94 protein-coding genes and 1 tRNA gene (2 of these 95 only partly in view) are annotated in these 115,343 nt (G+C 33.7%); 36 read left to right on the top strand and 59 right to left on the bottom strand.

The window, feature by feature from the left end; all coding sequences use genetic code 11:
- The 16 genes from C1H87_RS07120 to C1H87_RS07055 all read right to left on the bottom strand — a co-directional run.
- On the bottom strand, window positions 1-572 hold the beginning of the coding sequence (locus tag C1H87_RS07120) for a PKD domain-containing protein (protein WP_158655147.1). The gene continues 910 nt to the left of window position 1, outside the view; only the first 572 of its 1,482 coding nucleotides appear in the window; the start codon lies at window positions 570-572; the stop codon falls past the left edge of the window.
- A 70-nt stretch (window positions 573-642) separates the two neighbouring features.
- Window positions 643-1,530 (bottom strand): DUF6503 family protein, encoded by an 888-nt coding sequence (locus tag C1H87_RS07115; protein WP_158655146.1) that lies wholly within the window; start codon window positions 1,528-1,530, stop codon window positions 643-645.
- A 49-nt stretch (window positions 1,531-1,579) separates the two neighbouring features.
- Entirely contained in the window at window positions 1,580-2,161 is a 582-nt protein-coding gene (locus C1H87_RS07110) for a TetR/AcrR family transcriptional regulator (RefSeq protein ID WP_102755145.1), read from the bottom strand.
- A gap of 509 nt (window positions 2,162-2,670) precedes the next feature.
- Complete coding sequence (locus C1H87_RS07105; protein ID WP_102755144.1) at window positions 2,671-4,092, bottom strand: TolC family protein; 1,422 nt, start codon at window positions 4,090-4,092, stop codon at window positions 2,671-2,673.
- A gap of 24 nt (window positions 4,093-4,116) precedes the next feature.
- Complete coding sequence (locus C1H87_RS07100) at window positions 4,117-4,779, bottom strand: ABC transporter ATP-binding protein (protein ID WP_102755143.1); 663 nt, start codon at window positions 4,777-4,779, stop codon at window positions 4,117-4,119.
- A 430-nt stretch (window positions 4,780-5,209) separates the two neighbouring features.
- Window positions 5,210-7,624, bottom strand: coding sequence for an ABC transporter permease (locus C1H87_RS07095; protein ID WP_102755142.1), 2,415 nt, complete (start codon window positions 7,622-7,624; stop codon window positions 5,210-5,212).
- Between the two features lie 38 nt (window positions 7,625-7,662).
- Complete coding sequence (locus tag C1H87_RS07090; protein ID WP_102755141.1) at window positions 7,663-10,053, bottom strand: ABC transporter permease; 2,391 nt, start codon at window positions 10,051-10,053, stop codon at window positions 7,663-7,665.
- A gap of 21 nt (window positions 10,054-10,074) precedes the next feature.
- On the bottom strand, window positions 10,075-12,516 hold the full coding sequence (locus tag C1H87_RS07085) for an ABC transporter permease (protein ID WP_102755140.1): 2,442 nt from the start codon (window positions 12,514-12,516) through the stop codon (window positions 10,075-10,077).
- A 47-nt stretch (window positions 12,517-12,563) separates the two neighbouring features.
- Window positions 12,564-15,032 carry an ABC transporter permease gene (locus C1H87_RS07080; RefSeq protein WP_102755139.1) on the bottom strand — a complete coding sequence of 823 codons (2,469 nt, stop codon included), beginning with the start codon at window positions 15,030-15,032 and terminating at the stop codon, window positions 12,564-12,566.
- 1 nt (window position 15,033) lies between these two features.
- Entirely contained in the window at window positions 15,034-15,186 is a 153-nt protein-coding gene (locus C1H87_RS23290) for a hypothetical protein (protein ID WP_158655145.1), read from the bottom strand.
- 59 nt (window positions 15,187-15,245) lie between these two features.
- Window positions 15,246-15,509 (bottom strand): hypothetical protein, encoded by a 264-nt coding sequence (locus tag C1H87_RS23285; protein WP_158655144.1) that lies wholly within the window; start codon window positions 15,507-15,509, stop codon window positions 15,246-15,248.
- Between the two features lie 55 nt (window positions 15,510-15,564).
- Window positions 15,565-17,931: an ABC transporter permease gene (locus C1H87_RS07075; RefSeq protein ID WP_102755138.1), complete on the bottom strand. Its 2,367-nt coding sequence runs from the start codon at window positions 17,929-17,931 to the stop codon at window positions 15,565-15,567.
- Window positions 17,932-17,942: 11 nt separating this feature from the next.
- Window positions 17,943-20,372 (bottom strand): ABC transporter permease, encoded by a 2,430-nt coding sequence (locus C1H87_RS07070; protein WP_102758200.1) that lies wholly within the window; start codon window positions 20,370-20,372, stop codon window positions 17,943-17,945.
- 52 nt (window positions 20,373-20,424) lie between these two features.
- Window positions 20,425-22,803: an ABC transporter permease gene (locus tag C1H87_RS07065; protein ID WP_102755137.1), complete on the bottom strand. Its 2,379-nt coding sequence runs from the start codon at window positions 22,801-22,803 to the stop codon at window positions 20,425-20,427.
- Between the two features lie 8 nt (window positions 22,804-22,811).
- Window positions 22,812-23,489: an ABC transporter ATP-binding protein gene (locus C1H87_RS07060; protein ID WP_102755136.1), complete on the bottom strand. Its 678-nt coding sequence runs from the start codon at window positions 23,487-23,489 to the stop codon at window positions 22,812-22,814.
- Window positions 23,490-23,620: 131 nt separating this feature from the next.
- The gene (locus tag C1H87_RS07055) at window positions 23,621-24,871 is read right to left on the bottom strand and encodes an efflux RND transporter periplasmic adaptor subunit (protein WP_102755135.1); all 1,251 of its coding nucleotides are present in this window, start codon (window positions 24,869-24,871) and stop codon (window positions 23,621-23,623) included.
- A gap of 205 nt (window positions 24,872-25,076) precedes the next feature.
- Between C1H87_RS07055 and C1H87_RS07050 the strand changes: the two genes are divergently transcribed.
- The 9 genes from C1H87_RS07050 to C1H87_RS07010 all read left to right on the top strand — a co-directional run bounded on the left by C1H87_RS07050 (window position 25,077) and on the right by C1H87_RS07010 (window position 35,395).
- Window positions 25,077-26,423 (top strand): sigma-54-dependent transcriptional regulator, encoded by a 1,347-nt coding sequence (locus C1H87_RS07050; protein WP_102755134.1) that lies wholly within the window; start codon window positions 25,077-25,079, stop codon window positions 26,421-26,423.
- Window positions 26,413-27,780: a sensor histidine kinase gene (locus C1H87_RS07045; protein ID WP_102755133.1), complete on the top strand. Its 1,368-nt coding sequence runs from the start codon at window positions 26,413-26,415 to the stop codon at window positions 27,778-27,780. The genes C1H87_RS07050 and C1H87_RS07045 overlap by 11 nt, the downstream gene beginning before the upstream one ends.
- Before the next feature lie 222 nt (window positions 27,781-28,002).
- The gene (locus tag C1H87_RS07040; protein ID WP_102755132.1) at window positions 28,003-29,316 is read left to right on the top strand and encodes an MFS transporter; all 1,314 of its coding nucleotides are present in this window, start codon (window positions 28,003-28,005) and stop codon (window positions 29,314-29,316) included.
- Window positions 29,317-29,319: 3 nt separating this feature from the next.
- Complete coding sequence (locus C1H87_RS07035) at window positions 29,320-30,483, top strand: mandelate racemase/muconate lactonizing enzyme family protein (RefSeq protein ID WP_102755131.1); 1,164 nt, start codon at window positions 29,320-29,322, stop codon at window positions 30,481-30,483.
- A gap of 4 nt (window positions 30,484-30,487) precedes the next feature.
- Entirely contained in the window at window positions 30,488-31,495 is a 1,008-nt protein-coding gene (locus C1H87_RS07030) for a sugar kinase (RefSeq protein ID WP_102755130.1), read from the top strand.
- On the top strand, window positions 31,492-32,121 hold the full coding sequence (locus C1H87_RS07025; RefSeq protein ID WP_102755129.1) for a bifunctional 4-hydroxy-2-oxoglutarate aldolase/2-dehydro-3-deoxy-phosphogluconate aldolase: 630 nt from the start codon (window positions 31,492-31,494) through the stop codon (window positions 32,119-32,121). Before C1H87_RS07030 ends, C1H87_RS07025 begins: the two co-directional genes overlap by 4 nt.
- Entirely contained in the window at window positions 32,118-33,278 is a 1,161-nt protein-coding gene (gene dgoD / locus C1H87_RS07020; RefSeq protein ID WP_199769340.1) for a galactonate dehydratase, read from the top strand. The genes C1H87_RS07025 and dgoD overlap by 4 nt, the downstream gene beginning before the upstream one ends.
- An 18-nt stretch (window positions 33,279-33,296) precedes the next feature.
- Window positions 33,297-34,424, top strand: coding sequence for an SMP-30/gluconolactonase/LRE family protein (locus C1H87_RS07015; protein WP_233783382.1), 1,128 nt, complete (start codon window positions 33,297-33,299; stop codon window positions 34,422-34,424).
- A 119-nt stretch (window positions 34,425-34,543) separates the two neighbouring features.
- A complete protein-coding gene (locus tag C1H87_RS07010; RefSeq protein ID WP_102755128.1) occupies window positions 34,544-35,395 on the top strand; it encodes a zinc-dependent peptidase in 852 nt (283 codons plus the stop codon).
- Between the two features lie 9 nt (window positions 35,396-35,404).
- On the opposite strand, the gene C1H87_RS07005 is transcribed toward C1H87_RS07010, so the two are convergent.
- The 6 genes from C1H87_RS07005 to C1H87_RS06980 form a co-directional block, all read right to left on the bottom strand.
- On the bottom strand, window positions 35,405-36,742 hold the full coding sequence (locus C1H87_RS07005; RefSeq protein WP_158655143.1) for a DUF1302 family protein: 1,338 nt from the start codon (window positions 36,740-36,742) through the stop codon (window positions 35,405-35,407).
- A 30-nt stretch (window positions 36,743-36,772) separates the two neighbouring features.
- Window positions 36,773-37,576, bottom strand: coding sequence for an outer membrane lipoprotein-sorting protein (locus tag C1H87_RS07000; protein ID WP_102755126.1), 804 nt, complete (start codon window positions 37,574-37,576; stop codon window positions 36,773-36,775).
- 40 nt (window positions 37,577-37,616) lie between these two features.
- Window positions 37,617-39,944, bottom strand: a complete 2,328-nt coding sequence (locus tag C1H87_RS06995) for an efflux RND transporter permease subunit (RefSeq protein WP_102755125.1) — start codon at window positions 39,942-39,944, stop codon at window positions 37,617-37,619.
- 45 nt (window positions 39,945-39,989) lie between these two features.
- The gene (locus tag C1H87_RS06990) at window positions 39,990-40,295 is read right to left on the bottom strand and encodes a MarR family winged helix-turn-helix transcriptional regulator (RefSeq protein ID WP_102755124.1); all 306 of its coding nucleotides are present in this window, start codon (window positions 40,293-40,295) and stop codon (window positions 39,990-39,992) included.
- A 199-nt stretch (window positions 40,296-40,494) separates the two neighbouring features.
- Window positions 40,495-41,097, bottom strand: coding sequence for a pyridoxamine 5'-phosphate oxidase family protein (locus tag C1H87_RS06985; protein WP_102755123.1), 603 nt, complete (start codon window positions 41,095-41,097; stop codon window positions 40,495-40,497).
- 86 nt (window positions 41,098-41,183) lie between these two features.
- Complete coding sequence (locus C1H87_RS06980) at window positions 41,184-41,738, bottom strand: TetR/AcrR family transcriptional regulator (protein ID WP_102755122.1); 555 nt, start codon at window positions 41,736-41,738, stop codon at window positions 41,184-41,186.
- A 164-nt stretch (window positions 41,739-41,902) separates the two neighbouring features.
- On the opposite strand from C1H87_RS06980, the gene C1H87_RS06975 reads away from it, so the two are divergent.
- Window positions 41,903-42,319, top strand: a complete 417-nt coding sequence (locus C1H87_RS06975) for a CBS domain-containing protein (RefSeq protein WP_102755121.1) — start codon at window positions 41,903-41,905, stop codon at window positions 42,317-42,319.
- On the opposite strand, the gene rpe is transcribed toward C1H87_RS06975, so the two are convergent.
- The 9 genes from rpe to tamL form a co-directional block, all read right to left on the bottom strand.
- Entirely contained in the window at window positions 42,316-42,978 is a 663-nt protein-coding gene (gene rpe, locus C1H87_RS06970; protein ID WP_102755120.1) for a ribulose-phosphate 3-epimerase, read from the bottom strand. The two genes, C1H87_RS06975 and rpe, sit on opposite strands and share 4 nt — an antisense overlap.
- 37 nt (window positions 42,979-43,015) lie before the next feature.
- Window positions 43,016-43,435: a BLUF domain-containing protein gene (locus C1H87_RS06965; RefSeq protein WP_102755119.1), complete on the bottom strand. Its 420-nt coding sequence runs from the start codon at window positions 43,433-43,435 to the stop codon at window positions 43,016-43,018.
- 308 nt (window positions 43,436-43,743) lie between these two features.
- Window positions 43,744-44,607, bottom strand: a complete 864-nt coding sequence (locus tag C1H87_RS06960; protein WP_042497104.1) for a sigma-70 family RNA polymerase sigma factor — start codon at window positions 44,605-44,607, stop codon at window positions 43,744-43,746.
- Between the two features lie 194 nt (window positions 44,608-44,801).
- Window positions 44,802-46,991 (bottom strand): tetratricopeptide repeat-containing hybrid sensor histidine kinase/response regulator, encoded by a 2,190-nt coding sequence (locus tag C1H87_RS06955; RefSeq protein WP_102755118.1) that lies wholly within the window; start codon window positions 46,989-46,991, stop codon window positions 44,802-44,804.
- Window positions 46,992-47,311: 320 nt separating this feature from the next.
- Complete coding sequence (locus C1H87_RS06950; protein ID WP_102755117.1) at window positions 47,312-49,570, bottom strand: polyribonucleotide nucleotidyltransferase; 2,259 nt, start codon at window positions 49,568-49,570, stop codon at window positions 47,312-47,314.
- A gap of 224 nt (window positions 49,571-49,794) precedes the next feature.
- The gene (rpsO, locus tag C1H87_RS06945; protein WP_102755116.1) at window positions 49,795-50,064 is read right to left on the bottom strand and encodes a 30S ribosomal protein S15; all 270 of its coding nucleotides are present in this window, start codon (window positions 50,062-50,064) and stop codon (window positions 49,795-49,797) included.
- 195 nt (window positions 50,065-50,259) lie between these two features.
- Entirely contained in the window at window positions 50,260-51,117 is an 858-nt protein-coding gene (gene accD, locus C1H87_RS06940) for an acetyl-CoA carboxylase, carboxyltransferase subunit beta (protein WP_102755115.1), read from the bottom strand.
- A gap of 331 nt (window positions 51,118-51,448) precedes the next feature.
- Window positions 51,449-52,516 (bottom strand): class II fructose-bisphosphate aldolase, encoded by a 1,068-nt coding sequence (fbaA, locus tag C1H87_RS06935; protein WP_102758197.1) that lies wholly within the window; start codon window positions 52,514-52,516, stop codon window positions 51,449-51,451.
- Between the two features lie 254 nt (window positions 52,517-52,770).
- Window positions 52,771-55,299: a translocation and assembly module lipoprotein TamL gene (tamL, locus tag C1H87_RS06930; protein ID WP_102755114.1), complete on the bottom strand. Its 2,529-nt coding sequence runs from the start codon at window positions 55,297-55,299 to the stop codon at window positions 52,771-52,773.
- Between the two features lie 273 nt (window positions 55,300-55,572).
- Here tamL and C1H87_RS06925 point away from each other — a divergent pair, with 273 nt between their 5' ends.
- Window positions 55,573-56,298 (top strand): TrmH family RNA methyltransferase, encoded by a 726-nt coding sequence (locus C1H87_RS06925; RefSeq protein ID WP_102755113.1) that lies wholly within the window; start codon window positions 55,573-55,575, stop codon window positions 56,296-56,298.
- A gap of 274 nt (window positions 56,299-56,572) precedes the next feature.
- Here C1H87_RS06925 and porT read toward each other — a convergent pair whose 3' ends face one another.
- Window positions 56,573-57,298, bottom strand: a complete 726-nt coding sequence (gene porT, locus C1H87_RS06920) for a type IX secretion/gliding motility protein PorT/SprT (protein ID WP_102755112.1) — start codon at window positions 57,296-57,298, stop codon at window positions 56,573-56,575.
- A gap of 5 nt (window positions 57,299-57,303) precedes the next feature.
- Window positions 57,304-58,029 carry a bifunctional demethylmenaquinone methyltransferase/2-methoxy-6-polyprenyl-1,4-benzoquinol methylase UbiE gene (ubiE, locus tag C1H87_RS06915; RefSeq protein ID WP_102755111.1) on the bottom strand — a complete coding sequence of 242 codons (726 nt, stop codon included), beginning with the start codon at window positions 58,027-58,029 and terminating at the stop codon, window positions 57,304-57,306.
- Between the two features lie 225 nt (window positions 58,030-58,254).
- Here ubiE and trkA point away from each other — a divergent pair, with 225 nt between their 5' ends.
- Both trkA and C1H87_RS06905 read left to right on the top strand, forming a co-directional pair.
- Entirely contained in the window at window positions 58,255-59,604 is a 1,350-nt protein-coding gene (gene trkA, locus C1H87_RS06910) for a Trk system potassium transporter TrkA (RefSeq protein WP_102755110.1), read from the top strand.
- A 14-nt stretch (window positions 59,605-59,618) separates the two neighbouring features.
- Entirely contained in the window at window positions 59,619-61,112 is a 1,494-nt protein-coding gene (locus C1H87_RS06905) for a TrkH family potassium uptake protein (protein WP_102755109.1), read from the top strand.
- Between the two features lie 10 nt (window positions 61,113-61,122).
- Here C1H87_RS06905 and C1H87_RS06900 read toward each other — a convergent pair whose 3' ends face one another.
- Complete coding sequence (locus C1H87_RS06900; protein ID WP_102755108.1) at window positions 61,123-61,779, bottom strand: response regulator; 657 nt, start codon at window positions 61,777-61,779, stop codon at window positions 61,123-61,125.
- Between the two features lie 367 nt (window positions 61,780-62,146).
- On the opposite strand from C1H87_RS06900, the gene C1H87_RS06895 reads away from it, so the two are divergent.
- Together C1H87_RS06895 and C1H87_RS06890 are read left to right on the top strand one after the other, a co-directional pair.
- The gene (locus C1H87_RS06895) at window positions 62,147-62,401 is read left to right on the top strand and encodes a hypothetical protein (protein ID WP_102755107.1); all 255 of its coding nucleotides are present in this window, start codon (window positions 62,147-62,149) and stop codon (window positions 62,399-62,401) included.
- Between the two features lie 198 nt (window positions 62,402-62,599).
- Entirely contained in the window at window positions 62,600-62,869 is a 270-nt protein-coding gene (locus tag C1H87_RS06890; protein ID WP_102755106.1) for a hypothetical protein, read from the top strand.
- Between the two features lie 170 nt (window positions 62,870-63,039).
- Here C1H87_RS06890 and C1H87_RS06885 read toward each other — a convergent pair whose 3' ends face one another.
- Both C1H87_RS06885 and C1H87_RS06880 read right to left on the bottom strand, forming a co-directional pair.
- The gene (locus C1H87_RS06885; RefSeq protein ID WP_102755105.1) at window positions 63,040-64,224 is read right to left on the bottom strand and encodes a pyridoxal phosphate-dependent aminotransferase; all 1,185 of its coding nucleotides are present in this window, start codon (window positions 64,222-64,224) and stop codon (window positions 63,040-63,042) included.
- Window positions 64,225-64,257: 33 nt separating this feature from the next.
- The gene (locus C1H87_RS06880; RefSeq protein WP_102755104.1) at window positions 64,258-65,352 is read right to left on the bottom strand and encodes a fatty acid desaturase family protein; all 1,095 of its coding nucleotides are present in this window, start codon (window positions 65,350-65,352) and stop codon (window positions 64,258-64,260) included.
- A gap of 141 nt (window positions 65,353-65,493) precedes the next feature.
- On the opposite strand from C1H87_RS06880, the gene rsmG reads away from it, so the two are divergent.
- The gene (gene rsmG, locus C1H87_RS06875) at window positions 65,494-66,126 is read left to right on the top strand and encodes a 16S rRNA (guanine(527)-N(7))-methyltransferase RsmG (RefSeq protein WP_102755103.1); all 633 of its coding nucleotides are present in this window, start codon (window positions 65,494-65,496) and stop codon (window positions 66,124-66,126) included.
- Between the two features lie 3 nt (window positions 66,127-66,129).
- On the opposite strand, the gene C1H87_RS06870 is transcribed toward rsmG, so the two are convergent.
- Complete coding sequence (locus C1H87_RS06870) at window positions 66,130-67,086, bottom strand: tetratricopeptide repeat protein (protein WP_158655142.1); 957 nt, start codon at window positions 67,084-67,086, stop codon at window positions 66,130-66,132.
- 227 nt (window positions 67,087-67,313) lie between these two features.
- On the opposite strand from C1H87_RS06870, the gene C1H87_RS06865 reads away from it, so the two are divergent.
- Entirely contained in the window at window positions 67,314-72,227 is a 4,914-nt protein-coding gene (locus tag C1H87_RS06865) for a LamG-like jellyroll fold domain-containing protein (RefSeq protein ID WP_102755101.1), read from the top strand.
- Window positions 72,228-72,254: 27 nt separating this feature from the next.
- On the opposite strand, the gene C1H87_RS06860 is transcribed toward C1H87_RS06865, so the two are convergent.
- The 10 genes from C1H87_RS06860 to pruA form a co-directional block, all read right to left on the bottom strand.
- A complete protein-coding gene (locus C1H87_RS06860; protein ID WP_102755100.1) occupies window positions 72,255-73,502 on the bottom strand; it encodes an RNA polymerase sigma factor in 1,248 nt (415 codons plus the stop codon).
- Window positions 73,502-73,837 carry a YciI family protein gene (locus C1H87_RS06855; RefSeq protein WP_233783378.1) on the bottom strand — a complete coding sequence of 112 codons (336 nt, stop codon included), beginning with the start codon at window positions 73,835-73,837 and terminating at the stop codon, window positions 73,502-73,504. The genes C1H87_RS06860 and C1H87_RS06855 overlap by 1 nt, the downstream gene beginning before the upstream one ends.
- A gap of 167 nt (window positions 73,838-74,004) precedes the next feature.
- The gene (locus tag C1H87_RS06850) at window positions 74,005-74,703 is read right to left on the bottom strand and encodes an STING domain-containing protein (protein WP_102755098.1); all 699 of its coding nucleotides are present in this window, start codon (window positions 74,701-74,703) and stop codon (window positions 74,005-74,007) included.
- 1 nt (window position 74,704) lies between these two features.
- Window positions 74,705-75,400 carry a deaminase gene (locus C1H87_RS06845; RefSeq protein WP_102755097.1) on the bottom strand — a complete coding sequence of 232 codons (696 nt, stop codon included), beginning with the start codon at window positions 75,398-75,400 and terminating at the stop codon, window positions 74,705-74,707.
- A 330-nt stretch (window positions 75,401-75,730) separates the two neighbouring features.
- Entirely contained in the window at window positions 75,731-78,517 is a 2,787-nt protein-coding gene (locus C1H87_RS06840) for an NPCBM/NEW2 domain-containing protein (protein ID WP_102755096.1), read from the bottom strand.
- Window positions 78,518-78,519: 2 nt separating this feature from the next.
- On the bottom strand, window positions 78,520-78,858 hold the full coding sequence (locus C1H87_RS06835) for a hypothetical protein (protein ID WP_102755095.1): 339 nt from the start codon (window positions 78,856-78,858) through the stop codon (window positions 78,520-78,522).
- Between the two features lie 70 nt (window positions 78,859-78,928).
- The gene (locus C1H87_RS06830) at window positions 78,929-80,641 is read right to left on the bottom strand and encodes a family 43 glycosylhydrolase (protein WP_102755094.1); all 1,713 of its coding nucleotides are present in this window, start codon (window positions 80,639-80,641) and stop codon (window positions 78,929-78,931) included.
- 36 nt (window positions 80,642-80,677) lie between these two features.
- Window positions 80,678-82,180, bottom strand: coding sequence for an alpha-L-fucosidase (locus C1H87_RS06825; protein ID WP_102755093.1), 1,503 nt, complete (start codon window positions 82,178-82,180; stop codon window positions 80,678-80,680).
- Between the two features lie 371 nt (window positions 82,181-82,551).
- Window positions 82,552-86,589, bottom strand: coding sequence for a hybrid sensor histidine kinase/response regulator transcription factor (locus C1H87_RS06820; protein ID WP_102755092.1), 4,038 nt, complete (start codon window positions 86,587-86,589; stop codon window positions 82,552-82,554).
- Window positions 86,590-87,085: 496 nt separating this feature from the next.
- On the bottom strand, window positions 87,086-88,714 hold the full coding sequence (pruA, locus tag C1H87_RS06815) for an L-glutamate gamma-semialdehyde dehydrogenase (RefSeq protein WP_102755091.1): 1,629 nt from the start codon (window positions 88,712-88,714) through the stop codon (window positions 87,086-87,088).
- 151 nt (window positions 88,715-88,865) lie between these two features.
- Here pruA and C1H87_RS06810 point away from each other — a divergent pair, with 151 nt between their 5' ends.
- Together C1H87_RS06810 and C1H87_RS06805 are read left to right on the top strand one after the other, a co-directional pair.
- The gene (locus tag C1H87_RS06810; protein ID WP_102755090.1) at window positions 88,866-89,591 is read left to right on the top strand and encodes an NRDE family protein; all 726 of its coding nucleotides are present in this window, start codon (window positions 88,866-88,868) and stop codon (window positions 89,589-89,591) included.
- Window positions 89,584-90,582, top strand: a complete 999-nt coding sequence (locus tag C1H87_RS06805) for a DUF6695 family protein (RefSeq protein ID WP_102755089.1) — start codon at window positions 89,584-89,586, stop codon at window positions 90,580-90,582. The genes C1H87_RS06810 and C1H87_RS06805 overlap by 8 nt, the downstream gene beginning before the upstream one ends.
- A 128-nt stretch (window positions 90,583-90,710) precedes the next feature.
- Here C1H87_RS06805 and apaG read toward each other — a convergent pair whose 3' ends face one another.
- Window positions 90,711-91,097: a Co2+/Mg2+ efflux protein ApaG gene (gene apaG / locus C1H87_RS06800; protein WP_102755088.1), complete on the bottom strand. Its 387-nt coding sequence runs from the start codon at window positions 91,095-91,097 to the stop codon at window positions 90,711-90,713.
- Between the two features lie 108 nt (window positions 91,098-91,205).
- Window positions 91,206-92,459 (bottom strand): type IX secretion system plug protein, encoded by a 1,254-nt coding sequence (locus C1H87_RS06795; RefSeq protein ID WP_102755087.1) that lies wholly within the window; start codon window positions 92,457-92,459, stop codon window positions 91,206-91,208.
- A 155-nt stretch (window positions 92,460-92,614) separates the two neighbouring features.
- On the opposite strand from C1H87_RS06795, the gene C1H87_RS06790 reads away from it, so the two are divergent.
- The 6 genes from C1H87_RS06790 (at window position 92,615) to nqrF (ending at window position 98,722) form a co-directional block, all read left to right on the top strand.
- On the top strand, window positions 92,615-93,970 hold the full coding sequence (locus C1H87_RS06790; RefSeq protein ID WP_102755086.1) for a Na(+)-translocating NADH-quinone reductase subunit A: 1,356 nt from the start codon (window positions 92,615-92,617) through the stop codon (window positions 93,968-93,970).
- On the top strand, window positions 93,970-95,196 hold the full coding sequence (locus C1H87_RS06785) for an NADH:ubiquinone reductase (Na(+)-transporting) subunit B (RefSeq protein WP_102755085.1): 1,227 nt from the start codon (window positions 93,970-93,972) through the stop codon (window positions 95,194-95,196). The genes C1H87_RS06790 and C1H87_RS06785 overlap by 1 nt, the downstream gene beginning before the upstream one ends.
- 3 nt (window positions 95,197-95,199) lie before the next feature.
- Window positions 95,200-95,949 (top strand): Na(+)-translocating NADH-quinone reductase subunit C, encoded by a 750-nt coding sequence (locus tag C1H87_RS06780; protein WP_102755084.1) that lies wholly within the window; start codon window positions 95,200-95,202, stop codon window positions 95,947-95,949.
- Between the two features lie 3 nt (window positions 95,950-95,952).
- A complete protein-coding gene (locus tag C1H87_RS06775; protein ID WP_102755083.1) occupies window positions 95,953-96,597 on the top strand; it encodes an NADH:ubiquinone reductase (Na(+)-transporting) subunit D in 645 nt (214 codons plus the stop codon).
- 87 nt (window positions 96,598-96,684) lie between these two features.
- Window positions 96,685-97,413, top strand: coding sequence for an NADH:ubiquinone reductase (Na(+)-transporting) subunit E (nqrE, locus tag C1H87_RS06770; protein WP_102755082.1), 729 nt, complete (start codon window positions 96,685-96,687; stop codon window positions 97,411-97,413).
- A gap of 1 nt (window position 97,414) precedes the next feature.
- Window positions 97,415-98,722, top strand: coding sequence for an NADH:ubiquinone reductase (Na(+)-transporting) subunit F (nqrF, locus tag C1H87_RS06765; protein ID WP_102755081.1), 1,308 nt, complete (start codon window positions 97,415-97,417; stop codon window positions 98,720-98,722).
- A 77-nt stretch (window positions 98,723-98,799) separates the two neighbouring features.
- Here nqrF and C1H87_RS06760 read toward each other — a convergent pair whose 3' ends face one another.
- Window positions 98,800-99,261 carry a Na(+)-translocating NADH-quinone reductase subunit F gene (locus tag C1H87_RS06760; RefSeq protein ID WP_102755080.1) on the bottom strand — a complete coding sequence of 154 codons (462 nt, stop codon included), beginning with the start codon at window positions 99,259-99,261 and terminating at the stop codon, window positions 98,800-98,802.
- Between the two features lie 525 nt (window positions 99,262-99,786).
- On the opposite strand from C1H87_RS06760, the gene C1H87_RS06755 reads away from it, so the two are divergent.
- Window positions 99,787-100,656, top strand: a complete 870-nt coding sequence (locus tag C1H87_RS06755) for a DUF4846 domain-containing protein (RefSeq protein WP_102755079.1) — start codon at window positions 99,787-99,789, stop codon at window positions 100,654-100,656.
- Window positions 100,657-100,812: 156 nt separating this feature from the next.
- Here the strand turns inward: C1H87_RS06755 and C1H87_RS06750 are convergent, their stop codons facing one another.
- A complete protein-coding gene (locus tag C1H87_RS06750; RefSeq protein ID WP_102755078.1) occupies window positions 100,813-101,562 on the bottom strand; it encodes a hypothetical protein in 750 nt (249 codons plus the stop codon).
- 502 nt (window positions 101,563-102,064) lie between these two features.
- Between C1H87_RS06750 and C1H87_RS06740 the strand changes: the two genes are divergently transcribed.
- Both C1H87_RS06740 and C1H87_RS06735 read left to right on the top strand, forming a co-directional pair.
- A complete protein-coding gene (locus C1H87_RS06740) occupies window positions 102,065-102,442 on the top strand; it encodes a Na(+)-translocating NADH-quinone reductase subunit F (RefSeq protein ID WP_102755076.1) in 378 nt (125 codons plus the stop codon).
- Between the two features lie 7 nt (window positions 102,443-102,449).
- Window positions 102,450-103,475 (top strand): FAD:protein FMN transferase, encoded by a 1,026-nt coding sequence (locus tag C1H87_RS06735; protein ID WP_102755075.1) that lies wholly within the window; start codon window positions 102,450-102,452, stop codon window positions 103,473-103,475.
- Between the two features lie 18 nt (window positions 103,476-103,493).
- On the opposite strand, the gene C1H87_RS06730 is transcribed toward C1H87_RS06735, so the two are convergent.
- From C1H87_RS06730 to map, 4 genes are read right to left on the bottom strand one after another with little or no spacing between them, the layout of a single operon-like run.
- Complete coding sequence (locus tag C1H87_RS06730; protein ID WP_102755074.1) at window positions 103,494-103,862, bottom strand: DUF423 domain-containing protein; 369 nt, start codon at window positions 103,860-103,862, stop codon at window positions 103,494-103,496.
- A 21-nt stretch (window positions 103,863-103,883) separates the two neighbouring features.
- Complete coding sequence (locus tag C1H87_RS06725; RefSeq protein WP_102755073.1) at window positions 103,884-104,660, bottom strand: class I SAM-dependent methyltransferase; 777 nt, start codon at window positions 104,658-104,660, stop codon at window positions 103,884-103,886.
- A gap of 37 nt (window positions 104,661-104,697) precedes the next feature.
- On the bottom strand, window positions 104,698-105,078 hold the full coding sequence (locus C1H87_RS06720) for a GxxExxY protein (protein WP_102755072.1): 381 nt from the start codon (window positions 105,076-105,078) through the stop codon (window positions 104,698-104,700).
- A 54-nt stretch (window positions 105,079-105,132) separates the two neighbouring features.
- Complete coding sequence (gene map, locus C1H87_RS06715) at window positions 105,133-105,951, bottom strand: type I methionyl aminopeptidase (RefSeq protein ID WP_102755071.1); 819 nt, start codon at window positions 105,949-105,951, stop codon at window positions 105,133-105,135.
- Between the two features lie 122 nt (window positions 105,952-106,073).
- Between map and C1H87_RS06710 the strand changes: the two genes are divergently transcribed.
- The gene (locus tag C1H87_RS06710) at window positions 106,074-107,339 is read left to right on the top strand and encodes an acetyl-CoA hydrolase/transferase family protein (RefSeq protein ID WP_102755070.1); all 1,266 of its coding nucleotides are present in this window, start codon (window positions 106,074-106,076) and stop codon (window positions 107,337-107,339) included.
- A gap of 55 nt (window positions 107,340-107,394) precedes the next feature.
- Here the strand turns inward: C1H87_RS06710 and C1H87_RS06705 are convergent, their stop codons facing one another.
- Window positions 107,395-107,799 (bottom strand): BT0820 family HAD-type phosphatase, encoded by a 405-nt coding sequence (locus C1H87_RS06705; RefSeq protein ID WP_102755069.1) that lies wholly within the window; start codon window positions 107,797-107,799, stop codon window positions 107,395-107,397.
- Window positions 107,800-107,854: 55 nt separating this feature from the next.
- Window positions 107,855-109,372 (bottom strand): 2,3-bisphosphoglycerate-independent phosphoglycerate mutase, encoded by a 1,518-nt coding sequence (gene gpmI, locus C1H87_RS06700; RefSeq protein ID WP_102755068.1) that lies wholly within the window; start codon window positions 109,370-109,372, stop codon window positions 107,855-107,857.
- Between the two features lie 247 nt (window positions 109,373-109,619).
- On the opposite strand from gpmI, the gene C1H87_RS06695 reads away from it, so the two are divergent.
- The gene (locus tag C1H87_RS06695; protein ID WP_102755067.1) at window positions 109,620-110,021 is read left to right on the top strand and encodes an ankyrin repeat domain-containing protein; all 402 of its coding nucleotides are present in this window, start codon (window positions 109,620-109,622) and stop codon (window positions 110,019-110,021) included.
- 67 nt (window positions 110,022-110,088) lie between these two features.
- Here the strand turns inward: C1H87_RS06695 and C1H87_RS06690 are convergent, their stop codons facing one another.
- Window positions 110,089-110,856 (bottom strand): M48 family metalloprotease, encoded by a 768-nt coding sequence (locus C1H87_RS06690; RefSeq protein WP_102755066.1) that lies wholly within the window; start codon window positions 110,854-110,856, stop codon window positions 110,089-110,091.
- Between the two features lie 237 nt (window positions 110,857-111,093).
- Here C1H87_RS06690 and C1H87_RS06685 point away from each other — a divergent pair, with 237 nt between their 5' ends.
- Both C1H87_RS06685 and C1H87_RS06680 read left to right on the top strand, forming a co-directional pair.
- On the top strand, window positions 111,094-111,519 hold the full coding sequence (locus C1H87_RS06685; protein WP_102755065.1) for a GNAT family N-acetyltransferase: 426 nt from the start codon (window positions 111,094-111,096) through the stop codon (window positions 111,517-111,519).
- A 51-nt stretch (window positions 111,520-111,570) separates the two neighbouring features.
- Window positions 111,571-111,643 (top strand) — tRNA-Gly (locus tag C1H87_RS06680).
- A 30-nt stretch (window positions 111,644-111,673) separates the two neighbouring features.
- Here the strand turns inward: C1H87_RS06680 and pepE are convergent.
- On the bottom strand, window positions 111,674-112,381 hold the full coding sequence (gene pepE, locus C1H87_RS06675; protein WP_102758196.1) for a dipeptidase PepE: 708 nt from the start codon (window positions 112,379-112,381) through the stop codon (window positions 111,674-111,676).
- Between the two features lie 124 nt (window positions 112,382-112,505).
- On the opposite strand from pepE, the gene C1H87_RS06670 reads away from it, so the two are divergent.
- The 4 genes from C1H87_RS06670 to C1H87_RS06655 form a co-directional block, all read left to right on the top strand.
- Window positions 112,506-113,315, top strand: a complete 810-nt coding sequence (locus tag C1H87_RS06670; RefSeq protein ID WP_102758195.1) for a carboxypeptidase-like regulatory domain-containing protein — start codon at window positions 112,506-112,508, stop codon at window positions 113,313-113,315.
- A 100-nt stretch (window positions 113,316-113,415) separates the two neighbouring features.
- Window positions 113,416-114,228: a carboxypeptidase-like regulatory domain-containing protein gene (locus tag C1H87_RS06665; RefSeq protein ID WP_102755064.1), complete on the top strand. Its 813-nt coding sequence runs from the start codon at window positions 113,416-113,418 to the stop codon at window positions 114,226-114,228.
- On the top strand, window positions 114,215-115,015 hold the full coding sequence (locus tag C1H87_RS06660; RefSeq protein ID WP_102755063.1) for a peptidase associated/transthyretin-like domain-containing protein: 801 nt from the start codon (window positions 114,215-114,217) through the stop codon (window positions 115,013-115,015). The genes C1H87_RS06665 and C1H87_RS06660 overlap by 14 nt, the downstream gene beginning before the upstream one ends.
- A 157-nt stretch (window positions 115,016-115,172) precedes the next feature.
- A protein-coding gene (locus tag C1H87_RS06655) for a DUF6702 family protein (RefSeq protein ID WP_102755062.1) crosses the window boundary here: on the top strand, window positions 115,173-115,343 show its start. 333 nt of this gene lie beyond the right edge of the window; the window shows 171 of its 504 coding nt (coding positions 1-171); the start codon lies at window positions 115,173-115,175; its stop codon lies off the right edge, out of view.

Here is a 115,343-nt window from a genome sequence, read left to right as displayed (position 1 = left end):
TTGCCAGACTCCCATTGAGGCCACTTGGATTGGTTTGTTAATTCGAGAGCACCATTTGGAGCGCCAGAAACATTAGAGGTTTTACTTATTATTACCGTATTCTCAGCGGTGTAAACATTATCGGGATCGGTTACCGAAATTTCAATCGACGCATCACTAAAGTTTCCATCACTATCTTGAGCTCTCACTTTAACGAGGTATACACCGCTCGATTCAAATACATGAGAGGCAATGGGGCCGCCAATTTGCGAATTTTTAGATTTGTTACTAAACTTCCACACGCCGCTCGCGGGATCACCAAATGTAAAGTGATATCCTAATTCTCTAAAGGTATCCAACTCGTTATTCTCGTGAGAAGTTCCTAAGGTACTAAATTGAACTGCCAATGGAGCGGGACCACTAATTCTACTGGCTTTTAGCACCGTTTTAATTTTACTTTCCGGATTTTCTGTGTCAGGGTTTTCGGTATCGGGATCATTGCCATTATCAGGGTCTTGAGGTTTGTCATCCGAGCTACAAGCCGTTAATAATATCAAACATATCACGATAGGCCATTTTAATAATTTATTCATAGTATTATAATTTGGGGGGTTAATCATTAATAAAGGGTTAACGAAATTAATCTAGTGTTAGTATTATTTTTTAGTGTAGTTTTTTATCTCCAATTTTTGCTATGTCCGAACTTGGATATAACTCGCTAATATCAAAATCGTCGAATTTAAAATCCTCTACAATTAATTGATGAAGGTGGCTCTTATCTTTTCTGCTGGGTTGGTTTAAAAACACGATTTGTTTGTGCGGAATTAAGATACCATCGACGCTTTTGTAGTCGCTAAATTTTATAGATCCATAAAATGCTTTATATCCGGGTATTTTTAAATAATTATCTCTTAGAGAATATACGGCATATTCTAAAAGTTGGGTTTCGGCATTTATCCATAACAGGTACTGATCGTGTTGCATATGTGGTTTGGCATCTTTCCATGTAACAAAAATTAAATGGTATTGTTTGCTATTAAATGTTTTTTCACCTGCGTAAGAGATAATAGGAGCATTTTTTAGACGGTCCAGCATTTCGAAAAAATAATGATAGGCCGAAAGACCAAAAGCAATACGTTTATTGTATGTTGTAAACCCAATATCCGATTCTGGGGTTTTTTCATAATATTGCCAGCTTTGTAAACCTGCTAAAGTGTTTTCCTTTTTGCCGTTTAAAAATTCCACCTGACTATCAAAAGTATTTATAGCATATTTTAGCTTTAATTTAGACTTGGCTTCCGGCCAGGGTTTCCCCATTCTTCCCATAAGCCCCTTCCAAGTATCGTTTGCAGTAAAAGAGTAGACCTTATGGCTGTTCAGGTTTTCGAAACCATGTTTTTTCCAGGTCTCTTTAAGTAAATTTTCACCTTTAACCGTATTCAATTGAGAAATACCATCTCTTTTAATCATCTTCGTTCGCATGTCTGCCATACAGCTTTGAAGTAATAGAACACAAATAATTAAGATTGTTGTTAGTTTAATTGTTTTCATAATTTTAGTTTTTGAATGAACTGATCTATACAGTAATTAGATAAATTTTTTATGCTTTAATATATTCTAAAACATATGTCATGTTGTTTTTTAAAACAGATATATCATTTTGAAGCCTTGATAGGAGGAACCCTCCATATAATTGGGCATGAATAAATTTAGCCATGTCTAGAGTATCCAGATCTGTTCTAATTTCTTCTTTATGTTGGCCTTCTTCAAGGCAATTTTTAAATATTAGTAAAAGTTTTTCTAATTGCTTTTGAGAGGCATCCCTTAAATTTTCATTATTCCCGGCACATTCAACCGAAAACTTTTGTATTAAGCATTCAGATTTGAAATTGTTTTTTTCAGCCATGTCGGTTATTATAATGGCGAACAATTCAAAGCGTTTCAATGGGCTTTTTACATTTTGATCTTCCAGAATACTACTATAAAGTTTTGCAGAATTGTTGCCATAATATTCCAGAACATGTTCGGCAAACTGCTCTTTACTTTTAAAATTATAGTAAAATGAACTTCTTGGATAATTTGATTCCTGAAGTATTTCTTCGGTACCTGTATTATGGTAGCCTACTGTTTTAAATAGGTTTTGACCCACTTTTATAACGTCTTCTTTATTGTGTTTTTTCATTTAACTGTACTAATCAGTACAAACATATGTATAATTATATAGTATTCCAAATTTTTTAAAAATGAAAGTTGAATGTTTAATGCTTTAAGAAGCTTTGAATGTTTGTTTACAGGATAAACTATAGCATATAGGGCATCCGAAAATTAAAAAAACCATACTCACATCTGAACAATAAATGCACCTCGGTTTCAATATGGGTATATATCTTTGATTAATCGAAACATAGCACACTATTTAGCTGTTTTTTGAAGATTATATCTTTTATAAAATAATTATAAAACATATTTGATTTATTTTAGTAAGAGGGGGTCTAAAAAGTTCTTGAATTGTCATTTTGAGTACTTCGGCTATGCTCAGCATAAACTAAAGTCGAAAAATCTCAACACTTTAATAAACAGGTGTTTAATTTTTTTGAGATTCCCTGCCTGCCGGCAGGTTCACTACCTGCCCGTCCGGCAGGCGGGTGTTCTGAATGACACTTTTTAGACCCCCTCTTTTTTATTAAACGGTTATATACCTCTGTAATAATCTAAAATCTTGATTCGCAATAAGTATTCATATTTCGTTTGATTCAAATTTAGTTTGGCACTATCCAAATTATTTTTGCTAGTTAAATACTCCACGATATTAGATACGCCGTTATTAAACCGAACTTCGTTGATTCGAAATGATTCTTCAAAAGCAATTACCTGATCCAATAAAACCTGATAACGTTCGTAAGCAGCCTCCATATTATTATAAGCCTGTTCTATAGATTGTTTAAAAAGTAGTTTGGTGTTTTCCAATTCAACTTTAGTGTCTTCTAAGGCTATTTTTTGTAGTGATACCTGGTTTTTGGCTCGAAATCCATTAAACAAGGGTACACGAACAGAAACTCCGATAACAGAACTGAGGTTGTTATTGAATTGATCTTCATAACCAATTTTATGACTTTCAAATACGCTTTCATTTCGCATTACAGGATACTCTTGATTAGCAATATTTACAAAATCCCCAGTCTCATTAGTAACCGTCCCAGTTTCGGTAAATGTCTTGGCCAGACTGGAATAATTAGTGTTTAGTCTACTAAAAACTGATACCTCAGGGAAGTAATTAGACCTTGCAACCTTAATACCCGAATTTGCAGCATCTATTCTAAGTTGTTTAGATTTAAAAGTAGCTAAATTTTCTAAAGCATTATTATAGACTAAATCTGCCGAAAATGGATATTTTTCAGAACTTACTAATCCAAAAATACTTTCAAATGTTTTTTCAGAATGCGTATCTAAATTTAAAAGCCTAAGCAGTTCAGAAACCGCTAGATTAAAACTGTTTTCAGCATTTATAATTCCTACTTGATCATTGGTATATTGCCCTTGCATATCGGTATATTCAGCAGGATTACCAATTTCTTCATTATAACGAACTCGAAGTCTTTCTAACTGTTTTTTGGTGGTTTCCAACCTTGATTTTGAAATTTCCCATGCGTCCCTGCTATTTAATATTTGTATATAGCGCAGTGAGACCTCTAAAACTAAGTTTTGCTTAGTTTCTTCAATTTCCATTTCCGAGGCCTGTAAATTAAATCGGTTTTGTTTGATGGTGTTTAATATTCTAAAACCATTAAATATGGTTGCATTTAGATTTAATCCCGCATTAGAAAATGTAAGTTGCTGATTGATGATATCATTTGTGAAAGGATCAATACTACGCCCGTCATTAAGCCCTAAGTCGTAATTCGCATTCAAATTCGGAAGTATGTTGGCTCTGGATTGCTTATAATTTACAGTTGAAGATTCCGCATTTAACTTCGACCTTTTTAGATCCAAATTATTGTTAAGTGCAATTTCTATACAGTCGTTTAAAGTTAGTATTGTTTTAGCATCTTGAGAAAAACCAATGCCAGAAGTAAGCACTAAAAACCCAATTAAAGCTATTATTTTTTTACTCATAACTATTTGTTTTGATAGTAGGTTCTAAACAATTCTACCATCCAATAAATTGATAATTCTCGATCCGTAGGCAGCATTGGATTCAGAGTGTGTTACTTGAATAATGGTAACACCCTCATCATTTAATTCCTTGAAGAGTTCCATGATTTCTGTGCTTTGTTTAGAATTCAGGTTACCAGTTGGTTCATCAGCAAGAATAAGTTTGGGATTCGAAATCAGTGCACGTGCAATGCCCACTAGTTGTTGTTGTCCGCCACTAAGCTGTGAAGGAAAGAGGTCCTTTTTACCAACAATATTAAAGCGATCCAGAATCTCGGCAACGGCTGCTTTTCGTTCGGAAGAACTATACTTTTTGTATAACAAAGGTGTTTCTATATTCTCATATACTGTTAATTCATCTATTAAATGATAGGATTGAAATACAAAACCAATGTATTCTTTATATAAATTAGCACGGTGTTTTTCTTTTAGTTCATGCACAGGTTCTTCAAGAAACTCATACATACCTTCATTGAAGCCGTCTAACATTCCAATAACATTGAGTAGAGTTGTTTTTCCAGATCCTGATGGTCCCATGATAGATATAAATTCACCTTCTTCAATAGTAAGATCAATATCATTTAATAAGAAAATTCTATGTCCTCCTGAGTTTACCCATTTAAATAGGCCTTTAAGTTGTAATATCATTTTATATTTTTTCAGATTACTGTTTGTGTTTAATAAGTATGCAATACTATGCCATTGTTTAATTTGCTGTAAGTTAAGGTGTTATGTGGTTTTGTTTTTTTTAGGTGTACGGAAACGATACAATCCTGTTCGATAATATTACACTTAAAAATAGTTCTTATAAAATTTATATCTACTCATTCTTAAGGTGTTCTATTGGGTTTGTAGTTGAGGTTTTATATATTTTGACTCCAACAGTTAAGAAAGCGATAAAGAGTGCAGTCGCTCCTGCAAATACAAAATAAAAATAAAACTGGCCATGGCTATGGACAACCCAAAAATGTTGATTATCGTATGTTTTTTATGCCTTATAATAGATCTAAAAGCAATTTTTAAATGATTTTTGAACATAATTGATGATTTTTATAATTTATAAAGTACGCCTCAATTACTATTCTGTTTTTAAACTTTTCGCTGGATTTTGAGCAGCAGCTTTTAAGGTTCTAACTCCTACGGTTAGTAAAGCGATCAAAGTAGCCAATAGTCCAGATGCTATAAAGAACCATATACTTAAGTCGATTTTAAAAGGATAGTTTTGCAACCATTCCCTCATAAACCACCAAGCAAAAGGAGTAGCTATTAAAAATGAAATACCAACTAACTTTAAGAGATCTTTGGTCAATAAAAAAGTAATGTTAGCTATACTAGCACCTATTACTTTTCGTACCCCGACTTCTTTGGTGCGTTGGGCAACGATTAATAAAGAAATAGCAAAAAGACCAATGCAACTTAACACTATAGCTATGATAGACCCTGTGGTAATCATTTTGGTCATCTTTTCCTCTTTTCTAAAAGTCCTGTTGATATTTTCATCCAAAAAAGAACCTAAAAAGATAGCGTTAGGCTCTATCTTGGCCCAAGCCTTTTCTATAGCATCATAAGATTTTGACATGTTATAAGGGGTTACTTTAACATAAGCATAGTACAAATCCTCGTTGTTGTTTAAAAACATAGTTATGGGTTGGATAGACTTGTCTAATTTTTCAAAATGATAATCTTTTACAACTCCAATTACTGGGTATTTCACACTATCTTCGGCATTAACATAGGCGGTTAAAGGGTTCTCTTCTCCAAACTCTTTAGCCATTGTTTCGTTGATAACTACACTTAAACTATCATTGGCAAAACCTCTTTTAAAGTTTCTGCCTTTTATCACTTCCAGGTCTAAGGTTTCAACGTAGTCATAGTCTACTACTAAATAGTTTGTGTTTATCCCCCTGCCCTTATATTCAAAGCCATATATGCTAGAAGAAGCACTACCGTCTCTACCAAGGCCTAAATTATTGTCTGCTCCCGTTATTTTTAAAATATCAGGATTATCTGCTAGTTCATTTCGTAATAACTCAAGCGCATTGTAACTATCTTTTTTTCCATCTAGTGGAAAGGAAAGTACCTGTTCTTTATTAAAACCTAGATCTTTATTTCTCATAAAGTCTAATTGCCCCCTTAGTACTAATGTACCACTTATTAATAAAATTGCAATGCTAAATTGTGTTATAATGAGTACATTCCGAACCCTGTTTTTTCCGGAATTATCGAGTTTTCCTTTTAGGGATTGAATAGTCCCTAACCTACTAAGCAATACCGCAGGGTAACCACCTACCAATATTGTAATGAATAAAACAGCAGTAAAAAAGGAGAGGATAATTATAGGGGACATTACTAAATTAAAAGACACCGCCGTTCTAAAAATGGTTTTAAATTGATCAATTAATAAAACACTCAATACCAAGCCTAGCACAATAGAAATCGTAAAAATAAAAAGACTCTCACTCCAAAATTGAAGAAATAATTGTTTTCTTTTTGCTCCCAATGTTTTACGCATGCCTATCTCCTTAAGGCGTTGCCCGCTTTTTGCAATACTCATGTTAATAAAGTTCACACAGGCAATAAATAGAATCAAAAAAGCAATGCCTAAAACCAAGTATGGTGTACTTCTGCTTACTTTGGCATAGCCATCTCTAAATTTGGTAAATTTTACATCGATAAAAGGTAAAATATTGTATTTATAAAACCGTCCATCTGTATTAGTCTGAGCGCCATCTCGCTTAGCGTTTTCAATTTGTTCCAGAAGATTTCGATCTACAAGAGATCGGGTCGCTTTTTCAAACTGTTCGGGTAAAACGCCATTGGCCAGCTGCACATAAACATTATGGTAACTAGAGTCCCAGGCATCTTTGTTATATTGGTATTCTGCCTCATTTTCAAAAGGAATAGCCAATTCAAACTCTAAAGTACTTTGTGGTAGGTTATCTGCCACAATAGAATTTATGGTAAAAGGTTGATCCTTACCATTTATCATTATTTGAACGGTTTGCCCGATAGGATCTGAGCTACCAAATAGTTTTTTGGCACTACTTTCCGTGATTACAATAGATGAGCGTTTTTCTAAAGGATTATTCATTTCCCCTTTAAGTATTGGAAAGGTAAACATGCTGAAAAAATCAGGATCTACCCATACGGCATCCATATTGATTTCCTTTTCACCAAAAGATACAATGGCCTCATCTTCTAAAAACCTGGATGCTTTTTCAACACCTAATACTTCTGCTTTTAGGGCTTCTAACAAAGGAGCAGGATGGCTTGTACTCGCTTCCGGACCTTTTGGGGTTTGTTGAATGGAATATACTTTGTAAAGATTATCTAAGTTTGCATGGAATTTATCATACGATAAATCAAAAAAACCAGCCATTGCCAGGAGTATAGCCACACTAAAAGCTATTGAAAGACCTGTAATATTTAGTACGGTAAATGTTTTGTCTTTAATAAGGTTTCGCCAAGCGATTTTGAAATAGTTTTTTAACATAATTGATAATTTTTATGATTGGGGTTACTTCTAGGCTTCTATTCTGTTTTTAAACTTTTTATGGGATTAGAAATTGCTGCTTTTATAGCTTGAAAACTCACTGTTAATATTGTAATTATGAGCGCTCCCATACCAGCAATGGCAAACACCCACCAGGAAATATTTGTTTGGTATTCGTAATTGTTTAACCAGTTAGACATGGCATAATAAGCTATAGGTATAGCGATACCACAAGAAATCATAACCAGTTTTAAAAAATCTTTAGATAGAAGCTGCCATAAATTAAAAACAGAAGCACCAATTACTTTTCGAATACCAATTTCTTTGGTACGCTGTTCTGCCATAAACGAAGCCAATCCAAAAAGCCCTAAACAACTTATAAAGATGGCGAAAAAGGCAAATATGGCAGATAACTTTCTAATGCGCTCTACAGCAACAAATTTCTTGGCAAAGGCATCATCTACGAATTGATATTCAAAAGGTACATTAGGAGCATGTTTTTTTAGAACGGTTTCTATTAGTGCTATAGAGGCTCCGGCACTTTTTTCAGGATCTAATTTTAAGTTTATCCAGTTTGTATTCGTATATTTTATCATATAAACAGATGGCTTCACCGGCTCAAAAGGAGATTGGGAAAGAATGTCTTTTACAACACCAATAATTTTATGTTCCTTATTGCCCCATCTAACAATTTTCCCAATAGCATTTTCGATTCCCATGTATTTAATGGCAGTTTCATTAAATATAAAAGCTGTTGAATCTGTTGAAAACTCTCTGGAAAAGTCGCGTCCTTCAACAAGTTCCCAGTTAATGGTTTTACCGTAATCATGCCCAATACAAATAGTATTTATATTAGGAATAAAATCAGGTGATTTTCCCGCCCATTCAAAACCGCCGCTACTGCTCCATGATCCCGTTAATGGGCTTGAAGATTCAGACATCTCTATCACGGCATTACTGCTTATAAGTTCGTTTCGAAGTGCATTATATTTACCTTCATAGTCTTGGGTAACTTTTTCAATCATAACCAATCCGTTCTTTTCATATCCAAGAGGGCGGTTTTTTGAATGATCAATTTGTTTTTCAATAACTAGGGTTCCAACAATTAATATGATAGATACCGTAAATTGAACAACAACCAGAGTTTTTCTGGAAAATATAGCGGAATAACTTGTTTTAAAGGAGCCTTTTAAAACTTTTACAGGTTGAAATGATGATAAATAAAGGGCTGGATAGCTTCCGGCTAATAGACCTGTTATTATAATGAATCCAGCACTTACTAACCAAAAGAAAATGCTCGAATAAGGAAATACTATTTGTTTGTCTGCTAATTGATTAAAACTCGGTATGGTTAAGAAAACGAGCAATATAGCTAAACAAAAAGCCATAAAGACAACCAAAAACGACTCGCTTAAAAACTGACTGATAAGCTGTTTTTTATTAGAACCAATCGATTTTAGAATACCTACTTCTTTAGCACGTTTTTGAGATTGTGCGGTGCTTAAATTCATAAAATTAATGCATGCCAGTAATAGAACAAAGGCACCAATAATACCAAACAACCATACGTATTGAATAAATCCTCCAACGTTAATGCCGTCTTTCCAATCAGATCGTAAGTGCCAATCTTTCATTGGAAACAAAAAGAGTTCCGGTTGGCTTTTTTTACTATATTCAGATAGATTATCGTATACTACATTTTTAATTTTAGAGCTTACCGCGTTCATAGTGGTTCCCTCGGCAATTTGAACAAAAAGTTGATAGGAACTATTCTCCCATAAATTATTTTCCCGTGCGTGCCTTACCCATTCAAAGGAAGATGCATATAAATCCCAGGGAGCAATAAATTCAAGCTCATTAAAATTTGCATTAAAAGGAATGTCTTGGTAAACACCAGTAACCTGTACATTTAATTGATTGCTTATGGTCATTAATTCGCCAATAGGGTCGCGTTCCCCAAAAAATACTTTTGCAGTAGATTCTGAAATAACAATAGAATTAGGTGTTTTTAATCCATCCAAGCTACCACTTATCATATTTAACGAAAGCATTCTAAGAACATCCGGCTCCATAAATCCGCCCCATTTGGAAATATTTTTATCTCCAAAAGACAAAATATTATCGCCATGGAAGGAACTCATTACAATATATTCGAAATCATCAACATACGTATTTCTTAGTTCGTTGCCTATGGGGTATGGCATTGTATAACGCGTTCTTTTTTTTCCATTGGCTGTTTTATGCACTAAAACCTGGGCAATGCGGTCATGATTTTCATGATTTTGATTAAAAGTAATCTCATCATGTATCCATAAACTAATAAGAATAACAATGGCCATACCTAAGGCAAGCCCACCGATGTTGATAAGAGAAAAACCTTTATTTTTTATGAGGTTTCGCCATGCGATTTTAAAATAGTTTCTAATCATGATTATTCGTTTTTATTGGATTTATTCGGATCGTAAGCTTTCCGCCGGATTAATTAAAGCAGATTTAACAGCATGAAAGCTCACTGTTATTAAAGCAATAGTAACAGCTATAATACCTGCAACAAAAAATACCGACCAAGACATATCGATTCTGTATTGATAGTCTTGTAACCAGTTTTGCATGACATAATAAGAAACAGGAATGGCTACGATTAATGCTATTATAACTAAAACCAAAAAGTTTTTTGTGAGCAATTTAAAAATGGTTTGTACCGAAGCTCCGAGTACTTTTCGAATGCTCATTTCTTTATTACGTTGCTCGACCATGTATGCCGAAAGCGCCAATAATCCCAGACAGGCTACCAATATGGCCAGTATGGCAAAGGAGGTGAAAATGGCTTTTATTCTACTTACATTATTATACATTTTTGCAAAAGAAGCATCCATAAACTCGTAACGAAAGGCCATATTAGGAACAAATTCATTCCATTTAGCTTCTATAGATGCCAATGTAGTAGCTACGTCTGTTGTACGTAGTTTAACCGAAGTAATGGTAGGACTAATACCAGTAAAAAGACAAAGCGGTTGTACGGTTTCCTTCATCGTATTAAAATTAAAATCTTCAACTACGCCAATAATTTCATAAGAAACACTATCATCATATCTGGAAATGCGTTTCCCGATGGGGGCTTCTAAACGCAATTCTTCAGCCATGGCTTGATTTATTATGATCGCTTTTTCATCAGAACTTCGACCAGCTATAAAGTTGCGACCTGCTACTAAATTCATACCCAGGGTTTCCAGATAATCTTCATCGATAACCCAGGCTTGCCCACTAACCGTTTCATCAATACCTTCTTTATCCTCGTTTACAAAACCGGTTCCGTTTCGTTTGGTACCTTCAATAGGTAAATAATCGCTAATAGAGACATTGTTTACCCCTGGTAATTTTTTGAGTTCTTCTTTAAAGGTTTCAACACGGTTATTGAGTATATTGGTACTATAAATTTGAACCACCTGATCTTTTTCAAACCCCACTTTAGAGTTTAAAATAAAATTCATTTGTTGGTTTACTATTAATGTTCCAATAATTAAAATAATAGATATTGTAAATTGAAAAACAACCAGGCTACTTCTTAGTCCGCTCGATTTACTTCCAGAACTAAGTTTACCTTTAAGCACATTAATAGGATTAAAGTTTGAAAGGTAGAAGGAAGGGTAAAGTCCAGCTAATACACCAACTGCAAGGGCAAACAAAATAATAGAGGGCATAAAACCAAAGCTAGACCATGGTATTACCAAATCGATACCCGACATATTTCTAAAAAGCGGCATTAAAACAACAGATAAGGCGGTACCTATAATAAAGGCGATTAGCGAAATGAGTATGGATTCGGCTAAAAATTGGCCAATAAGTTGTGTACGTGTAGAACCTACTACTTTTCTTAACCCGACTTCTTTAGCTCTATTGGCCGATTTAGCAGTAGAAAGGTTTATAAAGTTAATACTTGCAATAACGAGGATAAACAATGCCACGATACCAAAAATCCAAATAATTTTTATGTCGTTTCTGGAGCTCGATTCAAAATTAATGTGGGCAGAGTGTAAATTAATATGGGTTAGGGGTTGTAAATACATACTGAGTTTATCTTCCAAAGTGTCACCCATAGAGAAACCAGCAGAAAGGAGCGCCGGTTTTATATATTTATGAATGAGCCTATTCGACATCTTTTTTTCGAAATTTGCTACATCTGTACCAGGTTTTAAGACGAGATAGGTAAAGTAATTAGTTTGAAACCATCTGTTTTGTTCGCCTTCTCCAAATTCTACACCCGATAACGTGATTAAAAAATCATATTTTAAATGTGAGTTACTGGCAAAAGGTTTCATAACTCCTGTAATCTTATATGGGTCCTTATTATTTCCATTTAAATACATGGCTCTCCCAACCGGATTGCTACCCTGAAAGTATTTATTGGCCATAGTTTCAGAAATAACAATGGTTTTTGGCTCTGAAAGTGCAGTTTTAGCATTTCCAAAAACCATTTGGATATCCATAATATCAATCATCGAAGGGTCGGCATAAGTAAATCCTTCTTCATAATGCTGTGTGTCTTCGCCGTCGAAGCGTATATCATTACTTCCAGCTCCGTAAAAAAGCCCATTAGCCATTAGTCTTCCAGAATTTTCAACTTCTTCAAAATCTGCTAATATGGTTCGGGCTGTATTGGCAGAACAATGAATTCCTGTTTCAGACCGTCCGTCTTCAATATACGTTCCGGTTATTCTGTATATGTTTTCGGAGTTTAATACATCTTTATCGTAACTGCTTTCATGGGAAATGTAAATCGAAATTAAGATACAAGCTGCAACACCAATACTTAATCCAAAAATATTGATGAATGTGAATCCCCTGTTTTTAACGAGGTTTCTCCAAGCGATTTTAAAATAGTTTCTAATCATGATTATTCGTTTTTTGTACTGAACTTGTTTCAGCGTATATTGATGATTTATTCGTCCTTAAGAGCCTTAACGGGGTTATTAGTAGCAGCTTTAAAACTATGCCAACTTACAGTAGCTAGGGCAATAGCAATAGAAATAGTACCTGCTAAACCAAAAATCCACCAGCTAATGGTTGTTCTATATGCAAAATCTTGCAACCACATGTTAATAGCGTACCAAGAAACAGGAACAGCTATGATATAAGCGATGAAAACCCATTTTAGAAAATCCATATTGAGCATCATGATTATCTGACTCACTTTAGCACCACTAACTTTTCTAATACCTATTTCTTTGATACGTTTTTTAGTGTTAAATAAAGCAACACCTAATAACCCTAGGCATGAAATGAATAAAGCAAGACATGCCGAATAGGTTAAAATTTGATTGAATTTTTGATCACGTTCATATTGGGAAGCAAAGGAGGCATCAGAAAAATTATAGATAAATTCTTCCTTCGGATATAAGGTATTCCAGATCTGGGTTATTTCGGATACTGTAGCCGAAATATCGTTAGAGCTTAGCTGAAAAGAATAAAACCCTACGCCATGATCCCAATTTAGATTTTGCACATAAATAGTTGGTTTTATAGCATTACGTAACGAAGCATGATGATAATCTTCTATAACACCTTTAATTTTATAAGTGTTATTTCCTATAAAAATTAATTTGTTAAGCGCTTCTTTTGGGTTTGAAATACCCATGGCTTGCAATGCAGTTTGATTGATTAACATCTCGTTTGATCTCCAATTGTTTTGAAAACTTAAACGCTCACCGGCAATTAAATTAATATCATAGGCTTTTAAATAGGCATCATCGATACTTATTTCGCTAAAGGATGCCGGAAAGGGCTCGGCAGCGTTTGCTGCTTTTACCTGATTGTTTATACGATGTGCCATTTTTCCAGGAATACTGGAACTTGTAGAAAAAGATTTAATACCTTTTAATGACTCTAATTCATTTCTAAAAGCACTTAACTTATTAGGAAGATCTGGACGACCATTCATGGTCATAGGTGTAAAGCTAAATAGAGTCTGAGTGCCGTTAAATCCTAGCTCTGAATGCGTCATAAACTGCATTTGCTTATAAATTCCTATAGTGCAAACAATTAATATAATGGTTATGGAAAATTGCATAGTAACCAGTAATTTTTGACTTTTCCATTTTTGACTTATTTTTTGTCCACCAATTTTTAATCCAGATGAAAACCCATTTTTAACAACGGAGAAAAAAGGCATGAAAGCAGCAATTAGTATTATAGCCAATACAATAACAGCTGAGTATAAGAATATTGACGGATTTATAATATTTATAGGCAACTGTTTGCTAACTAGAATATAGGCAAGAGGTATAGAAATAACTATAGCTAGAATATTAAGCAGAAAACTTTCTGCCAGCATGAGTTGAAATATTTGAGTATAAGTAGAGCCGTTAAATATACGTATGGCATAGTTTTTTATACTTTCCATACTTGTAATAGTATTTAAATTGATGAAATTTATTAGGCATACAAATAAGACTACAAGAATAATAATGGATAGAAAAAAGACTTGTTTCGTATCTCCATTGATACCTTGCTCATGATCTAGGTTAGATTTTAAATGAATATCCTTTATTGGTTGAAAGATAAAATTCATATCCCCATCCTTTAAATTTTGAGGTAGAGGCACTTTAGCTAACAAGCGGTCTACATCGGCTTCTATAGTCTTTATATTGGTGCCTTTTTTAAGTTTTATATAGCAGTATGAACGATATTCTGCGGGTGTTTGCCATCTGTTTGTTAAATACGGATTTTGTTCACGAAATGTGTAATTTGGGTTGTCTACTAAAACCTGACGTGTATTGTCAAAGTTGTGTAAATAATAGAAAAGCGATTTAAAGGTTGCTATCACATCTATTTTCATGTGACTGTTACTTGGTATGTCCTCAAAAACGGCATCCACGACAAATTTCCAACCTTCATTTACTGTTATTTCTTTATTTATAGGATCTTCGTCTCCAAATAGTTTTTTGGCAAATGATTCAGAGATAGCCACACCGTGTATGTTTTCTAACACAGCTGTGCTTTCAGATTTTATAATCTTTCTATTAAAAACATCGAAAAAAGTAGGGTCGCTGTACACAAAATCAACATCTTGTATTTTATGTTTCGGACCATTAAAAATGGTAACGACATCCTTACCAAAATTACAGTGGCTTATTACTTCAGGACGTTCTAAATCTAATAATTCTGAAGATCCTCCAAAGTTTCTGGCAGATTGTACTTGCTCTCCATTTTGATATTTTATGTTTAATGCGACGCGGTATATCGATTCTGAATCATCCCAAAATGCATCATAGCTGTTTTCGTATTGAATTTTTACTGTTAAAAATATAAAAACAGTAAATCCAACCACAAGCCCTAAAACTTTTGCTAAAGACAAAAATTTCTTGTTTGCTAAATTTCTAATACCGGTTTTTAAAAGATATGATTTCATACTACGCTGTTTTTACTATTTCGTCAATTAAAAGTTTTAAATATATTAGCTCATCACTATCCATAATTAAAGTTTGGTTTAGAATACTTAATCTTAATTTTAACTCTAGATTTTCCTTTTCCAGATCCTTTATTTTTTTAATACTAATACTCATGTCCATTTTTTAATTGATTAGTTTCTATTCAGTCCTTAAAACTTTTTATAGGATTAGATCTAGCCGCTTTTATGGCTTGGAAACTCACTGTGAGCAGGGTTTGTTTGAGCACCTATAATGCCGTTAAAGGTTTGATGCTGCATGACCTGAGCAATTCGATTATAATTTTCGTGAGTCTTATTAAACGAAAGTTGGTTGTAAATCCGAAACCCTATATGTATAGCTACCGTCATACTAACAACTAGCCCGCCAATATTAATTACAGAATATACCTTGTTATTTACTAGGTTTCTACAGGCTATTTTAAAATAGTTTCGTATCATGGTTGTTCGTTTTCTTGTACTGAATTTATTTCAGTATCTATTGATTGATGATGTTTTACTCCGTTCGTAAACTTTTAATAGGGTTCGTTAATGCAGCTCTAACCGTTTGATAGCTAATAGTAATTACAGTTATTATTAAGGTAAACATGATGGCCACTACAAAATACCACCATTTAATGTCGGTTCTATAAACATAACCCTGTAACCATTGTTCCATGATGTACCAGGCTATAGGAGTAGAAATGATACCGGCTATTAGAATGAGCTTTACAAAATCTATGGAAAATAAAGCCAAAATGTGCCTTACATTGCTACCTAATACTTTTCTTATTCCTATTTCCTTAATGCGCTGATTTATAAAAAAGAGAATCAAGCCATAAATACCTAAACACCCAATGAAAATAGCCAGCCCTGAAAATAATTTTGAAAGAAAAAGATAGCGTTGTTCAGACTCATATTGTTCTGCTACGCGTTCGTCTAAAAAGCGATAATCAAAAATGTAATCATTAAAAGTTTGGGACCATATTTCATCAATTTGTGTCAATGCAGTTTTTGCATTTGAATAATCTATTTTTACAGCGATCTCTCTATACCAATCCGCATTAGGAATAACTGCAATTGGATTTATTTCTTTTGTGAATTTTCTATCATGAAAATTTCGAAATACGCCTACGATAGTTGTTTTATGTCCTTGTAATTCTAATGATTTCCCTAAAACGTCTTCAACAGAAGTAGCGTCTAGTTTTTCTACAAATTTCTCGTTAACTATAACCTCGGTGGTTTGATCATTTTTTAAGAAACTACGGCCAGTAACCAGTGGAATATTAAATAGTTTTATAAAATCTATATCTCCTGCTTTTACTGAAACCTGAAATTCTTCAGATTCTGATTTGTTATTATATTGAAATGTGGATCCCCAAGCATTTTTTGCCCCGCCAGGACTACTAAAACAGTTAGAAATCTGTTGTACACCAGAAATATTACTTAGGCGTTCTTTTAAAGTATTTAGTGTGGTGTGTTTTGTATGAGGAGGAATATCCATCATGACAATAGACTCTTTCTCAAAGCCTAATTCACCATTAATGGCATAGGTAATTTGTTTCGATATTACCAGAGTTGCTACAATAAGTATGATAGATATTGAAAATTGGGTGACTACCAATATTTTTCTTGTAGAAGTACCGCCCGCATCATTATGATTCAACTTTCCTTTTAGCGCTAATACAGGGGTAATACGGGCAATTAACAACCCAGGGTAACTCCCTGCTAGAAATGATACTACACTTAGCAAAACAGTGAAAAAAGTAAAGAATTTAATATCAAAAAGACTTTTAAAAGTTAATTGTAAGTCAAATAAATTATTGAAATATGGTAATGCCAATGCGGTGACTAAAGTTCCCAAAAGTGCAGCAAGCAGGCTAATTAAAAAGGTTTCTACTAAAAACTGCCAGAATAATTGTTGTTTAAGCCCTCCTAAAACTTTACGTACGCCTATTTCTTTAGAACGATAAAAGGCTTGAGCTGTTGAGATATTGATGAAATTTATGGATGCTATACCAATTAAAAACAAACCAATGGCGCCAAAAATGATTAAGAAATTAGGGTTAAGTCCTCCGTAATCTTTATTAAAATGTATGTTAGACAAGGGTTGTAATTTGTAAACATGCCTGTTTGTGGCCTTTGGCCTGTATTTTTTAGGAAGCTCTAAAAGCGCGGTTTCAATGGCTCCTATATTTTGATTGGGTTTAAGGCGTGTAAAGCATTGTAAACTGCTCATAGTACCATTCCAACCTTCTGATGATGCAAACCTTGAAATATCTTTAAGATTCTGGAAGGCTATAAAGATTTCAGTATCTAAAAATGTGGCTTTAGGTAGATCTTTTAAAACTCCGGTAATTTTTACGGTTTTATTATTTTCAAGTACAAACGTTTCTCCTACAACATCTTTTTTACCAAATAAACTCAATGCCTTTTTTTCTGTTATAAGCGCTGTATTAGGATTAGAAATAGATACGTTACGATTTTCGTTTACTAATGGGAAATTGAAAATCTTAAAAAAATCTTCTTCTACAAAAGAGATATCTTGCTTGAACTTTACATCGCCAATATCTATTATTAATTCTTCTTGTTTTACAATTTTGGCTACTTTATCGGCAAAAGTAAATTCTTCTCTAAACACTTTTGCAAAACCTGGAGGTACTGTAGCGGTATGGTAAACCTGATTGATATGCTCTTCAGTGTTCAATCGGTAAATACTATCTGAATTAGAATGAAATGTGTCAAAAGATAAATGATGACTTATAAAAAGATAAATGAGCATACTACTAGCAAAACCAATGGTCAGCCCAAATATATTAATGGCTGTATGCACCTTTCGTTGCTGCAAATTCCGCCATGCGATTTTTAAATAGTTTCGTATCATATTCTTGTATTTTATTCTTGTTTAAGCGAATTCACTGGATTTACTAAAGCAGCATTAACTGTTTTTACGCTAATTGAAAAAATAACAAGCCCCATAACTAGTAATAAAGGGATCATAAATAACCATATATTTAGGGGTATTCTGGTTGCAAAGTTCTCAAGCCAATTATTGGCCAGTAGATAAGCTATGGGAGTACCAATAAGCATAGATAGCATAATTGTTTTTACGAAATTTTTTGATAGTAGTACCAAGATATTTGCTATGCTTGCTCCAACAACTTTACGAATTCCTATTTCTTTTTTACGTTTTAAAACAGTGAAAGATGCCAAGCCAAATAGGCCCAGACACGCAATTAATATGATAAAACCAGTAAGGATATTAAATACGGACTGAAAGCGGATGTCTGCTTTAAATTGCTTATCAAATTCGGTATCCATAAAAAAATACGAAAAAGGTGCTTCAGGAAAAACCGATTTATAAATTTCTTCTAATTGGGCTAACTGTTTTTCCGGTTTGTCATGATGAAACTTAACACTGGCTAAACCATGAAAAGAGTTCGAAAATCGATGGATAATGGGTACGAATGGCGTTTTTGCCGATTCTTGATGATAATCTTTAAGGACGCCTTTGATAGACCACTCGGCATCCCACATCTTTATTGTTTTACCAATGACTGATGCATTATCCCGAACATTCCACAACTTGAGAGCCTTTTCATTAACGATAACTTCTCTTTTTTCAGGAGTGCTTGCCTCGTCAAAATTTGTCCCAGCTAACAACTGCATGCCCATTACGGAGATAAAATTTTCATCAATGGTATTGATGTAAAAATTATGATTGTGCTTCTCGGAAGATTCAGAAAGATTAATACCATCGGTTGTACTCATTTGACTTGCTAATTCTCCCGGTACAGCCCCAGACAAAGTAACATTCATGATACTGGAATTCGCCAATAATTTCTGTTTAAAAACACTATATCGTTGTTCAGAATTATTTTGTATAGGAGCTCTAACTATTATCGTATTATCTGTCTCTACACCTAACTCCATAGTTCTTAAAAAACTCAATTGCGATTTAATAGTAAATACTAAAATTAACAGTACTATGGTAACTGTAAATTGAAATACAACCAAAGATTTACGTAACAAAACACCTTTAAACGAATGTGAGAATTTGCCTTTTAAAATAAGTGAAGGCTTAAAAGAAGAGAGCAGTAAAGCAGGATATGTGCCAGAAAACGTTACTCCAAAAATTAAAAATACGCCAAGAGTACCCCAGAAAAACATATCTGTAAAGACGTTAAAATTATCAGGAACTCCTGCTATCTCAATGAAGTGATCTTTAACAAAGGAAATAATAACTAAAGCACATAAACCAGCAAGTAGGTTCATTAATAAAGATTCTATTAAAAACTGAACTCTTAATTGACTTTTAGTGGAGCCTACAACTTTTCTAACACCTACTTCTTTAGCTCTGTCCAGTGCCTTGGATGTTGTTAAATTAATATAATTAACAAAAGCACTAATAATAACCAAAAAAGCGACACCTAATAAGAAGAACACGGTTGAAGCGCTACCGTTTGGTTCTGGCTCGAAAGGCTTATTGGAATATAGATGGATATCTTCTATTTTTTGACCAATTACACGGTCTGTTAGCATTTTCTTTTCGTTCCTAAGGCGTTTATTAAATCCTACCAATTTATCTGTAAAACTTTCATAAGACGCATTTTTACCAAGTAAAGCATAAGTATATGTGTTGTTTCCATTCCAATTATTCTCCGTTTCACCGTACAATGCTTGCATAATTGGGTCTGTTAGCAAAGTGGCATAAGATATCAACATATTAAACTTTAAATGCGTATTTGCTGGACTGTCTGGAATAACTCCCACTACATCCAATAAAATTTCCATTCCTGATGCAGGTAATGTGATGGTTTCTCCAATCACATTTTTACGATTAAAATATTTTAGTGCTGCTGTCTCTGTTAAAACAGCTTGATTGGGTTTGCTAAAAGCATCTTCTTTTTTACCGTACAAAAAAGGATATGTGAATACGTCGAAGAAAGCAGGATCTGCAGCATACGTTTTTTCAACAATGAACGGTTTATTATCAACTTCTATAGTTATAGTGGGCTCTCCAATTTGATAGGCTCTGGTAAAATTTTCGACCTCTGTTAATTCTGCTTTTAACCTGGCTCCTAAAGGAGGGTTTGTTTCACAGTCTTGCGAACTTATGGTTTCTCCATCCATAATATCGTAAGTAAGCCTTACAATTCTATTTGCCTTTTCATGCGTATTCTCATAGCTAAGCTCGAACCTAACGTATTGAATAATCAATAAAGCTATGGCAAAACCAGTTGCAAGCCCTAGTAAGTTGATAGCAGAAAAGCTTTTGTCCTTTATAAAGCTTCTCCATGCGATTTTTAAATAGTTTCGTATCATAACTGTTTGTTTTTTTATGCTAGACTTGCTTCGGCGTCTGTTGATTGATGTTTTATTCGGTTCGTAAACTTTTAATGGGGTTAACAATGGCAGCTTTAATAGTTTGAAAACTTACAGTAATTAAGGCTATAACAACTATTATCATACCAGATAGCGCAAACATCCACCAATGTATATCTATATGAAAAGCAAAATCCTGAAGCCACATATCCATTAAATACCATGCAATTGGAGAAGCGATAAGCAAAGCAATTAAAACAAGCTTAAAAAAGTCTTTGGAAAGCATATTTACTAACCCAAAAACACTTGCTCCAAGAACTTTTCGTATCCCAATTTCTTTAATACGTTGTTCTGCAATAAATGCTGATAATCCATATAAACCAATACAGGAAATAAAAATGGCTAGAATAGCAAATAGGTTAAAAACAGTGCCCATTCGTTGCTCGCCACGATATTGATTATCAAGATCCTTATCAACAAAATTATATACAAAAGGAAATGCAGGGTTTAGGTTGCCATAAATCTCTTTTAATGCTTTTATAGTAGCTTCTGTTTTTCCGGGCTGTGTGCGAACTACAAGTATTTCGCTTTCTTTAGTATAATGTAATACGAGAGGTTCAATAGCATATTGTAGTGATTTAAAATTAAAATCTTTTACAACGCCAATAATAGTTCCTTTTTTATTTTGAAACGTCATGGTATTTCCAATAACTGTTTCTAAATTCATACCCATGACTTCCATTGCTTTTTCATTGATAACATAATTGGACGCATCGGTTCCAAATGTTTCAGAAAAACCACGACCACGAAGTATCTCCGTTTGAAAAACATCGGTAAAATTCTCGTCTATGTACATGCTAGGAAACACAATTAGTGAATTAGGATCTTTCCCTTCCCATTTTACATTAGTAGCTCCCGAAATTAGATTAGTTGGTAGATCGGATACCATAGAGAAGTTACTGGTAAGAGGGTTTTGTTGCAATAATGTTTTTAAAGCACCTCGTTTATTATATATTTCACCTTTTGCAGGGACATACAAAAGATTTGATTTATCAAATCCTAGATTTTTGTCTTTTATAAAATTTAACTGTTTGTATACAACAACGGTTCCTACGAGAAGAAAAACAGAAACAACAAATTGAGTAATAACCAATCCGTTTCGAAATATCAAATTCTCATTATTAGATCCTAGTCTCCCTTTAATTGTTTTAATAGGTTTAAAGCTGGAGAGGAATAATGCTGGGTAGCTCCCTGAGATAAGACCAGTAATTGCTCCGATAAAAATTAAATACAACCACCATACTTTATTATCTAACAATTGAAATACAATCTGTTTTTCAGTCAAATTATTGAATAGAGGCATTACTAAGTATATAATACAAATAGCAATGAATAAGGAAATAAATGAGATGAGTATCGATTCACTTAAAAATTGAAATATCAATTGATTTCTTTTGGCTCCAATTACTTTTCGAAGCCCCACTTCTTTAGCTCTTCGAGATGATTGAGCCGTGGCAAGATTCATAAAATTAATACAAGCTACTAATAAAACGATAAGGGCAATTATAATAAAAATATTTACATATTGAATATTGCCATGACCCGAAAGATCTATTTGTAAATTAGAAGAATGCAAATGAATATCGGTGAGAGGCTGTAACTTAAATTTAGGTTGAAATTTGGGACTTCTGGAAGCGTAGACTTGATTTACTTTATCTTCAAGATCAACGAGTGCCTTAAAGGATAAATTATGACCTTTATTAAATTGGATGTAAGAATAAAAATTGAAATCACTCCATGTATTATTGATCAGGCCTCTGTCTGTTTTTGCTAAGTAGGCCATGGGTAAGATAATATCAAATTGTAAGTGAGAATTGGAGGGCGTGTCTGCTAGTATTCCGGTAATAGTGAAGACATCATTATTATCTTTCTTTATAAATTTCCCTAAAGCATCTTCGCTTCCAAAATATTTTATAGCAGTGGTCTCTGTTATGAGTATACCATTAGGGTTTTGTAATGCGGTTTTAACATCACCTTTAAGTAAAGAAAAATCAAACATCTCCAAAAAGTTGGCATCAACATAAAAAACACGTTGTTCCTCAAATTTAAGATCATTTGCTTCAAATAAAGACGTAATTGGTTTACTTATCCGCACGGTCGATTCTATTCCTGAGATTTCATCTTGAAGACCAGATGCCATTCCAGCTGGACTAACTGCTGCTTTAAAATCACCACTTCCTGCATCAACCGTAAGTCTACAAATTTGATTTGCGTTGGTGTGAAATTTATCATAACTCGTTTCGTCCTGAACCCATAAAAAAATAAGAATGCTACAACTCATACCAATGGATAGGCCTCCGATATTGATTAGAGAATACCCTTTGTTCTTAATAAGGTTCCGCCACGCTATTTTGAAATAGTTACGTATCATGGTTTTAATTATATCAAACTGTTTTCAGTCACTTTCTGACCATCCAACATACGTATAATACGATGCGAAAATTTAGCATCATGCTCACTATGTGTTACCATAATGATGGTGGTTCCTTGTTCGTTTAATTCAGTTAATAAATCCATAACTTCATTACCATTGCTACTATCCAGATTTCCTGTGGGCTCATCGGCTAGAATAAGTTTCGGATTGTTTACTACAGCTCTAGCTACGGCTACCCTTTGTTGCTGTCCACCAGAAAGCTGTTGCGGAAAGTGTTTACGTCTATGCATAATCTGCATTTTTTCTAAAACCTCGTGTACTTTCTTTTTTCTATCTGCTTTACTAACTCCGGTATATATTAAGGGTAACTCTACGTTTTCAAAAACAGTAAGTTGGTCAATCAAATTAAAACTTTGGAATACAAAACCAATATTATGCTTACGAATATTGGCACGTTTACGTTCATTGTAATGAATGATTTCCTCATCATTAAAAATAAAGCTCCCGCCATCAGAACTATCTAGCATGCCAATAATGTTAAGTAATGTTGATTTACCACATCCCGATGGTCCCATAATGGCTACGAATTCTCCCTTTTTTACTTCAAAAGACAATTTGTTTAAAGCTATGGTTTGTAATTCGTCTGTTTTATAATACTTTTCTAAATCTGTTATTTTGATCATAATTAGTTTTTTTGTGTCATTGCGAGGAGGGACGACGTGGCAATCTGTTTATTTTTAGTTCTGTTAGATTATCACATTTCGAAAGCACTCAGTGCATTCTGGTAACCTCCCCATAATGGCGAAATATTGTTTTATTTTAATATCAATTCTTGTTTATCTCCAAAGTTATCATAGCTGGAAGTTATTACTTTATCTCCAGGTTGTAACCCTTGTAACACTTCATAATATTCTGTATTCTTACTGCCTAGTTGGATATCTGCTTTATAAGCTGTTTTACTATCATCACTTAATTTGAAAATCCAATTACCACCAGTTTGTTGAAAAAAACCTCCCTTAGGAACAAGCAAAGCTTGTTTTTCGTCGCTTAAAGCTAATCGAATTTGTAATGATTGACCTCTACGAATGCCCTCAGGAATGGTTTCCTCGAAAATCATATCCACCTGGAAACGTCCATTGGTGACTTGGGTGTAAACTTTTTTAATTTTTAATTTATAGTCCTTGCCATTAAAAGGAAAAGAACCATATTGTCCAGTATAAATTCTGGAAATATAATGTTCGTCAATATCTGCACGTACTTTAAAACCACTTAAAACATCCAATTGCCCCAAACGTTCGCCTTTGTTTTTTGACTGTCCGATTTCGGCATCTAAAGAAGTTAATTGACCATCTACGGGTGCTCTTACCACTAAATCGCCTACTTTTTTCCGCATGAGTTTCAAGGCACTTTGGGTTCTGGAAAAAGAACTATTAGCTTGTGCACTTTCCTGTTTTACAGATATAGAATCTTGTTTCAATATTTGTACTGCCAACTGCATACGTTGTTTCTGATAATTATAATTGTTTTCAGACTCTTTAAATTCGTTACGACCTATTGCTTTTTGTTCATATAACTTTTTATTGAGTTTAAATACTCTGGTTGCTTCAATTAAGGCATTTTCAACATCGGTCATTTGGTTTAATTTGTTAATGGTATTCTGTCTTGCCGCGTTTTGAGAAATTTGCATTTGAGTAAGCAAATTATAAACCGATGTTTCCTGATTTACTAAACTCAACTCCAAATCTGTATTAGAAAGACGAAGTATGGGGTCATTTTGTTTCATTATGGCACCATCTTCAACAAATATTTCATCAACACGCCCACCTTCAAGAGCATCCAAATAAATGGTTGTAATAGGTAATACAATACCACTTACAGGAATATTCTCCTGAAAAACACCATCTTTAACTATACTCACCATAATGCGTTCGGTGTCTACATTTAATTTTGATTTTCCGCCAGAAGACGCTATTACATAAATTATAAATGATACTAATAAGATTGAGCCTGCAATCATTGCAATTTTCGACTTGGTAAATCTTTTCTTTTCTATTGGGATGTCCATAAATACTAATTATATTATTCTGTTATAAGTGATAACTGTGCCAAAACACTAAATGGTTTATTTTGAGCGGTTTATGTTTGTGTGGAGTAAGGGGTGTGTACGGTTTTGATACACTCATGTTCGGTATTAAAACACTATGGGACTTACCTTTATTTTATAGAGCACTAATTCTTTAAGAGGGCAATAAAATTGTAATATTGTATTTATGTTGTTAAAAAATGCTAATATATTGGTTGTCGATGATGATACAGATGTATTAACAGCCATGCGTCTTCTATTAAAATCGAAAGTTAAAGAAGTCGTTACAGAGAAGAATCCAAACAATATTATTTCTTTAATTAGAAAAAAGAAATTTGATATTGTTGTACTCGATATGAATTTTAATGGTTTGGTTAATACCGGTAATGAGGGTATTTACTGGCTTAATAAGATTAAAGAGATCGATAAAGATTTAAGCGTTATATTAATTACTGCTTATGGCGAATTGGATTTAGCTATAAAATCCTTGAAAGAGGGTGCCCAGGATTTTTTAATTAAGCCCTGGAAGAATGAAAAGTTAATTCAATCCATTACCGATATTCTTAAGAAAAAAGTATCCGGAAAAAATAAAAAAGAAGCTACAGTTATAGCAGGCGTAGAGATTATAGGGAATAGCCATGTTATGCAAGACGTTTTTTTAAAGGTTAAAAAAATTGCTCCTACAGATGCGAATATTTTAATTCTTGGAGAAAACGGTACAGGAAAAGATTTAATAGCTAAAGCGATACACGATAACTCTTTACGAAAAAACAAACCTTTTGTTAAAGTAGATGTTGGTGCTTTAACCTCTACATTGTTTGAAGGTGAATTATTTGGGCATAAGAAAGGTGCTTTTACAGATGCTAAAGAAGATAGAAAAGGACGATTTGAAGCAGCCGATGGCGGTACATTATTTTTAGATGAAATAGGAAATATAAGTTTACAACAACAAGCACGCCTTTTAACGGCGCTTCAAAACAGACATATAACACCTCTTGGTTCAAATAAACCAATTCCAATAAATATTAGACTCATTTGTGCTACAAATCTGGATATTTCGGTTTTAGCAAACGAAGCTAAATTCAGGAAAGACCTTATCTACCGAATTAATACAGTGGAAATTATGATGCCTCCACTAAGAAATCGTGAAAAAGACATTATACTGTTAGCCAATCATTTTATCGAATTGTATGCCGAAAAATATTTAAAATCAAGTTTTAATTTAGAAGACGGTTTTATAAAAAAACTAGAGAGTTATTATTTTCCGGGTAATGTGCGCGAGCTTCAATATGCTTTGGAAAGAGCAGTTATTATGGCAGATGGTAATACGCTAACAGAAGAAGATTTGGTTTTTTCGCCTATAGAAAAAAGAACAAGCCATATTAAAGAAAGTACGCTTAATTTGGAAGAAGTAGAGAAAACAACCATTCTAAAAGTTATAGAAAAGAATAATGGCAATATTACCAAATCGGCCAAAGAATTAGGGATTACGAGAACGGCACTCTATAGAAGATTAAATAAATATGGCTTATAGAAAGTACAAATGGGCATTGCTTGTTAGAGTTTTTATTTTGTTTTTATCGCTTGCAGGATTAGCATTTGCTATTGATAAACTAGATTATAAAGACAATACACCAATTGCTGTTATTAGTATAATTCCTATCATTATTGTTGTTGTTTATTTTTTCACAAACCTTTATAAGTTTAATAAAAGGCGTTTTGATGAAATGGATGATTTCTTCGAGTCTGTAAAATATAGAGATTTTTCCAGATGGTACTCAGAGCAATCGGGAGCAGAAGATATAAAAGAACTTCACAGAGGATTTAATGAGGTAAATAAAACCATCAAAGAAATTAATCAGGAAAAAGAAGCACAACACCTATACCTTCAAAAAATTCTGGAATTAATCGATACGGGTATTATTGCTTATAATATAGAGTCCGGAGATGTTTTATGGGTTAACGATTCTTTTAAAAAAACATTGAGTATTCCGTCTTTGAAAACGGTACATTTTGTTGAAAAAAGAACCCCAGAACTTTACGAAACTGTTTTTGAAAATAGCTATACAAAAGGGGATAGCATTACAGTTCACGTAGATAATGAAAACTTAAAAGTATTAATTTCAAGCTCTATCTTTTTAATAGAAGAAACCACTTTTAAATTGATCGTTTTACAAAATATCGACGATACTTTAAACAGAACTGAATCTGAAGCATGGCGGAAATTACTTAGTGTTATGACGCATGAAATTATGAACTCCATAGCACCTATTTCTTCATTGGCAGAAACATTACAGTTAAAAGTGCAACAATCTATTGAACATCCGGTTGATCACCAACTTGAAATAACCGATTTGGAAGATGGTATAGAAAGTATAAAAAAGCGAAGCGAAGGCTTATTAAAATTTGCCAAAACATACAGGAGTCTTAATAAAGTTACAAACCTAAACCTGAGTAGGGTTTTGGTATCAAGTTTATTTGGTAACATCAAGACTTTAATGGAGCCTTCTCTTAATAATAAAAATATTAAACTCCATTTTGACATTGATAATTCGGATACAGAAATAGAAATGGATTCTTATTTAATAGAACAGGTATTAATTAATTTAATACTTAATGCGGTAGAAGCCTGTAAAGAAAAAGAAAACCCAATAATTAATCTTTCAGCTTTTAAAAATATAGGAGGCCATGCCGTATTAAAAATAACCGATAATGGAAAAGGCATTCCCAATGAAATTAAAGAAGAGGTATTCATTCCATTTTTTAGCACAAAGAAAAACGGTAGTGGCGTAGGTCTTAGCCTCTGTAAAGAAATTATGCTACTTCATAAAGGGAAAATTCAAATTAAAAGTAAAGTAGAGTTGGGTACTAGTATTAGTTTGATTTTTTAGTACAGTTAGGTTATTGATATTCAGATATTTTATTGCGAAATTGCTATTATTTTAACATATATGATAACCATTTGTTATGTTATTTGTTGAATTAGTGTTACTCTTTTTGGTTTTGGACGTATCACGATATTGTTAAAGAACTATATTTGAGATAATAATAAAATATCACATAAAATTTAAGACAGATTCTTGATTTTAATGTGATATAAAACAACCAAAGAAATGTCTAAAACTCCTGAAACCAGAAAACGTTATAATATTCTAGCCATGATATTTGTTACAGTTGTAATAAACTATCTTGATAGAACCAATATTTCTGTAGCAGCCTTTGCACTAAGAAAAGATTTAGAAATAGACACCATTCAAATGGGGTACGTGTTTTCTGCTTTTGGTTGGTTTTATGCCGCTTTACAAATTCCTGGAGGCATTGTAGCCGATAAGATAAAATCCAGAATATTATATGCGTTTATATTAACGTTTTGGTCCATAGCAACATTATTACAGGGATTGGTAAATTCGTTTGCTTTATTATTAGGGCTAAGAGCCAGTATAGGCGTTTTTGAGGCACCATCATATCCTATAAATAACTTAGTAGTAAGTCGTTGGTTTCCCGAAAAAGAACGCGCATCGGCTATAGCAATTTATACATCTGGACAATTTTTAGGACTAGCATTTTTAATGCCTGTACTCACGTTAATTCAAGATGCCTTGGGGTGGCGTGGTCTGTTTGTTGTATCTGGAATTATAGGCATAATATGGGCCGTGATTTGGTATATGTTTTATAGAGATCCGAAAAATCATAAATCGGTAAGTAAATCGGAATTAGAATACATAGAAGAGGGTGGAGGGCTTATAGAAGCAAAACCTAAAGAAAAGACAAAAACAAAAGTCGAATTTTCTGCTTCAGGGCTTCAACAAGCTTTGAAATATTTTGGTCAGGCATTTATTTATAGAAAGCTTTGGGCAATTTATCTGGGGCAGTTTTGTTTAGGAGCAACCACCATGTTTTTCCTCACCTGGTTTCCAACATATTTAGTAGAATTTAGAGGACTGGATTTTATAAAATCGGGTTACTTGGCATCGTTACCATTCTTGGCAGCCTTTGTAGGGGTGTTGTTATCTGGCTTTACTTCAGACTTTTTAATCAAAAAAGGCGTGTCTAACGAAATAGCAAGAAAAGCACCTATAATTATAGGCATGTTATTGTCAACCAGCATTATCGGAGCTAATTATACCGACGATACATTTTTTATCATCCTCTTTTTAGCCATAGCATTCTTCGGAACAGGTCTGGCAAGTATCGCCTGGGTATTCGTTTCGTTAATAGCACCTAAGGAAAACTTAGGGCTCGTTGGAGGGGCTTTTAACTTTATAGGGGGATTATCGGGAATTGTTATACCTATAGTTATAGGATATTTGGTTAAGGATGGCGATTTTAGTCCAGCACTTATATTTATTGCGGCTATTGCCTTCTTAGGATTTTTCTCTTATACATTTTTAGTAGGCAAAGTAGAACGAATAGTTCCAAAAAAATAAAAAATGAAAATAACAGACATTAAAACATATCCAATTAACATTGGTGCTTCCGGAGTTCAATTGGTTGTAAAAGTAGAAACAGATTCAAGTCTTTATGGTTGGGGAGCTTCGGGGCTTTCCGGTAGGGAATTGGCTGTAGTGGGTTTAATAAAACACTTTAAAACCTTTTTAATAGGCAAAGACCCTAGGCAAATTGGAGCCATATGGCAAGAGTTGTACCGAGGACAATATTTTGAGGGCGGACGTGTTTTTGCTGCTGCAATTTCTGCCATCGATATAGCTTTATACGATATTAAAGGAAAAGCACTTGGTGTACCTGTTTATGAATTATTGGGAGGTAAACAAAGAGATTATGTGCCATGTTTTGCATCAGTACGTTTTGCCACTAAAGAAGAGTTGATCGATTATTCTAAAACCTGTGTGAAAGCAGGTTGGACTGTTTTAAGGTTAGCCCCTGCCGAATTTGAATCGCAAGAAGATATTAGCAGATTTGAACCAAGGGAATCTATTGCCAAGTTGTCTAAATGGGTTACCGAACTTCGAGAAGAAGTAGGGCCAGATATTACTATTGGCATCGATTATCACACCAGACTTACGGCCGCAGAAACGTATTCCTTCATGCAACGTATGCCGGTAGGCACGATAGACTTTATAGAAGAACCTATTCGAGATGAAAGTCCGGAAGCATACCAAAGCTTGCGTAATATGATAGATGTGCCTTTTGCTATAGGAGAAGAATTTTCCAGTAAATGGCAATTCATGCCATATTTAGAAAAAAATATAACCCAATACGCACGTATAGATGTGTGCAATGTAGGGGGGATTACAGAGTCGATGAAGGTAGCTGCCATGGCAGAAGCCCATTATATCGATTTAATGCCTCATAACCCGTTAGGGCCTATTTGCACAGCCGCAACCATACATGTAGCCGCGGCTTGCCCTAATTTTAGTTATTTGGAAGAAGTAAATACCCCTGCACAATATATGGGAACTAATGCTCCAGAATTTTATCCGGAACAGCCCAAATTGGAAGGTGCCAGATATCCGGTTACAGATACACCTGGATTGGGTGTTGAGTTCAATGAAGATTTGGCTATGGAAAGAGCGTTTACTCTGGTAGACATTCCACGTTTAAGAAGAGATGATGGATCATTAACAAATTGGTAAGACTATGAGTTTTATAACTTTTGGAGAAATCATGTTACGATTAACCCCTGGAGACCATGCTGGGAAAATAAATTCGGCGCAAACCTTTGGAGTGCACTATGCTGGTTCGGAATCTAATGTAGCTAGCTCGTTGGCAATTCTAAATAATCAGGTGCAGTTTGTTACTAAACTGCCTTTGAATCCCTTGGGTGATGGCGCGATAAGATCATTACAAAGTTTTGGCATATCCACGCAAAACATTATTAGGGGAGGTCATAGAATAGGAACTTATTTTATAGAAATAGGAGCTTCTATAAGACCATCCAGTGTTGTTTACGATCGTGCCAACTCCGCGATTAGCGAAATAACTAAAGGTGAGTTGGATTGGGAAACCATATTAAAAAATCAAAAATGGTTATTCATTTCGGGAATTACACCAGCTCTGTCTAAATCATGTGCAGAAGAGACGCTATTAGTAGCAAAAATGGCCAAACAAATGGGCGTTAAAGTAAGTTTTGATATGAATTTTAGAAGAACACTTTGGAAAGATAAAAAGGATGCCAGAAATATATTCGACGGTATATTAGAACATACCGATTTACTTTTCGGAAACACAGGTGTTCTTAAAGATGTATACGATATAGATGTTACAGGATCAAATCCTATCGAGAAGACTATTAATACCATAGAAAAAGCAAAAAAAACTTTTGGGTTAAATCAATTTGCATTTACAGTACGGGAACACCATTCTGCCAGTGAAAATAAGTTGTCTGGGGTAGCTTCAATGGATGGTGAAGTAGCTGTTTCCAATGGTTATGACGTTGAAATTAAAGATCGCTTTGGAACAGGCGATGCATTTGCAGCGGGGTTTTTACATGGTTTAGGTCACGAGTGGGATTTAGATAAAGCTTTAGGCTTCGCTACAGCAGCCTTTGCATTAAAACATACCATAAAAGGAGATCAACATACAAGTACAGAAGAAGAAATTCTTTCAATTTTAAAAGGTAACATATCAGGACACGTATTACGATGAGTAGAAGAGACATAGTAAAAAGTATTAAAGCAGAAAAACTAGTGGTGGTTATTCGATTGAAACAACAAAAACACGTGGCTGAGGTTGTAGAAGCATTAGTAGCAGGAGGAGTAAAAGCGTTGGAAATTACATCGAATACACCCGGGTATTTAGAAGAAATAAAGCGGACTCGTAATGAGTATCCTAATATTCTTGTTGGAGCAGGAACAGTTATAAATACCAATATTGCAGCAGATGCCATTAATGCCGGAGCCCAATTTTTAGTAACGCCAAATACCAACATTAATGTGGTTAAGCTAGCTCATAAAAAAGAAGTGCCAGTATTAATGGGAGCTCTTACACCAACAGAAATTTGTGATGCCGTAGAGGGTGAAGCAGATATTGTAAAGCTTTTTCCTAGTGCCGCAATGGGAGTCAATTATTTTAAAGCAGTAAAAGGGCCATTGGATAAAGTCGACTTTTTTGCAGTTGGAGGCATTGCTCCAGAGGACCTTCAAGATTGGAAAGATGCAGGAGTAACTGGTTTTGGACTGGGAGGTAATTTGGTAAAACCAGTACAGAATCAACAGGATTTTGAAGATATAGCCGAGTTAGCAGAACAAGTGTTAAAAAAGATTCATTCATGAAAAATGAGCTGATAATAGAAAAAATTGAACTTTTCAAGGTACCTCCTAGGTGGTTATTTATTAAAATTACAACAGCAGAAGGTATTATTGGATGGGGAGAGCCTGTAGTTGAAGGCAAAGCAGATACAGTACAAGCCTGTATAAAGGAGTTAGAAAAATACCTTATCGGAAAATCTGCTAAGCACATTGAAGACATTTGGCAGGTTCTATATAGAGGAGGTTTTTATAGAGGAGGTCCTATTTTAATGAGTGCAATTTCTGGTATAGATCAAGCCTTGTGGGATATTAAAGGTAAATCTTTAGGAGTACCTGTATACGAACTTTTAGGAGGGGCTGTACGCCATAAAATGAAAATGTATTGTTGGATTGGCGGTGATAATCCAGATGTTGTATTAGAACAGGCTCATGAAAAAGTGAATGCAGGTTATAAAGCAGTAAAAATGAACGCTACTGGAGGCATGGACTGGATAGCTTCTATAAAAGACGTAAAAAAAGTAGCAGATAATATTAAATTATTAAGAGAAGAATTTGGAACCAATTTAGATATTGGTTTAGATTTTCATGGCAGAATACACAAAGGCATGGTAAAGCGTCTTATAGACGAATTAGAACCCTACGAACCTTTATTTATTGAAGAACCTGTGCTAAGTGAAAATAATGAAGCATTAAAACATATTTATGGATATACCAGTATTCCCATAGCTACAGGAGAACGCATGTTTTCTAGATGGGATTTTAAACCGCTGTTAGAACAGGGAACGGTTGATATTATTCAGCCAGACTTAAGTCATGCAGGTGGTATTTCAGAAGTTAGACGTATAGCTACTATGGCAGAAGCTTATGATGTAACCTTAGCTCCTCATTGTCCTTTAGGGCCAATTTCTTTAGCCTCAGCATTACATCTGGATTTTGTTTCTGCAAATGCTATTATTCAGGAAAGTAGTTTGGGTATTCATTACAATAAAGGGTTTGATTTATTAGATTATGTTTTAAACCCAGAAGTTTTTGAAGTAAAAGATGGTTATATAGAGCTCTTTAAAAAACCAGGTTTGGGAGTAGAAATCAATGAAGAAAAATTAAAAGAAGGCGTAAAAATTGGTCACGACTGGTCAAACCCTATCTGGCGTGGAATTGATGGGAATTTTAACGAATGGTAGAATAAATTATAAAACACTATGAAACATATCTTAAGTATATTAATCGTTGCTGTATTCTTTTTAAATTCTTGTAAAGAAGAAAATAAAAATAAAGTTGTAAAAGAAGACAATGAGGTTGTAAAAGAAGGTAATAAGGAGGAAGTCGCAAATACTATTGAAGAACTGAAGATACAACAAGGCAATTGGAAACCAAGGACTAAAGAAGAGATGGAAGCCTTTTTTAAAATTGAAATCTTTGACGATGAGGGGCTTAATGCCATTGATCCTAATTCAAAAATAGAGGTTCTAGCTAGTGGTTTTTCTTGGACGGAAGGTCCTGTTTGGGTTAAAGATGGTAATTATCTATTGTTTTCTGATATTCCGAATAATAAAGTCTATAAGTTAGATGCTCAAAAAGATACCATAACCTATTTACATCCTTCAGGGTTGTCTGCTGATAGTTTTACAGGTTCAGAACCAGGATCTAATGGTTTATTGGTAAATGCGAAAGGCGAATTAGTACTCATGCAACATGGTAATAGGGCAGTGGCTAAAATGAAGCCATCAATGTCTAACCCCAAACCAGATTATGAATTTTTAATTAATAATTATAAAGGAAAGAAACTTAACAGTCCTAATGATGGTGCCTTTGATAAAGCCGGTAACCTTTATTTTACAGACCCACCATATGGATTACCTTTAATGTTGAAAGATCCTGGCAAAGAATTAGATTTCCAGGGTGTTTATTGTTTGCTTTCTACTGGTGAATTGTTGCTACTTGATGATGCTTTAAAGTTTCCAAATGGGCTTTGTCTATCACCCGATAATTCTAAACTGTATGTAGCAGTTTCTAACATAGAAAATGCTGCCTGGTATGAGTATGATATTGTTGAACCCGGTAAAGTAGCCAATAAAAAAGTATTTTACGATGCCAATCCTTTTTTAGAAAAAGAAGGCTATCAAGGACTTCCAGACGGACTCAAAATCTCAAAAAACAACTACATGTTTGCCACAGGACCCAAAGGTGTTTTAATCTTTAATTTAAGTGGCAAGCTATTGGCTAGAATTTATACAGGGCAATTAACAGCCAATTGTGCTTTAGGTAAAGATGAAAAGAAACTATTTATGACGGCACATAATTTTGTTTTATCGGTTGATATAAAATAAAGTTTAAACCATAATAAAATCTAATATTGTTGCTTAACTCTGCTTTTTAATTAGTTATTTTACGCGAATAATTAACATTTAGTATATATTATATTTTAATTAAGAGCGTTAAGCATCATATGTTCCAAATTCTACTAATAGAACAATATACTTTAGGAAGTAAAATCATTCTAGGCATTTTTTTTGTCGCCATGGGGTATATATTTATAAACTATGGCATGAAAATGATAGAGATGGGTTTTGTACTTAAATACAAGCGTCCATTATACAATCATTTTTATTTTCGTTTAAGACGTTTAAATAAGAATCAAAAATATATTTTAACGAAACAGGTTTCTTTTTATAACAAACTTACCGACAAAGAGAAACAGTATTTTGAACATCGTGTAGCCTCTTTTATAATAGATAAAGATTTTATAGGTAGGGATGGCCTTACGGTTACAGACGAGATGAAGGTTTTAATAGCTGCTACCGCTATTATGTTAACCTTTGGTTTTCGCGATTTTTATATTGGTATTATTTCGAAAATTGTAATATATCCGAAAGCTTTTTATTCTAATATAAATAAAGCAAATCATAAAGGTGAATTTAATCCTAGATTAAAGGCTCTGGTATTATCATGGGAAGATTTTGTACAGGGGTTTAGTGATGAGAATGATAATTTGAACTTGGGAATACATGAGATCACCCACGCTATTCATATTAATAGTATGAAGGAACGCGATGTAAGCTCTATTATTTTTAGCGATACATTTAAAGAGTTATCGGCGTTGTTTGCTAAAAATGAATCATTACGTGATGAATTAAAAGCGTCTGATTACTTTAGAAGATATGCCTTTACAAACCAGTTTGAGTTTTTAGCGGTAGCTATCGAAAACTTTATAGAAACCCCACAAGAGTTCAGAACCCAATTTCCCGAGATTTACAATAAAATAAGGCAAATGCTTAATTTTAACGTAAAGGGGTATTAATTCTTGTTTTTAAATACCCCAACGCATTCCTAAAGAGGTTCTACTTCTATCTTTAAATTGGCCGAAAAGATTAGTTTCATTACCATAAAAAATACTACTTCCTAAAAATAACTGCGTATTTGTGTTTAACCAATAGCTTATTTGTGGTTTAATATACCCATCCCCATGATTTGCATTATGAACCCAAATAACTTCCGAATTAAGGTTATCATTCATCATTTCTTGAGACACTTTTAAGGATATATTGGTTTCAAATATATCACGATTATATGGTGAAATATCATGAGTTATTATATCGCTAAATAATTGTGCGCTAATAATATGTTCTCCCTTTATATAATCGATTCCAATGGCAGACTTAAATTGATCACTTGTTTCAATTCCTAAATTGGCTTCTGGTTTATTGGAAGCGAAATTTTGATTAAAGATATAAGCTATTTCTCCTCTAAATGTTGATGATCCAAAGACTTTATTGAAAGTACCACCAAGCAGATGTTGCCGTTCAAATTTCGGGTTGATTACAATTAATGGATCATTGTTTTCATTGAACTGAAGTTTATTGTAAAAAACCGGTAAGTCATCAAAGTAATAGAAATAGTTTAACGATACATCCCATCCCTTATTGAAAGTGTTTAATTTAAAGCCAACATCTGAATCTGCAAAAAAACGTTTTGGTCTTTTAACCTCATTTAAAGTTGATTGAACTCCTTCTGGTGGACTCTTAAATAGACTTTTAGTGAAAAAAGGAGCGTCAAAGCCTTGTGTTATGTGATATGTGTTATCTGGAATCCAAACTATTTGTATATCAATGCTTTTAATATCGAACTCTGCTTTTAATGACCAAAGTGGAATTCGACTATCTTCAAAGTCATCTAAAATAAACTCACGGAAATTTTGAGGATTTACAACATCTAATAATTTCAAACCATCCGTTTCTCCCCAAACAATTTGCTGTTTACCAATAGTTAAATCTAGTTTTTTTTGAATCTTAGTGTGAAAATAAAATTCTCTTAATTCTAAACTTGTTCTATCTCCAATGAAGAGACGTTTACTAAAATTAGAAACAGTCTCTTCTTTTGGTACTCCAACTTCAAGGTTGTCACTAAAATCTGTATAAAGTTGTCCTTTTAATATAAATTTTGAGTTTCTATTAAGTTTGTATGAGAATTCCGGTTTTAAAATGACTTCGGATTTTTGACTTTTTTCTGACTTAAACTCATATGAGAAATCGGAGTCGATAACTAGACTTGCCTTAAAGGATTTTTTAAATTTGTTTTGTTTTTCTTGCCCATGTACTCCTAAAAAAAAGCAGAGTAAGATCATGAATACAGAATATCTTAATGACATAGTTTTAGGTTTATAAGTTGATAATTGAATCTATAAGCCGTTAACCAATGTCTCTTTTGTGAAAACATCATCGTTGAGTTCTGTTTTATAATCTACATCACTAATTCTAAAAATGGTTTCGTGATTGGTTTTATGGTTTTTCACTTCTATTTTATGATACGTCCAGATACCCTGAACCTTTTTAATGTCACTTATCAAGGTTGTTTTTAAATGATTTCCTGCAACATCCCAGCTTTCTGCTTTTCGAAGCATCCAAATGTTAGTATCTACCCAAAGTTTAACTTTACTATATCCCAATTCTTTTGCTATGGTATTATTTTTTGGAGTACCATCTAAAACATAACAAGTTTTTCCATCAACCGTTTCTAAACCTATCGTTTTATAGTTGTAATCATCTTTACTAATTCTAGTTTCTAGTTTAATATCCTCATAGGTTAAGTCGGTTCCTAGAAAATAATCACCCCTATTGGAAGCAGAGATACGTCTTGTTTTTCTTAAAGCAGGCATGTATAACCATTGATCGTCGTCAACAGAAGCATCAGGATAATCGTATGTTAAAAATGCAGTTCCCATCACACTCTTAGGTGTTAGGTAAAAAATGGCTAAACGCTTTTCGTCTCCAAAATATTTACGAAGTGAGGTTGTTTTACGTATTCGAGTTTTACCTCTTTTATCTTTAAGTTCCATAGTTAATGTTCGATTAAGGGAAATACCTTCATTTCTAGCGTAAGTGTTATCGGCTATATTTTTACCAGAAGGTAAAGATTGTGCGATGCTGTTTGCTGGGAATAACAATCCTATTGTTAAAAGCCCTAAAACTAATATTGTTTTCATTTTTACTTTTTTAAGTTGTGAATGTTATTAAGTACTATTTTTATTTTGCTATGTTTAAAAATTTTGGTTTTAATAGAAGGATGATAGCTGGAAGCAATGTTAAACTACCAATAAAGCTAACAGTTACAGCTACAGCTACTAAAAAGCCAAATTGACTTAAAGGAGGAACAGAGCTTGTCATTAAAACACTAAAGCCTAAGGCTAGAGCTAAAAAATTAAATAGTAATGCACGTCCTGCAGATTTGTAGAATTCGCTATAAGCCTCTTTAGTAGATAACCTTTTTTCGTTTAAGAGAAATTTTAGTTTATCAACAGTATGCACTGCAAAGTCTACTCCAATACCAATAGCAATTGCAGCAAACATAGAAGTTCCTACGGCTAACCAAATATTTAGTAAGCCCATAACAGTATATATAAATAATACAGATATCGATACAGGAATGATGGTTAATACGCCGGCCCAAAATGACTTGAAGCTTAAAGCTGAAAAAATTAAAACAACTAATAAAGCAAGTCCAGCACCTATAAAATGGTTATAACCTAATCGGTTTATCCAATAACTATCTACTGTTACTTTTCCTGTTGTTGTTGCTTTAATGTCACCATTATTAAAATGTTCAGTTATATATGCTTGGGTTTGTTCTACTACGGGTTTTTCGAATAAATATTCTCCTGTGTCCATGCTTAATCTAATATTAGCCAAACGGTAATCGTAGTCTACGTAATTATCAAAATCTGTTGGGTCACCACTTGCTGAATAGAGGAGAAAATATTGTGCTATTAATTCTTTATCATCTGGAATTGTATAAAAATCAGGATTATTTTCATTTAATGATTGATTCATTTTTTTTAAGAAATCTACAATTGAAATACTTCCCTTAACATGAGGTAAGGTTTCAACGTAATTTTGCAAAGCTTCCATTTTAAGAAGGTTTTTTGGGTCAAAAATATCTTCAGATTCTGGTGTTTCTATAAGGATATCTAAATAAGAGGTACCATCTGTTTTATTGTTTATTAAAGCATCCGATTTTACAATAGGTTCATCCGATTGGAAATTCTTAATACGATCTTCATTGATAACAAGTTTAAAAGCGCCATTAAGACCAAAAGCAATAATGATTAAAGCAATTGTAACTATTGTTTTCGGATAGTTTAAAACGAGTACTCCTATACGTACCATGATCTTACCGAAAGCGTCCATTTTTTGATTAGGTTTATAAGCACTACTTAATTGAGGTTTTAAAAACATCATGGCAGATGGAATCATAAAAATGGCATAAACAAGTGCTGCGAAAACACCCAATGCCCCAAATAATCCAAAGTAAGTCATTGGTGGCATATATGCCGAAGCTGCAATTGCTAAGAAACCAGCTATGGTAGTAATGGACGTAATTGTAATAGGGCGCCACATATGAATCATGGTTAAAACAACCAATTCCTTTTGGGTATATTCAGGGTGCTTTGCTGCTGTTTCATAGTATTCCCCAAGTATATGAATGCCGTCTGCAACTGCTATCGAGATAAGTACCACAGGCAGACCATTGGTGATAACAAAGAAATCCACACCAAAAGCTGCCATGGCCCCAAGTGCGATACCTACAGAGGCCAATACCATGATGTTTGGTAAAATAAGACCGCGTAGCCTTCTATATGCAAAAATTAGTATAATTGAAATGATAAGTGCTGCAAAAGGGTTCGTTTTTATGGCATCTTCATCAATATATCTAATTAGATAACCACTAATAGCACCTTCGCCTGCTAAATAAAACTGTTCATTGCGAGCTTTATATTCATCTAACAGAGCTATTAAACTTTTATAAACTTCATGTTGTTTTTTGTCATAGCTATCTAACATTTCTGCTACGACTAGGGTAGTGGTATGATCATTAGAAACTAGACTACCTTGATATAATTCAAAATCATCTATAGCCTTAGCGACTTCAATTGCTTTGTTTTCGGTTAATTCGCTAATTTCAAAAAAAGTATCAACCTCAAGACCATCATCTGTACCAACAATATTATTTTCTGTCGATAAACTTGTAATTTCATCTGGATCTATGCCAGGAATAGTTTTTAAACGTTCACTCAATTCATGAACTAACTCTAAGGTTTTTTTGTTAAAGACTCCCTGTTCATTTACTATGGCAATTACCATGGGATCTTTTAATCCAAAAGTTTCTTTAGTTTGATTTCTAAAAACCAAGATGGGGTCATCTTTTGGTAAGAAGGCATCGTAACTAGTATCTTTTGTCATTTTAGGAATAAAGGAAGCAATACCTATCATTATTATGATACTTAATGTCAATATCATCTTATGATAAGATGTTATGAAATTGAAAAATTTAGCTACTTTGTTTTGTTGTTTCATGGTTTAATGTTTAAGTTGTATATGCAACATTTGTGATAAATTTTTTTACCTTAACTTTTCTTCTAAATACTTGATACTTTCAAGGCCATTTTCTCCTAGCTTTTCTATAAAATTATCCATTAATTTTTCCCAAATAGGGGTCAGGGTATTTATTAAGCCTTGTCCTTTTTTTGTTAACTCTATTTCTGGGCGATAGTTAGATGTTTTTGTAATGACCTCAATTTTTTCTAACAATTTCACGTTTCTACTCACAGTCGATCTTTCTAAAATTAAGGTTTCCCCAATTTTGCCTTGTTCAACTTTTCCTAATTTTTTTAATGCGAACAGTATGCTTAACTGGCTTTCGGTTATACCATAGTCCTACAAACTTGCTCTAAAATCTCTATCTACAGTTCTAGATAAGCATCTTAGTCTGTTCCCTATACAATGTGCGTAATCATATTTCATGCGGCAAACATATAAAACAAATGTTGCATATGCAACATTTGCTGAAAAATTTAACATTTTATTGTCTATATCCTAGATTAGAGTTTTACTACTACTATTAAAGCTAATTAATCTTTAAGTTGTTTATTTCTTTCTTTAAAGCTTTAATTGTATCGTATAAAGGCTTTGTTACTTCTTCAATCTGCTCTAGTGTAAAACGACGTTGAATATGTTGTCTGCAATTGACATCCCAAGCTTCAACTGTAAAAATGATGGCTCTTTCAGGTTTAGCATTATAGCCTTCATCAAATAAAGAATTAATTAATTCTGTATCGCCTTCCTCAATTTCTGCTGTTCCCCAAATCTTAATTCTGGTTAAGTTGGCATAATCCATCAAGAAAATATAGGCTTTATTGTTTTCGCTGAGGTTTCCAATAGAAATGTATTGTTTGTTTCCGGAGAAATCTGCAAAGGCTAATCTTTTATTATCAAGCACTTTTAGAAAACCTTTTGGGCCGCCTCTGTGTTGTATATAAGGTTGATTGTTACTATTTGAAGTACCGAAATAAAAGGAGTCCATGTTTTTTAGTATGTGGAACAAGTTTGAATTGATTTCGTGTTGCCACCCTCCCGATAGTTCCATGTGTTCATATGTTTTTCTTGATCCAAATTTTTCTTGAAGCTCTTTCACTGCTGGAGTGAATGCAATATCACTAGTGTTTTTCATGGTATTAACTTTTTCAAATTTAGTTTTATTTTGAACAGACAAGTCTGTTCTTTTTTGATAAAATTGTTATGGTTTAGTTTTCATTTTTATTTTAATAAACAGATTGCTGCATTTTTAGCAGTAAGGACTGGCCATTTGTTTTTTTGTATTTGAGATAAAATAATGGCGCCTTCAATGAGCACTAATATCTGATCTCCTAATTCTTTGGACTGCTCTTCTGAATATTCGTCTTTTAAGATGGTGTGAATATGGCTCCTTACTTCATTTTTATGATTTATGGCTTGATTTCTGATTTTATCATGATCGTTTGGTAAATCTGTAATAATATTTTGCCAACCACAGCCTCTAAAATCTACTTCACATAACCAATCTGTTAAAAAATCAAATAAGCCAATGACCTTGTCTTTAGGTGTATTTTTTGTTGAAAGAAAATTTAATAATTGCTCCATCCACAGTGCATGTCTTTTAACCAAGTAAGCTACGGCAATGTCTTCTTTAGACTTAAAATGCTGATACATGCTAGCTTTAGCCACTCCTGCTTCTGCAATAATTTGATTAATACCCGTTTGGTTAAAACCATTATGGTAAAACAAATCTGAAGCGGTTTCAATAATGCGTTCTTTTACTCCTAATTTTTTCATTGGGCAAATTTATGTCAAAAAAAGCAAAAACAGACAAGTCTGTATGTTTTTAGCGTGATTTTAACAAATAACACGATATGCTTTTTGAATACACGTATGATTTTTATCATACTTTATTTTCGTATTCCTGTTTATTTTTAAGGTAGAATTTAAAATCTAGGACGATGAAAAGAAGAACTCCAGTTTCAGAGATAATGAGTACGGATATTATTGCATTGAGGAGATCAGATACTTTAGAAAGAGCTGAAAAACTTTTCAAAAAGCATAAAATTAGACATATTCCAGTAGTTAGCAATGAGTCAATACTAGGTATGTTAAGTTATACCGATTTACTTAGAATTAGTTTTGCCGATGCTACAGACGATGAATATGGTGTTGATACAGTAGTTTACAATATGTTTTCCTTAGAGCAGGTAATGACTAAAAACCTGATAAGTGTTTCAAGTGATACAACAATAAAGGAAGTGGCAGAAATTTTATCTAAAAATGAATTTCATGCATTACCGGTTGTAGATGACTCGCTCTTGGTTGGTATTGTAACGACTACAGATTTAATAAACTATTTGCTAAAGCAGTTTTAAGAATTAGCCAATGCTTTTAAGTCTTTTATAGTCTTAACTTGATCGCTACTTTTAAATACATAGCTTCCGGCAACCAGAACATCTGCGCCAGTATCAACAAGTGATTTTGCATTTTTGTTTGTAACGCCTCCATCAATTTCAATGATTGTTGAAGCTCCTTTACGCGTAATTAATTCTTTTAATTGAGAAACTTTATTGTAAGTGTTCTCTATAAAGCTTTGGCCACCAAAACCAGGGTTTACGCTCATTATGCAAACCAAATCTATATCATTTATAGTGTCTTCCAACACGTTTATATTGGTATGCGGATTTAGTGCTACGCCAGCTTTCATGCCTTCGGCTTTTATGGCTTGCAAGGTTCTGTGTAAATGTGTACAAGCTTCGTAATGTACGGTAAGTATATCGCTGCCTAATTCTGCAAAAGTTTTAATGTACCTATCTGGGTCAACAATCATTAAATGCACATCTATGGTTTTTTTAGCATGCTTTGCTATGGCTTGTAAAACAGGCATCCCAAAAGAAATATTAGGCACAAATACACCATCCATAATATCGATGTGAAACCAGTCGGCATCACTAACGTTAACCATTTCTATATCGCGTTGAAGATTTGCAAAGTCTGCTGCCAGAATTGACGGTGCAATTAATTTAGAACCCATTTAATTTTAGTTTATTCGGCAAAAATAATTGTTTTACTCAACCTTTGGGTAGTTTTTGAGCAATAAAATTTTCAACCATGTTAACAACTTTGTTAGCCAGTGTATTCTCTGCCTTTCTTAACCATTCTAGGTATTCGTAAAGTTTGTCAAGTTCTTTGCTGTCATTAACAATTGTGAAGCCAAAATTATAATCTTCGAAAATACGTTGCTGGATATCAATATTAATAACTTTAAAAATATTTTTGTGCCTTCTGTCTAAACTTATTCTTTTAAAAGTAGCATCAACACTATCTGAATCACCTTCGAGAACTTGCAGGAAGTTTTCGTTAGAGTAGATTAAGACCCCTGTTATATTATATTTTGAATTATTCTTTTTTGCTTGAGCATATAAAGCTTTGAGAGCGGTTAGTGATTCATCTTGACATGAATCACTGATATAGCAAATTGTCTTTAACATCGAGTGGTTGATTTAATCTAAAATACAAAAAAATATGAAATAGCTTAATAGTAGAACTAATTTCTATTAATCTGCGTAATCTTTTCTTTACTATAGGTGTATAAAAAGTGAACCCCCGGTAATCAGCCGGGGGTTCTTTCATCAATCAAAAAACGAACAGTTATGTGTAACTGTTTGTTGTGGTAATATTTAGTCGTAAAAACTTTACTGACCTAAATATATATTTTAAAAATGTCACTTCAATTACGTTCAGTGAGCATCTGTTAGGTCTCAAACTACTATAATGGTAGCTGAAATGAGCCGAAGCTCTATCCTAAATATGTTTTTAATATTTTACTTCTGGAAGTATGTTTAAGTCTTCTAATCGCTTTTTCCTTAATTTGTCTTACACGTTCACGTGTTAAATCAAATGTTTCACCAATTTCTTCTAAAGTCATTGGGTGTTGGTTACCTAAACCAAAGTATAAGCGAATAACATCAGCTTCTCTAGGCGTTAAAGTTTCTAAAGCACGCTCAATCTCGGTACGTAAAGACTCATGTAATAATTCTCTATCTGGATTTGGAGATTCACCACTATTTAATACGTCGTATAAATTAGAATCTTCACCCTCAACTAAAGGCGCATCCATACTTACGTGACGACCAGAGTTCTTCATAGACTCTTTAACGTCGTTAATAGTCATGTCTAACTCCTTTGCAATTTCCTCTGCACTTGGAGGACGCTCATGACTTTGCTCAAGAAAAGCAAATGTTTTATTAATTTTATTAATAGAACCAATTTTGTTTAATGGTAAACGTACAATACGAGATTGTTCGGCTAAAGCCTGTAAAATCGATTGACGAATCCACCATACGGCATAAGATATAAATTTAAAACCACGAGTTTCATCAAAGCGTTGTGCCGCTTTAATTAAACCTAGGTTACCTTCATTAATTAAATCTGGTAATGTTAAACCTTGGTTTTGATATTGCTTAGCTACCGATACTACGAAACGTAAATTAGCTTTGGTTAACTTTTCTAAAGCCACCTGATCTCCCGCTTTTATACGTTGAGCTAATTCTACTTCTTCGTCGGCAGTAATTAAATCAACCTTGCCTATTTCCTGCAAATATTTATCTAACGATGCAGTCTCTCTATTAGTTACCTGCTTCGTAATTTTAAGTTGTCTCATCTAAAGTTCTCCTGTGATTTTTTTATTGAATATCTGATTATTTGGGCTTTCAGTGGTTATACGTATATATGTCGTATAATGTTACAAAAAGTTTCAAATTATTTTTCATTTACTATAACTTAGACCCAAAAAAGCTAAAAAAGTCACCATTCTTAACTTTTGTTAAGAAGCTGTGCTATATTTTAAAGAGTAAATTATAATGAAATTGCTTTTTGTATTTCGGTAAGGAAGTTTTCTAATCTGAAAGGTTTTACAATGATACCGTTCATTCCCGATGTATAAATTTTTTCTTTATTCTCGTCTAGTTTTATTGCTGTTAATGCAATAATAGGAATCGTAGAATTAAACCTTCTAATATTTTGAGTTGCCGTATATCCATTCATTTTAGGCATATGTATATCCATTAAAATAACATCATATAAATTATCTTCTGCATATTTTATGGCTTTAATACCAGAATCTGCAACAGTGACTTTTGCTTTTTTATTTTCAAGAATACGTTTCGTAATCATTTGATTAACACTATTATCATCAACTACAAGAATGTGCTTGGAGGATAGATCGACATGTGTACTAACATTGGAATTTGTTCTATAACGTTCGCTTGCTTCTTCTAGAACCAGATCAAAATAAAAATTTGAACCTTCACCTCTGTTGCTTTTTACATTAATATCACTCCCCATAGCTTTGAGTAATCGTTTAACTATAGCTAACCCTAAACCAGTGCCTTCATAATTACGTTCTAAAAGTATTGATTCTTGATAAAAATCATCAAAAATACGATGCTGTAATTTTTTAGAAATACCTATACCATTGTCTTTTACGCTAAATTTTAGTTTTACTTTATTGCCTATTTTTTCTTTTAATCTAATTGATAATATAACATTTCCATTATGTGTAAACTTTAAGGCGTTACTTAATAAATTGATAATAATTTGATTAAGTTTTAGAGAGTCTCCTTTTAGAAGGAGAGGTACGTTATCTTTTATATCTATATCAATAACATTATTATTTTCTTTTTTTAAATATTTTAAAGAATTTTTTATGTTACCTACTAAAATTTTTAAATTAAAACTTATGGTGTTTATTTCGATCTCGTCCGAATCAAATTTATTGATTTGTAGTACATTATTAATTAAAGCAAGTAGATATTCACCAGAGGACTTTAAAGTTTTTAGATAATGCTTTTGTTCTGTTTTAGGATTTTCTTCAATTAGGATATCAGTAATGCCAGTAACGGCATATAAAGGTGTTCTTAATTCGTGGCTAATCGTAGAGAAAAAATTTGTTTTTAGTTTAGATGCATATTCTGTTTTTTTCTTGACTTTAATAAGTTGTGAATTTTTTTTAATAAGCTTTTTATTAAGTTTTTTTCGTTTTTGGTTACTTCTAGATAATAAGTATGATATAATAGAGGTGGTAATAAATAATATAAATAGAATAATACTAAAAAGTTTAGTGCGGACTATGGTGTTTGTTTGAGCCTTATTTATTTGTTTAGTTAATGTTATTGTTTTTTCTTGATCCATAAGCTGCTGCTCAAGCTTGGTTTTTTTTTGAAGCTTTATAGCATTTTCTTTTGAAAAAAGTTCTAGATATTCAATTTGTTTTGTAAGGGATTTATCACTTAATTTATAATCATTCTTTATTTGATAAATCTTATATTTCAGCCTCTCAGCCTTAATTAATTCAGAATAATTATTCCTCGATTTACCTAATGAATCAACTATAGTTAGTGTTTTTAAAGCTTTTTCATATTGTTTTCTTTCTTTATATATAGCAGCAATATTATTATAACATTCTTCTAAAATATTAGGTTGTTGCCCCGCATTAGATTGGTAGTATGTTATGGCCTCTTGGAATAAAGGAAAAGCTTCATCATATTTTTTTTCTCTATAGTATAAAAGTGCAATGTTGTATGTTGGTCCAAGGGCATGGACGGTAGATTCAATTTCCAGTGCAATTTTTCTTGATAATAGAAATTGTTGTTTGCATTCCTCAAATTTTTCTAATTGATAGTATAAACTCGCCATATTATTATAATGGTATACCATATATGATGTATAATTGGCTTTTTGTAAAAATTCTTTAGACTTTTTGTAATTAAGTTCAGCTTTATCATAATTCTCCATCATATAAAAAGTGCTACCTATGCAATCATAGGCTTCTCCAATTATAGAATCGTTTGCTTTCTTTTTACCCCATTCTAAAGCAAAATTTTGCAGTTTTAAGGCTGCTTCATATTCATTATGAGTAGATTCGAAAAATGATTGTGTGAGTATTTCTGTAACGCTATCTTTTGAGATTGAAAAATCTTGGGATTGTACATTTTGAAACCATAAAAAGGTATGCACAACGAAAAATAACGATAGCTTTTTTTTCATTAAACGAGGGTTTTTAAATACTGGTGGGAGGTACAAAAATAGTAAAAATAATATAAAGGTAAGATTATTAGTGTTTTACAAGTAGGGTAGTTTTGCTTCTTATGCTGTAGAGCTTCTCATAAAATGACTATTATGTATATGCTAAACGTTTTTATTACCATAAGATAAATTCATCTTGTATATTTTTGAAAATAATAACTTTTATAATCAAATAGTTATATGGAAGTTGTAAGAGTCTTGTTTAAGAATATGGTAAAAAAAAGAAGCCCCAACCAGTTAAAATTGGTTGGGGCTTATATTCCAAAATAAAATTTGAGGAATTAATCTTCTGTATTATTTTCTTTTGGTTTTCTATCGTCTCTGCGATTGTCTCTATTACGATTGTCGCGTCCACGATTATCTTTACGTCTGTTATCACGACCATTGCTGTCTCTAGGCGGTCTTGCAACATAACCTTCCGGTTTTGGTAAAATAGCTTTACGAGATACTTTTTCTTTACGTGTTCTGGAATCTATTCCAAAATACTTCACATCAAAAACATCTCCCATGTTAACAACATCAGATACATTTTCTGTACGTTCCCAAGCTAGTTCGCTTACGTGCAATAATACTTCATTTCCAGGAGCATCCATATATTCTACTACGGCACCAAAATCAAGCATTTTAATAACTTTTACTTCATAAACGCTACCAACTTCTGGCTTAAACATTAATGAGTCTATTTTTGCTAAAACGGCATCGATACCTTCTTGTCCTGTTCCTAAGATTTCAACGATCCCTTCTTCAGTAACTGGGTCTTCGTTTATAACAATAGTGGTATTGGTTTCTTTTTGTAATTCTTGAATTACTTTTCCACCAGGACCAATTAGAGCTCCAATAAACTCGTTAGGAATCGTACGTGTTACCATTTTAGGAGCATGAGATTTAACATCCTCGTTTGGAGCTGCTATGGTATCTGTTAATTTTCCTAAGATATGTAAACGGCCATCACGGGCTTGTTTTAATGCATTTACAAGAATTTCGTATGATAATCCTTTTACTTTAATGTCCATTTGACATGCAGTAATACCATCTTCTGTACCGGTAACTTTAAAGTCCATATCACCTAAGTGATCTTCATCTCCTAAGATATCTGATAAAACAGCATACTTTCCGGTTTCGGCATCAGAGATTAGTCCCATTGCGATACCAGAAACTGGTTTTTTAAGTTTAACACCAGCATCCATAAGTGCCATAGTACCAGAACATACGGTTGCCATTGAGGACGAACCGTTAGATTCTAACACCTCACTTACTACACGAACGGTATATGGACAGTCTTCTGGAACCATACCTTTTAAAGCACGTTGAGCCAAATTACCATGACCTACCTCACGTCTTGATGTTCCTCTAATTGGTCTTGCTTCACCGGTTGAGAAAGGAGGGAAGTTATAGTGTAAATAGAAACGCTCTTCGCCTTCGAATGACGGCATATCTATCATGTTAGCTTCTCTAGAAGTTCCTAAAGTAACTGTAGCTAATGCTTGAGTTTCCCCACGTGTAAAAATAGCAGAACCGTGAGTTGATGGTAAATAATCTACCTCACACCAAATAGGTCTGATATCTGTGGTTTTACGTCCGTCTAAACGTAACCCTTCATTTAAGGTAAGGTCGCGAACAGCCTCTTTTTCTGCTTTTCTATAATATTTAGATACTAAATCTCCGAAATCTTCTAATTCTTCTTCGGTAAAAGTTTCTAATATTTCTTCTTTAATAGCTTCAAATGCATCGCTTCTTTCATGTTTAGAAGATCCTGCTTTTGCCACAGCATATACTTTATCGTATGCCATGTCATGAATTTTTTGAGCTAATGCTTCATCTTCTCTTTCTGGTTCGTACTCGCGAGTTTCTTTTTTACCAAAAGCTTCTGCCAATTTAACTTGAGCCTCACACTGTACTTTAATAGCTTCGTGTGCAAATTTGATAGCTTCGGTCATTTCTTCTTCCGAAATCTCATCCATTTCACCTTCTACCATCATTACTGAATCTGCTGAAGCTCCAATAACCATATCGAGATCAGATTCTCCTAATTGAGCCAGTGATGGATTGATGATGAATTCACCATTAATACGACCAACTCTTACTTCAGAAATTGGACATTCGAATGGGAAATCGGACAATTGAATAGCAGCAGAAGCGGCTAGTCCTGCCATAGCATCTGGCATAACGTCTTCGTCATGAGACATTAACTGAATCATTACTTGTGTTTCACTGTGATAATCTTTTGGGAATAACGGGCGTAAAACACGATCTACCAAACGCATGGTTAAAACCTCACCATCACTTGGTCTTGCTTCTCTTTTAAAGAAACCTCCAGGGTATCGTCCAGCTGCAGCAAATTTTTCTCTATAGTCAACCGTTAACGGTAAGAAATCTACATCCGAAGATTTATAATTGGAAACAACTGTACACAAAAGCATACATTTTCCAGATTGAACAACAACGCTACCATGTGCTTGTTTTGCTAATTTTCCGGTTTCGATAGAAATTTCCCTACCGTCACCTAGGTCTATGACCTCTTTAAAAACTTGTGGAATCATAAATTTTTTTAATTCTAATTAAACAATGGTCGTTGTGTTGTTGTAGTTGTTGTGACCAATGAAAAACTATGTGCCCTGACCTCTTGATTGCTAGAGTGTGAGACAGGATCTGCTTAATCATAAAATGCGTTAATTTAAACTCTCACGCTCGAGTTATATTGTTTTATACCACTTTTATTTATAGTGATACTAAAACAAAAAAGAGGCTGTTAAGCCTCTTTTCATTATTTTCTTAATCCTAATTCTTTTACTATTGCACGATATCTTAAGATATCTTTCTTAGTTAAGTAATCAAGTAAAGCACGACGCTTACCTACTAATTTTACTAACGAACGCTCTGTGTTAAAATCTTTACGATTATTTTTTAAGTGTTCTGTTAAGTGATTGATTCTGTAAGTGAACAATGCGATTTGTCCTTCTGCAGAACCAGTGTCTTTTGCATTTTTTCCATGCTTTTTAAAGATGGATTCTTTTTCTTTTTGATCTAAATACATGCTAATATTTTTGTAAATAATTGTTATGTAACCGAAAGTGTCTCTTTCGAGCGGCAAATATAGTAATTTAAAATGATTTGCAAGCGAATCTGTTAAAAAGAAGCGAGGTTGTATAAAACTGCTTATAAATTAAAGATGTCTGCTCAAGTAGCGAAGTACTCGAGCAGACATTATGTTTTATACAGCCCTCTAGCTTTAAGCTCTTAAGGGTTGATTTGTAATTAAATCCAGATATTTATTTACCTTATTTTTTAACTCGTTTCTTACGGTAATAAAATCTAAGAAACCATGTTCTAACAAAAACTCAGCTGTTTGGAAACCTTCTGGTAATTCTTTTCCTGTTGTGTCTCTTACAATTCGAGGCCCAGCAAATCCAATTAAAGCACCAGGCTCACTAATGTTAATATCGCCTAACATGGCAAATGATGCGGTGGTACCTCCTGTAGTAGGGTCTGTACATAAAGAAATATATGGAATTTGTTGTTCTGCCAACTGTGCAAGTTTTACAGATGTTTTAGCCAATTGCATTAAAGACAATGCGGCTTCCATCATTCTTGCTCCTCCAGATTTGGATATAACCATTAAAGGAATTTTTTTCTTTAATGCGTAATCTGCTGCACGGGCTATTTTTTCGCCTACAACACTTCCCATAGAACCACCAATAAAAGCAAAATCCATACAGGCCACTACTAAATCTTTTCCTTTAGATTTTCCTACTGCTGTACGAACGGCGTCTTTTAAATTGGTTTTGTCCTGAGCTGCTTTTAAACGCTCTGGATACTTTTTTGTGTCAACAAATTTAAGTGGATCTTTAGACTCTAAATTAGCGTCTAGTTCTTTAAATTTATTATCGTCAAATAATATTTCGAAATATTCTTTACTTCCTATGCGTACATGGTATCCGTCTTCTGGACTTACATAGAAATTTTTTTCTAATTCTTCTGCGTCTACAACTTTACCTGTGGGAGATTTGTACCAAAGACCCTTTGGGGTGTCTTTTTTCTCCTCGGTTGTTGTGGTAATTCCCTTTGTTTTTCTTTTAAACCAAGACATAGTGATTTACGATTTTAGATTAACGGTTGTTGGATTTTTTTAATCTTAAGTAAACGTTATTCGTGTTAAGGATTAATTGTCTTTTTATAATTTTATTTATAAATAAAATTATTACTGTTTGTAGCATTTATTAAAGTATCCCTAATTTTACTTAGATATGATTAACAAAAGCTTAAGCGCAAAATTAAACCTTTTTTTAATTTAGAGGTAACAGCCTAATGTTTTTTTAGTTTAATACTTATAACTATTTGAATTATAAGAACGTAAATAAAAAAGACTCTGCGTTTTACAGAGCCTTTTTTTTATATTACTGTAGTAAATTTACTTATAATTATAACGTATTTACATTGTTTAAATCTTCGAAGGCCTTTTTTAAACGTTCTATAAAAGAAACTTCACCAGAGCGTAACCATACACGTGGATCATAGAATTTCTTATTTGGTACGTCGTCACCGTCAGGGTTTCCTATCTGTGATTTTAAATACTCAGATTTTTCATCCATATAATCGCGAATACCGCTCATGAAAGCATATTGTAAATCGGTATCGATATTCATTTTTATAACACCGTAGCTGATACCTTCGCGAATTTCTTCAACAGATGAACCAGAACCACCATGGAATACAAAATCGATATGATTTTCTCCTACACCATATTTCTCAGAAATGTATTCTTGAGAATTCTTTAAGATTTTTGGAGTTAATTTTACATTTCCAGGTTTGTAAACACCATGAACATTACCAAATGCAGCTGCAATAGTAAATTGATCACTTACTTTACTTAATTCTTCGTATGCATAAGCAACTTCTTCTGGTTGTGTATATAATTTAGAATCGTCTACGTCTGTATTGTCAACACCATCTTCTTCACCTCCTGTAATACCAAGCTCAATTTCCAGTGTCATACCCATTTTGCTCATACGCTCTAAATAGGTTTTACATATTTCGATGTTTTCTTCGATAGGTTCTTCAGAAAGATCGATCATATGCGAACTAAAAAGTGATTTTCCAGTTTCTTCAAAATGTTTTTCGCTGGCATCCAATAAACCGTCTATCCAAGGTAGTAGTTTTTTAGCACAGTGATCTGTATGTAAAATTACAGGAACACCATAAGCTTCTGCCATAGTATGTACATGTTTTGCTCCTGCAATAGCCCCTGCGATAGCAGATTTTTGACCTTCGTTGCTTAAGCCTTTACCGGCATTGAATTGAGCACCTCCATTTGAGAATTGTATAATTACGGGAGCATTTAAAGCTGCAGCAGTTTCTAATACACCATTAATTGTATCTGAGCCTATTACATTAACAGCTGGTAATGCAAAGCCTTTTTCTTTTGCAAGTTTAAAAATTGCCTGTACTTCATGACCTGTAGCAACTCCTGGTTTTATATTATGTCCCATTTTTTTTAAATTTTGAGTTAGTATATAATTGTTGCCAAAAGTAATCATTTTTTGAATAAATAAATGTGATTTAATGACTTGAAAACACTAAAAAAACACTAAAACGTTATAGTTTTTATTTTTTATTACCTGTAATCGAATTACTACTTTTTTCTGCTATAGAAAACAAGCCTAGTACAAGGAAGTTGGTTATGGTAGATGTAATAAAGGTTTTTGTATGGAACTTAATACTAGGAGATTGGGTTCTTGTGACATTAAAAAGGATAGTTTATACCTATATTATAAACGGCATTGGAGAAGTTATAATCATTAAACCACCGGTTTTTGTCTCCATAAAAAGGATCATAGGTTTTAAACCCTAAATCGAAGCGGAATATAAAAAAGCTAAAGTCGTAGCGAAGACCAAAACCAGAACCAATAGCAATATCTTCTAGTGAATTGAAATCTGTAAACGTGGCGTTCTCATCTTCTACATTATCCAGCACATTCCATATATTTCCGGCATCAACAAAGATGGCTCCATTTAAGTTTTCGAATATATTAAAACGTTGTTCTACGCTTAAGGCTATTTTTAAGTTTGCTTCATTAAACTCATTAATGGTTTTGGAGCTACCAGGGCCTAAACTATACGCCGTCCAGGCACGATTGTCGTTTGGACCTCCTGCAAAGAAACTTTTAGAAAAAGGTATACTTGTAGAGTTTCCGTAAGGTATGGCAATGCCTAAAAAGCTTCTTATAGCCAGTACATTCTTTTTCCCTAAATCCCAGTGTTTTATATAATCTAATTCGGTTTTTAGATATTGCGAATAGGCAACATTAAAAATTTCATACCTATCGTTACTTTCCTTTTTTAACCCTAAGAGTTTTGAAGCATTAGCAAGTAGGTTTCCTGCCGATTCTAGTTTAAAACGGAAAATTGAAAAGTCTTCGTCAAATAGGTTAGTACGCTTGTCGTTAATAAAACTAAAGCTTGATGAGAGAATCAAGTTGTTTTCTGTTAACCTGTTCTTACGTTCGTTAATGCTATTTATTGTTGCTAATTGACTACTTGAAATCTCACTCGGGGTTTCGGGGGCTAAAGCGTATTCTAAAAACTCGTCTGTTTGACCATCAGGAATATTTAAATCACTATCCGAGTCTATATAGTTAACATCTTTTGCAACCTGATTTAAGGTGTTATAGGAATTCTGATAGATACCAAAATAATTATTTACATTAAGGTTTCTAACATATTGTGCATTGAATAAATCGAGTCTGTTACTTACTTTTTCATTGGGATACCAGTTGTAATTAAAAGTTCCGGTAAAGGTTTGTTTGTCTAGCCCTATATTAGTTTGCCCAGTAGAAGATAAACTAATACGTGTTGCAGGCGACATGTATTTAGGAATTATTCGTTCTGTGTTAAAAGGCAAAAATAACCTGGGTATGGTTAGTTTAAAGTCTATACCAATTTCGTTAATATCGAAAAACGGATCGTCAATATTATTTTTATCTTTTGAAGCACCAATAGATCCTCTTGCAGAAACCTCCAGTGTTTCTGCTCCTCTAAAAATATTTCTAATTAACAGACTTGGGTTTAACGAAAACCCAACGGTTTGGATATTACTCTGCGAGGCATCGGCACTAAACCCTAAACTGAACTTTTTTAAAGGCGTTAACCTGATTGTATCTGTTAGTGTATTGTCGGCATTTTCTATATACTCAATATTTGGATATTTAAAGGTCCGTAATTCGTTTATATGTCTATAAGTTCGAGTTCTGTCCAAATCTCTAAAAACAGATCCGGGTGTTATAAATATAGCGTCTGTTAATGCTTCTGGTTTATAGCGTATTTTATCATAGCTATAAAGCTTATAGCCTTCATAGGTTATTGAGTCCTTGAAAGGTTGTCCTCTTTTTTCAAATGCGTAATCTGTGATGATATTAACATCTTTAATTTTGAGTATTTTAAAAGGTTCTCGTTTAATAGAATCTTGCGTTCTAATGGCTCTGTCTTGAATTTGAATGCCAACATTAACCTTCTTGTTTGTACCAACGGTATCTATTTCGAAGGTGATATAATCTTGATCGAAATGATATACTCCAGAGTTGCGTAATTCGTTAGAAATTCGATCTCGTTCTTGCTCAAAATTAGCAGTTTTGTACTGCTCGTTCGATTTTATTAAGGCTTCTCTTTTTATTCTTTGGTATAAAGAATCTACAATGGGTGATTTTACTTTTTCTGTAATAGAATCGATTATAAAGGGAACTCCGGTTTTTACATGATATTTAATACTAGCGCGCTTATTTTCATTTCGCTTAATATCGTAAGTGGTTTTAACATTAAACCAACCGTGATTAATATAGTAATCTTGAAGTCGTTTTACAGTTTTTTTTGTTTTTACTTCATCTAAAATTACTGGAGGTTCTCCTGTGGTTCGCAGCCAGTTGTTAAACCCGAGGGCAGAGTTTTTTAATTGGTTTAATTGTTTTTTAGATAGTCTTTTGGTTAATCGAGCCCTACGCTTGGGATTTTTATCCAACCAGACTTCAAATAGCGAATCCCTATTATTACGTGCTAAGTTATAGATGTGCAAACGTAACGGAATACTTGCTATTTTTCTATTAGGCTTTTGGTATAGTAAATTATTTATGGTTTCTGTGTTGTCCTTTTTTTCATTTACTAAAACGTTGGCATTGGTAAGTAAGTGTTCATTATCTGCAACTCTTTTTACGCTATCACAAGATAAAAAGTACCCTATTAACAGTACAAGTATTAATATTTTTGAGAGTCGTCTTTTCAAATGATATTCAATCAATTCAAATTATAAGTTTTACAAGTTGACTTTAATTAAAAGAAATATTGTTGATTATGGGCTCAAAAGTACATTTTTTCGAGTGTTTATTTTTATTTTTTTTCAAAGGACCTATATAACATCAATTATTTATTAAAATTTTTCAATTGGAATTCTGGTTTTTGATGTTTTTTCTGAAAAAAAATATTTAAATAATTTTAGTCCAAACCACTGTATTTTTCATTTCTTTATAAAATTAAATATTACGTTAATTTAGATTACATGCTCTCTAAAAGCCATATAAAATTAATAACAAGTCTAAAGCAAAAAAAATATAGACTACAGCATGGTTTTTTTGTTGTAGAAGGTGTTAAAACAATAAAAGAACTATTGCAATCTAAATTAGCGCTTCATGCATTATATACGGTAGAGTCTTTCAATATTGATGCCAAAAGTGAAATTTTAATTTCTGAGGCAGAACTGAAACGTATAAGCTTTTTAAAAACCCCTAACAAGGCACTGGCTATTTTTAAAATTCCGGAGGAAAAACCAATTGCACAAAATGGTCTTATTATAGCTTTAGATGCCATTAGGGACCCTGGAAACTTAGGCACGATTATTAGGCTTTGTGACTGGTTTGGTGTTAAGGATTTGGTTTGTAGTAAAGAAACTGTAGATTGCTTTAATCCGAAAGTAATACAAGCCACTATGGGGTCTGTTACCAGAGTGAATATTAGTTATGTGGACTTGGAACTGTTTTTAAATGAAACAAGTTTACCAATTTACGGTGCTTTTATGGAAGGGGAAACGGTTTATAATAAGCAATTGCCGGAAAAAGGAGTCTTGGTAATGGGGAATGAAGCCAATGGTGTTTCAGAAGCCATTGAAGCTCTTATTAATGAAAAAATATCTATTCCCAGATTTGGTGATTTGCAAGCTACCGAAAGTTTAAATGTTGCTACGGCTACGGCTATTCTTTTGAGTGAGTTTAGGAGGAGTTTGTTGTAGTGTTCAGTAATCAGTAATCAGTAAGCAGTAATCAGAAATCAGTAAACAGTAATCGGTGTTTGGTAAGCAGTATGCCAGTTGTGTTTGCAGTTTTGGTGATCAGTCTTATGATAAGTGTTTGTTTAATAATCCTTGGAATTAATATATAATTTTCGAATTACAGGATTTGAATATCTAAAAAATAAATTTTTACGTGTAGGTGGGCACGAAGAATAAATATCAAATAACTACTTTACTGAACACTGAACACTGAACACTGAACACTGAACACGGTCTACTGAAAAGTAAAATTAATAAACAATCCTCTCGTTTTCATATTGGCAACATTACTAGTCCAAGGACTATTAGGATCTTTGTCTCTAACAAGTTCGTCGCTTATACCAAAAAGCCCACGAATGGAAGGGGTGAACTTAAAGTTATATAAGTATAAATCTATACCAAACCCTAGTTCATAAAACAGTGCACTTTTTTTAGATCTAAATTGTCCGCTACTATTATCTTCAGGATTATCTTGATTATTAGATAGGTTTAAAGCCGTAGAAATCCCACCAATAACAAAAGGTTTAAAATTGTTAACACGCTTGGTTGATATTTTTACCAACAAAGGAAAATGTACATAGGTAGATTTAACTTCCCTTATTAAATCTGAGTTTTTAAAGCCTGAAGGAAAATGTGTTTGACTATAATGTAATTCTCTTGTTGTAATTAATAAACCGGGCTCGAAGCGTAAATCGATAAAACTATTAACACGCAAGTTTCCAATTAAACCTACACTAAATCCTGGGCTCTTTTTTACATAAATATCACGTAAATCTTCTTTATAGTCGAAATTAAAGTCGTAACTGTTTATTCCTAAAAAATACCCCCAACGCAATAATCTATTATCTGTAGAACCTCTTCCTTGGTTCGCGTCGTAAACAACTTTTTCCTTGCTAAAAAGTTGAGCGTTAGAAGTTTGTAGTATAAATAAAAATGATATTAATGCAAAAAACTGCTTCATGTTTATTACTTAGATGATTTATAAATTGTTGCCACACCAAAAGTTTGTGGAAAATCCTCAACATTAATAAACCCAATTTTACGCAAAATATTGTTTAAAACTTCACCATATGGAAAAACAGAAGCAGATTCTGATAAATATCTATAGGCGCTCCTATCTTTCGAAAACATTTTTCCGATAAGGGGTAAAATGTATTTCGTGTAAAATTTATACCCTTGTTTGTATGGTGTTTTAGATGGAACAGAAGTTTCTAAAATCACGAAAGTACCATTTGGTTTTAAAACTCTAAAGATTTCTTTTAAGCCATTTTCTAAAGTTTCAAAGTTTCTTACGCCAAAAGCTACAGTAATAGCATCAAAAGAATTATCCTCAAAAGGCATATTTTCGCTATCACCTAAAACCATTTCAATTTTAGACTCTAAGGCTTTCTTTTTAATTTTTTCTTTGCCAATTTCCAGCATACCACTGCTTATGTCTAAACCAACAATTTTTGAGGCATTGGTTTCTGCAAGGTTAATAGCTAAATCTCCTGTTCCTGTAGCAATGTCAAGAATAGTTTCGGGGCTATTTTCTTTAACAATCTTTACTACTTTTTTTCGCCATTTAATGTCAATTCCAAAAGAGATCACACGGTTTAGTCCGTCGTAATCTCCAGAAATAGTATCAAACATTTTAGTGACCTGCTCTTTTTTGCCTAAATCACTGTTTTTGTAGGGTTTAATTTTCGACAATGTTGTAAATTTTTGGCAAACCTACATAATTTATTTTTACTTTATATATTAACTCAAGGCAAAATGAATCATAATGGCTAAAATTGTTAAAACAAATATTGTGAGGGAAACCTTAAGCTTTTAAAAGACAATAATGAAAGGGGTTGTGAGCATTATATTTATAATATCTCATGCAGCATGTGTATTTTATAGTATATTTGTTCTACTTTTTATGATAATTGAATAATGAAAATAATCATTGCAGGAGCTGGTGAAGTAGGGTTTCATTTAGCAAAGTTGCTGTCTTACGAATCTCAGGAAATAACATTAATAGACATAGATAAAGAAAGTTTAGCTTATGCTGATGCCCATTTGGATATTAAAGTTATTAGAGGAGATACCACTTCAATCTCTATACTAAAAGAGGCTCGGGTAAACAATTGCGATTTGTTTATTGCCGTAACTGCTATTGAAACCACTAATATTACAGTATGTGTTTTAGCTAAGCAATTAGGCGCCAAACGTACCATTGCCAGAATTTCTAATACAGAATTTATAAACTTTAAGGATGAAGTAGGATTTACCAAGTTTGGTATTGATGAGTTGATTTCTCCAGAAGCTTTGGCGGCGTCTGAGATAAAATTATCTTTGAAACAATCGTCCTTTAACGATACTTACGAATTTGAAGGCGGGGCACTTACTATGGTAGGTTTAACATTGTCCAGATCGGCTTCATTTGTTGGTAAGACTGTTAAAGAAGCTGCAAAAATATTCCCGGAAATTCATTTTGTGCCTATTGCGATTCAACGTTTTGGAACGCAGTACACGATTATCCCACGGGGTAATACGGAGTTTAAACGAGGGGATAATGTAGTATTTGTTACTTCTGAAGGCGGAGGAGAAGAGCTTTGCAGACTAACAGGGAAATCAAACAGTGATATTAAAAATGTGATGATTTTGGGCGGTAGCCAAATAGGTTACAAATCGGCCAGGGACTTGAGCGATCAAGGATTTAATGTAAAGCTTTTTGAGGAAGATAAGGATCGTGCTTTCGAAATAGCCGATGATTTACCAAATGTTTTAGTGATTCATAGCGATGGGCGAAATGTTGATTCGCTTGATGAAGAGAATATTAGTGGAATGGATGCTTTTATTGCTGTTGCTGGTAATTCTGAAACCAATATTATGTCTTGCTTAGTAGCAAAATCTAAAGGGGTTAAAAAAACCGTTGCTTTGGTTGAAAATATGGATTATTTCGAATTATCGCATTCTGTTGGTATTGAAACACTGATAAACAAAAAGCTATTAGCGGCTAACAATATTTTTAGATATATAAGAAAAGGAGAGGTTGTTGCCATGACCAAACTTAGCAACATGAATGCTGAGTTGTTAGAGTTTCAAGTAAAATCCACTTCGGCTATTTGCAATAAGTATATTAAAGATATTGATTTTCCTAGATCTGCAATTATTGGGGGGGTTATTAGAAATGGCTTAGGGGTAATTGCGCTTGGAGATTTTAAAATTATAGAAGGCGACCTTGTTGTGGTCTGCAGTCTGCTCAAATCGATAAAAGGCGTCGAGAAACTATTTCGCTAAGATGCATTTGTAACATGAAGTTAAATTATAAAATAATTTTTCATTTCTTCGGACTACTGCTGCTGTTTAATGGCGGTTTTATGTTGTTATCCGCTCTTGTAAGTTTACTTTATAAAGACGGGGTAACCTATCAACTATTTTTTTCGGGTATTTTTACTTTAATCGCAGGCCTTTTGGCTATGGTGTTTACCAGACGTCATAAAAAGGAAATGAATAAGCGAGAAGGGTATATTGTAGTGTCTTTTGGTTGGATTATTATGGCGCTTTCTGGCACGTTACCTTATGTGTTAACTGGAAGCATACCAAGTTTTACAAATGCTTTTTTTGAAACCATGTCTGGTTTTACAACAACCGGAGCCTCTATTCTAAATGATATTGAAGCTGTGCCCAAAGGTGTTTTGTTTTGGCGTAGTTTAACGCATTGGATAGGCGGTATGGGAATTATCGTTTTAGCTATTGCCATATTACCACTTTTAGGAATTGGAGGCATGCAGCTTTTTGCTGCCGAAGCTCCTGGACCGAGTGCAGATAAATTACACCCGAGAATAACAGATACTGCCAAACGTTTATGGCTCATTTATTTTGGGTATACGGCCGCAGAAACGTTGTTGTTAAGTGTTGCAGGGATGTCTTTTTTTGATGCTATTAATCATTCGTTATGCACATTGTCTACAGGAGGGTTTTCTACTAAAAATGCCAGTATTGCACATTGGAATGGTCAGCCTATTATTCAGTACATTATTATTGTATTTATGTTTTTGGCAGGAACTAACTTTGTTTTAAGTTATTTTGCTTTTAAAGGAAAAGTCCAAAAAATAATTAATGATGAAGAGTTTAAGCTCTATTTTAAATTTATAGCAATTTTCACAATTATAGCAGCAATCATTATTTATTTTAGAGCAGATGTATCTGCATCTTCTATTGAGCATCCTATGGTCTGGGGTGAAGCGGAAAGTGCTTTTAGGCATGCACTTTTTCAAGTTTTGGCTATTGTTACCACAACCGGTTTTGTTACAGCAGATTATACCATGTGGACACCGCTGTTGGTGGTTTTCTTTTTCGGTATTATGTTCCTAGGTGGTTCCGCGGGAAGTACGTCTGGGGGCGTAAAAGTCGTGCGTCATTTAATATTGATAAAAAATGGCTTTTTAGAGTTTAAGCGCACCTTACATCCTAATGCTATTTTACCAGTGCGTTATAATAAAAGGGCTATTTCTGGAGATATTGTATTTAATATCTTAGGGTTTTTTATTCTTTATATGTTGTCGTTTATTATTGGCGCTTTAGGGTTTTCCATGTTTGAAATCGATTTTAAATCGTCAATAGGGTTGGCCGCTTCCAGTTTAGGAAACGTAGGGCCTGCTTTAGGTGAATTTGGTCCTGTAAATAATTATTCGGCGTTACCTCCTCTAGCGCAGTGGTGGGCGTCTTTTTTAATGCTTATTGGTCGTTTGGAACTCTTTACGGTACTTATTTTGTTTACACCATTCTTCTGGCGAAACAGATAACCAAGTGTTTTTAAATAAATCCTAGTTTTTTTGCTTCTTTTACCAAGTTGAAATTTTTATTGTTTTTGGTATCCAGCAAGTTTTTTAGTTTCGTTTTTCTTACTTCGATAGCTCTGGTAGATAACGGAATATAGTTTGATAAATCCTTAGTTTTTTCACCCATAGATAAGTGATATAATATCTGTCTGTCGAAGTCATCAATTACTACCCGATTAGCATATGTTTTACGTGTATATCCCTCAATTGTTTTGCTATAATAGATCTTCCCTTTTAAGGTTTGCAAAATGGCATTTTTCAATTCTACGCCATCAATATCGGATTTAATCATGAAACCTTCGGGTCGGATTTCGTTAATAATGCTTTGAACCCTTGCTTGGTCTGTAACAGACGTTAATATTAATATTTTTGCATTAGGCATTACCTTTCTTATTAAAAGCCCTAAGTCTTCTCCGCAAATAAAGCGCTCGTTTTTAGAAATTGGAAGTTGAAGGTCGAGAAGAATTAATTGTGCTTTAATTCGTTGAATTTTTTGCACAGCTTCATCGCAATCTTTAGCAAAGGTTACATTAAAAGAAACATTTGATATCTCTTTTAATATGTTTTTATAAGCATTTGCTATAATAGCAGAGTCTTCAATTATAAGTAGATTAATGCTGATTGGGTTCATGCTCAACTAATTATTTTGTTCTACTACCAAAAATATCGATTGTTTTTTGTAGTCCTATTAATGTAAGAAAAAATTGTGGTAAAACCACAATAAATACATAAATAAATATCATTCATTTGTGTTTTGTTTTTTTGATGGCAATAAGGGCTATTATATTGAATTCCATTATTTAAACAAAAGGTTGTTATAAAAGTCACTGATTAAGTCAGTGGCTTTTTTTTGTTTTTTGATTTCAGGTTTAAATCTTGTTTGTAAGTGATTACAGAATTGTTTTGTTTCTATTTTAATTATTTGTAAATAATTTCTTCTATGTAACAATTTAATTGTTTGTTCGTCATCATTGTATAAACCAATTAAAAATAGTATTATGGAATTATTATCAACAGATCAAGATTTAGAACCATTACCTGAATCTAAAGTATTTGAATACATTAAGCCTGAAGGTATCTTAAACTCTAATTACAAAAAATTAGTAACAAAGAATTTAAACCAGATAACGTCACAAACTCTTTTTGGGATTAAGCAGCGCTTAAAAAATAGTCAACATAAATTTACTTCCGGAGCAGAAACCCTTTTAAAGGTATCTGTTTTTGCTACTATTCTCATTACAATCTTTTCTTAAATAGTCTTGTAGTCTGTAAAAACTGTAACGTTTTTATAAAACTAGCTACATATTATATAAAGCAGCTTTTTACGATTGTTAACTGATGATCTTTTGAGCTTAACCTCAAAATAATCTTTTATTTTTTTGAATTGCATTCAATAAACGTGTTTTGTTGAAGTGTCAATTTTATTGTAAAATTTTAAATACTTAGAAATTATGGGAGGAGAAGGGGCAATGATGGCTGCTAACAATTCTTTAAAGAATAATAGGAGTCTTTTATCAAAAAGAAAAGAAAAATCGGCTTTGGGAGGTAGTTATGCTAATGTTAAACTAGCTGAATTTCCAAAAGCAACACCAGATCAATTAAAGGAAATTAAAGAAAGACTGGGTAAAGAAAACCAAAAGAACAGGTTAATACAAATTGTACTGTTTGGAGTGGTATTTCTGGTCTCAACTTCATTGATTCTTTATTTTACTGCATATTAAAAAAGGTCTAAAAAGTTCTTGAATTGTCATTTTGAGCGCAGTCGAAAAATCTCAACATATTAATAAACAGGTGTTTAATTTTAAGAGATTCTTCACTATGTTCTGAATGACACTTAGACAGTCTCAACTTTTTAGACCTTTAAATTATATTGATCGTTTATTTACTATTCTTAGCTTACAGCTTCCTTTATTCTCTTAATAGCTTCAATAATTTGTTCTTGCGAAGCAGCATAAGATATACGAATACAGTTAGGGTTACCAAATGCATCACCAGTTACCGTAGCTACTAGAGCTTCTTCTAGTAAATACAAAGAAAAATCTGTAGCATTATTTATTGTTTTACCTCTTAGTGTCTTTCCGAAGTAAAAAGAAATATCTGGGAATACATAAAAGGCACCTTCTGGTGTGTTAGAATTAAAGCCTTCAATATTATTTAATAAGTCAAGTACAAGATCGCGACGTACTTTAAATTCGTCGATCATATATTGTACTTTGCTCGGAGAAGCATTAAGAGCTGTAATTACGGCTTGTTGCGCAATACAGTTGGCTCCACTTGTAATTTGACCTTGCATTTTGTTGCAAGCACGCGCTATTTTTTCTGGAGCGCCAATAAAACCAATACGCCATCCGGTCATAGCAAATGCTTTAGATACGCCATTTACTGTAATGGTACGATCGTACATATCGTCAAATTCAGCCATACTCGCATGTCCGCCAACATAGTTAATATGCTCGTATATTTCATCAGAGACTACATAAATATTCGGGTGTTTTACCAAAACATCAGCGAGAGCTCTTAATTCATCTTTACTATATACAGATCCACTAGGGTTACATGGAGAGCTAAACCAAATCATTTTAGTATTCGGTGTTATGGCTGCTTCAAGTTGCTCCGCTGTCATTTTAAAATCGGTGTCAATAGATGTTTTAACTTCTACAGGAACCCCATCGTTTAATTTAACAATATCGGAATAACTAACCCAATAAGGGCATGGTAAAAGAACTTCATCACCCTTGTTAAGCATAACACCAGCTATATTTGCCAAACATTGTTTAGCACCAGTAGAAACTACTATCTGCGGTAAGGTATATGTTAAGTTGTTATCGCGCTTAAATTTGGTAATAATAGCTTCTTTTAATTCCACATAGCCATCTACCGGAGTATACGAATTGTAATTATCGTTTATAGCTTGAATAGCTGCATCTTTAATAAAATCTGGAGTGTTAAAATCTGGTTCTCCAAGACTTAAGCCAATAATATCTTTCCCTTCTCCTCTAAGTTCTCTTGCTTTCGCTGCCATAGCTAAAGTAGCAGACGTAGCCATATTCAAAATTCTATCTGATAATAAGTTCATTTTTATATATTTCTTTTTTGTGAAGTGTAAATTCTAGGCTAAACTAGGCTTTTTACCTAAAAGCTTTAGTTGATTGTAGTGCTCTGCAATAGCTTTCCAAATGGTATCATATTCATTATAAGGTAAGCTAAACTCGTTTGCAGTTTTTTTAACGATTTTAGCTATTTTGTCATAATGTATATGGCTAATTTGAGCAAATAGGTGATGTTCAACTTGTCGGTTTAATCCTCCAGTATAGAATTTTACTAACCAACTTTTAGGTGAAAAATTTGATGTTGTGAATAATTGATGGATTGCCCAGGTGTTTTTCATGTTACCATTATCATCAGGTAAAGGCATTTCTGTATTAGGCATAACATGAGCTAATTGGAAAATAACACTTAGAATAATTCCTGCAGTGTAATGCATAATAAAAAAGCCGATTAAAACTTGCCACCATGTAAAGCCTAAAACTAATGGTAAAACAACCCAAATAGCATAATATATAATTTTACCAACAATTAATTTTGTCCATTGCGTAGCAGGGTTAGGGAATTTACCATAGGATAGTTTTCTTTTTAAATAAACGAAAGTTTGTTTAAAATCTGTAGTAATAGCCCAGTTTACTGTTAACAAACCATATAGGAAAAAAGCATAGAATCTCTGATATTTATGAATTTTAAGCCATTTTGTATGCTTGGAAAAACGAATAATTCTACCTGCATCAATATCTTCGTCATGCCCTTGTATGTTAGTATAAGTATGATGTAAAACATTATGTTGCACCTTCCAGTTGTAATCATTCCCAGCTAAAATATAAATACTGCTCCCCATCAATTTGTTAACCCATTTCTTGCTTGAAAAAGAACCGTGATTTGCGTCGTGCATAACATTCATGCCAACACCGGCCATACCAACACCTACAACCATCATAAGGACAACTTGTGCCCAGGTAGGGAGATCGATTGTAAAGATTAACACAACTGGAACAATAAGTAAAGAGAACATTATTATGGCTTTAATATATAGTTTCCAGTTTCCTGTTCGTTTTATGTTATTGTCTTTAAAATAATCGTTAACACGTTTGTTTAGTGTTTTGAAAAATTTCGCAGAATCAGTTCTTGAAAAGGTTAGTGCTTGTTTCCCCATGCTATTAATTTAAAATATAGAAGGAATAAATTCCCATTGTTATTAACCCGACAAAGATAAGTATAAACCAAATTAAGTTATAACATATTTTTGTAAAAATATGCACATAAAAAGTATATTTTTGTTGAAAATTTAACATGCATGGAGCTTATTTTAAAATATTTCCCAGACCTGACCGAGGATCAGATTTCAAAATTCGAAAAGTTAGAAATACTTTATCAGGATTGGAATTTAAAGATTAATGTAGTGTCTCGTAAGGATATTGATGAGCTTTATTTACGTCATGTTTTACATTCTATGTCCATAGCAAAAGTTTTAGAATTTAAGTCAGGCAGTAAGATTCTTGATGTTGGAACCGGAGGCGGATTTCCAGGTATTCCTTTGGCTATTCTTTTTCCGGAATGCTCGTTTCACTTGGTTGATAGTATTGCCAAAAAGTTAAAAGTGGTCGATGAGGTTGTTAGTGGTTTGGGGCTAACTAATGTAAAGACAACACATAGCCGTGTGGAGGATATTAAGGATACGTACGATTTTATTGTAAGCCGTGCTGTAGCAGCCATGCCAACATTTGTACGTTGGGTGAAAGGTAAGATAACGAAACAACAAAGTCATGATCTTAAAAATGGCATATTGTATCTAAAGGGAGGGGATTTAAGTGAAGAACTTCAAGATTATAAAACAGCCACAATATATAATTTAAGCGATTATTATACTGAAGATTTTTTCGAAACCAAGAAAGTAGTGCACTTGCCTTTAAAATTTAAAGGAAACTAAGTTTTACAGTTTTAATAGGGCTTGAATATTATTATTAAAGTAGTAGTATTTATTCTGAAACCAATAAGTATTATCGAACAATCCGGTAGTTTTTATATCTTTTTCTGGTGATAATATAGACTTTGCTTTCTGTAAATTCAATTTAGCATTAGTAATATCTCCTGTTTTGTAATATGCTAATGCCAAACCAAGAAGTGCATCAAAATCTGTGGAGTCAAATTTTAAAGCAGAGGTGAAATCTGAAATCGCAGTATTATATTTGCCTAATAATAAGTACGATGTACCCCTATAAAAATATGCAAATGCATTATTTCTGTTAAGAGCTACAGCTGCGTTTAGATCGATGTTGGCTTTTTGGTAGTAATTAATATCCAGATAATAAACCCCTCTGCTGTAATATGTATAAGCACTAGGTTCTGCTAAAATGGCTAGAGAGTAATCTTTTAATGCTTTTTTGTGTTCTTTTAATGCTTTATATGCACTGGCTCTTAAGATGTAAGTTTTTGGTTGATCGGGAACCACTTTAATAACTTTACTAAAATCTTTTATAGCATCTTCATATTCTTCCAAGTCATATTTTACGCATCCTAAACTGTAAAGAGCATCAATAAAGGTAGAGTCTGTTTCGAAGGCTTTACTGTAGTCACTCTTAGCCCCAACAAAATCTTTTAAACTATATCTAGAATTTCCTCTATTGTAGTAGGTGTCTGCATCTGGTTTTAAAACAATTATCTTAGAGTAATCTACAATGGCACCATGAAAATTTCCCAAATCGTTTTTCGCAATACCTCTATAAAAATAAGCATCAAGGTTTTTAGGATCCAATTTTATAGCTTCTGTAAAAAGGGCTATTTTTTTGTTTAAATCGGCTTCCCTCATTCCTTTTCTAAAGAACTTATTTGATTGAGAATACGTAAGTAACGGAATTAAACATAATATTAAGATGATATATTTTTTCATACATATTTTTTCAACAAATAACATGCCGTTTCTTCAAGACTAAATGTAATATATTTTTTTAAAAGAAAAGCATTGTTTTTGTAAGCAAATACACTTTTTCACTGTAATAAAAAATGATAAAAATCAGTTTTATGTAAGTTTTTATTTGTTTTTAATCGAAGAAATCTTACTTTTGTCGAGTAATTGCGCATTTTATCGACAAAGTATAACTCTCAACTCTCTAAGGGATGACAAAAAATCAAATCTGTGGATTGGCTTTTTTAAAGCCAAAGTTACTCGTATTGTTTAGTTTCTACTGTTTTATTAGTAATGCTCAAATCATTCAAGTTGAAATCGTTGGAGGCTCAGTAGTGTCTCAAGGATCGACGGTTACCATTAATGTCGGAAATAGTCTCGATTTTAGAATTACAAACATTGATGGTAGTAATTGTAAAAAGTTAAAAATTAGGGGTGTAAGTGTCTCTAATACAACAGACTTTGCGGTTGACCCAGTTGATCCTAGAAAGAATATAAAATACGACACGTGTCCCGGTAATAAAAAATACCTTGATTTTGAAATAGAAAATATAAGTCCAAGTTGCACTACAACCAGTACCTTGGTAACAATAGAGATTAAAGACCAATCGGATTTTACCTTTACATTACAGGTAAATTCTGCGCCGGAAATATATGTTATAGGGGGAAACCCATATGCAGATATATATCATGGAGATACAACAACTTCAGATACTAACGGAACTTATTTTGGCGTGGTAGATGAGGGAGCTTCGGTGACAAGAACCTACGTTATATCTAACATTGGTAGTTGCGATTTAACAGTTTCTTCAATTACGAGTTCTAATGGTGATTATGTCATTACAACAACGCCGTTTCCAATACCTTATAGTATGGTGCCTTATGCGCCAATGGTATTTAGTGTAACATTTACAGCGCCAGTTGGGGGTACGGGTATTCAAAGCTCAACCATTAGTATAGGTAATACAGATAATACAACATTTACTTTTGTTGTTGAAGCAGAAATGTTTAACGAAAACATTCCGGGGCCAGGTGGGGTTACTGCAGATTTTAGACTGTGGTTAAAATCTACCAGAGGTATTGTGGAATCGTCATCTAAAGTATCAGAATGGCAAGATTTAGGAACCAATGGTAAAGATGCTATTCAGCCAGTAGGAGCAAACCAACCCACTTATTTAGATACGGCTGCAGATAATATAAACTTTAATCCAGTTATTAAGTTCGAGAATGATGGTGCCTCTACCGAAGAATATTTATATAACACTTCTAATGGTTTTTATAGTCAGGATATTTTTGTGGTTATGATTCCAGATGCTACTATGACCAGTGCTTCTATCAGAAATACCATTTTTGCAGGAACATCATCGGGAAACGCAGGGGATATGACTGGTATTGGATTCGGAGATTATTCAACCGAATTTGCCAACGAAACTTTGTCGTACAATCAAGATGTACCGGGAGGAGGAAGTTATAACGGCGAGGCAGAGATTAGTAGCTCATATTCTGGAGTCGGCATCATAAATGTTAGAAATAATGTTTCCGCTACAGGTCAGGATATTTTATATAATTCCAATGTGTTAACCACTTCCACGGTAGATGATGTTGCTTTTGCAAATGTTGGGACAGCTGGACCACCTGTAGTTGGAACCGAATATTGGATTGGTAGAAATTTTGATGTACAAGGAAGCTTAAACGGTAGGATTGCTGAAATTTTTACGTTTGCAGAACGCGTAACAGACAACGATAGACAAAAAATAGAATCTTATTTGGCCATTAAGTATGGCATTACGCTTGGTGCGTCAACCGAAGTTCAAAAAGACTATATTAATTCATTCGATACCAAAGTGTGGGATGTTGTAGCAAATGCTGGTTACAATTATGATGTAGCCGGTATTGGTAGGGATTCTATATCCGATTTAAACCAAAAGCAATCAAAGACATTAAATACTTTAAATGATGTTAGTATCGGTTTAGGAGGCATTTTTACAACCAATAGTGCAAATACTAATGAATTTGAAAAAGATGGCGATTTTCTGGTATGGGGAAATAATAATGGTCCTTTTTCAGGTTCTAGTACAAATACTGTAACCATTGCTTCTGGAATTACCACATCTTTAACACGTATAGACAGAAAATGGAAAATTGTAGAATCGAATGAGGCTATTAATGGCGATGTGGAAATTGTATATATTTCTGTTCCTACGGCAGCCTTTAGCGGTTTTTCAAAAACAGCTACCGAAGAGTATGCCTTAATTGTTGCCGACAATCCTAATTTTGCAGATGGCGATATTATTGATGTAATACCGTTAAGGTCTGATGGCGGTTCTAACCTGCTAACCTGGTACGATTTTGATGGTACCAAATATTTCACCTTTGGTAAGGTGTCTAATTTGGTAGAGGATCACTCTGTGAGCATTGCTTCCGGTGATTATCTGGTCGGGGAATATAGCCTTAATTTGAATGTGGATTCTTTTTCAATTTCTGCATGGATTAAATGTGCTGCAAATGCCAGTAACCGTACTGTTATGGCTAAGGGTGAAAAACTACAGATTAGGCTTAATACTTCCGGGAATATTGAGGTGTTTATAGACGATGCCGTTACGCCTAAGTTTACTTCCAACATGGATGTTGATGATGGTAAATGGCATCATACGGCTTTTATATACGATAGTGGAACTATTCTAATGTATATAGACGGGGTTTTAGATAAATCTGTACAGGATGTTGTGCACCCTTCACCAAACTTTAATAATTATGCCATTGGAGCTGTTTATATTGATAAGGATAATGTTATTAATCCGCTTTTGGGAGATATTGATGAGGTTTATGTGTGGGATTTGGCGCTTTCACAGGATCAGGTGCGTTATTTAATGAATCAGGAGTTAGAGCGATTCGATATTAGCGGAACAGATTATGTTAATGGAAAGATAATGCCACAGGCAGCGACGAGCAATGAGATTACTACCATACCATGGAGTAGTTTAAGGGTATATTATGATTTTAATTCCTTTTATGGTTCTACCGTTGAAGGGTTAACAGACGATCGTTTCTTCTTACGTTTAAAATATTTAAACAAAACGAAATCTATCGTTGGTACGCAAAGTACACCATTGCCTTATGTTTCTGCAGCAAACGGCGCTTGGGATACACCTACAACTTGGAGCAATAGCGGAGATGTGATGGTTCCGAATTCTTTAAGTTTAGATGGCACTACGATTATAGATTGGAATATTGTTGAAACGTCTCATGATATCACTTCAGGAGATAGAGATATTTCCCTTTTAGGCTTAATACAAACGGGAGGGACTATAACTATTGCAGATCCTGGCGAAACCCAGAATGAGACAAACTCTGGGCAAGCGCTAACCATTTCACACTATTTAGAGTTAGATGGCGTAATAGATTTGGTAGGAGAATCGCAGCTGGTGCAAACAGAAGGTAGTATTATAGATGCTGATAGTGGCGGATACATAGAACGGGATCAACAAGGAACAGCCAATGGATATAATTATAATTATTGGTCGTCGTCTGTAGGTCCTATTACAGGTAATACAGCAACCAGAGGTACAGGGGTGTCTAGTACAAATAGTAACCATACCATATCTGGAGTTTTAAACGATGGAACAAATTCTGGACTTTACCAAAGTCTTACGTATAGTTCAGACCCTGATGGAAGTGGTTCGGTTCCACCACCAGGCGTAGCCAGAACCATTAGTACGTTTTGGTTGTACAAATTTTATGGAGCAGTAGATAACTACAATGCATGGACAAAAATAGATGAAACGTCATCTTTACTAGCAGGAGAGGGGTTTACGATGAAAGGAACATCTGGATCGGTTGCACTAACGACGCAACAAAATTATGTGTTTAAAGGCTTGCCTAATAATGGCGATATTACTTTAGAATTAAATAAGATATCTGGTACAGACGATGTAGAGCGTTTAATAGGAAATCCATATCCATCGGCAATTGATGCCACCGAATTTATTTTAGATAATTTAAGTATTGCAGATGGAGGGAATAATGCAACGGGAACTATTTTTAATGGTGCTCTGTATTTTTGGGATCATTTTGGAGAGGAGAACTCACATGATTTAAAAGACTATGTTGGGGGCTATGCTACGCGAAACTTAACAGGAGGCGCGGCAGCTATTTCTAATCATGCATTAATTAATAACGCATCAAATGGAGGTAATCCAGCTACAGGTACAAAAGTACCTGGGCCATATATATCTGTAAACCAAGGATTCTTTGTTTCAACTAAAATTGAAGGTTTTAATAATGATAATAATCCAGTGGCTCCAATCGCTACCGTAGATGGGGGCGATATAGTATTTAAGAATAGTCAACGTGTTTTCATTACAGAAGCAGTGAGTAGTAACTCTTTATTTTTTAAATCTAATAAAAATAAAAGGGTTAGCAGTGTAAAAAGCAATAATGTAGAAGTAGCACCAACCATACGATTAATGTATGTTTCTCCCTTGGGCTATTATAGACAAATTGTTTTAGGTGCTAACCCTAATGCTTCTGATGATTTTGATTTGGGGTACGATGCTTTTATGATAGATGTTAGTGAAGAGGATATGTATTGGGTTTTTAACGAAAGTAAGTTTGTAATTCAAGGTTCTAATAGTTTAAACGAAACCAAAGAATTTCAACTCGGTTTAATCGTTAAAGAGCCTGGTTTGATAACCATTAAAATTGATGCTATAGAAAATTTAGATCCTAATGTGCCGCTGTATATTAAAGATAAGCTAACAGGTGAGATTTTTAAAATCAATAACGCGTCATTTGAGGTGTATTTAGATGCTGGAGAATATAATGATAGGTTTGCTTTGGTTTTTCAAAATAATTCTGAGCAATTGTCTGCAGATGATATAGAAGAGCATGTTAAAGGTTTGGTTATTCGTTATGATTCGAAAACCTCAGAAATTAAAGTGGTTAATAAAAACAATGCATTTGTTTCTAAGGTGTCGTTATACAATATTCTCGGGCAGAATATAAAAACGCTTAAAACGAATACCGATAAAGATATTTCAATATCAATAGCTGAGGCTCATGGTTCTTATATTGTTAGGTTGGATACTGAAAATGGTATAAAGAATAAAAAGATTATAATAGAATAGCAGAGTAAATTTATTAATCAAGAAGGGTTAATTCTTAGTTGATATTAACTTTGATTTCTTTTTTTTTAAATAGCTTTTTTCAAATTTATTATTGACCACATTTATAGCGTTGTCAATATGTTTAATAGCTTCGTGAAAGTTGTTTGTGGCGGCGTGGTAATCTGATAACGTTCCATAATACAAATAGGCTCTTTGAGCAAAATCATCTGGTTTAATTTGGTCAAGATATGTTTTACTCTTTTTGGCATCTTTGTTTTGCAAACAAACAACAGCCATGGTTAACAAATGGGTTGGCATGGGTTGTATAGCATTAATGCATTCGTACCAATGGAGTATTTTATCCCAATTGGTATCTTCAAAACGTCGCGCATACAGGTGTTCGGCAGCAATAGCAGCTTCGTAATGGTAACACGAAAATGTTGGAGTGTCTACGGCTTTTTCCATCATGGTATGACCAAGTTTTATTAAGGGAAAATGCCATTGACTCCTGTCTTGGTTTTTTAAATCCAGAAGCTCATTTTTAGCATTGGTTTTGGCTTCAATACGCGCAGAATGAAAACACATTAGGGCAAAAAGAGCATAGGCTTCTGGTGTTCGGGTATGTTTGTTTTTTAGAAGTATTTTGCACAAGCGCATAGCTTCTCCGCATAATTCTTTTCGTATAAGGGTTTCTTCTTTGTTGGAATGAAACCCTTCATTAAAGATAAGGTAGAGTACTTCCATAACACTTTCTAGTCGCTGAGGTAGTAATTCTCCTTGTGGGATTTGAAACTTTAATTGGGATTTTTGTATAGCCTTACGAGCTCGGGTAAGTCTTTTTTTTATGCTATCTTCTTTGGTTAGTAGAGCAGAGGAGATTTCTTTAATACTGAATCCAGAAACTGTTTTTAGCGCAAAGGAAATACGATCCCTGGGATCTAGTTTTGGATGACAAGCGGTGAAGATCATACGAAGCTGAGCATCTTCAATTTCGGTGTCTAAAAAGAGTTCGTTTATAGCTATGGCGTTGGAGCCGTATGCAATATTGGGAAGGTGTTTTTTTTCGGTGTTTAGTTTCCTGAAAATGTCTAAAACTCTATTTTTAGCAGCTTGAGTTAACCAGGCTTCGGGGTTATCTGGTTGTTTGGTACGCCATGAAATGCTTGCCTTTATAAAAGTGTCTTGAACAGCATCTTCAATAATTTCAAGGTGGGCAAGTCCAAAGATTCGGGTTAGAACAGAGACCATTTTTCCGCTGTGGTAGCGGAATAAATGGTCTATAAGTTTTGATTCCATTAACGATCAAATACCATGATTTCACGAATCTCAACAGTACCTCCAAGATCATAATCTGGAAAATCTTCGGCAATTTTTTGAACAGCGTCAAAATCGGTCGTTTCAACTATGTAATACCCGCCAACAATTTCTTTAACTTCAGCAGAAGTCAGATCGGTTACCGTTCTATTGGCACCTACGACACGACGGATAGCAGGGGTTAAAGCGTTTCCTCCGCGAAGGATGCCTGCTTTTTCCATTTTATCGTTCCAGCTAAACCATTTCCCCATTCTGTTTTGAAGTTCTTCTGGTGATAAGCCAAGATCTGTGTAATCTGCGCCGATGAAAATCATCATAAATTCTTTCATAATTGTTCTATTTTTAATTGTTTATACTGTTAAGACGTTTGCTAAATTAGAAAAGGGGACATTCTTTTCAAATTTAACAAAAATTCCTGCGAAGGCAGGAATCTCTTATAATGATTTACGATAGAAAATAGTTTTTTGAAATGTTTGTTTAACGCTTATGTATTGTTCTGCATAATATTATTCAAATTCTGAATGGGAACGAATTCTATTTTATTTATTGGCACTCCAAAATCATCTCTTTTTATTAGTTTGATAATTGCTTTTTGGAAGTTCTCCATCTCATCTTTTTCGGCTTTCTTCCATTCAGGCGTATCAAATATATCTTCATCTTGAGTAAATTTACCTTTGGCAATAATTTCTTTAAATTCTTCTTCACTTAAAAGATGCATCCTTACAGCTTTTAAAGGTTTAGGAAAATCAATTATAACCAATTTTCCAGTCTCATCCAATAAATAATTTATTCCTATATTCCTCTCATTATCTAATCTTACTATATCTGCCTTTGGATAAGAATACATGAAATTAATTGCCTCATCGATAGAGTCTTGTTCTAAATTCCTTGGCATTACTACTCTTAATGTTACGTCTTTGGTTTTAAATTCTCGTACTTGATCTATTTCCTTACCATCCTTTTTGTATAGCTCTACTTTAAGTCTGGCCAACCTTAAAATCAAAAAAATATCTTTGGCAAAATTGTAATAGTATCCAAGAGCAACTCCAGTTGAAGCTATATGACGTACTTCATCTTCTAATTCTTTATTTTTCCGCTTCTCTTTGATATACTTGTATAAAGCAATGATGGCAGTAGTTATACCAATAATACCAGATATCAAATCTATGTGTTCAGCAATCATATTAGATTGATTCTGGAAGAGAGTTATAAAATTTAATAGCATTTTCATATTTGGTTTTATTTTCAGGAAACTTACATTTAAAATTTATGAATTGATTAAATGCATCATCATATATAGTTTTTGCCTTATAAGTAGACAGGAATTTTGTAATTATGGGTTTGTTCCCTGCGTTAGTGTATTGTTTGTATTCAGCATCTAACCGTGTAGAAATTGAAGAAGGGCTAATTTCCGATATTACCGTTCTTGGGTAAGGAGGGTATCCACCACATTCTCTGGTGTCAATAGACAAGCGCTCTAATGCTTTAGAATAAAAATAATCCATTTGGCCGTTTACTGTACGATACACGTTAGTCATTGTCATCATACCTGCGCACATTGCACAGGGCTCAAGTGTTGGATACATTGTATATCCTTTGAGTGAATATAGTTCATCTTTATCTAAGTATCTTGAGATTAATCTCATCTCTCCATGTTGAGTGCTGTTTTCAGTTTTATTAACTGAGTTTATATCCCAATCAACAATATTTTTATTTTCATCAACTAAAATTACACCTACATTATAGCCTCGTCCATTTCGATCATCATTTTCCCAGAACTTTTGTACGATTGAATAACTTAGCAATGAGTGTATCTCATCAAGTTCAATTGACTCACTGGTTTTTGAAATTTTTATTTTTGATTCCTTTTTATCACTCATATTTTTCTTATTTCCTTGCGTACATGCAACCAATTGAAAAATGACAGTTAGACATGTTATTACTTTAAAATTATTTATAATATTTTTTTTTGGCTCATCAGGATTTTGGCTTTATTGTAATGATTTTAACGAAGTTCGTTAATTTTTCTGACAAAGTCAATAGTCTCAATCACAAAAGTTTATAAAACAAAAAAGAGACTGTCTTAGCTTTTTAGACAGCCTCTTTTGTATGTTAATTAGGTTTCCCGATTAGGAGATTCCTGCCTTACTGAAATACTGAATCAAGTTCAGCACAGGCAAGTTCAGCACAAATCGCAGGAATTCAAAACATCATTCTTCTGAAATTTCCAAACGAGCTTCTCCCCATACAGCATGGTCGCCCCAAACATTATCTCTTCCGTCTGTAACGATTAATATTAATTCATCGTATCCTGAAACATCCAACTGAACTGTTTCGAAGGCTCCTCCTTTGGTCATTCTTTTTGATTTAAACAGTTCTTTTGTTTTACCATCTTTTTTGCCTTTAACAATAAAATCAACACTTCCGTTTTTAGATACTTTATCAATTCCAAAATCTGATTTAAAAACAATATTCTTATTAATAAATGATAGGTCGTATACTAACTCTGAGTATTTGTTTTTAACGGTAGGACATGCCATGACGCTATGTAAATACGCTCTTCCTCCTAGATAGACCCTGTTTGAAAATGCATAATTGTGATTCAATTTAATACCCTTATGCGCAATAATTGATGTAGGGTATAATTCATCTAGAAAGATAGTGCCCTGTGGATCTTCACATTGCTTTATTTTTACATTTGAAGCCAATGAATCTGGTATTCCTTTTTGATAAATTCTAGCTTTAATCGTTGCTGGTTTATCCATAACCACTGCCTTGCTATATTTTTTTGAAGATCGGGTAGGTTCACTTCCGTCGGTTGTATAATAAATTTCAAAATCGCCATGACCTTCCAGTATTTTAGCTGGACCTATTTCAAAAGGGTGCCCAGGGAAAAGGCGTTGTGTTTTCATGTAAAAAACAGGCGATATTAAACGGCTTGCTTTGTTTTTTAGTCCTATTTTTTCAATAGGTACAATTTGCATTCCCGGAACTTTATCTCTTAAAGCTTGCCAATCACTTATTCTAAAATCTAATTCTTTTCCGTTTTCAAATAATGGGTCATCGATAGACGTAACATAATTTCGTTCCTCAATGTGACTGTTTTTAGCATAAGGCACATCGAATATTCGATATAGCCATGGGTATGTTGAAAGATATGGTTCTTCAAGAATATTGACAGCATTGAATAAGCGATTTTCCATAAAATCCGAATCGAAAAAATCATTCCATCTGGACTGATTCCAAAGCTGATAACCAACAGGCATACTACAATCAACAACAATATTATTTGTAAATTCATTGTTCTGACCGCCATGGTATTTAGTAGCTCCGCTTGACTGAATGTCGTAAAAAATATTGCCATGTACTTTAAGTCCACTGGCGCCGTCGTCGAAAAATACACCTTCATAATCGTGATTTCCATAGATGTTATGGAAGAAGTTCCAGCGAATTTCGGTTCCTGTTTGCGAAGGATCACGACCAGTATAAATGGCACCAGCATCGCTACTATTATAAACAGAATGATGTATTTCGTTGTATTCGATGGTATGGTTGTTTCCCCAAAACATGATGGCTGAATGTGGATTAAAACTCAAATCGCAATTAGAAACACGATTCCCAACGCCATCAATGTGTACATTGGAAAACATTTGTTCGTATACTCGGGCAACATGATGAATATTACAATTTTCAACAAAATTACCTGCAGGTGTTAAGGTTTTTCTATCACCACCACCAAGCAATACACCATAAGCAGCTATATCATATATTTCGCAATTTCGTAAACCGTTATTTTTACCACCATTGCGGTTCCAGCCAGTACGTTCGTAAAGCCCAGTATTTCCACCACCGTATCCAATACCGATGATTTCATAGCCTTTTTGACCTTCGCCTATATTTACTGCTGCTGAGCCCATGGCACGAACAATACAGTTGTCGATAATGTTGTTTGAACCTCCAATTATATTTATTCCAACACTACGGCCTTCTTGAAAAATAATGCCTTCAATAGTAACATGATGTGTATTATCTAAAACGAGCAAAGGTTTTTCTGTTATTGATACAGAGGTTGTCGCCTTTTTAAGTGGGGCAGGAGGCCAGAAATACAATACACCATGGTTTCGATCGATGTAATATTCACCTGGTGAATCCAGTTCTGCAATGGCATTAACAACGTAGAAATATTTATTCGATTTTAAACCATAATAAGAACACCCTACTGTAAGTTCAGATGCTTTTGTGTCTACATCTAGAAGAGGCATTCTTCTATCTGCCCAATCCCATGCCCAAACACCGTGTAACCAGACATCTTCGTTTAGCACCCATTTTTTAATGCGATTATTTTTGAAAATAAACTTTGCAGGTGTCCCAGAAGTGTCACCAAACCTAGGTTTAGCTCCTTCCTGGGTCATTTTGCCATATTTCGCCATACCTGTATATGGGGCTTCTGCATTATAATTTGGCCATCTGGCTAATGTGGCTCGAGAATTATTGAAAAAAAGTTCCATCTCCATTGGTAAAACATTTTTACTAAAGCCACGTCCTTTGAGTGTTCCAAAATCGGTAATCCCCAAATCTTTAAGATCAATTTGGTAAATGTTTGTTCTTACTGATGGTTCTAGAATTTTATGAACAGTACCTCTTTTTAATTTTTTCCATGCCGATACAGGAAGTGCTTTACCTCCAGCTATAATGACTTTTTGAGGATTAACTGCTTTTATAACAATAGGAATGGAAGTTGATACATCTTGTTTAAGATGAATCATTTTGTTTGCTTCATATCTTCCATCTTCTATTCGAATAAATACGGTATCAACATTCTTAACGTTTTGAGCTAATTCCCATGCCTTTTCAATGGTTGCAACAGGTGATTGTTTAGTTCCTGTGTGTTTGTCATTTCCTTCTAAAGACACAAATATTTCTTGTGCAAATAAGTTGCTTACATTAACAAGTAAAATGACTATAGCTAGAAATATTCGTTTACTTCTTTCGTACATAATTATTGTTTAATGCGTTTTCCACCTGAGATAGTGGCTTTTATCTTTCTTGATGATTTTAACGTTAAGTGCGCTTCTTTGCCAGTAAACAAGGTACTGTCAAAGACCAGCTCTTCACTGATTTTATAATCACCTTTGGTAAATAACACCTTAACTTCGTCGTAAGTATTTCTACTAAAAGCTTTCGTTATCAGTTCACGTGCTCCAGCTACACTTTTTATGGGTGATAATTCAGTTCCATTATTAGCATCATTGCCTTTGGGAGACAAGTACACTCCTAAACTCTGGGCACTTGTCCACATGGAAATTAATGACAAGGCAACAATAAGTATTTGTTTCATTTTACTATTTATTTGGAAGTTCTTATGTAATAATTGTCTAATTCAAAAAAACACAATAAGTTTAAACTAATTAATCACTAGATTCATTAAAAGGCTCTATATCAAAGAAGTATTCTTCACTTGCATTCAAACAGTTTAATTGATAGGATGTGGTATCAAAAACCATTACATTGTTATATAATTTGTCGGGTGACAAACCAAATTTAATATGATAGCCAATGGCATTTTCAGATTTTGTCCAGCTTAATTTAACACTGCACTTATCTTCCTTATCCCTCGAACTAACAATCTTTGATGGCCCAGGATGATCTTCATTTCCATCACCAAAAACGCGTAAGCCAGAAATAGCAAAGCTACCACCCGGAACTTCCTTGTTATTTACTCGAATATAACGACAAGAAACGGGTGCATTAAGCTGAAAGTAATTGTGCGTATTATCGGTTTCACTTTTAGATTGGTCCACTAAGGATTGCCATGCTTTGCCATCGCTTGAATAATCAATTGAATAACGGTGTTTTATCCCAGATACTCTTCCATATAGCTGTGCGTTATGCTCTGCAAAATTAAGCTGTATTGCTCTTACGAGGTATTCTTCGCCCAGATCGATTGATGCCCATTCCGAAGACTCTCCCGATTGTGCAGCCCAATACGTTCGAATGTTTTCATCCACCATGTTTTCGGCTACCTTTTCATCTAAGGACGAAGAAACTGTTACGTCCTTTTTATATGATAATAGCATCCATCCGGGATGGAAATCATCAGGTTTAGTAATCTTCTTTTGAGGCAAAAGCATCGGATAATCGCCAAACTTTGTGTTGCAATACATCACTCCCTCTTCATCGAAAAAAGTAGGATACATGACTAATCGACGTTCAAATGCTTGTTTGTCCCTAACTACACCCGATGTTATGTGCCAATAGTTTCCATACTTATCAGCAAAAGTACTCCCATGTCCTGCTCCGGGAATATAACCTCCGGGCTTAAACGAAATAGGATTATGAGCTTGTAATACAAATGGTCCTAAAGGATTATCGGCAACATATACTCCATCGGCATAAATTTTAAATTGAGTGCCGGGCGTAGCATATTGCAAATAATATTTTCCATTATGCTTATTCATAAAGGCTCCTTCATTATAGGTTCCACTGGAATCGTCTTCATTATTGTCTCCCCGTCTTTCCCAACCATTGTTAGTTCTATCTGGCTTGAATAAAGCTATAGGTTCACCAATGCATTTAAAATCATTCGCATAATCTAACTCAATTCCAAATATATAGGTATCAGAACCAGAGCCCCAGTACATATACAAACGTTTATCGTCATCCAGAAAGAAGTCAGGATCCCATCCACCACAACCTATGTCTTTAGCAGCTAATTCCCAATTACCAGACTGGGGATCAGTAGTCTTATGCAAAGTGTAATTTGATCTTGAAGAGCCCATGTAATAAATTGTATCGCCTATCGCAAAAACACCTGGTGCATATTTCTCAAGCGGCAAATCATCGGTTTCGATAAATGCCCACGTAGCTAAATCATCAGAAGACCAATAGCCACCCGATTTAGATGCAAAAAGATAGTATTGACCTTTAAAAGTTACAATAACCGGATCTGCAGCTTCTCGCCTAGAGGGATCCTTATCCTCCTGCCCCAAACAGAAACGATATGAAATATCTATGGGGTTACAAAAGGTCGTAGGGATACTTTCTATCTCTTTGGTTTGCATATTACAATTCATAAGGCAGCTTATGCATGCGACAGCCATTATTTTGAATAGATTACTCATATGTTTAAGTTTTTTCCGTTTCGCAATTGTATTTTATTACTCTAATTCAAACTTAAAAACCGTTACTAAATCGTTCATCTCCACGTTCGGCATTGTAATATAAAAGGTACTTGTTGTGGCTTCCCATTTAACTTCGGTATCAGAACCAAGCAAAGTTACTCGTTTGATAGGCGAAGTTGGATGATACTGGTGTATACCCAATGGATTGATACGAATGCGCTCTCCTTGTTTCGGTTTTCCTAAAAAAGATACATACAGGTTCTTACCATCCTTAGAGATGGTAAAACGAACGTCATCTTTTGTATACTTTATTTTAGCCGATTGCCCTCCATGGGAACCATCTCCGGTATTGGCATTGCCATAACCGTGAACAAAATATGGTCGGGTTTCATATACCGATTCACCATAGGTTTCCAGCCATTGGCCAATTTCAAGTAGCACTTTCTTTTGTTCATCAGGAATCACACCATCTGCGCGAGGTGATATGTTTAATAATACAATACCATTCTTACTCCAAACATCAACCATATTTCGAAGAACCAAAGCAGCATCTTTATATTCCAATCCTTCGGTATAACACCAAGAGCCATGGCTTAAGGTAATATCCGTCATCCAAGGCATGGGGTGAGTTTCTCGACGACCACCTTGTTCAAAATCCAACACACTTAAAGACATAGGCATATCATTTTGCTTATGACAGATGACCACCTCTTTATTGTTTTTTATACCACTGTTAAAAAAGTTTGCAGCCATCTCCTGTCGGTACTTTTCAGGAATCATATTAAGCCAGGCATCATACCAGATAATATCTGGAGAATAACCATCAACGACTTCATTAACTGTATTTAACCAAAAATCATGAAAATCATCCATTGATTCAAAGTTTCCATACAGCAAGCTTAACTCAGGGTCCGTTGAAGAAGTGGGAAGGTCGGGATGATAAGGGTAATGACTGTTATATCCAGATCTCCAATCTTCTGTTCCCCAATTTTCTGGTGTATCGGCGTTACGTTGCCCATAGCGAGCATGATGAAAAGTAGCTATGGTTTTAATTTTACGCTTTTTTAGTTCGCTAAAGATCTCTCCCATTATATCGCGTTGTGGCCCCTTATCCTTCACATTCCAAGGCGAAACCTTGCTGTGCCACATGGCGAAACCATCACTATGCATTGCTACTGGACCGGCAAAACGAGCACCTGCATTATAAAACAGCTCTGCCCATTCTTCAGGATTAAATTTTTCGGCTTTAAACATGGGTACAAATTTGTCGTAACCAAATTCTTTAGGATCTCCATAAGTAGCTAAATGATGATTGTACACCTTATTGCCTTTCATAAACATATTTCGTGGATACCACTCATTATCAAACGCAGGGACAGAATAAGGCCCCCAATGGAAATAAATACCCAATTTGGCATCCTGAAACCATTCTGGTGCTGCCTTATGCGTCGCCAACGATTCCCAATCAGGTTTATACTCATTTTGCGCAAATGCTTGATTTATTACAAATAGCAACATTAAACTTACTAAAGCTTTCATTATATATATATATATTAGTTATTAGACTTAATTTAGATGATTTTGATTTTATAAATGAGAGTTCTTGAATTTTATTTAAAAATAATCTTTGATAAAGGTAGTCTTCGGTATTTATTTAAGTTGTGCCACAAGCTTTTTTTATCATTATTCTTTCTCTTATTTTTATCTCAATAAAACATTCTTCTCTATCGGAGAAATATTTATTCATATTGGCAAATGAGAATAAAGATCCCCCAAGCCAGTACTATAGGACAAAGTACTTGATTTGTGTTGAATTATGAGGGGGATAAAAAGTCAAAAAAGGTCGACTAATAGTTGTTTCGGAACAATTGAGCTATAATTGGAGTGCATTGCATTTAAACTGGGATGTATTATTGTAGGGTGTTATATTTTGAAGGAGAAACACCCATAATTTTTTTGAAGCATCTACTAAAATATTTTTCATCATTAAACCCGACCATGGTACTCACTTCTCTCACGGTTAGATTTTTATCCTGCTTAATAATCTGAACAGCTCTTCTAATTCTAAATTCACGAATAAATTCATTTGCAGCAAGACCAGTTGTTTCTATCAATTTGTTGTATACACTAGCATGACTCATAAACAAATCCTTTTCCAGGTCTTTTGCTTTAAATGTTGCATTATCTAAATTTTTTTCTAATATTTCCTGTATATTAAGCATAAATCGTTCGTTGCTCGTTGTAATCTTTTTATTTTTAGGGAGCACTTTCACCATTTGTTTGGTTACCTCCAATAACGAGCGTCGTTTGTATATAACATTAGTAATTTTAGTTTCAAGGATATCGTAATTAAAAGGTTTGCTTATATAATCATCAGCACCTTTTATTAAGCCTTTTAATTTAAACTCATCTGAATTCCACGCACTAAGAAAGAAAAACGGAATATGGCTTAAATTATCATCTTTTTTTAAGGCATTGCAAAACTCAATACCATCCATTACAGGCATAATATTATCACTTAAAATCAAATCAGGCTTTTGAGTCTTAACAATACTTAAAGCTTCTGCACCGTTTGTTGCTTTTAATACCTTGAATTTTTTGGATAAATGTGAAACGAGATAATTTCTCAACTCATCCTCGTCCTCAACGACTAGAATGGAGGGGGCATTTGATGCCAATTTTACTGATTCCTCATTTTCGTTCAGATTTTTAATTGATTTAGTCGATGGTTTTTCGATTGCACCAGTTTCGCTGTAACTGTAAGCGTCTTTTGTGATTGGTAATTGAATAATAAACGAAGTGCCCTGACCTTCTTCAGTTTCTACACGTATTGTTCCATGGTGAAGGTTAACCAATCGTTTAACAAAGTTTAAGCCCACGCCAACACCCATTGGGTAATTTTGAGCAGATTTTTCGTCTGAGTAAAAGTATTCGAAAATGACCTGTTTCTTTTCAGGTGGCAACCCATTTCCATTATCCGATATAGATATTTCTATTCCCTTATTGAAATTTATTGGAGAAATATGCACCTGAACTATTCCATTGGTTTGAGTAAATTTAAAGGCATTCGACAACAAATTATACATGATCTTTTCCAGCTTATCGGCATCAACCCAACCCGTAAACTCTTTATCAAGAGATGATTCAAGCTTATAATCGACACCATTATTTAGTGCCAATTGTTCGAAACTAGAATAAATATTATAAACCTCTTGTTCGATGTTTTTTTCAGTAACCATCAAGTTGATGGCATCATTTTCCAACTTTTGAAAATCTAGTATTTGATTCACAAGACGCATTAACCGTTCGGAATTCCCTTTAATTAGTTTTAAATATTCGAGGCTTTTATTTTTGTAATTTTCTTTAAGCAATTGATTAATTGGATCGGTAATAAGAGAAAGTGGCGTGCGCAATTCATGAGAAATATAAGTGAAAAATTTCATGCGTAAACGGGTAAACTCTTTTTGTTGCTCATATTCCAGTTTCTTTATCCGTATCTCATTTTTCTGATTGATACTTATTACCGTATACCGTTGATAAAATTTCATTAATACGACTACCAGTAGCAAAATCATTACATAAAAATACCAGGTCATATAAAAAGGAGCAGCTATATTCACTTTAACACTTATCTCATTCTGATAACCTTTTTGATGATCTGCTTGAACTTTTCTCACCTTTAGAACATATGCTCCGGGATCCATATTTGTAAATCCAATTCTGGTAGCTGAGCCAATGTCTTTCCAATGACTCATATAATTTTCTAATTTATATTCGTAATTACCCAATCTTTGGTTTGTAAAATTGATGTCGATAAACTCGAACGCAAAATCGTTTTGCGCATATTTTAAGTCAAGTTCTTTTGTTGTGCTAATGTGTTGCTTTAGTGGTGAGTTCTTGCCATGGTCAACGGTTATTCCGTCGATTTCAAACTTTTTAAACCGAAGCTTCGAATTTATGGCTCTTTTACCAAGGTTATTGGGGTGGAATACAAGTAAGCCTTCGTTACTGCCAAATGCGAGTGAGCCATCGGGTAAGCATTCCGATGAATTTGAATAAAACTCAACAAATGGTAACCCTTCGGATAGGCCATAATTGGTAAAGGTATTATTACTACTATTAAAGTGACTTAAGCCTTTATCTGTACTAATCCAATAACTATGTTTACCGTATTTTTCTATCGACATTATATTGTTACTGGGTAACCCATCTTTACTAGTAAAAACTGAGTACTCTTTGGTTGAAATATCAAAACAGCCTAAGCCACGTTTCTGAATAGCAAACCAAACTTTACCATCTTCACCTAATGTTATAGAAGACAATGGTTCTCGATAAAAATGATTGTAATCAAAGGTTTGAACGGATTTGGATTCAGGATTATAAGTGCTTATGTTGTAGATTTCACATAAAAATACGATGGTATCGTTATACGGCAATACATCTCGGGTATTTGCCCTGGTTACCCGCTTCCAAATTTTTGATTTATTATCCAATATGTTAAGACCATTGTCTGTTGCTGCATAAACCCTTCCTTTCTTATCTTTGGCTAATGCAGATATGTTATTGCTGCTTATACTTCCATGCTTGCTAGGAGAAAAATAGTGATGTTCAAATTTCTGTGTAAGTGTGTTAAATTCATTTAGTCCTCCAGAGAAGGTGGCCATCCATATATTATTGTTAGCTTCGGTAAAAGAAGTTATCACATCGTGGCTCAAACTTGTGGAGTCTTCTGAATCATGATGGTAAGAGGTGTACCTTTTTGTTTGGCTATCATAAAGGGTAACACCTCCTAAGGTACCGATCCATAAATTTTGACTAGAATCAACAAATAAACTACGAATATTGTTTTCACAAATACCAGAATCATTACTTGGTTTGTGTTTAAAATGTTTAAATACATTTTGATTAGAATTACTATAAATGACACCGCCCGAAGTTAAGCCTAACCATAAAATATCTTCGTAATCCTGCAATACCGTGTATATTGAGTTACTTGTTTTATCACTAAAATTAAATGCTTCATATTTTTCTTTATGAAATACTTCAGAATCAGGATCGAATATTGCAAACCCACCTCCATTTGTTCCAATTAGTAACTTTCCGTTCTTTAAACATTGAATTTTGCGAACTTCATTATGAGGAATATGACTATTGTTTGTTAAAAAATGAGAAAACGTATTATTCTTTAAATCAAACTTTATTAGGCCACTAAACTCAGTGCCAATCCAGATGGTTCCCTTTAAATCGGTTACAATGTCATAAACCTTATTATTCTGTGCTAATGGAGGATTATCTTCCTTATTTAAGAAGCGCCGAAACGCGGTTCTTTTTGAATTTAACAGATTAAGCCCATTGCTTGTTCCCACCCATAGTTGGTTATTGCTTTTGTGAATTGAAAGAACACGTCTGTTACTCAAAGAATTAGGGTTGTTGTCTTCAGGAGCAAAACTTAATGATATTGATTTATGATCGATATTAAATAATTTAAGACCATGGTCTGTTCCTAGCCAGATTTGAGATTCATTTTCAGGCTCTAAACAATATATACTTGCTCCAATTTTTGAAGCATTAATCGAAGGAAAATATTCAACAGTTTCTGTATTCGGATAATAACAAAAAAGCCCCTCTAGAGTAGCTATCCAAATTCTTCCCAAACGATCTTCGTAAAGGTCATATATGTGCAGATTTGAAAGGTTTTTTACAGTGTCAATTTCCTTAGAAATAATATCAATGTTTTTTCCATCAAAACGATTTAGGCCAGATTCGGTGCCAATCCAAACAAAGCCTGTTTTATCTTTAAGTATACAGTTAACCGAGTTATTCGAAAGACCGTTTTTAGTTGTTAATTTTTGAAAATCGTTAACCTCTCCTGTAATATATTGTGCATAACAACTGGGCTTCGGGAGTGCAAAAAATATTATAAATATCATTAAGCCCAATAGTTTCATAAGTTGATGTTTTTATAGAAAAAATTCATTTGACTTATACCAAAGTTATAAGCTTAAATTCGGATTAATATTGATAACAATTCTATTTGCTTTTTTCTAAGTTAAATGAGTAAGTTTTAATATTAGGTCAATGCCTTTAAGTGTTGTTTTCTCCTAAAAGTATTTACATTTCAAATGTACTTCTAACTCAAACTTAAAAGTGGTAGCAATATCATCCATTTCTACATTGGGTATAATTATTATACTTTTTGTTAGTTTGATGAAATTATACTTTTGATACTTCAAGTTGGGAGATATATATATCTTTTTACGTGTATATATTGTTCATTGATTAAGTATGAGTTCCGTAGTATTTACTTTTCTTACTTTAGATGAAAAAGTTCCCTACTTGCTTAGATTGCTTTAATAATATAATACAAAAAAGGCTGTCTTAATTTTAAGACAGCCTCTTTATATGTAATAGGTTTTTATTATGAAAATCCTGTATAAATAGGACTTATTCTCCTAAAAACGGATAGCGGTAATCAACAGGAGTCACAAAAGTTTCCTTGATCATTCTAGGAGATACCCAACGTAATAAGTTTTGAGCACTTCCTGCTTTATCATTAGTTCCAGAAGCTCTGGCACCACCAAAAGGTTGTTGACCTACCACAGCGCCAGTTGGTTTATCGTTAATATAGAAATTTCCAGCTGCATTTTGTAAAGCTTCGGTAGCTTGAGTCACCGCATATCTATCTTTAGATAATATAGCTCCAGTTAAAGCATATTCACTGGTTTCATCTACTAATTTTAAAGTGTCTGCGTAAGCCTCATCTTCATATACATAAATAGTGATTACAGGACCGAATAATTCCGTACACATGGTGGTGTATTTAGGGTCTTTAGTAACTATAACAGTAGGTTCTATAAAATACCCTTTGCTTTTGTCGTAATTTCCACCAGCAATAATATCTGCATTGCTGTCAGCTTTTGCTTGGTCAATATATTTGGCTAGCTTATCGAAAGAGCCTTCATGAATCACAGCAGTTACAAAGTTATTCATGTCTTCCGGAGAACCCATTTTAATAGATTTTAAATCTTCAATAACCATGCTTTTTACATCACTCCATAAGCTTTTTGGAATATAAGCTCTTGAGGCCGCACTACATTTTTGTCCTTGAAATTCGAAAGCACCACGTACAATAGCGGTAGCCACTTGTTTTGCATTTGCTGATTTATGAGCAACAATAAAATCCTTGCCACCAGTTTCTCCAACAATTCTTGGGTATGTTTTATAGTTGTGGATGTTATTTCCTATTTGCTTCCAAAGTTCCTTAAATATGAATGTAGAACCCGTAAAGTGTAAACCAGAAAAATCTGGACTTGCCATAACGGTATTGGTTATCATTACCGGATCCCCAAAAACGACATTAATAACTCCCGGAGGTACACCAGCTTCTTCAAAAACATCCATAATCACTTTAGCTGAATATACTTGACTATCACTAGGTTTCCAAACCACAACATTACCCATTAATGCCATACAAGCTGGTAAGTTCCCTGCAATAGCTGTAAAGTTAAAAGGCGTTACCGCATAAGTAAATCCTTCAAGAGGTCTGTACTCAATTCTATTCCAGGCATCACTTGTACTTTCTGGTTGCTCCATATAAATGTCAGTCATAAACTGTACATTGAAACGTAAAAAATCTATAAATTCACAAGCAGCGTCAATTTCTGCTTGATGAATTGTTTTTGATTGCGCAATCATGGTAGCGGCGTTTATTTTTGCTCTGTATGGCCCCGCGATTAACTCAGCGGCCTTTAAGAAAATGCCGGCACGTTGTTCCCATGGCATTTGAGACCATTCTTTTCTTGCTTCTAAAGCGGTAGAAATAGCTTCATCGATATGAGATTTCTCGGCTAGATGGTAAGTACCAACAATATGTTTGTGGTCGTGTGGAGGCGACATAGTTCTGGTATTTCCTGTTTCTATGTTCTTTCCGTTTATATATAATGGAACGTCAATTTTACTGTTGAACATTTCTTTGTACGTTTTTAGTACAGCTTCTCTTTCCGGAGATCCAGGAGCATAACTTTTAACAGGTTCGTTTACAGCTATTGGCACATTAAAAAAGCCTTTTCCCATGATTTTTTGATTTTATATTATTGATTTTTCATTAAATGCGGTGCAAATTTACGAATATTTTAATGATTGCCGTCGTTGCTAAGGTTTAAAAACAAGTTAAAATTTATTTATTTTTTGTAAGTTGCCTAACCGTATTTAGACTACAAGTTTTATGTGTACAGTAACTATTATACCCAAGCCTAATAATGGATTTGTTTTAACGTCCAATAGGGATGAAGCGCCCAATAGGGTGTCTTTAGAACCAGATTTTTATACGATTGATGGTGTTAAGACGTTATTTCCTAAAGATAAGCTATCTGGTGGCACGTGGATTGGTTTGAGTGAAAAAAACAGAGTGGTTTGTGTGTTAAACGGAGGATTTGGACTGCATGAGCGTAAACCAAGTTACAGGAAGAGTAGAGGAGTGGTTGCTAAAGACTTTATGGTTGCCAATGTTATAGAAACCACGATTGAAGCTTATAACTTGAAAGATATAGAACCATTTACTATAGTTATTATAGATTGGAACACTGGTTTGAAATTTTATGAATTAGTTTGGAATGGTGAAGACAAATATTTTAGTAAATTGCCTAATGAGCCAAAAATTTGGTCTTCTTCAACATTGTATTCAGAAGCAATGAAAAAAGAACGGTTAAATTGGTTTGAGTCTTTTAAAAATGAAAATGAATTAGATGAAGCCTCTGTGCTAAAGTTTCATAAAACGGCTGGAGGAAACAATGAAGACTTTGGTGTTATAATGGATCGGTATTTTGTTAAAACAACCAGTATTACACAAGTAGTAAAAGAAACAGATGTTGTGAGTATGTACCATGAAAATCTTCAAAATAAAACAATTACAACTAAAACGTTCAATTTTCCACAAGTTGTAAATGGGTAATACAGGTATTATTTTAACATTGGCATATCCAGATACTATTGTTATGGTTTCTGAAGAATGGTACTCACCGTATTTAAGATTTCTTGGTGTTGGTAAAAAAGATTATGTGAGGGCTGGCCATGCTGCTTTGGTATTGATCGATAAAAAAACGGGTATTTTAGAGTATCATGATTTCGGACGTTATATTACTCCGGAGCCAAATGGAAGAGTGAGAGGTAAGGATACCGATAATGAATTGGATTTCCCAATAAAAGCAGTCATTGAAAATGATACGATTAAAAACTTAAGCGAAATTTTAGAATTTTTAGGAACCCATCCTAAATTAACGCATGGTGAAGGCAAGTTGGTAGCCTCAGTTTGTAGTTCAGTTAATTACAAAAGAGCTAGAACGCACATTACAGGAATGCAAAAAAAGGAATTTATCTATTACGCAGCTTTTAAAAAAGATGCGTGTAATTGTGCTCGTTTTGTAACCGATACTTTAATAGCTTCTGTAACCAATATAGAGCTTAAAAGGAAGTTGGAAAACTCCAAATGGTTTACACCTAGTACCGTTGGTAATGTACTTTTGGCAAATACTGAAAAACAGGTTTTTGAAGTTTCTGAGACCGGAGTTATTTCGGGATTTACAGGCTCGCAAAAAAGTGAAAACATACGATGTTTTTTAGATAGGTTAAACGAGCATGAACCTTCTTTTATTGGTACATTAAAACCTAGACCGGTTGACGGTTTACACGAAAAAGCGCAATGGCTATCTGGTATAGCTGCAGGTGCGTGGTTTGAGTTGCATGCAACAGATAATATTTTAGAATATATTTTTAGAAGGATCTCACCTTATGGAAATGTTGATATTCATGAAACATTTATAATTGAAGATACATCGTTTAAGTATCATGAAGATTTTGAATTTGTTCACTATTCAAATTGTAAATTTTTTCATGTAAAACAAAACGAGAAGATTTTTAGGTTTGAATGTGAACGCAGGCTTTAATGTTTTCGTTATTCTGAATAACGCTATAAGCGCGACGTAAGAATGTATTATTTATAGTTGCATTAAAAAATCAAGAGATTGTAATGGTCGTACTTCTCTCTTCAATAATGATATGATTTATTGTTTTTTTAATTAATAGCAAAAGGAGCACTTAAGCTAAAGGTAGGTATGGTTACTTTAAACTTTTTAGTAGTAGTAAAGTTTACCATGCTGTAATGGCCTTGCATAGCACCAAAAGGAGACGTTAGCAAACATCCGGAAGAATACGTATGTGATTCACCGGGCTTCAATACTGGTTTTTTACCAATAACACCTTCGCCAGAAACAGTTTCAACATTATTTAATGCATCTAAAATTTCCCAGTGGCGTGCATTAAGTTGTACAGAATCCTTACTTTGATTTTCAATAGTTATTGTATATCCAAAAGCATACTGCATTTTATAATTCTTATAAAACGAGCCTTCAAAGGTGGTAACCACCGATATCTTTATACCTTTTGTAATTTGTTGAACCATACAATACTTACTTGTGCAAAGTGTTTGCTGGGTGCTAAAATAATAAATATTAAGTGGTTAGTTGTAATTTTTAGTGTCTTTGGTTAAAAAAACAGATAAAAAGCACATTTAATTCGAAATATTAATCGAACTTCCTTCTCCAAGACCAATAATTTTATCGTATCGTGCACCTAAATCTCTATAATACACAATAACTTTATAATTGTTTTCTGTTTGGTAGAAGTTACCACTAATAAAACCTTCGTCAATGCCCTTGTTACCATCAGCAACAATATACTTATAGTTGTAAAAACCTTGTTTTAGTAACATGGAATTGGTGTAAATGTTACGAGATTCATCAAAAGTCATTTTAGTGCTTTCGTCAATAGTATAATTGTTAAAGTTCCCGTAAACATGAATATCTCTATTTTTTAAATCTTCTGTTGGTGGTAGTAAAGAGAAATGCATCCAAACATAATCTGCTTCAATGCTTGGGTTTTCTGCATCCATATTTAAAATAACGTAATTACCATTAATATCTGGGTTGTAGGTGTACGGTCTTGTAGCTCTCTCAAAATTTGTAAATAAATAATTGTGATATAAATCTTGTAAGTCTATACTTTGTATGCCTGTGTTGGAAGCCCGAACATCTTTGTTTTCGAAAAATAAATATTCATTACCACCCCAAAAGCTGGTTTCTGTATCATATTTATAAATTAATTGATTACCAATGGTGAATTGTGGTTTTATATTATAGATGGCAGTTTTTAAGTTGTTGTTTTGCACTATAACAGCCTTTACATTTCGTGAGGGATTATTGAATTGCATGGTTTTGGAATCAATAATAATCGCGATACGTTGTTTTTCCTCAATAAATTCTATGTCACGAGACCGCTTAACGCTAACACCAACATTGGCTGTGTTTTCATAAATCATGAATTTTCTTGAAAAAACCAATTCGTCGTAACTATTATAAATAGAAAGCATATAATTTCCCGATATTTTTAAGCGTCTGGTTTGAGCATTAGGAATGGTGAGTCTGTAGTGGGAATAAATCTGATAGGTATTGAACGAGTTTTCGTAATTTCTAATACGTTGGTTGTCAAAACCGTCCATGTATTCAGATTTCACCAGAATAGAAGGTGTCCAGTCATGATTAAAATGTTCGACCTTGTAGTAGTAATCTTCTTCATCGCCATTTAAGGCGTCAAATTCTAAAACTACATATTCGCCAAGTCTTAAAATTGGCAGTTGGGTTTCTGGTGTATTGCCTTTAAAATTGATGGTTTTAATATAATCGGGTGGGTTAACTTCTTCCACTTGACCAAACATCAAATTAAAGCATAAAAGTAGGGTTAAAAATAAGGGTGATTTTACTGACATTGTAAGACAATTTTTGTAAATATAAAACAATTTTTATGCCTAAGATTAAACTTCGTCGAAAGGCGGTAAATTTCTATTCGATTTATTATGATAACTGTATTTAAAATTTGTACTTTTGCACCGATTTTTAGACAACTAATTTCAATAAAAAAAATATGTCAAACGACATTCGCATTAAAAAAGGTCTAGACATTAAACTTAAAGGTGAAGCTGAAAAAACCTCTGAAAAGGCAATTTTAAGCAACTTTTATACTTTGAGACCTGAAGATTTCCACGGCGTTATACCTAAATTAATTTCTAAAGTTGGTACTAAAGTAAAAGCAGGTGAAGCTGTATTTTACGATAAGTCTAACGAAGCTGTAAAGTTTGCTTCTCCAGTTTCTGGCGAAGTTATAGAAATTGCTCGTGGTGAAAAACGCAAAATTCTAGCAATTAAAATCCAAGCAGATAAAGAGCAGACCTATCAAGATAATGGTAAGTTTGATTTAAATGCTGCAAATCCCGATGCTGTTAAATCACATTTATTAGCATCAGGTTGTTGGCCGTTTATAAAACAGCGTCCATACGATGTTATTGCAAATCCAGATAAGGCTCCTAAGGCTATTTTTATCTCTGGTTATGCAAGTGCGCCATTGGCAGCCGATTTGGATTTTACTTTAAAAGGAAAAGAATCTGAACTACAAGCAGCAGTAACAGCCTTAAGTAAACTAATCGAAGGCAAAGTGCATGTATCTGTTGGCGAAAATGGAATTTCTCCATTAGAAGGCTTAACTGGCGTAACATTACACAAGGTTTCCGGTCCTCATCCATCGGGGAATGTTGGAACCCATATAAACAAAATAGATCCTATCAGTAAGGGCGAATTTGTTTGGACGGTTACCCCTCAGGATTTAGTTATTATAGGTGAATTACTATTAACAGGAAAGTTCAATGCCGAGCGTGTTGTTGCTATGGTAGGCTCTTCGGTTGAAAAACCAAGATATTTCGTTACTAAAATAGGAAGCGAAGTAGCTACCATGATTTACGATAAAGGGGTTGCAAGAGACAGTAACGATCGTATTATTTCTGGAAATGTTTTAAGCGGAAAGCAAATACAGCCAGATGGTTTCTTAGATTATTACAGCAATGTGATTTCTATAATTCCTGAAGGTGATGATTATGAGTTTTTTGGATGGACAAAACCTATTTTCAAAAAATTATCTACATCAAGAGCACTTACTTTTTCTTGGCTAAACCCTAAGAAAGAATACGATTTAAATACCAATACCAATGGTGAACATCGTGCTTTTGTAACTACAGGAACTTACGAAGAGGTATTTCCTTTAGATATTTATCCTATGCAGATTTTAAAAGCATGTATGTATAAAGATCTAGATGAAATGGAAGCCTTGGGAATGTATGAAGTGGCTCCTGAAGATTTTGCATTAACAGAATTTGTTTGTGTTTCTAAACAACCACATCAAAAAATAATAAGAGAAGGTTTAGACTTAATGCTTAAAGAGATAGGATAATGGGTTTAAAAGATAAATTACATAATTTTAAGGAAAAGAACAAAGACAAAAAGTGGTTACCTGCGTTTTCAGCTATCCACACGTTTTTATACTTACCTAACGAGACCACTCATGGTGGAACTCATATAAAAGCAGCCGATGATTTAAAACGTACCATGAACACCGTTATTATGGCCATGGTACCATGTTTAATATTCGGGATGTTTAATGCCGGTTACCAACATAATTTACAAATAGGAGAAGTTCAGGCAGTAGCCGGAAGTTTCTTTAGTTCAGAGTTTTGGACGATGAGCAATTTCTTTATTGGTTTTTGGAAAATATTACCATTAGTTATTGTGTCTTATGGAGTTGGTTTAGGAATTGAATTCATATTTGCCATTATAAAAGGACACGAAGTAGAAGAAGGGTACTTGGTAACAGGTATGTTAGTACCTCTTATTGTACCAATAGATATACCATTATGGATGCTGGCCGTAGCCGTTGTATTTGGTGTAGTTATTGGTAAAGAAGTATTTGGAGGAACAGGAATGAATATCCTAAACCCGGCACTTACTATTAGAGCCTTTTTATTCTTTGCATATCCAACTTGGATGTCTGGAGATAAAGTATGGGTTGAAGGTGCTGTGGAAAGAGCAGGTGAAATAGCAGCAGGTGCTAAGCTTGATGCAATTTCAGGAGAAACCATATTAGGAAGTCTAGCACAAGGCAATGAAGCTGGTTATGAAGTTATGGATATGTTCTTTGGGTTTATTCCAGGATCTATAGGAGAAACATCAACCTTATTAATCCTATTAGGAGGATTGTTCTTAATCTTTGCAAAAATAGGAAGTTGGAGAATCATGCTGTCTTCTGTGTTAGGAGCCATAGCCATGGGATTCATCTTTAACTGGATTGTAGATGCAGGAGTGATTACAGAAAGTAGTAAGTTTTACGGATTAATGAGTACTGTATGGTGGCACCACCTGTTAATTGGAGGTTTTGCTTTTGGTGTGGTATTTATGGCTACCGATCCAGTTACAGCTTCTCAAACCAATAAAGGAAAGTGGGTTTACGGTTTTTTAATAGGGTTTATATCTATTATGATTCGCGTATTTAATCCTGCTTACCCAGAAGGTGTCATGTTAGCAATATTACTAATGAACGTATTTGCACCAACTATCGATCACTATGTGATACAAGGAAATGTTAAGAAAAGAATGAAACGTTTAAAAGCTAAAACTGCTTAAGTCATGAGTAATAAAACAGATTCTAACGTATATACATTACTATTTGCTATCGGAATGGTAGTTGTAGTAGGGGCGCTTTTAGCCTTTGTTGCTCAAACGTTAAAACCAACTATTGATGAGAACAAGCGTATTGAAAAGCAACAGAACATCCTTTACGCTATGGGAGTTAACGAAAATGACGAAAGTAGTGCCATTTTCATTGCAGATAAGGTAGTAGGAGCAGAGTTTAAAAAGTACATTACGAAGCAATTGGTAATAACAAATAAAACTAATGTTGAAGAGGATGCCCAAGCTTACTTAATCGATGTAAAGAAAGAGCAAGCTCAAGCTAAAGAAGGAAAAGAAAGACGTTTGCCTTTATTTGTTGGAGAGAAAGATGGTAAAACATATTATGTAGCACCAATTAGAGGTAAGGGACTTTGGGATGCCGTTTGGGGGTATGTTGCGATGAATGAAAAAATGGTGGTACAAGGAGCATACTTCGATCATAAAGGTGAAACCGCTGGTCTTGGGGCCAATATTAAAGAGCGTTACTTTATGGACGACTTTATTGGAGAACATCTTTTAGATGCTTCGGGTAATTTTGCCGGAATCGCTATTTCTAAAAGTAATGGAGATCCATTAAATAAAGATAAAACAGATAATGAGGTTGATGCTATTGCCGGAGCTACTATTACTGGCGACGGTGTTGCAGCTATGATTAAATCTGAATTGAAATTATACGTGCCTTATTTTAAAACTTTAAAAAACTAACCTATGGGACTATTATCAAAAAAAGACAGAAAGTTAATATTAGATCCTTTAGCAGATGATAACCCAATTACTATTCAGGTACTTGGTATATGTTCGGCCCTAGCGATTACGGCTCAGTTAAAGGCATCTATCGTAATGACCATTTCGGTAATATTCGTATTAGGTCTTGGTAACGTGGTTATTTCCTTGATAAGAAATATTATCCCATCTAAGATTAGAATTATTGTACAGTTAACAGTAGTAGCTTCTTTAGTAATTATTGTAGATCAAGTTTTAAAAGCATTCTCATACCAGTTGAGTAAAGAGTTAGGGGCTTTTATTGGATTGATTATTACTAACTGTATTATTATGGGACGTTTTGAAGCTTTTGCTTTAGGTAACGGCCCATGGAAATCGTTCCTTGATGGTGTTGGTAACGCACTTGGTTATGGTATTATCCTAATCATCGTTGGATTTTTTAGAGAATTACTAGGTTCTGGAACTTTATTAGGATTTAAAGTTTTAGGAGACCCTATTAATAAAACGGGATTATATGCAATTGGTTACGAGAATAACGGATTTATGTTATTAGCGCCAATGGCTTTAATTGTAGTGGGAATTATAATCTGGGTACAACGTACTAGAAACAAGGCATTAATTGAAGACTAAAATTAGTAGGCAGTAAACAGTCGCAGTTAGCAGTACTGAAAGACTGAACACTGGGCACTGAATACTGAACACTGAATACTAGAAAAAATGGAATATATAGAATTATTTTTCAAATCAATATTTATAGATAACATGGTATTTGCTACATTCCTTGGAATGTGTTCTTACCTGGCAGTATCTAAAAAAGTAAGTACGGCGGTTGGACTTGGAGCTGCGGTTATATTCGTACTATTAGTAACTGTGCCGTTAAACTGGTTATTAGATCAGTACATATTGCAGCCAGGAGCTTTAGCAAAATGGTTAGGAGAAGAATATGCATCTTACGATTTAAGTTTCTTATCCTTCATTATGTTTATTGCAACTATTGCAACCATGGTACAATTAGTAGAAATTGTAGTAGAGAAGTTCTCGCCATCGTTATATAACTCATTAGGTATATTTTTACCGCTTATTGCTGTAAACTGTGCCATTTTAGGAGGTTCGTTATTTATGCAATCTCGTGAGATTCCAACTATTGGTTTGGCTACGGTTTACGGATTGGGCTCTGGTATTGGATGGTTCTTAGCTATTTTAGCGATTGCAGCTATTCGTGAGAAGATAAGATATTCAAATGTGCCTCCAGCATTAAGAGGTTTAGGAATTACTTTTATCATTACAGGTTTAATGGCTATCGGATTTATGAGTTTTGGAGGTATGTTAACTGGAGGCGATGAAGAACCTAAAGCAGAAGAAAAAACAGCATTGATTGAAGAGGAGGCAGAAGAAGAGGAGATTAGTAAAGATATCGCTGATAACACAATAAAAGTAGTAGAATAACATGATATTAGCAGCAAGTACATTAGGAACAATTTTAGCAACTGTAGCGGCTTTTTTGGTATTAACACTAGCTTTAGTCGGGTTACTATTATTTGTAAAACAAAAATTATCACCATCTGGTCCGGTAAAAATTACCATAAATGGAGAAAGAGAAGTTGAAGTTGCCTCAGGAGATAGCTTATTAACGACTTTAGGTAATGAAAAAATATTTTTACCATCTGCATGTGGTGGTGGTGGAACATGCATTCAATGTGAATGCCATGTTTTAGAAGGAGGAGGAGAAGCACTTCCTACTGAAACACCACATTTTACTCGTAAAGAATTACAACATGGTGCGCGTTTAGCCTGTCAGGTTAAAGTTAAGCAGGATATGAATATTACCATTCCGGAAGAAGTGTTTGGTATTAAAAAATGGGAAGCAACTGTAGTACGTAACTATAACGTAGCCTCTTTTATTAAAGAGTTTGTTGTTGAGATTCCAGAAGATATGGGATATAAAGCAGGAGGGTATATTCAAATTGAAATACCAGAATGTGAAATTAAATATTCCGATATCGATATTACGGCACACCCTGAAGAGCATGAGACTCCAGATAAGTTTAAAGATGAATGGGATAAATTCAATCTTTGGCCATTAGTAATGAAAAATACAGAAACAGTTGAAAGAGCTTATTCTATGGCTTCTTTTCCAGCTGAAGGACGTGAGATCATGTTAAATGTACGTATTGCTACGCCACCATGGGATCGCGCTAAAAACGGATGGATGGATGTTAACCCAGGGGTTGCGTCATCTTATATATTCGCTCAAAAGCCAGGAGATAAAGTAATAATCTCGGGACCTTACGGTGAGTTCTTTATTAATGAGTCTGAAAGTGAAATGCTTTACGTAGGAGGTGGTGCAGGTATGGCACCAATGCGTTCGCACTTATACCACTTATTTAAAACATTAAGAACAGGAAGAAAAGTGACTTACTGGTATGGAGGTCGATCTAAGCGTGAGTTGTTTTACTTAGAGCATTTTTACGCTTTAGAAAAGGAATTTCCTAATTTTAAATTCTTCTTAGCTTTATCTGAGCCATTAGAAGAAGATAACTGGAAAGTAAAAGAAGATATAGATGCACCAGGAGATGGTTTTGTAGGCTTTATACATAATTGTGTAATAGATAATTATTTAAGCAAGCATGAAGCTCCTGAAGATATCGAATTATATTTCTGTGGACCACCATTAATGAATAAGGCGGTTCAAAAAATGGGAGAAGATTTTGGTATCCCAGATGAACATATTAGATTTGATGACTTTGGTGGATAAAAGTCTTTTAAAATACATACGCAAAACCCAACATTTTAATGTTGGGTTTTTTGTTTAAAGTATATGTATTAAGGTTTTTAATCGGTAACACTAAACTCATATTTTGGCTTTTCATTTTCTTCAAACTCAAACAGTTTTGTGTAAGCCATAACATTAGGAATACCATCTAAATCACACAAAAACCTAACTGTTTCGCTAAGACCGCTAAACAGAATATCTTTATTCGTAGGGTTTTTAGGTTTTTTGTTTTTATGATGTAATGGAAGTTCATAACCACAGGCTTTTAAAAAAACAGCTTCAATTTGTAGTAATTCTAAAGGAGAATAACCATTAAATTTCCGACCAAAGCTTTGATGTACTTTTCCAACATAGTTTAGTTTTAATGCCCCATGATATTCCGAAAGGTGCTTCCAACTATCGGTATTATCTAAAATATTACCAACAGCACATTGCTTACAGCACTCGGGATTCAATTCATTATTATGAAATGCTGTGTATAGTTTTTTTAAGGCTTGTTCTAAACGTTTTGAAGTTTCCATACGCTGCGTTTTTATAATGAATTAACGGATAAGAAGAATGTAGGTTTCACAAATAACTTTTTTGACTTCAAGCAAGCCATCAGCGAAAACACTTCTAATGCTTAGTTATAAAGTTACATAATTTTATTTATTGTTTAACTATTTTAAAGTTTTACTAATAGCAGAGTTTTGTTTAAAAGCAATAAAGTAAGCGAAAGAATAATCCTTTTTTTAAGGTGAGTTCGATTTAAAAGCAGTCTAATTTTAACGATAAATACACTAAAAATGTTACTTGTCACCTTGAGTACTTCGGCTATGCTCAGCATAAACTAAAGTCGAAAGGTCATTAAAACCTATAATTTTAAATAGGTTTCGACTTTAGCCTGTCTTGAGCGGAGTCGAAAGGCTCAACCCGACACTTGAATTACATCACTGGCATTCAGTATAATAACATTATGGTTACGTCGAACTCACGTTTTTTTAAGGTGTTTTTTAGAAAATGTTGAGTTAATGTACTAATTATTGCAACCTTGACGTTAAACGATTATGCGAAAATTTCTCATTTTAACTTTAATTCTAACAATTGCTGGTTTTATGATGTTTCAAATAAAACCAGTAAAAAACACAGCTAAAAGTTTGACTGCTGCTTTAGAACCCTTAAACTTATTAAATAAGGATAGCCTTACTATTAAATCCAGAGTTAATGTTCCTAAAGGTTATAAGCGTGTCGATTACGCGAAAGGATCTTTTCAAGATTATTTACGCAATTATAAACTAAAAGCATTTGGAACTAAAATAATTAATTACGACGACTCCGAGTATTATTGGCAACTGGGGCATATTGGGGTATTGGATATACCGGTACCAAAGAATGGTTTGCAACAATGCGCCGATGCATTAATTAGGGTTAGAAGTGAATACCTGTGGGATAATAACAGAAAAGATGATATTGGATTTAATTTTACTAGCGGACACTATTGTTCCTGGAAAAAATATGCAGAAGGTTACAGACCAAAAATAAAAGGGAACCAAGTAACCTTTCTAAAAACGGCTTCAGAAAATCACTCAAAAGAAAACTTTTATAAGTACTTAAATTTAATCTATATGTATTCTGGAACGCTTTCGTTGTACAATGAATTACCTAAAATAGAAAATGCTAAGGCCCTTAAAATTGGGGATATGTTAATTAAAGGAGGTTCTCCCGGCCATATTGTTATGATTTGCGATGAAGTTGAAAATAGTAAAGGAGAAAAATTGTATTTGTTATTTCAAGGAAATACACCGGCTCAAAGCGTTCATTTAGTTAAGAATTTAGAGCATTCGAATATTTCGCCATGGTATCAACTTAAAAAGGGTGTTAGGATTCCTGTTTCAAATTATACATTCGGCAGTTCTAAATTTGTTCGATTTAAATAGTGATATGATAGTGTAATAAAAAACAAAAGCTTTACTATAATTAGTAAAGCTTTTGTTTTTTTATCGCTGCAGTCTGACTTTGGCGCCTATATATATATTTTAAGTCAGGATTAACCTCATTGTACAATATTAGTACAATACCAGTACAAGAGGAAATTAATCGTCTAGATCAGATTTGTTATAAACCCAACCAGGTAATGATGTTCTATCGAAGTTTGGTTTTCTTAAAGTATTTACATTTTCAAAACAAGAAGCGTAAACTAATGTTTTAACATTTAAAATGTCGTATACTTGATCGTGTTGTTCTTTTGTGAAAGTTCCAAATACAAGATTTGGATCTACAGATTTGTAAACACCATCTTCTAACATAAATGCGAACATGTTTTTAACTTTACTTTCATAAAAATCGGTGTTTTTATCAAAGTCTTCTTCGTTTTCAATATAACTCTTACCAGCAACTAAAAGGTACTCGTTTCCAGATTTTGCATTCTTTACACTAACGGTACCTCTAAATAATAAGTGGTAACCTTCATGAAAGATACCAGGTCTTCCTTTGTCATTATCCTTGTTTTTATTGTAAAACTCTTCAAAGTAAGGAGCACTTAATTTTTTAATTTGATTAGAATGTACATGTTTTAAGAACTCTTCTTTTGTTTTAAAATAAGAAGGTAAATTATCGGCACAATAACCAGGGTACCATGCAGGAGTATATTCGCTATGTAATAACTCGTGGCTTCCTTTTTTAAAGATTACGGGATGCTCGTAAACTCTTGGATTGTAGAATTTGTAGTTTCCAATTGTGAACAGTTCACACTTGGTAACAATAGTGTCTTCTTGTACATTAGTCTTGCAAGAAACAATGACTAAGCAAAAAAGCATTAAAGTTTTTAGTACTGTTTTATTCATAACTTAAAGTATTGTTGTAAACTTAAAATAATAGGCAATTTTAGGCTTACATGGTTAAATTTTTAAGAATAAACTTGCGCTTATTCTAACTTTGGGTTTGTTAGTTTGTTATTAATTTTTTGATTATAAATTAAAGTTGATATAATTGACCTAATTTATTATTGTTAATAACGAACCAAATATAATTTTTTTTTTGAATCAAATAGATGAAAAGCATAAAAAATCGACAAAATGTTATTTTTTTGTTGGTTAATCTTATAATAAAGTTGAATTTACATACGAAAAAGCATTAAAAAACATAAAAATTTTAATATTTTTAATGAAAACAAGAAAAGTATAAGGGTATGAAAAAACAAAAATAAATACATTTATTGTAATTATTTTGTTAGTAATACCTAATAGAAAAGGGGTTAATTTTTTTAAATACTTATTTTTAACAGTCTTTCTAAGGCTAAACATTTTAATTCTGGTTTAAGCAGAATAATAATATTAATTTTGTACCATGAGTAAACCACTTACTGAGCAAGAATTGCACAATTTGGCTATGAACCATGTTGGAAAAGATTTAGAAAAGCGAGGTTTTGAATTTATAGCTGTAAATAGTAAGCTTAAAAAGCATCCGCAGTTTGTTTGTATAGACAAAAAAAAGCAGTATTATTTTGTAATTGTAAGAGTTGTTATTTTACCCGATAACCCGAATAACTATGATGTTGTTTGGATGGAGTCGTTTAAAAAGCATGCTCGGGAAAAGAATGCTAAAGTTTTGTATGCAGGTGTTGGATTGGGAAATGTAAATGGTGAAAAGGGACCTATTTATTTAGATAATGAGTATCTCTTGGAGTATAATGGCATACAAGTTTTAGAAACAAATTTTAATTGAGAATAAGATGCAAAAACGACTGGTTAAGACCATTAATTATGTTTCAATTATAGTTTCGGTATTTCTGGTATTCGCATTTATTTCCTGTAAAGAAGTTAAAAATACAGATCGTCTGGGTTTAAAAAATACTAAACTATCGGGGTCTGTTTTTGGAACATTCTATGAGGCAACATACAGTTCTGATGTTAATTATGAAAAACAATTCGATAGTCTGTTTTACGTCATTAATAAATCAATGTCTACCTATCAGGCAAATTCAGATATATCCAAATTAAACAGAAATGAAGCTGTTAAAATTGATGAACATTTTAAAAAGGTATATGAGGCTTCAAAAATTATTTATAAAGAAACCAAAGGGGCTTTCGATCCTACCATTGGTGCAGTTGTAAATGCCTGGGATTTTGGACCGGAAGGCAAGGTTGTGAATTTAGATAGTTTAAAAATAGATAGCTTGATGCTTACGGTAGGTTTTAATAAAATTAACAGATTGCATGATAGTATTACAAAACCAGAGGGAACATTCATCGATTTTAATGCCATAGCCAAAGGTTACGGCGTAGATGTTATTGCAAAGTTCCTAGATTCCAAAAACATTAAAAACTATATCGTCAATATTGGTGGGGAACTTAACGCCAAAGGCATTAATGTTGAAAAGAACAAGGGGTGGACAGTAGGTGTTGAAAAACCTAATTTTGATGGTACTCAATCTCTTTCTAGAACACTTGTTTTAACCAATGAAGCTATGGCAACTTCAGGGACGTACAGAAAATTTAAAATAGATAAAAACGGAAACCGGTATGCCCATATTATTGATACCAAAACAGGTTATCCCAGCAAGACGAATTTATTGAGTATTTCTGTAATTGCGAAAGATTGTATGACAGCCGATGCATATTCTACGGCTTTTAAAACTATGGGTATTGAAAAAGTGAAAGCGTTTTTAGAATCGCATCCGGAGCTTAAAGTATTTCTAATTTTTGAGAATGAAAATAAGGAGTTGGAAACTTTAGCTTTAAACGGATTTCCTGGATAGTTCCATTTTTAAGATGAGCTACCAAAAGTTAATAAGTAATAAAAACCAGCCTGTAGCTAAAAGCAAGCCTCCTATAGGAGTAACAGGACCTAAAAACCGAAGCTTTTTTCCTTTAGAATCAGATAAAACCAATCCGTAGATACTAAAAGAAAATAAAAGGATACCTATAGTAAAGCACCAGTAAATAGCAGGGGTTATCATTTTGAAATTAAACCCTAGTACAAGTAAAACAATGGCATGGTACATTTGATATTTTATGCCCGTTTCAAAACTTTTTAGTTGTTCTGCCGATAAAACTTTTTTAAGAGTATGGGCACCAAAGGCCCCAAAAATTACAGATAGCATACCGAACACAGCAGCAGTTACTATAATGATTTGTTGAGTCATAATTTATTAATTTCTATAAACTTATTTGTAAACCACCGGAATAATTTCACCTTGAGCTAAACAGTATTTAGTTACATCTTCACTAGAAAGTGTCGAAGTATAATCAACTTCTTCAACTTTAAAGCCAATATTACGGAGCTTATCGAAATAATCACGACCATAAACACGTACATGGTCATATTGTCCAAAGATTTTAGCACGCTCTTTCTTATCTGTTATAGAATCGTCTTCAAATGTCTTTTCTCTCGTTAAGTCCTGAGGAATTTGAAAAACACCCATACCACCAACTTTCAAAACACGATACAGTTCTTGCATGGCCTTTGTGTCGTCTGGAATATGTTCTAATACGTGATTGCAGAGAATAACATCAAACTCATCGTTTTTAAATGGTAGATTGCAAATATCTGCTTTTACATCGGCCAACGGAGAATTTAAATCGGTAGTAACATATTCAAGATTTTTCATCTTTCTAAAACGCTTATAAAAGGCTTGCTCCGGGGCAAAGTGCAGTACTTTTAATGATGAACTTGTTTCAGGTTGGAAGAAATCGGTTTCGTTTTTTAAATATAACCATAGCAATCTATGACGCTCTAAAGAAAGCGTAGAAGGGGAGAGTACATTGTTGCGTTGTGTACCGTAACCATAGGGCAAAAAACTTTTAAAGCTTTTGCCATCTATAGGATCGGTATAAGTATTACCTCTTAAAAGGAATGCTAAAATGGGACGCACCAAATAACTTAACCTAATTAGTAAAGGTCTGGGTATGGTGTTGAGTATTAATTTAAAGATTTTCTTCACAAAGTTTCACAAAGTTGCACAGGGAATTCGCAGAGATTCACTGAGGTGTATTTATAAATCGTTTAATTCCGTTTTTTAAAAGTTTGGTATGAAAATTTATTAATAACCCTAACGGATAATTTCCTAATTTCATATAGGTTAATATCTGAGCAAAATGAACGTCGGTAAAAGCTTCTACAGTTTTGAGTTCTATTACAATTTTGTTTTCGACTAATAAGTCGATTCTATAACCATGATCTAGTTTTATGTCTTTATATGTTATAGGAAGTGTCTTTTCTTTAATAACGTTTAAGCCAAGGTTTTTCAGCTCAAAAAGCAAACATTCCTGATATGCAGATTCTAACAATCCTGGACCTAAAATTCGATGCACTTCAATAGCTGCTCCGATAATTTTTTTAGTTAGATTATTGTTATCCATTAATATTTCTCTGCGTATCTCAGTGAAAAACTTAGTGTAACTCTGCGAAACAACCTATAAGACTAAAGCCTTTTGCCTAAACTCATCTTCTTCGTTACTCACAATACCCAAAGCTTCATGTACATATGCAAATGTGGATAGTATTTCGGGTTTTCCATCTACAAGAGCCACGTCATGTTCAAAATGAACACTAGGTTTGCCGTCCTGAGTTACGATAGTCCATCCATCTTTTAATTGTCTCACTTTATGGGTGCCACCATTTATCATGGGTTCAATAGCCACTACCATACCTTCAACAAACTTCTTACCGCGACCACGACGCCCATAATTTGGCATTTCCGGATCTTCATGCATTTTTTTGCCTAATCCATGGCCAACTAATTCACGAACGACTCCATAACCATGAGATTCACAATGTTGTTGTATCGCAAAACCAACATCTCCAACACGATTGTTAAGTTTAAATTCCCTAATACCAATATAAAGAGACTCTTTAGTAACTTGTATAAGTTTTTTGGTTTCTGGATCTACTTCACCAATTTCGAAAGTGTAGGCATGATCTCCGTAAAACTCGTTCATCAATGCGCCGCAATCAATAGAAACGATGTCACCATCCTTTAAAGGTGTCTGCGTTGGTAGACCGTGTACTACGGCATCGTTTACACTGCAAAGTAATGTTGACGGACAGTCGTACAATCCTAAAAAACCAGGCAAAGCACCTTGATCTCTTATAAATTCTTCGGCGAGCTTGTCAAGTTGCATGGTGGTAACACCTTCCTTAACTTCTTTGGCAAGCATACCAAGTGTTTTCGATACTATTAATGCACTTTGACGCATTAATTCAATTTCTTCTTTTGTTTTTACTACAATCATGCTTAAAAAAATAATGGCAAAGATACTCAAAATTAAGTATTAATATTTTTGTGCTAAATATGACTTTTGACATTTTTTAAGAGGTTGTAAATGAATACATTTATTGGACAAAATTCAATAAGATGTATAAAATTGTTAGTGCAGAAGACGCTGTTAAAGTAATTAAAAGCAACAACAGGGTATATATTCAAGCAGCTGCTGCAGCTCCGCAGTTGTTAATGAAAGCCATGACAGAGCGTCACGAAGAGCTAAGAAACGTAGAAGTTTGTCATTTACATGTTGAGGGGGTAGCTGGTTATGCTAACCCTGAACTTAGAGATAGCTTTCACGTAAACTCGTTTTTTATTGGAAATAATGTGCGTCATACATTAACAGAAGGTAACGGATCTTACACACCTGTTTTTTTGAGTGAATTGCCATTATTATTTAAAAGGAATATTTTACCATTAGATGTCGCATTAATTCATGTATCTGTTCCAGACAAACATGGATATTGCTCATTGGGGGTTTCGGTAGAAGCCACCTTAGCGGCTATCGATAATGCTAAAATTGTAGTAGCTCAGGTAAACGAGCAAATGCCTAGAACCCATGGAGATGGTATTATTCATATTACCGAAATAGATTTGTTTGTTGAGTGTAATGAAGCAATACCGTCCCACACATTAGGGGAACCATCACCTATTGAAAATAAAATAGGGGATTATATCGCCGGTTTAATTGAAGACAAAAGTACATTACAAATGGGGATTGGAACCATTCCTAATGCCGTATTATCACGTTTAAAGAATCATAAGGATTTGGGATTGCATACGGAAATGTTTTCTGATGGTGTTATCGATTTAATTTTAAAAGATGTTATTAACGGAAATTATAAAGGCGTAAGTCCAGGACGAGCATTGTCTACATTTTTAATTGGGTCTAAACGACTGTATGATTACGTTGATGATAATCCGTTTGTAGAAATGCGCGAATCGGATTATGTGAACGATGTTTCTATTATTAAACAGAATCCTCGAATGGTTGCCATTAATTCCGCTATAGAAGTAGATGTAACAGGTCAGGTTTGTGCAGATTCTATTGGGGCAAAAATGTACTCGGGTGTAGGTGGACAAATGGATTATATTAGAGGAGCTTCTTTAAGTGAAGGAGGCAAAGCAATTATTGCATTGCCCTCGGTTACAAAAAAAGGAATAAGCCGTATTGTGCCATCTTTAAAGTCTGGAGCGGGTATTGTTACTACTAGAGCCCATGTGCATTATATTGTTACGGAGTATGGAATTGCCAACTTATACGGCAAAACTATAAAAGAAAGAGTTAAGGCATTGGTGAATATCGCACATCCCGACCATAGAGAGTTTATTGATAAGACGTATTACGAATTAATTTAGGGGTATCTTATTTTGAAAACCGGTTGAATTCACTTGTAGATTAATCGAACTCAAATTATTTAAGAAAACCAAAGAAGCCTTTCTTCTTTTTAATTTCGGGAGGGTTTGTATTGGTGAGTGTTTGATATATTTCACCCCATCCTAAAAAACCGCCGATATTTCTATCATCGATAAAAATATCGGCGTTAATTTTTCTACTTATATCGCTGGTATATTCTTCTTCTGGAAAACTGTTGTTTATAGCATAGAACGAGATGCCATTATCTTTACAGAATGCAACGGCTTCATTTAGCCTTGTACCAGATCTGTAAGTCCATAAAATAAGTCGATGCCCATCATCTTGTAGCTTTTTTAAAGTTTCAAAAGCAAACAACATAGGCTTTCCTATTTTAGGATATGCATCTTCAACAATAGTTCCATCGAAATCTATTGCTATAACAAGTTGATTGTTAAAATTCATCTAGGTTATAAACTCGGGTTCTCAACAAAAGTACAACAATTTATTTTTAAACTGCTTAAACCAAAGGATGTTGGGTCATAGATTCAGGTTGTTCAACGCCCATTAACTTTAAAATAGTAGGAGCCATATCGCCTAAAATACCATCTTCAATAGCTTTTAGTTCTTTATCAATTAAGATAACTGGAACTGGGTTTGTGGTATGTGCTGTATGAGGTGTACCATCTGGGTTTATCATAGTTTCGCAATTACCATGATCTGCAATAAGTAAGGTTGTGTAATCATTTTCTAAAGCTGCGTTAATAACATCTTCTACACATGTGTCTACTGCTTCGCAAGCCTTTATTGCAGCTTCCATAACACCAGTATGACCTACCATGTCGCCATTGGCAAAATTTAAACAAACAAAATCAACATCACCTTTTTGAAGCTCAGGAATTAATGCATCACGTAATTCGTAAGCACTCATTTCTGGTTTTAAATCGTATGTAGCTACTTTTGGTGAATTTCTTAAAATACGCGTTTCACCATTAAAAGGCTCTTCACGGCCGCCAGAGAAAAAGAAAGTAACGTGTGGATACTTTTCTGTTTCTGCAATACGGATTTGCTTTTTGTTGTTTTTTTCTAAAATTTCACCAAGGGTTTCAGATAAATTCTCTTTATTGAAAATAACATTTACATTTTTATAAGTTTCATCATAATTAGTAAGAGTTACATAGTGTAAATCCAATTTATGCATGTTTTGCTCATGGAAATCTGTTTGCGATAAAGCTTCGGTTAATTCTCTACCACGGTCTGTTCTAAAGTTGAAGAAGATAACCACATCGCCTTCTTTTATTTTAGCTTGAGGATTTCCCGATTCATCAACCATAATGATTGGTTTGATAAACTCATCGGTAATATCATTTTTATAGCTCTTTTGAATAGTTTCGGTTACATTGGTAGCATGTTCACCAATACCGTTAACCACAGCATCGTAAGCCAGTTTTACACGTTCCCAGCGTTTGTCTCTATCCATAGCATAATAGCGACCAGTAACAGTTGCTAATTTGCTATTCGTTTTTTCTAAATGTCCTTCCAATTCAGTAAGGAAACCATAGCCCGATTTTGGGTCTACGTCACGGCCGTCAGTAAACGCGTGTACAAAAGTATTGGTTAGACCAAAATCGTTTGCAGCTTCCAACAGTCCAAATAAATGATTAATGTGAGAATGTACACCACCATCACTTAGCAATCCTAAAAAATGAACATCCTTGTTGTTGGTTTTAGCATAGTTAAATGCATCTACTAGTACTTCTTCGTTATTTAATGTTTTATTTTTTACGGCTAAATTAACTTTTACCAAATCTTGATAAACAATACGTCCAGCTCCAAGATTCATATGGCCCACTTCGCTATTCCCCATTTGGCCTTCAGGTAACCCAACATGTAATCCGTCGGTTCTTAGGGTGGCGAATGGGTATTTTTTGTAAAGAGAGTCGATAAAAGATGTGTTAGCGTGGTCGATAGCAGAAACTTTAGGGTCTGGAGAATTGCCCCAACCATCGAGTATCATTAAGATAACTTTTTTGTCCATTTTTTTATGATTTTAATAAGAAGCAAAGATAAAGAAGTTATATAAAATAGAGGCTAAAAACCCGCTTAAATACTAGAGTTTTAAGGGCTTTTGATGATCCTTTTAAAAAAGAATCAATCAGTTAATTATTTGTGAAAAAAAAGTTAAAAATGTGTTATTTCTTTTATTTTGTGTAACAGTTTCAAATTATTATCGTCTCTTTATTAAATCAAAAAACGAATCAATAAATCAAATTAAATCTTTCATCATGAAAAAATCAATCATTATTACTGCCATCGCATTATGTTTCTCTGTTGTAACTGTTAATGCAAAATCTATTACAAATAATACTAACAATACAAATGCAGAGTTTGTATTTAAGGTAAACTCTTTTTGCGTTTCAATTGCTAAAGGAGATTTAGAAACTGTTAAGAAACTTATTGACAGAGGAGCAGACATAAACGAAATGTCTAATGGAATGACTCCAGCTATGTATGCTGCTAAATTTAACAGAACAGAAATTTTAAAGCTTTTAATTGCTAAAGGCGCTAATTTAAAAACAAGATCTGCTAAAAAAATGACAGCACTTAAATATGCAGAATTGCACGGAGCAAAAGATGCAGTTTCAATAATAAAAGAAGCATTATCTAAATCGAAAAAGAAAAAGTAATTATAATATAAATAATTATTTTGAGCTAGTCACTCATAAAAAGCCTTGATTTTTCAAGGCTTTTTTATTATTGATGTTTATATTTTTCTATGGCTTCTCTAATTTTTTCAATTCTGTTGTCTGGATCTGGATGCGTGCTTTTAAACTCTGGTACTCGATTAGGGCCTGCAGCAGCTTTTAAAATTTCCATAACACCTATCATTTCTTCTGGGTTATAACCAGCTTTAAGCATAAAAAGAACCCCGAGTTCATCACTCTCTAATTCATCATCCCGACCATTGGTTAATAAGGTATTTTGCCCAATACGATTTACGAGCCCTCCCATATCTGCTCCAACAGAACCGGCAGTTGCCAATCCTTGCCAATATTCGCTTTCGGCTATTCTCTCTGCGCTATGGCGCCCTAGAACATGTCCGATCTCATGTCCTAAAACTCCGGCGAGTTGATCTTCGTTTTCTAATTTTGAAAATAGCGCATAGGTAATAAAAATTTGCCCTCCGGGTAATGCGAATGCATTTATAGCGTTCGGGTCTGCTAATAAATGAAATTCATATCGGTAGGGTGTATCCTTGGCCATACTGCTGTTTACTAACTTATTACCAACATTGTCTACCAAAGCCTGATATTGATTGTTGGAATGTAGACCACCGTGCTGCTGTGCCATTTGTGGTGCGCTTTGTATTCCAATAGCTATTTCTTTATCGGGAGTCATCGATATGGTTTGCATTCTTCCTGTATAAGGATTCTCTTCTTGTTGGCTGCATCTTTTAAAAACAAAGAAAATCGCAATAGCTGCGCCAATTAATAATCGTACCTTAAGGTTTTTTCTTCTCATCTTTTGAAATTTAATCAAAAATAATTCTCCTACGTTCTGTGCGGAAAATTCTATTGAAATTGTTAGTCATTGCAACTAAAAATATAAAATTTTATACACAAATGTTAATTGTATGTAATTAATACAGGTTTTAATAGAAGTTTAATTATTAATTAGACCCCATATTTTTATTAAAAGTCACAGGGAAATTACGAAAAAATAGAATTAATTTTAAGCACCATATTATAAAAACAGACTATGGCTTTTACATTTAAAATTATAGAAAAGGAAAATATAAAATTTGTTATTCCTTTGGTACAAAAACTTAATGGGCATAAAATTACCTATGAGGTATTGGAGCAGCGCTTTTCTGAAATGATTACTCAAAATTACGAATGTGCGGTAATATATGATGGTGATAAACTAATAGGAGTTTCTGGTTTGTGGTTTTGTACAAGACATTATTCTGGAAAGAGCGTGGAAGCAGACCATGTTTATATTGATGAAACTTATAGAGGACAGGGTTTAGGGAAACGATTTTTTGAATGGATATACAATTATGCTAAAGAAAAAGGGTATGAAACCGTGGAATTAAATACCTATGTAAGTAATCCTGCGTCTCATAAGTTTTATTATAATGAGGGCTTTAGCATTTTAGGATTTCATTTTTTAAAAAAGTTATGAATTTTTCTTGCAAAAGAGTTAACAGTTTACATATATTTGCACCATAGGAATGCGGGAGTAGCTCAGTTGGTAGAGCGTCAGCCTTCCAAGCTGAATGTCGCCAGTTCGAACCTGGTCTCCCGCTCTTAAAGCTTCATAGAAATATGAGGCTTTTTTATTTTAATTGGTTTAATTCAGTACCAGACAGTACCTCATAAGGCAATTTATTATATTCAAAAACGCGAGCTGTTAATTCTCCTTTCAAAACAATAGAATCCTCTTTTACATGTAACCAGCTACCTTCTCGCAACCCTATAACGGGTTGGTTATTAAAGTTGTGGAATTCCTTTATTCTAGTTTCTCTGGTTTCCCCCATATGTTTACTGTTTTTATCAGGATCTAAATAATGCGGATTAATATTAAATGGCACAAATGCCAAAGCTTTAAAACTAGGAGGATATAAGATTGGCATATCGTTGGTTGTTTCTATGGTAAGTCCGCAAATATTACTTCCCGCACTTGTACCTAAATAGGGCGTGCCATTTTTTATAGCCGTCTGTAGTGCGCTTATTAAATTGTTTTTATAAAGCTGATTTGTTAATACAAATGTGTTACCACCTCCAATAAAAATGGCTTTGGCATTATTAACAGCTTCTGTAGGGTTTTCGTAAGTATGAATACCCCTGGCGCTTTTATTAATTTTAGAAAAGGCCATATTTGCCTTTTCTGTGTAGGCATCGTGAGATATACCACTTGGTCTGGCGTAGGGAATAAATAGAATCTCATCAATTCCTTTAAAGAATTCGGCTAGATCATTTAAAATATAATCTAAATAACCACTACCATGAATTGTTGAAGTACTTGCAATAATTATGTTTTTCATAATAAAATTTTTCATTGTAAAACTAAGATTATAATACAAATATTTATGTTATGTATAAGAAATTTTTATGGACTTAAGTATTGAAAAGTCTAATAAAAATGCTATTTTCAAAAAAATAACCATTATGAAAAAAGCCATTTTCCTTTTAATATTATTATCTACAATACAAGTAATCTCCCAAGAAGCTAATAGAGTGCGGGTTAAAGGGAAGATAATTGTTGAAAGTAGTGATGTTTCCGGTATAACCATTTATAATACAACATCAAATAAAGGCGTAATAACTAATGAAAATGGCGAGTTTAAGCTACGTGTGGCTCTAGACGATTTAATTGAAGTGAGTGCATTACAATATCAAAATATAAACTTTAGGGTTAATAAGGATATGATTAAATCCAAAACAATAAAGCTTTTTTTAATAGAGGAGATTTATAAGTTAGAGGAGATTGTTGTATCTAAAAAAAGCTTATCTGGAAACCTAAATACCGATATAGAAAGCACCGATGTTTTTAGACCAAAACTAGACGCTTTGTATTTTGGTATAAAACATAAGGAAGACTACGATTTTGATAAAGATTATCTGTCTAAACCAGAAAACATTACGATGAATTCTCAACGACAAGAATTGATTAATGATTTAAATATTGTTAATGTAGTAGATCAGTTATTATTACCATTATTTAGATCTGGAGTGGTTAATAAAAAAGAGTCTGGCGTTCCAGATGTTCCTGTAGAAGCGATAAAGTACTATTTAGGGTCGGAGTTTCTTATTAATAATTTTAATATTCCCAGCCATAGGGTTGAAGCGTTTATAAGATTTGTAGAAAGTAAGGATTTTGATTTCTCATTGCTTAATTATGGAAAAGAAATGGATTTCCTTGAATTACTATATCAAAAAAGTACCGAATTTTTAAATTCTGATAAGACAAAGCAATAAGTTGCTTTAAATTCCAAGTTAGTTTTTAACAAAAGTTTAGAATGGTTTTTCAATTTATTTAAGATTAGAAAGACGTTCTTTATACTTTAATTATAGCAATTTGGAACGCGTATTAGTATCTTTCATATTCATTTTTTTACCACTTTATATAAGTGGTCAATCTACTAATAGAATAGAAGTACAAGGAGTTCTTTTTTCTCCTAATAATGATGTTGAGGCTGTAACAATTTTTAATAAGACATCAAAAAAAGGCACCATTACTAACGAAAAAGGTGAGTTTGCTATTAAGGTGGCTATGTATGATGTTATCGAAATTTCGGCATTGCAATTTCAAACCGTAACGGTTATAATAGACGAAGACGTAATAAAAGCAAAACAATTAAAAATACAGTTAGTAGAGCAAGTTAACCGATTGGATGCCGTTACCCTGTCTTCGGGACTTTCAGGAGTTATCACAACAGATATAGCAAACATTAAAAAAGTTACTCCAATACATATTAATATGGGGGATATGAATGTGGACTTCGAGTATAACGACGAAAAGGCATTTGATAAGGTCGTAATTCAGAATCATTTAAAATCTGTAATAAATCCAGAAGCCCGTAATTACTTGCCCGACCCTATAAAAATTTTCAAATTATTATTTAAAAAGGATCTACCTGTTAAAATAAATCTATTAGAAGGAAAGGAAAAAGAAAGACCGAACCAAAAATATTTTTTAGATGCTTACGATCATAAATATATAAGTGAGACTTTTAATATTCCACTAGACCAAGTTGAAGTCTTCATCGTTTTTGTAGAAGAGAAAGGGATAGACTCAAAGCTTTTTAAGCCTGAAAATGAAATGCAACTTATCGAGTTTTTAATTAAGCAAAGAGAATCGTTTTTAAAACTTCAGGATGTTAAAAAATAAAAGCTTTTTAGTATTAATGTTTTTGTTTGCCGTTCAGGTAATGACTTCACAATCGGTTGAGATATCTGGTAAAGTTAAAAGTAATACAGGAAGTATTGAGAACATTCACGTGATTAATAAAACAGCTCAGGTTTTTACCATAACCGATAAAAATGGTGCGTTTAAAATTACTGCATCTTTAAATGATTCTTTGGTGTTCTCATCTATTCAGCATAAGTTAAAAGAAGTCGTTGTTTCAAAAGGTGATGTTGTCTCTAAATATATTTTGGTAAGTTTGGACGAACAAATTAATGAATTGGATGTAATTAGGATTGGTAAGGTTTTAACAGGAGACTTAGCTCAGGATATTAATAGTGTAGAAGGAAAAGCACCTATTAATTTTTATAATCTAGGTATTCCCGGTTATACTGGAAGAATAAAAACACAAAGTGAAAGGAGGTTGTCTGAAGCGCATGGAGGAGGAATTAAATGGTATCAACCTTTAACAGGGAGTATCCCTATAAATCCTATATTAAATGCTATTTCCGGAAGAACTAAAAAGCTAAAAAACCGTGTGGAAATAGAAACCAAGGAAACGTTTATACATACTATTAAAGTAAGATTGGCAGAGGATTTTTTTGCTTCCAATCCATTAGACGTAGACCTAAGGATGGATTTTTTCTACTTCTGCTCGGATGATGAAAATTTTATTACATATTGTAAAAATAAAACCGATTTTGAAATACTAGTTTTTTTAAAGCAGAAGTATAAACAGTATGTGGAAAATTTAAATACCAATAAAGACTAATGCCTTTTGGAATACTTTTTTGAAACGCACCCAGTAAATGTGTTCACATAGTAGAATAACAATGCGGAAATTATAAAAAATCAGAACAATTAAAATCAGAACAATAAGGTGAGTCTAATAAAGCCTCAAAATAATTACTTTAGCAAAAAATATATAGATGAGATTAATTAAACCATTTTTGTTTTTTTTAATTATACCACTGGTTGCATTTACGAGTTTACATAAATACTACATAAGTGTTACCCAAATTAACTTTGTAGAAGAAAAACAGTCTGTGCAAATAACAACTCGGGTTTTTATTGATGATTTTGAAAACTTGTTGCGAGAA

This window comes from Flavivirga eckloniae (genome assembly GCF_002886045.1).
In the GTDB taxonomy this organism is placed as follows: Bacteria; Bacteroidota; Bacteroidia; order Flavobacteriales; family Flavobacteriaceae; genus Flavivirga; species Flavivirga eckloniae.
The sequence above is the reverse complement of the archived record's forward strand: the minus strand, read 5'-3'. Positions and strand labels throughout refer to the sequence as shown.

Bases quoted from the DNA above. Each gene is read 5' to 3' on its own strand.
- C1H87_RS07115 (WP_158655146.1), bottom strand. From the start codon at position 1,530: ATGAAAACAATTAAACTAACAACAATCTTAATTATTTGTGTTCTATTA.
- C1H87_RS07110 (WP_102755145.1), bottom strand. From the start codon at position 2,161: ATGAAAAAACACAATAAAGAAGACGTTATAAAAGTGGGTCAAAACCTA.
- C1H87_RS07105 (WP_102755144.1), bottom strand. From the start codon at position 4,092: ATGAGTAAAAAAATAATAGCTTTAATTGGGTTTTTAGTGCTTACTTCT.
- C1H87_RS07100 (WP_102755143.1), bottom strand. From the start codon at position 4,779: ATGATATTACAACTTAAAGGCCTATTTAAATGGGTAAACTCAGGAGGA.
- C1H87_RS07095 (WP_102755142.1), bottom strand. From the start codon at position 7,624: ATGTTAAAAAACTATTTCAAAATCGCTTGGCGAAACCTTATTAAAGAC.
- C1H87_RS07090 (WP_102755141.1), bottom strand. From the start codon at position 10,053: ATGATTAGAAACTATTTTAAAATCGCATGGCGAAACCTCATAAAAAAT.
- C1H87_RS07085 (WP_102755140.1), bottom strand. From the start codon at position 12,516: ATGATTAGAAACTATTTTAAAATCGCTTGGAGAAACCTCGTTAAAAAC.
- C1H87_RS07080 (WP_102755139.1), bottom strand. From the start codon at position 15,032: ATGAAATCATATCTTTTAAAAACCGGTATTAGAAATTTAGCAAACAAG.
- C1H87_RS23290 (WP_158655145.1), bottom strand. From the start codon at position 15,186: ATGAGTATTAGTATTAAAAAAATAAAGGATCTGGAAAAGGAAAATCTA.
- C1H87_RS23285 (WP_158655144.1), bottom strand. From the start codon at position 15,509: ATGATACGAAACTATTTTAAAATAGCCTGTAGAAACCTAGTAAATAAC.
- C1H87_RS07075 (WP_102755138.1), bottom strand. From the start codon at position 17,931: ATGATACGAAACTATTTAAAAATCGCATGGCGGAATTTGCAGCAACGA.
- C1H87_RS07070 (WP_102758200.1), bottom strand. From the start codon at position 20,372: ATGATACGAAACTATTTAAAAATCGCATGGAGAAGCTTTATAAAGGAC.
- C1H87_RS07065 (WP_102755137.1), bottom strand. From the start codon at position 22,803: ATGATACGTAACTATTTCAAAATAGCGTGGCGGAACCTTATTAAGAAC.
- C1H87_RS07060 (WP_102755136.1), bottom strand. From the start codon at position 23,489: ATGATCAAAATAACAGATTTAGAAAAGTATTATAAAACAGACGAATTA.
- C1H87_RS07055 (WP_102755135.1), bottom strand. From the start codon at position 24,871: ATGGACATCCCAATAGAAAAGAAAAGATTTACCAAGTCGAAAATTGCA.
- C1H87_RS07050 (WP_102755134.1), top strand. From the start codon at position 25,077: ATGTTGTTAAAAAATGCTAATATATTGGTTGTCGATGATGATACAGAT.
- C1H87_RS07045 (WP_102755133.1), top strand. From the start codon at position 26,413: ATGGCTTATAGAAAGTACAAATGGGCATTGCTTGTTAGAGTTTTTATT.
- C1H87_RS07040 (WP_102755132.1), top strand. From the start codon at position 28,003: ATGTCTAAAACTCCTGAAACCAGAAAACGTTATAATATTCTAGCCATG.
- C1H87_RS07035 (WP_102755131.1), top strand. From the start codon at position 29,320: ATGAAAATAACAGACATTAAAACATATCCAATTAACATTGGTGCTTCC.
- C1H87_RS07030 (WP_102755130.1), top strand. From the start codon at position 30,488: ATGAGTTTTATAACTTTTGGAGAAATCATGTTACGATTAACCCCTGGA.
- C1H87_RS07025 (WP_102755129.1), top strand. From the start codon at position 31,492: ATGAGTAGAAGAGACATAGTAAAAAGTATTAAAGCAGAAAAACTAGTG.
- dgoD (WP_199769340.1), top strand. From the start codon at position 32,118: ATGAAAAATGAGCTGATAATAGAAAAAATTGAACTTTTCAAGGTACCT.
- C1H87_RS07015 (WP_233783382.1), top strand. From the start codon at position 33,297: ATGAAACATATCTTAAGTATATTAATCGTTGCTGTATTCTTTTTAAAT.
- C1H87_RS07010 (WP_102755128.1), top strand. From the start codon at position 34,544: ATGTTCCAAATTCTACTAATAGAACAATATACTTTAGGAAGTAAAATC.
- C1H87_RS07005 (WP_158655143.1), bottom strand. From the start codon at position 36,742: ATGTCATTAAGATATTCTGTATTCATGATCTTACTCTGCTTTTTTTTA.
- C1H87_RS07000 (WP_102755126.1), bottom strand. From the start codon at position 37,576: ATGAAAACAATATTAGTTTTAGGGCTTTTAACAATAGGATTGTTATTC.
- C1H87_RS06995 (WP_102755125.1), bottom strand. From the start codon at position 39,944: ATGAAACAACAAAACAAAGTAGCTAAATTTTTCAATTTCATAACATCT.
- C1H87_RS06985 (WP_102755123.1), bottom strand. From the start codon at position 41,097: ATGAAAAACACTAGTGATATTGCATTCACTCCAGCAGTGAAAGAGCTT.
- C1H87_RS06980 (WP_102755122.1), bottom strand. From the start codon at position 41,738: ATGAAAAAATTAGGAGTAAAAGAACGCATTATTGAAACCGCTTCAGAT.
- C1H87_RS06975 (WP_102755121.1), top strand. From the start codon at position 41,903: ATGAAAAGAAGAACTCCAGTTTCAGAGATAATGAGTACGGATATTATT.
- rpe (WP_102755120.1), bottom strand. From the start codon at position 42,978: ATGGGTTCTAAATTAATTGCACCGTCAATTCTGGCAGCAGACTTTGCA.
- C1H87_RS06965 (WP_102755119.1), bottom strand. From the start codon at position 43,435: ATGTTAAAGACAATTTGCTATATCAGTGATTCATGTCAAGATGAATCA.
- C1H87_RS06960 (WP_042497104.1), bottom strand. From the start codon at position 44,607: ATGAGACAACTTAAAATTACGAAGCAGGTAACTAATAGAGAGACTGCA.
- C1H87_RS06955 (WP_102755118.1), bottom strand. From the start codon at position 46,991: ATGAAAAAAAAGCTATCGTTATTTTTCGTTGTGCATACCTTTTTATGG.
- C1H87_RS06950 (WP_102755117.1), bottom strand. From the start codon at position 49,570: ATGATTCCACAAGTTTTTAAAGAGGTCATAGACCTAGGTGACGGTAGG.
- rpsO (WP_102755116.1), bottom strand. From the start codon at position 50,064: ATGTATTTAGATCAAAAAGAAAAAGAATCCATCTTTAAAAAGCATGGA.
- accD (WP_102755115.1), bottom strand. From the start codon at position 51,117: ATGTCTTGGTTTAAAAGAAAAACAAAGGGAATTACCACAACAACCGAG.
- fbaA (WP_102758197.1), bottom strand. From the start codon at position 52,516: ATGGGACATAATATAAAACCAGGAGTTGCTACAGGTCATGAAGTACAG.
- C1H87_RS06925 (WP_102755113.1), top strand. From the start codon at position 55,573: ATGCTCTCTAAAAGCCATATAAAATTAATAACAAGTCTAAAGCAAAAA.
- porT (WP_102755112.1), bottom strand. From the start codon at position 57,298: ATGAAGCAGTTTTTTGCATTAATATCATTTTTATTTATACTACAAACT.
- trkA (WP_102755110.1), top strand. From the start codon at position 58,255: ATGAAAATAATCATTGCAGGAGCTGGTGAAGTAGGGTTTCATTTAGCA.
- C1H87_RS06905 (WP_102755109.1), top strand. From the start codon at position 59,619: ATGAAGTTAAATTATAAAATAATTTTTCATTTCTTCGGACTACTGCTG.
- C1H87_RS06900 (WP_102755108.1), bottom strand. From the start codon at position 61,779: ATGAACCCAATCAGCATTAATCTACTTATAATTGAAGACTCTGCTATT.
- C1H87_RS06895 (WP_102755107.1), top strand. From the start codon at position 62,147: ATGGAATTATTATCAACAGATCAAGATTTAGAACCATTACCTGAATCT.
- C1H87_RS06890 (WP_102755106.1), top strand. From the start codon at position 62,600: ATGGGAGGAGAAGGGGCAATGATGGCTGCTAACAATTCTTTAAAGAAT.
- C1H87_RS06885 (WP_102755105.1), bottom strand. From the start codon at position 64,224: ATGAACTTATTATCAGATAGAATTTTGAATATGGCTACGTCTGCTACT.
- C1H87_RS06880 (WP_102755104.1), bottom strand. From the start codon at position 65,352: ATGGGGAAACAAGCACTAACCTTTTCAAGAACTGATTCTGCGAAATTT.
- rsmG (WP_102755103.1), top strand. From the start codon at position 65,494: ATGGAGCTTATTTTAAAATATTTCCCAGACCTGACCGAGGATCAGATT.
- C1H87_RS06870 (WP_158655142.1), bottom strand. From the start codon at position 67,086: ATGAAAAAATATATCATCTTAATATTATGTTTAATTCCGTTACTTACG.
- C1H87_RS06865 (WP_102755101.1), top strand. From the start codon at position 67,314: ATGACAAAAAATCAAATCTGTGGATTGGCTTTTTTAAAGCCAAAGTTA.
- C1H87_RS06860 (WP_102755100.1), bottom strand. From the start codon at position 73,502: ATGGAATCAAAACTTATAGACCATTTATTCCGCTACCACAGCGGAAAA.
- C1H87_RS06855 (WP_233783378.1), bottom strand. From the start codon at position 73,837: ATGATGATTTTCATCGGCGCAGATTACACAGATCTTGGCTTATCACCA.
- C1H87_RS06850 (WP_102755098.1), bottom strand. From the start codon at position 74,703: ATGATTGCTGAACACATAGATTTGATATCTGGTATTATTGGTATAACT.
- C1H87_RS06845 (WP_102755097.1), bottom strand. From the start codon at position 75,400: ATGAGTGATAAAAAGGAATCAAAAATAAAAATTTCAAAAACCAGTGAG.
- C1H87_RS06840 (WP_102755096.1), bottom strand. From the start codon at position 78,517: ATGTACGAAAGAAGTAAACGAATATTTCTAGCTATAGTCATTTTACTT.
- C1H87_RS06835 (WP_102755095.1), bottom strand. From the start codon at position 78,858: ATGAAACAAATACTTATTGTTGCCTTGTCATTAATTTCCATGTGGACA.
- C1H87_RS06830 (WP_102755094.1), bottom strand. From the start codon at position 80,641: ATGAGTAATCTATTCAAAATAATGGCTGTCGCATGCATAAGCTGCCTT.
- C1H87_RS06825 (WP_102755093.1), bottom strand. From the start codon at position 82,180: ATGAAAGCTTTAGTAAGTTTAATGTTGCTATTTGTAATAAATCAAGCA.
- C1H87_RS06820 (WP_102755092.1), bottom strand. From the start codon at position 86,589: ATGAAACTATTGGGCTTAATGATATTTATAATATTTTTTGCACTCCCG.
- pruA (WP_102755091.1), bottom strand. From the start codon at position 88,714: ATGGGAAAAGGCTTTTTTAATGTGCCAATAGCTGTAAACGAACCTGTT.
- C1H87_RS06810 (WP_102755090.1), top strand. From the start codon at position 88,866: ATGTGTACAGTAACTATTATACCCAAGCCTAATAATGGATTTGTTTTA.
- C1H87_RS06805 (WP_102755089.1), top strand. From the start codon at position 89,584: ATGGGTAATACAGGTATTATTTTAACATTGGCATATCCAGATACTATT.
- apaG (WP_102755088.1), bottom strand. From the start codon at position 91,097: ATGGTTCAACAAATTACAAAAGGTATAAAGATATCGGTGGTTACCACC.
- C1H87_RS06795 (WP_102755087.1), bottom strand. From the start codon at position 92,459: ATGTCAGTAAAATCACCCTTATTTTTAACCCTACTTTTATGCTTTAAT.
- C1H87_RS06790 (WP_102755086.1), top strand. From the start codon at position 92,615: ATGTCAAACGACATTCGCATTAAAAAAGGTCTAGACATTAAACTTAAA.
- C1H87_RS06785 (WP_102755085.1), top strand. From the start codon at position 93,970: ATGGGTTTAAAAGATAAATTACATAATTTTAAGGAAAAGAACAAAGAC.
- C1H87_RS06780 (WP_102755084.1), top strand. From the start codon at position 95,200: ATGAGTAATAAAACAGATTCTAACGTATATACATTACTATTTGCTATC.
- C1H87_RS06775 (WP_102755083.1), top strand. From the start codon at position 95,953: ATGGGACTATTATCAAAAAAAGACAGAAAGTTAATATTAGATCCTTTA.
- nqrE (WP_102755082.1), top strand. From the start codon at position 96,685: ATGGAATATATAGAATTATTTTTCAAATCAATATTTATAGATAACATG.
- nqrF (WP_102755081.1), top strand. From the start codon at position 97,415: ATGATATTAGCAGCAAGTACATTAGGAACAATTTTAGCAACTGTAGCG.
- C1H87_RS06760 (WP_102755080.1), bottom strand. From the start codon at position 99,261: ATGGAAACTTCAAAACGTTTAGAACAAGCCTTAAAAAAACTATACACA.
- C1H87_RS06755 (WP_102755079.1), top strand. From the start codon at position 99,787: ATGCGAAAATTTCTCATTTTAACTTTAATTCTAACAATTGCTGGTTTT.
- C1H87_RS06750 (WP_102755078.1), bottom strand. From the start codon at position 101,562: ATGAATAAAACAGTACTAAAAACTTTAATGCTTTTTTGCTTAGTCATT.
- C1H87_RS06740 (WP_102755076.1), top strand. From the start codon at position 102,065: ATGAGTAAACCACTTACTGAGCAAGAATTGCACAATTTGGCTATGAAC.
- C1H87_RS06735 (WP_102755075.1), top strand. From the start codon at position 102,450: ATGCAAAAACGACTGGTTAAGACCATTAATTATGTTTCAATTATAGTT.
- C1H87_RS06730 (WP_102755074.1), bottom strand. From the start codon at position 103,862: ATGACTCAACAAATCATTATAGTAACTGCTGCTGTGTTCGGTATGCTA.
- C1H87_RS06720 (WP_102755072.1), bottom strand. From the start codon at position 105,078: ATGGATAACAATAATCTAACTAAAAAAATTATCGGAGCAGCTATTGAA.
- map (WP_102755071.1), bottom strand. From the start codon at position 105,951: ATGATTGTAGTAAAAACAAAAGAAGAAATTGAATTAATGCGTCAAAGT.
- C1H87_RS06710 (WP_102755070.1), top strand. From the start codon at position 106,074: ATGTATAAAATTGTTAGTGCAGAAGACGCTGTTAAAGTAATTAAAAGC.
- C1H87_RS06705 (WP_102755069.1), bottom strand. From the start codon at position 107,799: ATGAATTTTAACAATCAACTTGTTATAGCAATAGATTTCGATGGAACT.
- gpmI (WP_102755068.1), bottom strand. From the start codon at position 109,372: ATGGACAAAAAAGTTATCTTAATGATACTCGATGGTTGGGGCAATTCT.
- C1H87_RS06695 (WP_102755067.1), top strand. From the start codon at position 109,620: ATGAAAAAATCAATCATTATTACTGCCATCGCATTATGTTTCTCTGTT.
- C1H87_RS06690 (WP_102755066.1), bottom strand. From the start codon at position 110,856: ATGAGAAGAAAAAACCTTAAGGTACGATTATTAATTGGCGCAGCTATT.
- C1H87_RS06685 (WP_102755065.1), top strand. From the start codon at position 111,094: ATGGCTTTTACATTTAAAATTATAGAAAAGGAAAATATAAAATTTGTT.
- pepE (WP_102758196.1), bottom strand. From the start codon at position 112,381: ATGAAAAACATAATTATTGCAAGTACTTCAACAATTCATGGTAGTGGT.
- C1H87_RS06670 (WP_102758195.1), top strand. From the start codon at position 112,506: ATGAAAAAAGCCATTTTCCTTTTAATATTATTATCTACAATACAAGTA.
- C1H87_RS06660 (WP_102755063.1), top strand. From the start codon at position 114,215: ATGTTAAAAAATAAAAGCTTTTTAGTATTAATGTTTTTGTTTGCCGTT.